The 115,343-nt window shown below is 37.2% G+C and carries 110 protein-coding genes (2 of these 110 running past the window's edge); 58 read left to right on the top strand and 52 right to left on the bottom strand.

Translation table 11 applies throughout. The features are described from left to right. The 4 genes from ACRXC1_RS07695 to ACRXC1_RS07680 all read right to left on the bottom strand — a co-directional run. A protein-coding gene (locus tag ACRXC1_RS07695) for a hypothetical protein (RefSeq protein ID WP_433657796.1) crosses the window boundary here: on the bottom strand, positions 1–414 show its 5' portion. The gene continues 153 nt to the left of window position 1, outside the view; the window shows 414 of its 567 coding nt (coding positions 1–414); the start codon lies at positions 412–414; the stop codon falls past the left edge of the window. Between the two features lie 80 nt (positions 415–494). Then, positions 495–1,475: an extracellular catalytic domain type 2 short-chain-length polyhydroxyalkanoate depolymerase gene (locus ACRXC1_RS07690; protein WP_433657794.1), complete on the bottom strand. Its 981-nt coding sequence runs from the start codon at positions 1,473–1,475 to the stop codon at positions 495–497. Positions 1,476–1,594: 119 nt separating this feature from the next. Continuing rightward, the gene (locus tag ACRXC1_RS07685; RefSeq protein WP_392908366.1) at positions 1,595–2,041 is read right to left on the bottom strand and encodes a hypothetical protein; all 447 of its coding nucleotides are present in this window, start codon (positions 2,039–2,041) and stop codon (positions 1,595–1,597) included. Positions 2,042–2,211: 170 nt separating this feature from the next. Further along, on the bottom strand, positions 2,212–3,567 hold the full coding sequence (locus tag ACRXC1_RS07680; RefSeq protein ID WP_433657792.1) for a cytochrome c biogenesis protein ResB: 1,356 nt from the start codon (positions 3,565–3,567) through the stop codon (positions 2,212–2,214). A 95-nt stretch (positions 3,568–3,662) separates the two neighbouring features. On the opposite strand from ACRXC1_RS07680, the gene ACRXC1_RS07675 reads away from it, so the two are divergent. After that, positions 3,663–4,136 carry a hypothetical protein gene (locus ACRXC1_RS07675; protein ID WP_433657790.1) on the top strand — a complete coding sequence of 158 codons (474 nt, stop codon included), beginning with the start codon at positions 3,663–3,665 and terminating at the stop codon, positions 4,134–4,136. Continuing rightward, positions 4,136–6,436 (top strand): hypothetical protein, encoded by a 2,301-nt coding sequence (locus ACRXC1_RS07670; RefSeq protein ID WP_433657788.1) that lies wholly within the window; start codon positions 4,136–4,138, stop codon positions 6,434–6,436. Before ACRXC1_RS07675 ends, ACRXC1_RS07670 begins: the two co-directional genes overlap by 1 nt. Here ACRXC1_RS07670 and ACRXC1_RS07665 read toward each other — a convergent pair. Beyond that, complete coding sequence (locus ACRXC1_RS07665; protein WP_433657786.1) at positions 6,429–8,093, bottom strand: S8 family serine peptidase; 1,665 nt, start codon at positions 8,091–8,093, stop codon at positions 6,429–6,431. The two genes, ACRXC1_RS07670 and ACRXC1_RS07665, sit on opposite strands and share 8 nt — an antisense overlap. Positions 8,094–8,266: 173 nt before the next feature. Between ACRXC1_RS07665 and ACRXC1_RS07660 the strand changes: the two genes are divergently transcribed. Continuing rightward, complete coding sequence (locus ACRXC1_RS07660) at positions 8,267–8,569, top strand: metal-sensitive transcriptional regulator (protein WP_392860735.1); 303 nt, start codon at positions 8,267–8,269, stop codon at positions 8,567–8,569. Here ACRXC1_RS07660 and ACRXC1_RS07655 read toward each other — a convergent pair. Next, positions 8,566–8,841, bottom strand: coding sequence for an acylphosphatase (locus ACRXC1_RS07655; RefSeq protein ID WP_392908355.1), 276 nt, complete (start codon positions 8,839–8,841; stop codon positions 8,566–8,568). The genes ACRXC1_RS07660 and ACRXC1_RS07655 overlap by 4 nt on opposite strands. Positions 8,842–8,911: 70 nt before the next feature. Here ACRXC1_RS07655 and ACRXC1_RS07650 point away from each other — a divergent pair, with 70 nt between their 5' ends. After that, a complete protein-coding gene (locus ACRXC1_RS07650) occupies positions 8,912–9,640 on the top strand; it encodes an SOS response-associated peptidase family protein (protein ID WP_392908353.1) in 729 nt (242 codons plus the stop codon). A gap of 11 nt (positions 9,641–9,651) precedes the next feature. Here the strand turns inward: ACRXC1_RS07650 and ACRXC1_RS07645 are convergent, their stop codons facing one another. Beyond that, positions 9,652–10,128 carry a GreA/GreB family elongation factor gene (locus ACRXC1_RS07645; protein ID WP_392988985.1) on the bottom strand — a complete coding sequence of 159 codons (477 nt, stop codon included), beginning with the start codon at positions 10,126–10,128 and terminating at the stop codon, positions 9,652–9,654. Between the two features lie 93 nt (positions 10,129–10,221). On the opposite strand from ACRXC1_RS07645, the gene ACRXC1_RS07640 reads away from it, so the two are divergent. From ACRXC1_RS07640 to ACRXC1_RS07630, 3 genes are all read left to right on the top strand, one after another. Then, positions 10,222–11,046, top strand: coding sequence for a hypothetical protein (locus ACRXC1_RS07640; RefSeq protein WP_433657782.1), 825 nt, complete (start codon positions 10,222–10,224; stop codon positions 11,044–11,046). Positions 11,047–11,122: 76 nt separating this feature from the next. Further along, complete coding sequence (gene trhA / locus ACRXC1_RS07635) at positions 11,123–11,755, top strand: PAQR family membrane homeostasis protein TrhA (RefSeq protein WP_433657780.1); 633 nt, start codon at positions 11,123–11,125, stop codon at positions 11,753–11,755. Positions 11,756–11,857: 102 nt separating this feature from the next. Further along, the gene (locus ACRXC1_RS07630) at positions 11,858–12,292 is read left to right on the top strand and encodes a Dps family protein (RefSeq protein WP_433657778.1); all 435 of its coding nucleotides are present in this window, start codon (positions 11,858–11,860) and stop codon (positions 12,290–12,292) included. A gap of 9 nt (positions 12,293–12,301) precedes the next feature. Here the strand turns inward: ACRXC1_RS07630 and ACRXC1_RS07625 are convergent, their stop codons facing one another. Next, positions 12,302–12,907: a tRNA-uridine aminocarboxypropyltransferase gene (locus ACRXC1_RS07625; protein ID WP_392908340.1), complete on the bottom strand. Its 606-nt coding sequence runs from the start codon at positions 12,905–12,907 to the stop codon at positions 12,302–12,304. 60 nt (positions 12,908–12,967) lie between these two features. On the opposite strand from ACRXC1_RS07625, the gene ACRXC1_RS07620 reads away from it, so the two are divergent. Next, positions 12,968–14,728, top strand: a complete 1,761-nt coding sequence (locus tag ACRXC1_RS07620) for an acyl-CoA dehydrogenase family protein (RefSeq protein ID WP_433657776.1) — start codon at positions 12,968–12,970, stop codon at positions 14,726–14,728. A gap of 26 nt (positions 14,729–14,754) precedes the next feature. On the opposite strand, the gene ACRXC1_RS07615 is transcribed toward ACRXC1_RS07620, so the two are convergent. Next, the gene (locus ACRXC1_RS07615) at positions 14,755–15,468 is read right to left on the bottom strand and encodes a hypothetical protein (protein WP_433657774.1); all 714 of its coding nucleotides are present in this window, start codon (positions 15,466–15,468) and stop codon (positions 14,755–14,757) included. A gap of 77 nt (positions 15,469–15,545) precedes the next feature. On the opposite strand from ACRXC1_RS07615, the gene mnmD reads away from it, so the two are divergent. Both mnmD and ACRXC1_RS07605 read left to right on the top strand, forming a co-directional pair. Further along, positions 15,546–16,298, top strand: coding sequence for a tRNA (5-methylaminomethyl-2-thiouridine)(34)-methyltransferase MnmD (gene mnmD, locus ACRXC1_RS07610; RefSeq protein ID WP_433657772.1), 753 nt, complete (start codon positions 15,546–15,548; stop codon positions 16,296–16,298). Beyond that, a complete protein-coding gene (locus ACRXC1_RS07605; RefSeq protein WP_433657770.1) occupies positions 16,288–17,232 on the top strand; it encodes an NAD(P)H-dependent flavin oxidoreductase in 945 nt (314 codons plus the stop codon). The genes mnmD and ACRXC1_RS07605 overlap by 11 nt, the downstream gene beginning before the upstream one ends. A 1-nt stretch (position 17,233) precedes the next feature. Here ACRXC1_RS07605 and ACRXC1_RS07600 read toward each other — a convergent pair whose 3' ends face one another. Further along, positions 17,234–18,004, bottom strand: coding sequence for a hypothetical protein (locus ACRXC1_RS07600; RefSeq protein ID WP_433657768.1), 771 nt, complete (start codon positions 18,002–18,004; stop codon positions 17,234–17,236). Between the two features lie 9 nt (positions 18,005–18,013). After that, positions 18,014–20,131: a hypothetical protein gene (locus ACRXC1_RS07595; protein WP_433657766.1), complete on the bottom strand. Its 2,118-nt coding sequence runs from the start codon at positions 20,129–20,131 to the stop codon at positions 18,014–18,016. Between the two features lie 358 nt (positions 20,132–20,489). Here ACRXC1_RS07595 and ACRXC1_RS07590 point away from each other — a divergent pair, with 358 nt between their 5' ends. Then, positions 20,490–21,053 carry an HNH endonuclease gene (locus tag ACRXC1_RS07590; protein WP_392908321.1) on the top strand — a complete coding sequence of 188 codons (564 nt, stop codon included), beginning with the start codon at positions 20,490–20,492 and terminating at the stop codon, positions 21,051–21,053. A 36-nt stretch (positions 21,054–21,089) separates the two neighbouring features. Here the strand turns inward: ACRXC1_RS07590 and ACRXC1_RS07585 are convergent, their stop codons facing one another. The 5 genes from ACRXC1_RS07585 to ACRXC1_RS07565 all read right to left on the bottom strand — a co-directional run bounded on the left by ACRXC1_RS07585 (position 21,090) and on the right by ACRXC1_RS07565 (position 26,228). Continuing rightward, positions 21,090–21,566, bottom strand: coding sequence for a hypothetical protein (locus tag ACRXC1_RS07585; RefSeq protein ID WP_433657764.1), 477 nt, complete (start codon positions 21,564–21,566; stop codon positions 21,090–21,092). A gap of 136 nt (positions 21,567–21,702) precedes the next feature. Continuing rightward, positions 21,703–22,683, bottom strand: coding sequence for a hypothetical protein (locus tag ACRXC1_RS07580; protein ID WP_433657762.1), 981 nt, complete (start codon positions 22,681–22,683; stop codon positions 21,703–21,705). A 6-nt stretch (positions 22,684–22,689) separates the two neighbouring features. Further along, positions 22,690–23,922: a PepSY-associated TM helix domain-containing protein gene (locus ACRXC1_RS07575; RefSeq protein WP_433657760.1), complete on the bottom strand. Its 1,233-nt coding sequence runs from the start codon at positions 23,920–23,922 to the stop codon at positions 22,690–22,692. A gap of 115 nt (positions 23,923–24,037) precedes the next feature. After that, on the bottom strand, positions 24,038–24,556 hold the full coding sequence (locus tag ACRXC1_RS07570) for a hypothetical protein (RefSeq protein WP_433657758.1): 519 nt from the start codon (positions 24,554–24,556) through the stop codon (positions 24,038–24,040). A gap of 127 nt (positions 24,557–24,683) precedes the next feature. Continuing rightward, positions 24,684–26,228: an FMN-binding glutamate synthase family protein gene (locus tag ACRXC1_RS07565; RefSeq protein ID WP_433657756.1), complete on the bottom strand. Its 1,545-nt coding sequence runs from the start codon at positions 26,226–26,228 to the stop codon at positions 24,684–24,686. 150 nt (positions 26,229–26,378) lie between these two features. On the opposite strand from ACRXC1_RS07565, the gene ACRXC1_RS07560 reads away from it, so the two are divergent. The 5 genes from ACRXC1_RS07560 to ACRXC1_RS07540 all read left to right on the top strand — a co-directional run bounded on the left by ACRXC1_RS07560 (position 26,379) and on the right by ACRXC1_RS07540 (position 32,824). Further along, a complete protein-coding gene (locus tag ACRXC1_RS07560) occupies positions 26,379–27,242 on the top strand; it encodes an acyl-CoA desaturase (protein ID WP_392908313.1) in 864 nt (287 codons plus the stop codon). Between the two features lie 90 nt (positions 27,243–27,332). Then, on the top strand, positions 27,333–28,289 hold the full coding sequence (locus tag ACRXC1_RS07555) for a tyrosine-type recombinase/integrase (RefSeq protein WP_433657753.1): 957 nt from the start codon (positions 27,333–27,335) through the stop codon (positions 28,287–28,289). A gap of 439 nt (positions 28,290–28,728) precedes the next feature. Beyond that, on the top strand, positions 28,729–29,700 hold the full coding sequence (locus ACRXC1_RS07550) for a ribonucleotide-diphosphate reductase subunit beta (protein WP_433657751.1): 972 nt from the start codon (positions 28,729–28,731) through the stop codon (positions 29,698–29,700). A gap of 3 nt (positions 29,701–29,703) precedes the next feature. After that, a complete protein-coding gene (locus ACRXC1_RS07545) occupies positions 29,704–32,073 on the top strand; it encodes a ribonucleoside-diphosphate reductase subunit alpha (protein ID WP_433657749.1) in 2,370 nt (789 codons plus the stop codon). A 100-nt stretch (positions 32,074–32,173) separates the two neighbouring features. Continuing rightward, entirely contained in the window at positions 32,174–32,824 is a 651-nt protein-coding gene (locus ACRXC1_RS07540) for a hypothetical protein (protein WP_433657747.1), read from the top strand. A gap of 26 nt (positions 32,825–32,850) precedes the next feature. Here ACRXC1_RS07540 and ACRXC1_RS07535 read toward each other — a convergent pair whose 3' ends face one another. From ACRXC1_RS07535 to ACRXC1_RS07525, 3 genes are all read right to left on the bottom strand, one after another. After that, the gene (locus ACRXC1_RS07535; RefSeq protein WP_392908304.1) at positions 32,851–33,171 is read right to left on the bottom strand and encodes a hypothetical protein; all 321 of its coding nucleotides are present in this window, start codon (positions 33,169–33,171) and stop codon (positions 32,851–32,853) included. After that, positions 33,168–34,601, bottom strand: a complete 1,434-nt coding sequence (locus ACRXC1_RS07530; protein ID WP_433657745.1) for a DUF4105 domain-containing protein — start codon at positions 34,599–34,601, stop codon at positions 33,168–33,170. The genes ACRXC1_RS07535 and ACRXC1_RS07530 overlap by 4 nt, the downstream gene beginning before the upstream one ends. A gap of 93 nt (positions 34,602–34,694) precedes the next feature. Beyond that, positions 34,695–35,549 (bottom strand): class I SAM-dependent methyltransferase, encoded by an 855-nt coding sequence (locus ACRXC1_RS07525; protein ID WP_392908300.1) that lies wholly within the window; start codon positions 35,547–35,549, stop codon positions 34,695–34,697. 93 nt (positions 35,550–35,642) lie between these two features. Here ACRXC1_RS07525 and ACRXC1_RS07520 point away from each other — a divergent pair, with 93 nt between their 5' ends. Together ACRXC1_RS07520 and ACRXC1_RS07515 are read left to right on the top strand one after the other, a co-directional pair. Next, a complete protein-coding gene (locus tag ACRXC1_RS07520; protein WP_433657742.1) occupies positions 35,643–36,218 on the top strand; it encodes a Maf family protein in 576 nt (191 codons plus the stop codon). A 95-nt stretch (positions 36,219–36,313) separates the two neighbouring features. After that, positions 36,314–37,933, top strand: a complete 1,620-nt coding sequence (locus tag ACRXC1_RS07515; protein WP_433657740.1) for a YiiX/YebB-like N1pC/P60 family cysteine hydrolase — start codon at positions 36,314–36,316, stop codon at positions 37,931–37,933. Position 37,934: 1 nt separating this feature from the next. On the opposite strand, the gene ACRXC1_RS07510 is transcribed toward ACRXC1_RS07515, so the two are convergent. Continuing rightward, positions 37,935–38,411 (bottom strand): dihydrofolate reductase, encoded by a 477-nt coding sequence (locus ACRXC1_RS07510; RefSeq protein ID WP_433657738.1) that lies wholly within the window; start codon positions 38,409–38,411, stop codon positions 37,935–37,937. 8 nt (positions 38,412–38,419) lie between these two features. Beyond that, the gene (locus ACRXC1_RS07505) at positions 38,420–39,217 is read right to left on the bottom strand and encodes a thymidylate synthase (protein WP_433657736.1); all 798 of its coding nucleotides are present in this window, start codon (positions 39,215–39,217) and stop codon (positions 38,420–38,422) included. 134 nt (positions 39,218–39,351) lie between these two features. Between ACRXC1_RS07505 and ACRXC1_RS07500 the strand changes: the two genes are divergently transcribed. Further along, positions 39,352–40,536: an exo-beta-N-acetylmuramidase NamZ family protein gene (locus tag ACRXC1_RS07500; protein ID WP_433657734.1), complete on the top strand. Its 1,185-nt coding sequence runs from the start codon at positions 39,352–39,354 to the stop codon at positions 40,534–40,536. A 43-nt stretch (positions 40,537–40,579) separates the two neighbouring features. On the opposite strand, the gene ACRXC1_RS07495 is transcribed toward ACRXC1_RS07500, so the two are convergent. Continuing rightward, entirely contained in the window at positions 40,580–42,103 is a 1,524-nt protein-coding gene (locus tag ACRXC1_RS07495) for an alanine/glycine:cation symporter family protein (RefSeq protein ID WP_433657732.1), read from the bottom strand. 166 nt (positions 42,104–42,269) lie between these two features. Between ACRXC1_RS07495 and ACRXC1_RS07490 the strand changes: the two genes are divergently transcribed. Then, entirely contained in the window at positions 42,270–42,479 is a 210-nt protein-coding gene (locus ACRXC1_RS07490) for a hypothetical protein (protein WP_392908285.1), read from the top strand. Between the two features lie 146 nt (positions 42,480–42,625). Further along, on the top strand, positions 42,626–42,958 hold the full coding sequence (locus tag ACRXC1_RS07485; protein WP_433657730.1) for a hypothetical protein: 333 nt from the start codon (positions 42,626–42,628) through the stop codon (positions 42,956–42,958). Positions 42,959–43,023: 65 nt separating this feature from the next. Here ACRXC1_RS07485 and ACRXC1_RS07480 read toward each other — a convergent pair whose 3' ends face one another. Together ACRXC1_RS07480 and ACRXC1_RS07475 are read right to left on the bottom strand one after the other, a co-directional pair. Further along, positions 43,024–43,734, bottom strand: coding sequence for a hypothetical protein (locus tag ACRXC1_RS07480; RefSeq protein WP_433657728.1), 711 nt, complete (start codon positions 43,732–43,734; stop codon positions 43,024–43,026). Positions 43,735–43,818: 84 nt separating this feature from the next. Beyond that, the gene (locus ACRXC1_RS07475) at positions 43,819–44,040 is read right to left on the bottom strand and encodes a hypothetical protein (protein WP_433657726.1); all 222 of its coding nucleotides are present in this window, start codon (positions 44,038–44,040) and stop codon (positions 43,819–43,821) included. Between the two features lie 115 nt (positions 44,041–44,155). Here ACRXC1_RS07475 and lysS point away from each other — a divergent pair, with 115 nt between their 5' ends. Next, the gene (lysS, locus tag ACRXC1_RS07470) at positions 44,156–45,733 is read left to right on the top strand and encodes a lysine--tRNA ligase (protein ID WP_433657724.1); all 1,578 of its coding nucleotides are present in this window, start codon (positions 44,156–44,158) and stop codon (positions 45,731–45,733) included. Positions 45,734–45,740: 7 nt separating this feature from the next. On the opposite strand, the gene ACRXC1_RS07465 is transcribed toward lysS, so the two are convergent. Continuing rightward, complete coding sequence (locus ACRXC1_RS07465) at positions 45,741–46,253, bottom strand: hypothetical protein (RefSeq protein ID WP_433657722.1); 513 nt, start codon at positions 46,251–46,253, stop codon at positions 45,741–45,743. 263 nt (positions 46,254–46,516) lie between these two features. On the opposite strand from ACRXC1_RS07465, the gene ACRXC1_RS07460 reads away from it, so the two are divergent. From ACRXC1_RS07460 to ACRXC1_RS07450, 3 genes are all read left to right on the top strand, one after another. Then, complete coding sequence (locus tag ACRXC1_RS07460) at positions 46,517–47,176, top strand: hypothetical protein (RefSeq protein ID WP_433657720.1); 660 nt, start codon at positions 46,517–46,519, stop codon at positions 47,174–47,176. Between the two features lie 131 nt (positions 47,177–47,307). Next, positions 47,308–48,642 carry an aminopeptidase P N-terminal domain-containing protein gene (locus tag ACRXC1_RS07455; protein WP_433657718.1) on the top strand — a complete coding sequence of 445 codons (1,335 nt, stop codon included), beginning with the start codon at positions 47,308–47,310 and terminating at the stop codon, positions 48,640–48,642. Beyond that, positions 48,642–49,793, top strand: a complete 1,152-nt coding sequence (locus ACRXC1_RS07450) for a hypothetical protein (protein WP_433657716.1) — start codon at positions 48,642–48,644, stop codon at positions 49,791–49,793. Before ACRXC1_RS07455 ends, ACRXC1_RS07450 begins: the two co-directional genes overlap by 1 nt. Before the next feature lie 75 nt (positions 49,794–49,868). On the opposite strand, the gene ACRXC1_RS07445 is transcribed toward ACRXC1_RS07450, so the two are convergent. Beyond that, positions 49,869–50,849, bottom strand: coding sequence for a polyprenyl synthetase family protein (locus tag ACRXC1_RS07445; protein WP_433657714.1), 981 nt, complete (start codon positions 50,847–50,849; stop codon positions 49,869–49,871). 108 nt (positions 50,850–50,957) lie between these two features. On the opposite strand from ACRXC1_RS07445, the gene ubiE reads away from it, so the two are divergent. From ubiE to ACRXC1_RS07395, 10 genes are all read left to right on the top strand, one after another. Then, entirely contained in the window at positions 50,958–51,671 is a 714-nt protein-coding gene (ubiE, locus tag ACRXC1_RS07440) for a bifunctional demethylmenaquinone methyltransferase/2-methoxy-6-polyprenyl-1,4-benzoquinol methylase UbiE (protein ID WP_433657712.1), read from the top strand. After that, positions 51,672–53,045 carry an isochorismate synthase gene (locus ACRXC1_RS07435; RefSeq protein ID WP_392908261.1) on the top strand — a complete coding sequence of 458 codons (1,374 nt, stop codon included), beginning with the start codon at positions 51,672–51,674 and terminating at the stop codon, positions 53,043–53,045. Next, positions 53,027–54,748: a 2-succinyl-5-enolpyruvyl-6-hydroxy-3-cyclohexene-1-carboxylic-acid synthase gene (menD, locus tag ACRXC1_RS07430; protein WP_433657709.1), complete on the top strand. Its 1,722-nt coding sequence runs from the start codon at positions 53,027–53,029 to the stop codon at positions 54,746–54,748. Before ACRXC1_RS07435 ends, menD begins: the two co-directional genes overlap by 19 nt. A 4-nt stretch (positions 54,749–54,752) precedes the next feature. Next, positions 54,753–55,664, top strand: a complete 912-nt coding sequence (gene menA, locus ACRXC1_RS07425; protein ID WP_433657707.1) for a 1,4-dihydroxy-2-naphthoate octaprenyltransferase — start codon at positions 54,753–54,755, stop codon at positions 55,662–55,664. Next, the gene (locus tag ACRXC1_RS07420; RefSeq protein ID WP_433657705.1) at positions 55,652–56,620 is read left to right on the top strand and encodes a hypothetical protein; all 969 of its coding nucleotides are present in this window, start codon (positions 55,652–55,654) and stop codon (positions 56,618–56,620) included. The genes menA and ACRXC1_RS07420 overlap by 13 nt, the downstream gene beginning before the upstream one ends. 41 nt (positions 56,621–56,661) lie before the next feature. Beyond that, positions 56,662–56,859: a hypothetical protein gene (locus ACRXC1_RS07415; protein ID WP_433657703.1), complete on the top strand. Its 198-nt coding sequence runs from the start codon at positions 56,662–56,664 to the stop codon at positions 56,857–56,859. A gap of 101 nt (positions 56,860–56,960) precedes the next feature. Beyond that, a complete protein-coding gene (locus ACRXC1_RS07410; protein ID WP_433657701.1) occupies positions 56,961–57,131 on the top strand; it encodes a hypothetical protein in 171 nt (56 codons plus the stop codon). A 137-nt stretch (positions 57,132–57,268) separates the two neighbouring features. Further along, positions 57,269–58,438, top strand: coding sequence for a hypothetical protein (locus ACRXC1_RS07405; protein WP_433657699.1), 1,170 nt, complete (start codon positions 57,269–57,271; stop codon positions 58,436–58,438). Positions 58,439–58,538: 100 nt separating this feature from the next. Further along, positions 58,539–58,790 (top strand): GlsB/YeaQ/YmgE family stress response membrane protein, encoded by a 252-nt coding sequence (locus ACRXC1_RS07400; RefSeq protein WP_021266560.1) that lies wholly within the window; start codon positions 58,539–58,541, stop codon positions 58,788–58,790. Positions 58,791–58,866: 76 nt separating this feature from the next. After that, on the top strand, positions 58,867–59,427 hold the full coding sequence (locus ACRXC1_RS07395) for a hypothetical protein (protein ID WP_433657697.1): 561 nt from the start codon (positions 58,867–58,869) through the stop codon (positions 59,425–59,427). Here ACRXC1_RS07395 and ACRXC1_RS07390 read toward each other — a convergent pair. The 7 genes from ACRXC1_RS07390 to ACRXC1_RS07360 all read right to left on the bottom strand — a co-directional run bounded on the left by ACRXC1_RS07390 (position 59,424) and on the right by ACRXC1_RS07360 (position 66,459). Next, complete coding sequence (locus ACRXC1_RS07390) at positions 59,424–60,002, bottom strand: 2Fe-2S iron-sulfur cluster-binding protein (RefSeq protein ID WP_392908245.1); 579 nt, start codon at positions 60,000–60,002, stop codon at positions 59,424–59,426. The two genes, ACRXC1_RS07395 and ACRXC1_RS07390, sit on opposite strands and share 4 nt — an antisense overlap. A gap of 40 nt (positions 60,003–60,042) precedes the next feature. Next, positions 60,043–60,327 carry a hypothetical protein gene (locus ACRXC1_RS07385; RefSeq protein ID WP_392908242.1) on the bottom strand — a complete coding sequence of 95 codons (285 nt, stop codon included), beginning with the start codon at positions 60,325–60,327 and terminating at the stop codon, positions 60,043–60,045. A gap of 24 nt (positions 60,328–60,351) precedes the next feature. Continuing rightward, entirely contained in the window at positions 60,352–60,819 is a 468-nt protein-coding gene (dut, locus tag ACRXC1_RS07380; protein WP_433657695.1) for a dUTP diphosphatase, read from the bottom strand. Between the two features lie 17 nt (positions 60,820–60,836). Beyond that, positions 60,837–63,095: a polyribonucleotide nucleotidyltransferase gene (gene pnp / locus ACRXC1_RS07375; RefSeq protein WP_433657693.1), complete on the bottom strand. Its 2,259-nt coding sequence runs from the start codon at positions 63,093–63,095 to the stop codon at positions 60,837–60,839. A gap of 242 nt (positions 63,096–63,337) precedes the next feature. Next, complete coding sequence (rpsO, locus tag ACRXC1_RS07370; RefSeq protein ID WP_433657691.1) at positions 63,338–63,616, bottom strand: 30S ribosomal protein S15; 279 nt, start codon at positions 63,614–63,616, stop codon at positions 63,338–63,340. 80 nt (positions 63,617–63,696) lie between these two features. Beyond that, complete coding sequence (locus ACRXC1_RS07365; protein WP_433657689.1) at positions 63,697–64,746, bottom strand: RNA polymerase factor sigma-32; 1,050 nt, start codon at positions 64,744–64,746, stop codon at positions 63,697–63,699. A gap of 12 nt (positions 64,747–64,758) precedes the next feature. Continuing rightward, positions 64,759–66,459, bottom strand: a complete 1,701-nt coding sequence (locus tag ACRXC1_RS07360) for a hypothetical protein (RefSeq protein WP_433657687.1) — start codon at positions 66,457–66,459, stop codon at positions 64,759–64,761. 79 nt (positions 66,460–66,538) lie between these two features. Between ACRXC1_RS07360 and ACRXC1_RS07355 the strand changes: the two genes are divergently transcribed. Further along, positions 66,539–67,969, top strand: a complete 1,431-nt coding sequence (locus tag ACRXC1_RS07355; RefSeq protein ID WP_433657685.1) for a hypothetical protein — start codon at positions 66,539–66,541, stop codon at positions 67,967–67,969. 19 nt (positions 67,970–67,988) lie between these two features. On the opposite strand, the gene ACRXC1_RS07350 is transcribed toward ACRXC1_RS07355, so the two are convergent. The 4 genes from ACRXC1_RS07350 to ACRXC1_RS07335 form a co-directional block, all read right to left on the bottom strand. Continuing rightward, positions 67,989–69,815, bottom strand: a complete 1,827-nt coding sequence (locus tag ACRXC1_RS07350; RefSeq protein ID WP_433657683.1) for a hypothetical protein — start codon at positions 69,813–69,815, stop codon at positions 67,989–67,991. 115 nt (positions 69,816–69,930) lie between these two features. Then, positions 69,931–71,412 (bottom strand): SpoVR family protein, encoded by a 1,482-nt coding sequence (locus ACRXC1_RS07345; RefSeq protein ID WP_392908220.1) that lies wholly within the window; start codon positions 71,410–71,412, stop codon positions 69,931–69,933. 24 nt (positions 71,413–71,436) lie between these two features. Beyond that, the gene (locus ACRXC1_RS07340) at positions 71,437–72,558 is read right to left on the bottom strand and encodes a DUF444 family protein (protein WP_433657680.1); all 1,122 of its coding nucleotides are present in this window, start codon (positions 72,556–72,558) and stop codon (positions 71,437–71,439) included. A gap of 29 nt (positions 72,559–72,587) precedes the next feature. Next, positions 72,588–74,642, bottom strand: a complete 2,055-nt coding sequence (locus tag ACRXC1_RS07335; protein WP_392908216.1) for a PrkA family serine protein kinase — start codon at positions 74,640–74,642, stop codon at positions 72,588–72,590. Between the two features lie 265 nt (positions 74,643–74,907). On the opposite strand from ACRXC1_RS07335, the gene ACRXC1_RS07330 reads away from it, so the two are divergent. The 5 genes from ACRXC1_RS07330 to ACRXC1_RS07310 all read left to right on the top strand — a co-directional run bounded on the left by ACRXC1_RS07330 (position 74,908) and on the right by ACRXC1_RS07310 (position 82,225). Next, positions 74,908–75,657 (top strand): Stp1/IreP family PP2C-type Ser/Thr phosphatase, encoded by a 750-nt coding sequence (locus ACRXC1_RS07330; protein WP_433657678.1) that lies wholly within the window; start codon positions 74,908–74,910, stop codon positions 75,655–75,657. A 124-nt stretch (positions 75,658–75,781) separates the two neighbouring features. Continuing rightward, the gene (locus ACRXC1_RS07325) at positions 75,782–76,906 is read left to right on the top strand and encodes a M23 family metallopeptidase (protein ID WP_433657676.1); all 1,125 of its coding nucleotides are present in this window, start codon (positions 75,782–75,784) and stop codon (positions 76,904–76,906) included. Positions 76,907–76,921: 15 nt separating this feature from the next. Further along, positions 76,922–79,486, top strand: a complete 2,565-nt coding sequence (secA, locus tag ACRXC1_RS07320; protein ID WP_392908209.1) for a preprotein translocase subunit SecA — start codon at positions 76,922–76,924, stop codon at positions 79,484–79,486. Positions 79,487–79,491: 5 nt separating this feature from the next. Beyond that, positions 79,492–80,898, top strand: a complete 1,407-nt coding sequence (locus tag ACRXC1_RS07315) for a hypothetical protein (protein WP_433657674.1) — start codon at positions 79,492–79,494, stop codon at positions 80,896–80,898. Between the two features lie 13 nt (positions 80,899–80,911). Continuing rightward, complete coding sequence (locus tag ACRXC1_RS07310; RefSeq protein WP_433657672.1) at positions 80,912–82,225, top strand: glycerol-3-phosphate dehydrogenase/oxidase; 1,314 nt, start codon at positions 80,912–80,914, stop codon at positions 82,223–82,225. A 28-nt stretch (positions 82,226–82,253) separates the two neighbouring features. Here ACRXC1_RS07310 and ACRXC1_RS07305 read toward each other — a convergent pair whose 3' ends face one another. Then, positions 82,254–83,387, bottom strand: coding sequence for a hypothetical protein (locus tag ACRXC1_RS07305; protein ID WP_433657670.1), 1,134 nt, complete (start codon positions 83,385–83,387; stop codon positions 82,254–82,256). Positions 83,388–83,396: 9 nt separating this feature from the next. Further along, on the bottom strand, positions 83,397–84,959 hold the full coding sequence (locus ACRXC1_RS07300; protein ID WP_433657668.1) for a hypothetical protein: 1,563 nt from the start codon (positions 84,957–84,959) through the stop codon (positions 83,397–83,399). A 102-nt stretch (positions 84,960–85,061) separates the two neighbouring features. On the opposite strand from ACRXC1_RS07300, the gene ACRXC1_RS07295 reads away from it, so the two are divergent. Next, a complete protein-coding gene (locus ACRXC1_RS07295) occupies positions 85,062–85,247 on the top strand; it encodes a hypothetical protein (RefSeq protein WP_392908198.1) in 186 nt (61 codons plus the stop codon). A 26-nt stretch (positions 85,248–85,273) separates the two neighbouring features. After that, positions 85,274–86,203 carry a thioredoxin-disulfide reductase gene (gene trxB, locus ACRXC1_RS07290; protein WP_392860840.1) on the top strand — a complete coding sequence of 310 codons (930 nt, stop codon included), beginning with the start codon at positions 85,274–85,276 and terminating at the stop codon, positions 86,201–86,203. 30 nt (positions 86,204–86,233) lie between these two features. Here the strand turns inward: trxB and ACRXC1_RS07285 are convergent, their stop codons facing one another. After that, complete coding sequence (locus ACRXC1_RS07285; RefSeq protein WP_433657665.1) at positions 86,234–88,156, bottom strand: hypothetical protein; 1,923 nt, start codon at positions 88,154–88,156, stop codon at positions 86,234–86,236. A gap of 113 nt (positions 88,157–88,269) precedes the next feature. Between ACRXC1_RS07285 and ACRXC1_RS07280 the strand changes: the two genes are divergently transcribed. The 4 genes from ACRXC1_RS07280 (at position 88,270) to ACRXC1_RS07265 (ending at position 91,923) form a co-directional block, all read left to right on the top strand. Then, positions 88,270–89,994 carry a hypothetical protein gene (locus ACRXC1_RS07280; RefSeq protein WP_433657663.1) on the top strand — a complete coding sequence of 575 codons (1,725 nt, stop codon included), beginning with the start codon at positions 88,270–88,272 and terminating at the stop codon, positions 89,992–89,994. A 126-nt stretch (positions 89,995–90,120) separates the two neighbouring features. Continuing rightward, entirely contained in the window at positions 90,121–90,936 is an 816-nt protein-coding gene (locus ACRXC1_RS07275; RefSeq protein ID WP_392908191.1) for an enoyl-CoA hydratase-related protein, read from the top strand. Positions 90,937–91,109: 173 nt separating this feature from the next. Then, positions 91,110–91,496, top strand: a complete 387-nt coding sequence (locus ACRXC1_RS07270; RefSeq protein ID WP_433657661.1) for a hypothetical protein — start codon at positions 91,110–91,112, stop codon at positions 91,494–91,496. 37 nt (positions 91,497–91,533) lie between these two features. Beyond that, positions 91,534–91,923 (top strand): hypothetical protein, encoded by a 390-nt coding sequence (locus ACRXC1_RS07265; protein WP_433657659.1) that lies wholly within the window; start codon positions 91,534–91,536, stop codon positions 91,921–91,923. A gap of 35 nt (positions 91,924–91,958) precedes the next feature. On the opposite strand, the gene ACRXC1_RS07260 is transcribed toward ACRXC1_RS07265, so the two are convergent. From ACRXC1_RS07260 to ACRXC1_RS07235, 6 genes are all read right to left on the bottom strand, one after another. Continuing rightward, positions 91,959–92,861, bottom strand: a complete 903-nt coding sequence (locus ACRXC1_RS07260; RefSeq protein WP_433657657.1) for a mevalonate kinase family protein — start codon at positions 92,859–92,861, stop codon at positions 91,959–91,961. Continuing rightward, positions 92,861–93,946 carry a diphosphomevalonate decarboxylase gene (gene mvaD, locus ACRXC1_RS07255; RefSeq protein ID WP_433657655.1) on the bottom strand — a complete coding sequence of 362 codons (1,086 nt, stop codon included), beginning with the start codon at positions 93,944–93,946 and terminating at the stop codon, positions 92,861–92,863. Before mvaD ends, ACRXC1_RS07260 begins: the two co-directional genes overlap by 1 nt. Further along, on the bottom strand, positions 93,936–94,967 hold the full coding sequence (locus ACRXC1_RS07250; RefSeq protein ID WP_392908185.1) for a GYDIA family GHMP kinase: 1,032 nt from the start codon (positions 94,965–94,967) through the stop codon (positions 93,936–93,938). The genes mvaD and ACRXC1_RS07250 overlap by 11 nt, the downstream gene beginning before the upstream one ends. Positions 94,968–94,970: 3 nt before the next feature. Beyond that, positions 94,971–96,251, bottom strand: coding sequence for a hydroxymethylglutaryl-CoA reductase, degradative (locus ACRXC1_RS07245; RefSeq protein ID WP_433657653.1), 1,281 nt, complete (start codon positions 96,249–96,251; stop codon positions 94,971–94,973). After that, the gene (locus ACRXC1_RS07240) at positions 96,248–97,285 is read right to left on the bottom strand and encodes an isopentenyl-diphosphate delta-isomerase (protein WP_433657651.1); all 1,038 of its coding nucleotides are present in this window, start codon (positions 97,283–97,285) and stop codon (positions 96,248–96,250) included. The genes ACRXC1_RS07245 and ACRXC1_RS07240 overlap by 4 nt, the downstream gene beginning before the upstream one ends. Positions 97,286–97,389: 104 nt before the next feature. After that, the gene (locus ACRXC1_RS07235; protein WP_433657649.1) at positions 97,390–98,094 is read right to left on the bottom strand and encodes an SAM-dependent methyltransferase; all 705 of its coding nucleotides are present in this window, start codon (positions 98,092–98,094) and stop codon (positions 97,390–97,392) included. Positions 98,095–98,148: 54 nt separating this feature from the next. Here ACRXC1_RS07235 and ACRXC1_RS07230 point away from each other — a divergent pair, with 54 nt between their 5' ends. Beyond that, positions 98,149–99,279, top strand: coding sequence for a THUMP domain-containing protein (locus ACRXC1_RS07230; protein WP_433657647.1), 1,131 nt, complete (start codon positions 98,149–98,151; stop codon positions 99,277–99,279). On the opposite strand, the gene ACRXC1_RS07225 is transcribed toward ACRXC1_RS07230, so the two are convergent. Together ACRXC1_RS07225 and ACRXC1_RS07220 are read right to left on the bottom strand one after the other, a co-directional pair. After that, positions 99,276–100,463 (bottom strand): U32 family peptidase, encoded by a 1,188-nt coding sequence (locus tag ACRXC1_RS07225; RefSeq protein WP_433657645.1) that lies wholly within the window; start codon positions 100,461–100,463, stop codon positions 99,276–99,278. The genes ACRXC1_RS07230 and ACRXC1_RS07225 overlap by 4 nt on opposite strands. Then, positions 100,463–101,671, bottom strand: a complete 1,209-nt coding sequence (locus tag ACRXC1_RS07220) for a peptidase U32 family protein (RefSeq protein ID WP_433657643.1) — start codon at positions 101,669–101,671, stop codon at positions 100,463–100,465. The genes ACRXC1_RS07225 and ACRXC1_RS07220 overlap by 1 nt, the downstream gene beginning before the upstream one ends. Positions 101,672–101,736: 65 nt before the next feature. Between ACRXC1_RS07220 and ACRXC1_RS07215 the strand changes: the two genes are divergently transcribed. The 3 genes from ACRXC1_RS07215 to ACRXC1_RS07205 are packed head-to-tail and all read left to right on the top strand — an operon-like array spanning position 101,737 to position 105,987. Further along, positions 101,737–102,882 carry a hypothetical protein gene (locus ACRXC1_RS07215; protein ID WP_392908170.1) on the top strand — a complete coding sequence of 382 codons (1,146 nt, stop codon included), beginning with the start codon at positions 101,737–101,739 and terminating at the stop codon, positions 102,880–102,882. 8 nt (positions 102,883–102,890) lie between these two features. Then, entirely contained in the window at positions 102,891–103,304 is a 414-nt protein-coding gene (locus ACRXC1_RS07210) for a cyclic nucleotide-binding domain-containing protein (protein ID WP_433657641.1), read from the top strand. 19 nt (positions 103,305–103,323) lie between these two features. Beyond that, positions 103,324–105,987 (top strand): cation-translocating P-type ATPase, encoded by a 2,664-nt coding sequence (locus ACRXC1_RS07205; protein ID WP_433657639.1) that lies wholly within the window; start codon positions 103,324–103,326, stop codon positions 105,985–105,987. Positions 105,988–106,034: 47 nt separating this feature from the next. On the opposite strand, the gene ACRXC1_RS07200 is transcribed toward ACRXC1_RS07205, so the two are convergent. After that, positions 106,035–107,018 carry a malate dehydrogenase gene (locus ACRXC1_RS07200; RefSeq protein ID WP_392908163.1) on the bottom strand — a complete coding sequence of 328 codons (984 nt, stop codon included), beginning with the start codon at positions 107,016–107,018 and terminating at the stop codon, positions 106,035–106,037. A gap of 152 nt (positions 107,019–107,170) precedes the next feature. Between ACRXC1_RS07200 and ACRXC1_RS07195 the strand changes: the two genes are divergently transcribed. Then, positions 107,171–107,869, top strand: a complete 699-nt coding sequence (locus ACRXC1_RS07195; RefSeq protein WP_433657637.1) for a hypothetical protein — start codon at positions 107,171–107,173, stop codon at positions 107,867–107,869. A gap of 102 nt (positions 107,870–107,971) precedes the next feature. Here the strand turns inward: ACRXC1_RS07195 and ACRXC1_RS07190 are convergent, their stop codons facing one another. Both ACRXC1_RS07190 and ACRXC1_RS07185 read right to left on the bottom strand, forming a co-directional pair. Then, the gene (locus ACRXC1_RS07190) at positions 107,972–108,298 is read right to left on the bottom strand and encodes a helix-turn-helix domain-containing protein (RefSeq protein ID WP_392908158.1); all 327 of its coding nucleotides are present in this window, start codon (positions 108,296–108,298) and stop codon (positions 107,972–107,974) included. A gap of 173 nt (positions 108,299–108,471) precedes the next feature. After that, positions 108,472–109,794 (bottom strand): amidohydrolase family protein, encoded by a 1,323-nt coding sequence (locus ACRXC1_RS07185; RefSeq protein WP_433657635.1) that lies wholly within the window; start codon positions 109,792–109,794, stop codon positions 108,472–108,474. A 31-nt stretch (positions 109,795–109,825) separates the two neighbouring features. Between ACRXC1_RS07185 and ACRXC1_RS07180 the strand changes: the two genes are divergently transcribed. From ACRXC1_RS07180 to ACRXC1_RS07165, 4 genes are all read left to right on the top strand, one after another. Then, positions 109,826–111,160 (top strand): NfeD family protein, encoded by a 1,335-nt coding sequence (locus tag ACRXC1_RS07180; RefSeq protein ID WP_433657634.1) that lies wholly within the window; start codon positions 109,826–109,828, stop codon positions 111,158–111,160. Positions 111,161–111,169: 9 nt separating this feature from the next. Continuing rightward, positions 111,170–111,298 carry a hypothetical protein gene (locus tag ACRXC1_RS07175; protein WP_433657633.1) on the top strand — a complete coding sequence of 43 codons (129 nt, stop codon included), beginning with the start codon at positions 111,170–111,172 and terminating at the stop codon, positions 111,296–111,298. A 173-nt stretch (positions 111,299–111,471) separates the two neighbouring features. Further along, on the top strand, positions 111,472–112,227 hold the full coding sequence (locus ACRXC1_RS07170) for a slipin family protein (protein WP_392908152.1): 756 nt from the start codon (positions 111,472–111,474) through the stop codon (positions 112,225–112,227). An 11-nt stretch (positions 112,228–112,238) separates the two neighbouring features. Continuing rightward, entirely contained in the window at positions 112,239–112,784 is a 546-nt protein-coding gene (locus ACRXC1_RS07165; protein ID WP_433657631.1) for a hypothetical protein, read from the top strand. Here ACRXC1_RS07165 and ACRXC1_RS07160 read toward each other — a convergent pair. Beyond that, positions 112,781–114,016: a hypothetical protein gene (locus ACRXC1_RS07160; protein WP_433657629.1), complete on the bottom strand. Its 1,236-nt coding sequence runs from the start codon at positions 114,014–114,016 to the stop codon at positions 112,781–112,783. The two genes, ACRXC1_RS07165 and ACRXC1_RS07160, sit on opposite strands and share 4 nt — an antisense overlap. Positions 114,017–114,113: 97 nt before the next feature. Here ACRXC1_RS07160 and ACRXC1_RS07155 point away from each other — a divergent pair, with 97 nt between their 5' ends. Beyond that, positions 114,114–114,776 carry a hypothetical protein gene (locus tag ACRXC1_RS07155; RefSeq protein WP_433657627.1) on the top strand — a complete coding sequence of 221 codons (663 nt, stop codon included), beginning with the start codon at positions 114,114–114,116 and terminating at the stop codon, positions 114,774–114,776. A gap of 121 nt (positions 114,777–114,897) precedes the next feature. Then, positions 114,898–115,343 carry the 5' portion of a hypothetical protein gene (locus ACRXC1_RS07150; RefSeq protein WP_433657625.1) on the top strand. The gene runs 442 nt beyond the window's last position, so the window shows 446 of its 888 coding nt (coding positions 1–446); its start codon is at positions 114,898–114,900; its stop codon lies beyond the right edge, outside the window.

The raw sequence follows: 115,343 nt of genomic DNA, 5'->3' as shown, positions 1-115,343 counted from the left end.
ATTATCTTTATCGAATTCAATATAGAAATCTGATTTAAACGAGTGACCTTTCTTCGTCTTACCTTTGACAAGAACAAGGAGGTAATCACTTGTCTTACATTCCTTAGCAAGTCTAAGTAATAATTCACTCTTTGCGTCGTTATAAGTCTTCCTAAGATCACCGAGACTGATTCGCTTTTTTCCAATTATTGGAAAGACAATATTTTCTTTTAAGAGATATGAAACAGTTGACGGCTTGTCAGGATAGTTAGAATGATATTCTTTGAAACATTTCTTATTAAAGAAGCTTCCTCTTGTCGTTGCTGCAAGTTGCCCTCTTACTTCAGAAATATGATCGACAATATGATCATTTGAATAAGTTGAATATTCGAAGAAATCAACAACAACCTCACCTGCAAATATAGAGGCGCTCAATATTAAACTGAATATTAACTTAGTATAATTTTTCAAAACACTCTTTATTTACCACAAAAATCCTGTGTTTCAATGATCGACTAAGATTTTTGTAAAATATCTAAGATCATCGCCTTAATGATGCGCATTTGTTGGCCATCTTTAAGGTGATAGTTGGCGCCCGAGTGTCCCCACCAATCCCAACACCCATGTGGATTACGGCCAGGAATCACAGACTTCTTTGCTTGCGGAAAAAGAACAACAAGATCAAGCTTATCAGCAGCTTCTTTAATTCCTGTATCCTCAACATAGCTCATATCGATATGATCAATTGTTTGTTTACATCCGTGAAAAGCAATGTGAAGGTCACACTTTCTATTGCCCTTACAACGTGAAGGAATATATAAGTAGGCTTTGTCTTGAAGAAGTGGCGTAAATGCTCCAACATCAAATGCAGAATAATAATTTGTTTGATCGACTTCTTCAGTTTTTCCCTTAAAAGTAAATCGTCTTTGTTTCTTATCTGGGTAAAGTGATGTTAACGACTTTAGAGCACCATTATAATTGCAATTTCCAATATAAGGTACTTTTGAAACTTCACATTCAACACCCTTATTTTCAGTAGGATATGTATGTCCAGCAGCTAATGTTCCTTCGTACTCGAGCTTCTTAACACCAAAGAAAGCATATAAATCTCTAAGTTCTTCACTCACACTTGAAACAACAGTTTGATCATTTTGTCCTGAAAAAATAAAAACTCTATCGTCTTTGAGATTTGCAGTCGGATCAATAAGTCCCATCATTGCTAGGCCACTAGCGAATACATAAGACTGGTAACCACTACCCCAGATTCCCTTTCCCTTCATACAGGTATTAGTTGCCAAGGCCACTGTGCCCTTTGCACAGTAATAAGGACCTGCTGCAAAAATCGCCGCTCCTTCCACAAGACTGCTATTTGCGATGTGGAACTGATGTGCAAAGAATCCCCCTGAAGAGATACCCGAGACAGTCACCTTATCACTTAAGTTAAGTGCAAAAGTATTTGAAATTAGGACAAAAAAGATAATGATTAGTTTTTTCATTTTTGTTTTATAGAACAAAATCTATCGAATTTAAATGATTGTGAAATATTTAAAGGGGGCCTCCTCACAAAGCCCCCAATATATGCTAGAACAATCAGCAAACCCCTAAGATTTATTGATTATTCGACAACAATAAAGTTGAATTCACAGACGTATTTTCCACCGCCAAACATACCTTTCTTATAGAAATCCACATCACCAAATACATAACCAATAGTTGTATTGATGATTCTATTTCTCATTTTCATACACTCTGTGTACGACTTATCGTAGTTATTAGTGATTTTTTGCTTAATTTGCTTCTTAGAAAGAACTTGCTCGTAGCTATCTAGAGTTGTTCTGATTTCACATAGGTAGCTGCTTCCTTTCTTTCTTGTTACGAATTCAAAGTCAATTCCCTCAACTTTGACATCCTTGATTTCATCATATTCAACTTCTGCATCAAGACATGCTTTCTTTGCTTGTTCCTCTGTATCATAGCGATCAATTTCGATACTAGCTGATTGAAGCTTTGCAAAAGATGATAGTGAAAATGCTGCACATAAAATAAGAACTAAATGTTTCATAGGTTTCCCCTCTGTTTTCAATTGTTAAAAAATAATGTTTTTTTCTTGATGAAACTTATAGCGAATCCAGGCAAACTGGTCAGTTTAAGAAAAGTAAAGTTAAGAGTGAAAATATAAAAAATCTCTTAACTTTACATTATCTTGAGAATTTCATTGGAGATTTCGGTAATTTAGCGAATTTTACGAAAAAGAAAGCTAAGGCCAATAAGAATTAGAGCAAAGCAAAAAATAGCAAAGCCGATAACCTTCACGGTACGCAAAGGGTCATAATAAAGAGTTAAATTGATAGAGTTCTGGTTACTTACACCTGAGAACGATTCAAGTTTAATTAACCATGAATCACGATAAAGCTTACCATTTAACTTTACTCGTTCTTTGTTACCGTTAATAAGAATAGTTGCGACACTACTATCATCAATATCTTCTAGCCGTATATCAAATGGGAGCCTCAATGCCTTTTTCTGAAATTTTAGATCATAGAAGCGGCCATCATAATCAATAATCTCTCTCTTTTCTCCAAGTCTCATTTGGTAAATTTTTTGGGTATTTCCCTTCTCATAATATTTTAAGATATCAGAATTATTGTTTTTATAATTACTGCTATAGCGATACTCCAATTTAAGCGCAGTATCCCTTTTAAAATCCAATAAACGATACTTAAAAGAATCACCAACTAGTTCGAGTTTAGCGCGACCTAATCGACAGTTATTACCAAGAGAATAAAAACCATCTTCCTTAACTAAATATTTGTTACTAACACAAAGTTCGGCCTTGATCTCGGGGATTGATTTACGACGAAGAAAAATAGAACAGTCTGGATTAACTGTTGATAGATTATCAAGACACTTCAACATCAGTTGATTAAAGAGGATAATTTCTAAACTACCATCAACTACTGTATTCTTGTGATCTTCTTGATTTGTCGAAAGATAAAGTACTTCTGTTTTTGCATTAGAAAGATAACGAGATTGTCTCAAAATCTTAACACTATTTTCACCACGACTATCGTAATTTGCATGATACTTACGACTAAATGGTAGGTATGAAATGAGATAAACAGGGCCAAAGTCCAAGTTTAATCCCTGGGGCCTAATAGAAAAATTTAAATCAACATAGAGAGTCTCTCCTGTTTGTCGATTTCTAATTTGGGCCTGGTACTTATTGAGTTCGACAGTATTTGTTTCAGCTCCATTTGTTAAATTAATACGGCCTCTCTTAGTGACAAAAGAAGAGACAATCGTTGCTACTAATAAAACAATTAAACCAAGATGAAAAAAATAGATCCCCAAGAACTTCTTTCGAAAGGGCCACCTTTTTAACAGCCCAAGAATTAAAGAAAGAGTTATTACCGCTAAAAGAAAAGCAAAGAATGGCCCATTGAATACAAGAGTATCCGCAATCTTTGGGCCATAGAAGTAATCAACAGTTACACCTATGACCAAATATATGACAAAAATAACAAGCAGTGTGATTGTTCCGTAGACACTACTAAGAGAATGGTCGATCTTAGATAATACTTTTCTCATACAATTAGCATAACTCGGGCCTAAATTTCTGTCTATGGATGAAAAGAGCATTAAAATAAGTAAAGCGCTAAATTAACCAACCGATAAAATACAGTATGAGAAGAGCGATTCTACTGACATTTTTTTTACTTTTTGGCCAACTTGCATATGCTAGTGATAATCAGAATTTAACGTGGGTTCACGACTTCAGTTTTGATAATATTCAGGTATGGAAAAAGTCACACAAGAGACTTAGCGTAGAAGATAAGAAAGCAAATAATAAAATCGAAAAATACACTAAAGAAAAAATAAGAAAATACTTAGACCAAAGAAATAAAGTACTCAAGTATAGTGACTTCTCTGATTTCAAAACTGATTCCTTAGATTTCACAAAAAAGAAAAATTATATTCAACTTTACAAGATTGGAAGCTATCAAAACTCTAGAGCTAAAAAAATCTATCTTGCTGAAATCCATCGTCTCTACAAAGATCGCACTGTCATCACGATGTTAAGTTCAGAAAAGAAACTTACTAAAGCAGATATTAAAGACTTAAATTCAAAGTTTCAATTTGTTACGGAGCAAAGATAATGAGAAGACTCTGTACAGTTTTTATCGTGGTATTAAGCATGTCGGTACATGCATTTGTTCCAATGAGTAATTATGAACTGGACTTAAATGTTGCTCATACTCAGTGTCTTGAAATTGGAAACCTAAATATTCTAGATGAATCGAACTCTCAAAAGCTTTGTGAGATTGTAGTTAACTCTCCAATCTGTGATGATATTGAAGCAGTCGATAAAAGGAGATGTGACCCAAGCCTAGTTGTAGAAAGTAATATTGCCGTTGACTTTATTTCTTGTCTAAAAGGGCTTTGGGGTTCGGCCGTTGAGTTCATGAAATTCATAGGTTCTGTCGTTGATTATATTATTGATGATGAGTACCGCGGGGAGAAGAATGATGAACTTCTAAATACCCTCCAAAGTGCAAAGCATATGCTTGCAATGGAATGGTCACGCTCACTTAGCGAAACAGATGGCCTAGGCCCTTTGCACTATATCAATGCCGCAAAACATTTTTCAAAAACGATGGGCACAATCATTTTTAATATGCTTCAAGATATATATTATTCGACACAGGCCAACTATGCATGCCTCTCTCCAGTGGCCAGAACAAAAGCAATCTGTCAATTTGCAGGCTCTTATGTGATTCCACCAACTGTTGTAATAGCAAAGGTAGCAAAATTTCTTTTAAAGTCAGGCAAAGGTGTTAAGCGCTATACTCGTGAAGACTTCGCTAAAAATGAGCTTGAAACAAATATACATGAGAAACAAGATATTGATGAAGACGTGGTCAATACGAAAGGTCCTTACTCAGAGGAATCAAGTTTTTTAGCAAGACTCGATCTCTCTTTATCAAAGAGAGCATTTGAAAAACCAGAACAAATTACAGAAATTGCAAATGCACAAGTCGATGCGCTATTGCAGGTAGTTAAAAAAGTTGATCTACCTCATCGTATCAATGTCATTGAAATTGGTGGAAAGAAGTCAAAACGAATTCTTTTAACAGAAAGCGATTTAGCTGCTTCAAATTCTGATGCGGCCAAGGAGCTACTTGCTTATATGAAACAAAGTGGAAGAAACCAAATTGTTATTTCTCCGCAAGAAATGTATCTAAGAAATACAACTCTAATCGCGACAGATAATGCCACATTTGTCTCAAGTACTGGTTTTGCTAATTTACTACGTTTTGATGAAAAGAGTAAGCTTTCTCAAAATAGAGCATCTGCAGCGATTGAAGCAACAAGGATTGACTCTTCTGACGACAACGTCATAAGGCTTGCAAAAGAATTAAATGACCAAGGTTTTTCTGTTCGTGTTATTGAAAGCAAGGCCGTTAAAAAAGACACAAATGAAGTTGTGAAGAAAAAAGCATTACAATTTAACAAGTTTGCTGCAGATCAAAATAACCCAGCGGTTCTTAGGTTAAATCGATTTAGAAATAACGATTTTAGACAAAAGATTATTTTCTATCCTGATGATCTAAAGCCTGCACAAGGCTCTTCTAATCGTGCAACAAGGGCCGTCTCATTCAACTTCTCTAACTTAAGAGAGCTTGTGGACGGCGGCTATGCTAATACTGTTCCACACGAGTTTAGACACGCTAAGTTTGAATATAACCGCTCAATTGGAAAGGAATCTGCTTATGACTTACGAGTTCAACACTTAAAACAGGATGGAAAGCTTCATGACGGTAGAACTTACACAAACTACTTTTCAATGGAAGAAGTTTATAATCATGCTCAGGATATTCACAGTGTTACACGTAAAATAAAAAAGGACCCTCAAATTGGTCTAACACTAGCGAAGGTTTCAGCAAAGGCCGACACGATAATTAATATTTCAAGAGGCTTTAAAGTTCAAAATGATTCTCTAAATCTAAATTTGATGTCAAAAATTCTTCCTTCTCAATTGAGCAGACCAATTAGAGAACAAGGCTCATATCGAATTAATGTAGGAAGCGATAGCTTTGTAAGAGTTATCAAAGACAATAACAATTACTATTCAATTTCACTAAGAGATGGTGATGTTGAACATACAGTACCAATGGCCTCTCAACGCTCAAAAGATGTGCTAAGAAACTTTATAAGAAATGCAGATCAAGCAGCGCAAGCAAATGATATGAATGCTATTGCCAGTGAGTTAAAGACAGTGTTGAGAGAAGTTGTGGCAAAGAATAATGAGAGAAGAAGCTTAATTAAATCAATCGAACCAAAGGCCAAGGCCTTGAAAGAGGCAATTAAGACGACTGATTATTCAAATCGAAGTTTAGAAGAAATTAGAGAGCTGTCACGCCAGCTCTCTCAAGCTTCAAAGGGCCGTGCTAATTAGACTTAGTTCTTTGTACGGCCTTGTAAAATGCCTCAGGGTCAACCATCCCACCACTCTCACAAGGAAGCCTTCCATTTTTTGGGATATAGGCCGTTGCAAGAAGAAGATCCTTTAGCTTTAAAGGTGACAATTCTGGATTAAGTTTATGACCCTTTAACAATACATTTGTCACAAATGGAGCGGCCATCGATGTTCCATTTAGAGGAATCGTTCCACCACCAGACTGTGCAGAGACTACGCCTTGGCCAGGAGCAAAGATTTGTACTTTCTTATTTCCAAACTTTGAAAAACTAGCTGGCCTATAAGTATCCATTTTATCTTTTTCAAGAGTTGCTGTATTTAACGCCCCAACCTTTATCATATTGGCATAATCATAGCTTGCCGGGTAATTGTCATTTCCTTTTAGATCGAGATCAAGATTCCCTCGAGCATTTCCCGCGGCCACAACAAAGATCGTTTCAGGGTTCTCAACAAAAGTTTTTTCAAGGTAATAAAAAGATTCACGAGGTGCAGACATTGGCGCACCTGGAAAGCCAATTGCAAAACTCATATTAACAAATTTAATTTTCTTCTCTTTGATATATTCTGCGGCTTTTTCAAGGTGATCAGAAATAGCAACATCTCCGGCAAAACCAACAAGGCCATACTTGTCCAAATCCTTAAGAGCTAGGGCCGCAACGTGAGTACCGTGTGAAACAGGATATGGTGTGTGAATAAGAGAATGAGTTTCACGAATATTATTATCATCTCTTAAAAGGCTTAAACCAGCATCGTCTTGTCTTTGCCATCCCCAAGAGTCATCGACTCTCCCATTGCCATCATTATCGACGCCATCTCCAACGAGATCAAATGGTGAGTTATATAATTTATGTGTTAATGAAGGGTGCATGATATCAAAGCCTGTATCAATAATAACGACCGGCTCACGTGTCTTATCTTCAAAAATACTAAGTCTTCTTTTATACTCATCTTCTGTAAGATTAAATTTTTTAAGCTGCTCACTAACACTAAATGGAGCTGATTCATTATACTGGCCAATTAATTCACCATCAGGAGAGAATGCCCTAAACTCTGAAACGAGGTTAGCTAAAGGCGCTTTCATATTGTAGACAACTTCATAGTATTTAGTGACTTGCCCCTGTTTCCCAAGAACATCAATGCGATATGGTTTTACAAAAAAGAAGTCATCATCATTTATATCATCATATCGATAGTGTTTAATACCAATTTGCTTATATGAACTTTGCGAGATGACCCATTCTTTTAAAATAGTAGGATCATCAAGATTACCTTTTACAAGTGTCTTCGCCTTTATTTTACCTGTAACAACGCCATTTTCGTTAATAACGTATACACTTTTTAAGCGCTCATCATTGTCAAAATACTCATACTCAGCATGATATGTATAGATTCCATCAGAGCTCCATGAATCATTTGTAAGCATGCGTCCTTGAAGATCGTATGTACTCGCACCCGTTTTTGTACCCGTCTTTAAGTTTATTTCTAACGAAGACGTAAGTTTATTATTTTCACATTGATACGTCGTCTGCCAATTTCCATCTGTTACGACTTTATTTGTAGGGCACGGAGCTGCCATTGTGGCCATAAAAGTGAGTTGAGATAAAATAAGAGTTCTTGCTGTTGTGATATATTTCATGCCACGGTTTTTACCACACATAGACGCACCGCAGTTAAAACTTGAATAGATTACATGAAAAGCTTTTAAGACTATGTAATTTCAAAGAGTTAAATATCTCAAGAATACCCCATCCCCTATATTCCTGATCACTTTATATAGACGAATTCTGGCCCTTTCGCTAGTATGGCGCCATGAATGAAATCGACCTAGAGAAATTTATCAATACGCCAGGAGCAGATCACCGCTCACATTTAAATCGTCTTAAAAGAATTCAAGGACAGCTTGAGTCCCTTATCAATTTAGTGGAAGATGGTAAGTATTGTATTAATATCGTTCACCGCTCAAAAACAATTCGCGGCGCCCTTCGCGGCTTTGAAAGCTCTGTCATGGAGAATCACTTAAGGGGTTGTGTTGCTAAAGCAATTCAGTCACAAGACACAAAACTAATTGATGAAAAAATAGATCAACTTTGTACAATTATCAGAAAGGACTAACCAATCTGAAACTCTGTAAAATTTGAGACTGGTAGTTCTTCAATAATTGTCACATTCGTGACCTTGGCCGTCTCTGGGCCGACCTTTAAAAATTCTTCTAGATTAGTAATATCATCGAGTTCACCGCTGGCCAAAACTTCAACACTGCCATCTTTAAGGTTTTTAACGTAACCAGTAATTGTCGGTGTATGCTTGAGAACATACTCATAAGTACTTCGACGAAACCAAACACCTTGAACAACGCCCTCGACGCGGTATCTTCTATTAATCATAAAATCATCCTAGCATGCTCTTACTAAGTGAAGATGCAATTTTTGTTTAATTATATGTTAAGATATTAGCATGTGTTTTTCGATACAAGCGCAAACAAATTTAAAAGAGCTTTCACAAAAGCTTAATACTCCTTTAAACACAAAGGCTTATGAATCATTTCGAATGCTACAAGAGTTTGAAGCATCCATCGATCCTCTGGAGCTTAAAAAGATACTTGGCCTAAAAAGAAAGCCAAGTAGCGATGTCTTTAAAACTGCAGATAGTGAAGGACGCATTTTTCCAAATTACTTCACCAATATAATTACTCAAGAAGGCAAAGAAAGAACCATCTCTCCTATGCGCTACCGTATTCGTCCACGAGGCTCGCAAGAAGAGATTCCTACAAAGTTCAACGTCTTTAACGCTAGACTTGATTCACTTGAGAAGCGACAAACATGGGCGCCACTATTTATGAAAAACCATGGTGTGGTTGCATTTGATGCTTTCTATGAGTGGGTTGAAAAGGATGGCAAGAAGACGCTAATCAAATTCCATCCAGAAGATGGCAAGCTCATCCTTGCACCTTGCCTATGGGATGAGTGGACATCAAATGATAAGCAGATAAGTTTTAAGTCCTTTGCCATTATAACAACTGATCCACCTAAAGAAATAGAAGTCATGGGCCATGATCGCTGCCCAATATTTCTAAAGGAAGAGAATTTAAGTGATTGGCTTAATCCAAAGACCTTAAGGCCACAAGATGCTTATGAGATTCTTACCCATCCGTATCAAGAGCGCTATGATTACGAATGGGCCTAAAATATGACGGATTAAGAAATTGAGACGACTTCGTATTCGCGAGTAATATCACCTGTTTCTACATCAAAGATATCACCAACTTCCATACCTAAGGCTTCATTTCCAATTGGCGAAAAGACAGAAATCACAAGAAGTGGATTACCGTCAAGATTTAGCATTGTTCCACCGGCCGTTGGCGTGATGAAGTAGTGCCTAACTTGGTCATTAAATTTCAATTCAACAAGAGAGCCGAGAGCAATTTTATCACTATTTGGAAGCTCTTCAGAGAGTTCTTTAATCATATTGATATCGATCTCTAATTCGTCAACACGCTTTTTTTGTGCACCAGCAAGATAACCTGCTTCAATTGCACGTGTGTCATACTTTCCTTCTTGGGCCATATCGGGCTCTTGGGACATTATGCGAGTTGTTTCAAAGGCGGCCTTGGCCTTTGTTAACTCTGTTTCTAAGTTTTCGATTAATGTACTGATTATAGTTTCTTTATTCATATTAAATAATTTCGGTAAATTACCTTTAAGAAATGGTTGTATTATTTTCAACAATATACCTCAAAATCCCCTTTTGTACTATAAATTGGCCATATGAAAATCTTGCTCACCTTGCTATTAACCTTAACAACTTCTTTTGCTAATGAGCGCAATCCTCATGAATATCAGATTCTGGCCCATGAAGACCTTGGTTCAGAGGTTAAAGAACAAGACTTCTACTTCGTTGTCGTGGAAGCACTTAGGCTCTATCAAGACGAAGCACTTAAGCAGAAACGTGGAATTTCAGTTAAGACACTGGATTGGCAAACTCCGTATTTTAGTGCTTGGGCATTATATGACGAAAATGCAGATCACTATAATATCAACTTCTGGGGTGGTTTTGCGCGTATGCCTAATATGACAAAAAGGGCCTATGCTTTTACGGCCTGTCACGAGATTGGTCACGTTCTAGGCAAAGCTCCTCGTATGGAAAATAAGCACTTTTCTCAAATGAGCACAGAAGGCCAATCAGACTTCTTTGCAGCGGCAAGTTGCTATAAGAAATTTGTTATCAATAATCCTAATTACTTTGACTCTCCGATTGAATTAGATCCATACGTGGCTGCACTATGTCGCGAAAGATTTATGGCCGATAGCTTTAACCAAGAGCTTTGTTTCGAAACGATGCAAGTTGCTCAAGACTTCCCAAAGGCCATTGCACACATGAGCTCTGGGCCAAGTAAACAAATAGAAATCAAGAATTCTGACCCAACTATTGTTAATAAAACTCTAGATAGTTATCCGACGCTACAGTGTCGGATGGATATCATCAAAAATGGGGCACTCCTAGAATATAACGGTGACGAGATCTCAATAAAAAACCTCGACAAGCGTTTACCATGCTGGTTCGCAAATTCAGCTACTTCACATGTACATTGACATTTTTGGCCTAAGATTAGTTAAGAGAAACTTTGCCGTATCTATATAATTTCTTAACTTCTGATATAATTTCAGTATGCACGATCGTAATGGCGAACTCTATTCCAAATTTGAAGAAATCATCAACTCAACGACTCACAGTCTGGGAATCATTCTTGGAGTTGTAGGAACAATAATGATGATAATGAAGGCCAAAACAGGGCTGCATACATTCGCCTACACCGTATTTGGACTTTCCATTACATTTCTCTACACAATGTCTACTCTCTATCATGGGACGGCCCACAAAAAACTTAAGAATATCTTTCGTAAAATGGACCATATCGGTATTTATCTTTTAATTGCTGGTTCATATACTCCATTTCTCATGCTTGCCATTAAGGGTGAAACAGGCATGTGGATGATGATCAATATTTGGGCCCTGGCCTTTATTGGAATCTTGATCAAGGTCTTTGCCTTTAATCGTTCAGAAGTTCTTACTGTTGTCCTATGCCTCATCATGGGTTGGATGGTTATTGCCATTAGAACCGAAATGATTGCAAGCCTTAGCTTTGACTGTCTTAAGTGGATTGTCATCGGAGGGGCATGCTATATGAGCGGAGTCCTATTTTATCTACGTGAAAGCCTCTACTTAGGTCACGCAATCTGGCACGTTTGCGTTCTTTTAGGAACGACATCCCACTTTTATGCAGTGTATGCATATGTCTAATTTGTCATAATCTTCAATAGATTTTTACTATGAGCTGACATACATTCTTTATTAGATTCGTATAAATATTATTGTTATACTCTAAGAAATAAAGGAGAACGTATGAACACAATTAATCAACTAAAACTAATTCAAGCTGATGCCCAAGTATACTTCATGAAACTTCACAATATTCACTGGAATGTAACAGGGATGATGTTTCAACCAATACACCTTTTAACAGAAAAACTATACAATGAGTTTGCCGTGGTTTTTGATGATCTAGCAGAAAGACAATTACAACTTCATCAAAAACCAGTTCTAACAATGGCAAGTGCACTTGAAATTAGTCGAATTAAAGAAACGAACGAGTCGTCTTTTTCAAGTACTCAAGCACTTGAGCTTATCTTAAAAGATAACCAGTACTTCTTAGAGGCATTCAAGGAACTTTCGTCAACTGCTAGTGATGAAAACGATGCTACAACAGTAGCTTATGCAGACGAAAAAGTTGCTTGGCTAGAAAAGGAAAATTGGCAATTAAGAGCAATGCTAGAATAAAAATATAAGCTAAAGCCGAAAGTCACCCTTTCGGCTTTTCTTTATGCGCTCAACAATGACCTTGAAAATATCAATCATATGATGTTTTACAGGATCTCCATCAAGCACGGCCAGTGCATGGGCAATGGCCTCGTAAGTACAAAGAAAATTTTCTCCAGGAGATTTTCTTAATTCATAAATACTATGACCTACATCGATTAAGTGAAACTTTGGCATTTTAGCTAGAACTTCTTCACGCTTGTGGAATTTCTTCGCCTTCGACCACGAACCATCGGGAACAACTAAGCAAGGAGTTTTGCCTGTCGACCTATATTCATTCAAAGGCAATGAGTCTTCAGTTGGAAAAAGGTAGATATAATCAAATGTTTCAAAATCGAAAGAGTCAACGTCAAAAGGCGCTTCCAGATTCCCGCGTTCCATAATTTCACAATTCTTAAGTACTTTTGTTGCGAAATAGGCCGTATTACTCGTTAGCCAACGCTCAGTATAGTGCATCGGTATAATCACTTTAGTTTGATTAGCAAACGGTTTTAAAACGTCGCAAAAGCACCAATGAGTATTGATGCGACAATTTGGACAACGGGAATCTCTTGTATCTCGACGTGACTTTGACATAGGTTTGATTTATCATAATTAGTGCATTTATTCGATTTTAAAATAAAGGAAAGGTAAAAAATGAATTATTTTAGTGATGAAAGTGAATGGAAGTGGATGCTTAGAAACGCAATTGATTGGAAAACGATCATTCCAATGTACTATCCAAACTTCCCTACTGAAGATGGCTTTAATAATGAAGAAGAAATCCTAGGCTTTATGGAAGAGCTTCTAACTCAAACAGGAAGCTGGGCGGCCGATGCTGTTTACAACAGAGCTGAGGCTATTGACCAAAATGGAGCTGGCGAAGTAAAAGATGGGAGAACGATCCCAGGGCCAGAGCTAAGAGCATTTTATCAAGAAGCTACTGAGCTTGGAGCATTTGGAGTAAGCCTCCCTACTGAATTTGGTGGTATGGGACTTCCAGCAGTGGCACTTATGGTTTTACTAGAGCAATTATCTCGTGCCTGTAACTCACAGTGTACCCAACTTGCATTTTTTAGTTCGATTGCAGATATGGTTCATCGTTTTTGTGATCATGAAACTGCACAGAGAATTGTTCCAAAAATTATCGCAGGAGAACTTTCAGGATCTATGAACTTAACTGAACCAGGATGTGGCTCAGATCTTGGAATGATTAAAACATCAGCAACACCAGTTGGAGATGGAACATATAAACTTAATGGATCAAAAATCTTTATCACAAATGGTGGTGGCGGTGTAGGCTTTGTTCTAGCACGTATCAAAGGTGCACCAGAAGGTCTTCCAGGTCTTTCACTTTTCCTTTGTGAGCAAGATGAAGAAGGTATTGAAGGACCAAACTTTATCGTTGCAAAGAACGAACATAAAATGGGAATGCACGGCTCATTTACTTGTGAAATCGTTTATGAAAACTCGATTGCACGCCTAATTGGAGAGGAAGGCCAGGGCTTCAAATATATGCTTCACCTAATGAATGAGGCGCGTATTGCTGTTGGTATGCAGGCCCTTGGAGGAATCGAGGGCTGTATTGGTTATGCAAGAAAATATGCCGATGAGCGTATGCAATTTGATAAACCAATTTCAGAGCTTCCACTGATGAAGAGAAATCTTGAAGATTTTGAAACTGAAAGAGATGCACTTAGAGCACTACTTGTTGATACAATTTCTTCATATGATATTTTCCAAAAATTAGATTTGAAAAAGAAAATGACTGGAGAACTTTCTAGCGAGGAGGAAGCACAATTTAAGAACGCTTCAATCTGGACAAGAAAGCGTACACCACTTGTAAAATACTATTCTTGTGAAGCTTATACATATCTATCAACGAAGGCGATTCAAGTCCTTGGTGGATATGGGTTTATGGAAGAATATCCGATGAGTCGCTATCACCGTGATTCATTTGGGCCACTACTATATGAAGGAACAAGTCAAATTCAGGCCCTTATGGCACTTAAGGATATGATTAAGTATATCGCTAAAAATCCTGATAAGTACTTCAAAAACCTCTTTATCAAGCACCCTGCATTTAGTTGGGTAAGTGCAGAGAGCAAGGAACAAAAAGAGTTAACTTCAACTCAGTACACTTTTAAGAAAAGTCTAGTGAAGTTAATTATTAAATGCCTTAAGCCTGATAGTCTTTCTGATCTTGCAAATCCAAAAGCATGGATGAATGAGGAAAATGTCGATAAGTTAATGGTTCATGCAGAAACAATCTGCCAAGGTCTCTCTTATCTTGAGACACTAAGAGTCCTTGCCAACCATGCTTCTATTGATAAAGAACGCTATGATCTTTTTTCACGCTACATGAGACTTGTTACACCAAGACTTACTGCAATTTATAATGACTGGGATATTAGATAATTAAAAGGCCTCGAAAGAGGCTTTTTTTATTTGAGAGAATATTCTTCAATATTTTGATAATCGTATTTCACATTGCCGTTGGAACATTGTGTTTCGTATTCGATCTTTTCAATCATCGCATTTCTAGTTGCAACAGAGTTTGCTTCAATTGAATAAGTTTTCTTTTGCGACAAAATCGATTCGTTTGCTGTATTCTTAGTCACGATACTTCTCACAATAGTATTCGAGTTAGGAAAAGAGTAAACAACTCCTAGAGCTAAGAAATTTGAGTAAACTTGATTGGGATCAGCGTTATTAAAGAATGCCTGACAAAACTGTTGCATAATTCCATCTTCATCCGTATTAACAGTTTCCTCGAGTAACTTGCCAGGAATATCATATTGAGACAGAGTCGTTACTGATAATGTAATTTTATTATTAAAAACAGCATCTACTGTAGCTCTGGTTGTCGCAACATCTGGATTTCCATTACAAGAGCCACTGCGTACTTCGAACTTGATCGTGTTGATATCGTCAGTACTTGCTAGATTCATTCTCATTGCTCTTAAACGAGAACAGGCCGAACGGGCATTCGAGAGAGAAAGTTCATCAAGAGAAGGCTGAACTTCAACAATACTTCCAATTTGAGCACTCGAAAGAGGTGCAGGACCACCACCGTACTCACCACATGATGACATCACAAGTGTGCCGGCGATGGCCATTAAAATATGAAAGAATTTTGATTTTAAAACCTTATTCATCAATATTCTTCTCGGATACACTTAAGTAAACTTAAATTTCCATGGCCGTGAAATAGCTCAAATGTTAAATTTTACCTATGAAATTCAAAACAAAATTAGGCGAATACCAAGCTGTGCAAACCGCTGATGGTCATCTCACACTTCACAGTGGCCTCTATGATGAGAACTGTCATTCAACTGCTGGAGCATATGAAGAAACCCTTCATAACTATGTTTACGGCTGTGACACAATTAACCGAGCCGATAACTCACCTATAGTAATTTTAGAAATAGGACTTGGGGTAGGCCTAGGAGTTTTAGCAACATTCAATGAAGCAAAAAACTGTCAACATAAGATCAAGTTTATCTCAACAGAAATTGATCCAGAATTAGCACAATGGGTATGCAGACAGAATAAATTTTCAGATGGCGAAATAATCGACGAGAAAATTTCGTTTAGTTTGAGTGAAAACTTTGAAGTAGAAATCCTTATTGGTGATGCCAGAGAAACAATAAAGAATCTTATCCTAGACGATATTAAGATCGATTGTATTTATCAAGATGCATTTTCGCCTACTAAAAATCCTTCTTTATGGACTAAAGAATGGTTCAGGAATCTGCGTAGCTTATGCCATAGTAATTCAGTAATGACAACATATAGTGCTTCAGTCAAAATAAGAAAGGCCATATTAGATGCAGGCTTTCATGTTACGAATATGAAAGGATTTGCTAATAAGCGAACAGCCACTCGCGCCTTCACTAACGGCCAGTACATAGATGAGAAATTAGAGGGAGAACTAGCACGCTCAAAGACTCCCCCTTTTTCAGATAAGGACTTAAATGAATTTTAATACTTTTAACACACAAGAAAATATAATTTGTAAGCTCTTTAATATCAAATACCCTATCGTTCAAGGTGGTATGGTTTGGGTCTCTGGCTCAAAATTAGCGGCCGCAGTCAGCAATGCTGGAGGCCTAGGCCTCATAGGCGCCGGTTCTATGAAGCCAGATCTTTTAAGAGAGCATTTAAGAAAAGCGAAATCACTTTTAGATGAAGGTAAGCATATAGGAGTTAACGTTCCTCTTCTGTATCGTCTTGCAGAAGAACAAATTCAAACGTGTCTTGATGAAGGTATTAAAATCTTTTTCACCTCAGCAGGCTCTCCAAAGAAGTACACAAAGTTTTTAAAAGACCAAGGATGCACAGTTGTCCATGTCACTTCAAGTCCTGCTCTTGCCAAAAAGTGTGAAGATGCTGGTGTTGATGCCATCGTTGCCGAAGGCTTTGAGGCCGGAGGCCATAATGGACGAGATGAAATAACAACAATGTGCCTTATCCCACAAGTGTGCGATACAGTTAAGATCCCAGTCATTGCAGCAGGTGGAATCTTTGACGAGAGAACAATTGCAGCAGGTCTTTGCCTTGGGGCAAGTGGTGTCCAACTTGGGACGCGCTTTCTTATGACTAAAGAAAGTAGTGCTCATCAAAACTATAAAGAAATGATCTTAAAGGCCGGCCCTGGAGATACACGCCTTCAAATGAAACCATATGTTCCAGTGCGTTTACTCAAAAACAAATTTGCGATGGAGTCTCTCAAGCTTGAACTCGAATGTGCACCAGTTGAAAAACTAGTTGAGCACCTAGGAAAAGGACGCGCTAAGCTTGGTATGCTTGATGGCGATATTGACGAAGGAGAATTGGAAGTAGGCCAAGCCTCTGGCGCAATTCATGATCTGCCAAGTGTTAGTGAAGTAATGAAGAGTCTTACCACAGTTTTCAGATAAGCTACCAACCTTTCATATCACTAAATTGTCCTTCTTTGTAGCGTGCATCGAGCTCTTTATAAAAGACCTTGATGCTTTCCAACTCTTGAGCAGATATTCTCATATCAATCAACTCAGAGTATGAATATAATGTAAGACGCTTTGCCTTAGAAATGTCATTTTTGAAGTGCTTTCGATAAAGCTTGAACTGAAATGGAAACAAATCAATATTTTGAAAGTAAGTGCAACGCTCATAAAAGGAAATAAAATCATAAGTGCTATAATCCTTCTGTGGGTATATATCATCATGCTTAACAACTATATTTCTATAGTAGCCTCTTCTTTTTTCTGTATTAAAATAAAGATAAAACATTTTTTTTCTGAAATCGTAATCATCAAAATCAATATGATCTCCAATACAAAAATCAAGATTTCTATAAATTTCAATCTGTCTTTTGAGCTGCGAAACAAAGTATTTATCAACATAAAAAATTCGCTCATAATATTGTAAATAAGTAATCATAAGATCTTTTTGAACTTTATTATTCTTTATATTTTTCATAGAAAAATTATAAACATCATCTCTTATCCCATCTAAGTTCATATCAACACCAGAAAGAGAGTCTGTCTTATCTGCATTTAAAAGAGTGTAAAAATCTGGGGTACGTCTTAACTCAGAGATTACGCCGTATGCACCTAGCCCACCGGTGATAGGATTAAACAGGAAAATAAAGATGCAAGCATACACTATGGCAGAAAGTAGTAGTATAATTTTTAAGATATTTTTCTTCATTAAAAAGCCTTAGAGTAACATTATATTGTCGTGACCTCGTTTATTTGAAATAAAAACAACGGTATTAAAAAAACTAGTAAAACGTGAGTTTTCACTCGTTAACCTAATAACGAAATCATTAACACCATCATTATTAATATCACCATAACTAATAATACTAACACGCTGATCACATCTGAGACGCCTACGATCTAGGCCGGAAGAATGACAATTTATTGTAACAGTATTAAACAACTCATTATCTATTTTAGTTGTAAGCACTCCTTTCCCCTCACCAAAATCTTTAAAACCAATATAATATTTCCCATTTTCATATATTGAAACAGATCTTCCTTTCTTAGGTTGAACATCATTTTCACTCTCAAAGAAACTCATTTTCGAAATTCTTTCAATATGATTTAAATCAGATGGCCTATAATAATAAGTACATATTTCAGCAGAAAGGTGGTTCACTAAAGACTTGTAATATACTTTTCCATTTTTACCTTCTTTATCCATCACTAAAGTTGCATCATACACATCAAGCGGTCTTAGACGATCATCCATACAAATCAAACTAAATGAGCTTTTAGAATCCTTTTGAACATTATTTAAGATGTATTCATATCTTTGAGTACGAGATGAAATAATGTCTAATGCTTCAACATTATAAGATAATTTTAATTTATTATTAATTTTGATCTTCTTTTTATTCTTTGAGATAAACTCAATCGTTTCACGAAAATGATTTCCTCTAATATCCTTGTATTTTGCTGCTATTTCTTGAACTTTAGACAAGTAGCTAAGCTCTAATTTATTATACTCAAATACCTTTTTAAAATTTTTACGATATTCATTTTCGAGCTCATCTAACTCATTTTTTATTAACATTGTCAGTGAGTAATATCTTGGATCATTTACGATATATCGACTTACTTTGATAAGACTTTTAATAAGAGGACGAATTTCCTCCTTAGATACTTCTCTTTGACTAATTGATTTTGAATAAGTAAATTCATCAAGCAGTTTAAAAAATGCGTAATACAAACGATTCTTCCACGCATAGTCTATAATATTGGTCCCATCACTAAAAATATAATTATTTTTAACCATTAAGTTTTTATAATTTTCAATACTTTCATTTTTTAAAATATCTTTATAGAAACTATCCCTAGTTTCTCTGTCGACACTTTTAAGATAAGACGATAATTCGAAAATATATTTCTCCAAATATCTTTGTCTTGAGTTTCGCAGTAAGAATGACAGTGGTGAAATTGAAGTGTTCTTTTTTAAGACAAATGTTTCAGATAGAGAATACCCATGATCATATAAGAATTTTAATCGTTCCTTGCTTAGTGATACTTTGAACTTATAACTATTCGTCATTACTTTCATCACTCTATTTGCAGGTAGGCCAACCTTAATTAACTTTTGTACCTTTTCAAACACAAATTGATCAACAAATAGCTTATTCTCTATACTTCCATAGTTTTGACTTCTCTTCTTATGAGAAGCAAAATCTTCAAGTTTCACTAAAAAACGCTCTAAAGCGTCTTCACTGTATTGGTAATTCTCAATGATTGAAAAGAAGTAATCATCATACAAACTTGCTTCAAGAAGTATATCCTCACCTATTGATTTAAGAATCTCTACTTCTTCAGATATAAAAAATGAAAAGCGAAGTGCAAGATATTTTAAATAATTAGATTTATAATGACTAATGAGTTCAAGCAATGCAGGAGTATTTTTCATTTTAACTGCGTAGAGAACATATGCGAAAGCTGATAATTCATGACCAATATTATAAACAGTATTTTTGCTTATAGAGTTCTTTTCTCTCGTGATATCAAAATAGATTGATCTATATCTATCCTGTAATAGCTCTTTACTTATTCGCTTCTTTTCTGAACTTCTCTTAACTTCTAATAATTTTCTTAAATCGATAATATTATCTTTGGCCGGGCCTTTCTGTATAAGCTTTAACACTTGTTTGTCTTTACATGCTAAAAACTGATCTGACTTCATTCCATAAAATACCCGACACTGATAGACCTCAGTACTTGCTTTTATTGGCAAAACAAAGAAAGTCCCAAGTATTAATTTACAAAGTAGAATACTAGCAATTTCTAGTATATTTTTATGCATCATTACATTCCATCCATTTAAAATTAGATATCTCCCTATCGGAAAAATGAACTTTCTCTACAATAAAAACCACTTAGTACAGTAAGCTCAAATTAATTAGAATACTTGTAACTTAAAACATTATTTATAGTATAGATTGTAACCTTTTGTGGCGCCGCTCTGATCCCGAGCGTTTTAGACAGTTACTTTGTGTCACCTGTTCATCTTTAAATTTATAAATTTTTAGATAATAACCATCTAATATTGTTATGTTTTTTGGCATCAGCCTTGCTTTATATAAAGCAAGGAGGTGGAAAAAGTCCTTTATAAGGCACACACAACACACGCACATTACACAGACATTTTGACGGAGGAAAACGCAATGAATGCAATCGCGATGAATGGATTATCGTTTGGTTTCTATCGTGAATTGGCCATGACACTAGTATGGTATATTGGCTCACTCTCGTTGATGTTATCGCTATTTGTTTTTGTTATCAGACCAAAATTTGGTCTAGCGCAGGCCGAGCAAGCTGAGTTTAGAACGCAGATGGAGATTGCCAAATTTATTCACACAAGAAAATCCCAAGTAGCATTTGGGAATGAAAAAAATTGGAAGTACTTACGTAAGCAAGTCTTTCGTATCCAAGGCACGAAGTGTCTTAAGTGTGGAATCGAACACGACAATATGCATATTGATCATATTAAACCTAAATCGATTCACCCACACTTAGAGTTTATGATCGACAACCTTCAGGTTCTTTGTCCAACTTGTAATCGTGAAAAGTCGAATAAAGAAGAAGTCGACTATCGCAAAGGACATCATCTAATGGCCCTTGTAAACACGATTAAAGAAAATAAGTTATTAAGAGAAAGATACACTTATGACTTTGATAAACTAACGAACCTTACTAAAGAAAAAATGCAATTTGAATTAGCAGCATAATCAAATGAAAGAAGGGAGCTCAGGCTCCCTTTTCAATTATAGGTATTCGATCTTAGTCACAGAAAATAAAAGAACATCACTATTTGTTTCGACAATTGTGTCATTTGAAACAACCTCAGGGCCATCATTGCGATAGACAACTTCAAGAGTTCCAGCATTTTCAATTTCGTAGTCAAAACCGAGATTTGAAAATAATTGAGCGGCAATACCTTTTGAGCTATCTAGAAAGTAATGAGTGAAAGCACTAGATTTTGTGTAATCATAGCCTAGGCCATTTGAAACATTCTTCATTAAGAATTTTTTCTCATTAGCGATACAGTTAAAAACGTTAATACCATTTCGCCATTCAAGAACTTGCGTTACTTCACATTCGGCCGTGATAACAACCTCGTTTGTCATAACATTAGTCATTTCTATTTCTAATCCAAACCTCGCTGTCGAGTTCGCATAGGTAGTTAAACTCATCCCCATAAAGACAAATGATAAAACTAGAGTAAGAATTATTTTTTTCATGATACCTCCCTAATATTTCTTTAGGAATAAGGTATAGAGATTAAAATGATTAGGATATATTCAAAGCAACAATAGCTTAAGAAACTCTCCCCGATTTTGAACAATAGGTAACAAATATCGACACAAGTGAATATTTCTATTCATTTATATCGTCATCACCAGGATTAAAGAGATTGAAATTAAGAACCAAAGTCACAGCATCTTCTTCTTTGTCTTCATCCTCACTAACGATTTTTTTAAAATCTTCAAAGAACCTCAAGTAAAGCGCAATGATCTCTTGTCTGGCACTTTGACTCGTATTAAAGACCATTGAACCATAGGCATCAAGACCAGACTTATTCTCAAGATTAGAGATTGCTTTATTTAGCCAAAAGCGACGCACATCTGTCATCTGTTTGGCACTTCCTCGATCACTTAATTTAATTGTTCCGGCCTGGTAGATTCCATTAACCTTCTCAATAAGATTATTCTTCTCACATATATCAATAATCTCATTTACTTCTTTTATACTAAGCCCACTGGCCTTAGCGATAAAGGAATCCTGATGAAAGCTTAGCTTTTTATAACCTGGTAAATCTAAGCAAACTAATACATGGCCAATATTAGGGTTTTCAAAATAGTGCTTTGTAATCGCAAGTCGCATTTGATTATACTGATCTAATATTTCAATTGAACGATTTGACGTGAGCTCAAAAACAAGGGCCATTGACTCCATCTCATCAAGTCCAAAAATAATTTGTAAAAAATCATTTAGGCAAAATCCCGTTTCACCATTTTTTAAACGCCTAAGTTTAGAAGTAGAGATCCCACATGAATTTGAAATATCACTTAATGATTTATTACTGAAGAGGAAATCTAGTAATTTATCTGGATTTTGTGCACCATCTTGAAAGCGCAGATAAGATAAGAAAATAAAGTCGATGTCGATTTTAAATATCTTACAAAGTTTTAAGAAATCTGCCCAAGATACCTTAGAATGGCCCTTTTCCCATCGGTGAACAATATTTGAACTAGCATCTAATTTTTGATTAACCCAGTCTTGGCTCTTTTCTCCACGAATCGATCGAATGAGCTGCTGAGATAATTCATCATAATTTATTTCTTGCGATAAACTCATGCCTCCTTATCGGTATAAATATTTAATCTTTAAATAATCTAATACCCCTACGACAAAAACAATTGGTAAGAACCAAGGTAGCCACCAACTGATAAGGACAAAAACAAGAATTACCAAGGACTTGTGAAATACATCTAATTCAATAAATAGATCAAGTAAATGATAATCAATTCTTTTATATTTTGCATATGATAATTGATAACCAGAAACGATTAAGTAGATCAAAGAGAAAATAATGACAATAAGTAGTAACTGGTTAGTTAGACCGAACAAAGTTCCCATATGAAGATCAATTCCCCACCTCGTTAATTTAGAAGCAAGATTAAAATCTTTAAAAAAGGCACTATCAATAATCTCTAAAGTAACAGGATGAACTGTTACACTATCAACATTTGTTGGAAGAGATCTTTCGATTTCTCTCACAAACCAAGCTGAATCATTTGCACCTTTCACAATTTCAATTTTTTTTGAATCAAGCCCATATTCATAAGATTTTTTTGCGACATTTTCAAACACTAAGCTATCATTATTGTTTAAAACGTATGGCGAAGACAACTTGCGCTTAGGTGACGGAGTTTTCCAATCCATTGTAGAGCGAAGCTTTGAGATATTTTCTCCAGCACCTTTAGACCATGTTAATCCTGTGGCAGATAGAAAAATAAAAAAAACGAAAGAAAAAGCACCAATGTAAATATGTTTTTTTAACTTGCCTCGATATTTAGTACGTGCTCCACGCAAAAGGAAAATAATAAATCCACCCAGAGCGGCAAACCATAGCCAAGTAGCAGCAACCTCACTGTACCAGCGGCCATAGTCATTTAAGAGAAGATCGCGGTGAAGAAAGTCGGTGAATGATTTAACGGGTAGAGCTCCACTTGTACCATACGTGCCAAACACTCCTGTTTGTTTAAGTGTTACCGGATTAATGAAAACCGTATGTGAGACATATTCTCTGTAAAGGTCTTTTGTTTTAAAAAGGACGCGAGTTGTCTCAAATTGGCCAAAAGCAGGTCTAACTGCACTAACTTCAAATTTATTTTCGACAATAACTTTTGCTTTTTCAATTTGCTCAGATAAAGGTCGATGAACTCCGCTACTAGAGTGAGTCAACGTATCTTTATAAATAAATGGCTCAGCAATCGTTGCAAAAATATAAAATAGTCCAGTAAGGGATGCGATTAAAAAGAATGGGCCAATAAAAAAACCAACAAGGCGATGGAGGTGGATTAAAAATTTCATAGGTAATTCTAAATCGACTTCTACATACGTGTAAATATAGAAATACCCCACCTCCTATAATTAAATACCAACAGGCCTTCCACTACTTATTCATTTAAGTATTGAATAAAGCAGCCTATAGCTTCATAAGATTTACACATCGAATGTGATTCTTACGATGCCACTTAAGAATATGAAAGCTTGCACTAGCAAGTATTTTAGAGCTTGCCTTAAAACTTAGAATATAGTCATATTGAGTAGAGCGTATCTTGTGCATACCTGCGAATACTTGATTGTAAAGAAGAGTCGTATCCTCACCATAAATATCAGCGCCATCAGTTGTTCCATCAATATTTACTGCACAAGTCTTTAATTGAGGATATTCACGACGGTGATAATTTGTAATACGTGAGCTTGATTTAACGTAATCCTTAAGGACATCTTCCCTATTTGATAAAAAACGCCAAGTTATATCAAAACAATGCTTACCTTTCACATTGTCTTCAATAGAATCAATTTGTACATAACAAGCCTCACCCGTATGATGACCATTATTTGTTTCTTGTCCAAGATACAAATCACCTTGTTGAATATTTATCGTTTGAGCAAATGATGACGATAGAAATAGCAAAGCTGTAATGGTTTTAAAATTCATTTTAATGTCTCCTCTTATTAAGAATGGTTCAAAGAAGACAATATATTTTCTCTTAAATATAAGTAAACAAAAGAAAATACCCACCTAGCTATAAATATAGTTGGGGGGGTATTTGTTTACTTTATGCTTAGTTAATTGTTTTATACGAAGGATAAATATCCTCATATGAGTGAACGCCGTGATTACTATCACGCTTAAAAATATCTTTGCGCTTTAGATCCTTTACATTTTCATAGCCCGCAGCTGCAACAATTTCGCGCACGGCCTCAACGGTTGCGTGATGAAAATTGGCCACTCGCTTACCTTTTTGATCCACATTAAGCCCTTTAACAAGATCTGGATTTTGAGTTGTAATCCCTACTGGACACTTATTAGAGTTACATGTGAGGGCCTGAATACAACCAATCGCAAGCATCATAGAACGTGCACCGTAACAGGCATCGGCCCCAAGAGCAACCGCCTTTACGATATCAAATGCAGTAAAGAGCTTTCCAGCAGCGATAACCTTAATTTCATCTTTGAGTCCATACTCTTCTAAAATATTAACAACAGTTGTAAGACCTTCAATTAATGGTGTTCCAATAGAGTCGGAAAACTCTAGAGGAGCAGCACCTGTCCCACCTTCGGCACCATCGACTGCGATATAGTCAGGGTAATTATCAAGGTCTTTAAAAGTCTCAACCATTTCAATAAATTCATCTTTTCGGCCAAAGCATAATTTGATGCCCACAGGCTTGCCTCCACTTAGCTCTCTTAAGTGCTGGATAAAGGCAACCATCTCGGTTGTGTCACGAAACTCTTTGTGAGATGGTGGAGAATCAACTTCAGTTCCTTTTTTTACACCACGGATACGTGCAATTTCAGCAGTATTTTTTCTGGCCGGAAGTATTCCTCCGTGTCCTGGTTTTGCCCCTTGTGAAAGTTTAAGTTCAATCATCTTTACTTGATCATGGCCGGCCTTTACTTTGAACGTTCTTTCGCAAAAGCGTCCCTCAGGTGTTCGCGCCCCAAAATAGCCTGTTCCAATCTGCCAGATGAGGTCTCCACCACCTTTCATATGATAATCACTAATCCCACCTTCTCCTGTGTTGTGAGCGAAGTTATTTAACTTTGCACCTAAGTTTAATGCTTCAACTGCACGTGAACTTAGAGCACCAAAACTCATTGCAGAAATATTAAAGATTGAGAGGTTATACTTTTTTTCACAATGCTTACTTCCAACTAAAACTCTTAAGTCCTTTTGCACCTCATGAAATTCTTTTGGATACATTGAGTGGTTAATCCACTCATAACCTGCTTCATAAACATCCTTTTGTGTTCCAAAAGGCTTTGTACTTAGGGCCAGCTTCGCTCTTTGATAAATCACATTTCGAGTTGTACGAGGAATTGGTGTTCCATCTTCATCAGATTCGATGAAGTATTGATAGATCTTAGGACGTAAGTCTTCCATCACATAACGAAAGCGTCCAACAACAGGGTAGTTACTTTTTAACGTATGCTCACTTTGCATAAGATCGTAGAAACCGAGTAAATAGATTGGCCCAAGTATCAAGTATTGGTAGTAGAAAAATTCATTAAAGAAAACGCCTGCAAATATTGTGGCAGCATTGGAAATAAAGAAAAACCACCAAAATAGTTTACGTGGGCTAATCCCGCGACCAAGATAGGCCATATTCACCTCATTCGTGTTAAACAAATTAAATTACAATTTGTCAGTTTTATACCTTTTATGACTTACTTATCGTCAAGATTTACATTTGTTTTACAATGAAATTGCTCGTGAATTGTTAAGATTAATTAAACACAAACACGAGAGACACCTATGTGCACAAAGACTTATTCATTAAAAAACTTAAATAAAACAAACACACTCTTTCTATTAATCACACCACTGATTGCCATCGCTGGTACAATTGCATGGCTTAAACTTGATGGTTTTGATTGGAGAATCATGGCCTTATCCCTAATCTTCTATATTGCAACAGGACTTGGGATTACGGCCGGATACCACCGCCTATTTGCTCACAGATCATATCAAGCGAGTTGGCCGGTAAGACTTTTACTTCTTATCTTTGGTGCTGCTGCAGTTCAAAACTCAGCATTAAAGTGGTGCAATGACCATAGAGTTCACCACGGAAAGGTTGATACTGAACTAGATCCATACAATATCAATGAAGGCTTCTTCTATGCTCACATGGGCTGGATCCTCCTTCTTGAAGATCAAGATGAGTATAAATACTCTAAAGACCTCTTGAAAGACCCAATGGTAATGTTCCAGCATAAATTCTATCTTGGCTTTGTTGCTCTATTTAGCTTTGCACTGCCTGCGCTAATTGGTTACCTATGGGCAGGTTCTTGGCTAGGAGGCCTATTCGTTGCTGGTGTTGCTAGAATTGTTTTTGTTCACCACTGCACATTCTTTATCAATTCACTATGTCATGTTGTGGGGACTCGACCTTATGACAAAGGACAGACTGCACGTGATAGCTGGGTGATGGCCCTATTTACATATGGCGAGGGATACCATAACTTTCACCATACATTTCAAACTGACTATAGAAATGGCATCAAGTGGTACCACTTTGATCCGACAAAATGGTTAATTCGTTCTTTAAACTTCGTAGGCTTAACGTGGAATCTTAAGAGGACACGTCCTGAGTTAATTCAAGCCAGAATTCAGGCCTAAACGAAGCTAATATACCTGTTAAAGGCACATTCATATGTGCCTTTTTTTCCCCTAACTTACCCCAGATAAAAATCTTGCTAAAATTATTCTATGTTCGATTTAAAGCAAGAAGATATTGGTCACGATTTTATTCTCGATGAAGAGTTTTTTGAAAACTTCACTTCATCTCATACAAGAAAATCTTATCTAAACGATATAAACCAATTTCTTTGCTGGATTAGTGACTATTACAAACTCACTTCTTTTGATTCTATCGAGCGCATTCATGTCATCAAGTATAGAAATTATCTCTCAGAATTTGGTGGCCACAATCAAAACCCTTCGACACCAAAAACGATCAACAGAAAACTTGCAAGCCTAAGCGCATTTTTTAAATACCTTGTTGAAAAGAACCTCTTAAAAGCTAATCCTGTTGCAAGTGTCAGAAGGCCACGAAGCGAAGTCAAGTCCCCTACAAATGCTTTAAATAAGCAACAAGTCTTAGAACTACTTTACCATATGGGACAAAATGAAAGGAGTAAGTATCTCCATTTGGCCCTCTTTACGACGTTTTTCACAACAGGACTTAGAAAGAGTGAAATCTTAAATCTAAGATTTAAAGACTATCAGGAGCAAGGAAATAATAAGATCCTTCAATACCGTGCCAAAGGCGGCAAGTTAGGAAAGAAAGTCTTAAATCCTATCGCAATCAAAGCACTCGACGAATATATTGAGTGGATGAATGAAAATGAAAGAGAGACTGGAGAAAATGATTGGCTCTTTCAGCCAACAAGGAATCCAAGTGATCCAACAAATTTAAATAAGCCAATAAACCCAAGAACGATCAACGAATTGCTAGACAAATACGCACAAAAAGCAGGTATTGGTTTTAAGATTACTCCTCACTCTGCAAGGGCCACATTTATTGGAGAGCTGCTAGAAATTGGTGTTGATATTTACACGATAGCTATTGAAGTTGGCCATGCTTCAGTAAAAACAACTGGTGAATACGACAAGAGAAGAAATAAAATTAAAGAGTCTCCTACACTAAAATTAAACTGGGAATAGGCCTAGCTTCAATCAATGCGCCTCATCGTTCGTATATTTTATCAAGATATAGTAGTGTCAAAAAAATTACGGCCACAACATATGGTATACACACGTCGCATCAAACTCTCCTGATAGCACTAAAAATTAGATGACAGAATTTTTAAGACAGCATTTTTTTCTAAAAATAATACTTGTAAAAGTGCCTAAACCCCTTGTCTAATGGGTCTAGAAAGACACACCAACCTGATCAAGTATAAAAATTAGCGGCCCTCCAAAAAAAAGAAAAATCTATGGAGTCTTGTGTATTGAAATAAAAAGTTACGGGTCATACACTGAATAAGAACAACACAACACAATCTTATTAAATAACATTTAAGAGATTTTATATTTTTTTTACTAAATATAAGTTGCATGTATTTAGCACACACACGCTATTGCAAAAGTTAAGGAGGAACTTGTGACTTCACCAATTCTAGCACAGAATGACGATAGATTCGTCCTTTTCCCAATCGAGTACAATTCAATTTGGGAAATGTACAAAAGACACATGGCAGTTTTCTGGACTGCTGAAGAAATCGACTTGGCCCAAGATATTACTGACTGGGAAAAGTTAAATGACAATGAGAGACACTTCATTACTCACGTTCTTGCATTTTTTGCTGCAAGTGATGGGATTGTTAATGAAAACCTAGCAGTACGTTTCTACAATGACGTGCAAAACCCTGAAGCTAGATGTTTCTACGGATTCCAAATTGCGATGGAAAATATCCACTCTGAAACTTACTCTCTTCTAATTGATACATATGTGAAAGACGCTAAAGAAAAAGATCGTCTTTTCCACGCAGTAGATCACTTCGAGCCAGTTAAGAAGAAAGCTGACTGGGCAATGAAGTGGCTTTACTCAAAAAATACATTCGCTGAAAGACTTGTTGCATTTGCGGCCATCGAAGGAATCTTCTTCTCTGGTTCATTTTGTGCAATTTTCTGGCTTAAGAAAAGAGGCCTAATGCCAGGTCTATGTACTTCTAACGAATTCATTTCTCGTGACGAAGGTCTACACTGTGAATTTGCAGTTCTTCTACACTCACTTCTTGATAAAGAAGAACAATGTAGCAAAGAAAAGATCAAAGAGATCCTTACTGAAGCAGTTGAAATTGAAAAAGAATTCATCACTGATGCAATTCCAGTTTCTTTAATTGGTATGAACGCTGATCTTATGAAGCAATATATTGAATTTGTTGCAGACTTTTGGATGCAACAATTTGGTCTTGAAGCACACTACGGTTCAGAAAATCCATTTGATTGGATGGAGCTAATTTCTCTAGAAGGTAAAACAAACTTCTTTGAGAAGAGAGTTTCTGAATACCAAAGACCAGGTATCCTTTCTGAGAAGTCAGAAAATACATTCACACTAGACGCGGAGTTTTAAGAAATGTACGTACAAACAAGAAGTGGCGAGAGAGAGCCAATTAAATTTGATAAAATTACAGATAGAATCAATACACTTGCTTTTGGACTAGAAGGTAATGTTGATCCAACACTTATCACTCAAAAAGTAATTGAAGGAATCTACGACGGTATTACAACGACTGAACTAGATGGCCTTGCAGCTGAAACAGCAGCATATCTTGCAACAAAGCACCCAGACTACAATGTTCTTGCTGGACGTATTGCGGTTTCGAATCTTCACAAAGAAACAAGAGGTTGTTTCTCTGAGAACGTAAAGGAAATGTACAACTACGTTAACGTAGCAACAGGTGAGCACGCACCTCTTGTTTCAAAAGAATTATATGAAACAGTAGTGGCCAACGCTGAACTACTAGATAAGACAATTGTTGATAAGCGTGACTTCAACTACGACTACTTTGGATTTAAAACTCTAGAAAAGTCTTACCTTCTTAGAATGGAAGGAAAAATTGTTGAAAGACCAGGTCAGATGCTACTAAGAGTATCTGTTGGTATGCACATGAATGACATGGAAGCAGCAATTGAAACTTACAACCTAATGAGTCAGAAGTACTTTACTCACGCTACTCCTACTCTATTTAACTCAGGAACAAATAAGCCACAAATGTCTTCTTGCTTCCTACTTACAATGAAAGATGATTCAATTGATGGTATCTACGATACGCTTAAGCAAACTGCACTTATTTCACAGTCTGCTGGTGGTATCGGTCTATCAATCCACAATATCCGCGCAAAAGGTTCATTCATTAAGGGAACTAATGGTACGTCAAACGGTATCGTTCCAATGCTTAAGGTTTTCAATGATACTGCTCGCTACGTTGATCAAGGTGGTGGAAAGCGTAAAGGTTCATTCGCAGTTTACCTAGAGCCATGGCACGCAGATATCTTCGAATTCTTAGAAATGAAGAAAAATACAGGTAAAGACGAACAAAGAGCGCGTGACCTTTTCTACGCACTTTGGACTCCAGACTTATTCATGAAGCGTGTTGAAGAAGATGGACAGTGGTCTCTATTTTGCCCACACGAGTGTCCAGGTTTAGCTGATTGTTATGGTGCAGAATTTGAAGCACTTTACACTCGCTACGAAGCTGAAGGTAAAGCTAAGAAGACAATTCGTGCCCAAGACCTATGGTTTGCAGTGCTTGAATCACAAACAGAAACTGGTTCTCCGTACATGCTTTACAAAGATGCAGCCAACGAAAAATCAAACCAAAAGAATCTAGGTACAATTAAGTCTTCAAACCTTTGTACAGAAATTCTTGAGTATACAGCACCTGATGAAGTTGCCGTTTGTAACCTTGCTTCAGTTGCTCTTAACAAATTCGTTAAGACTGACAAAGAAGGGAATGTAACATACGACCACAAGCACTTATATGAAGTTGTTTACCGCATGACTAAGAACCTTAACAGAGTTATTGATGTAAACTACTACCCTGTTATTGAAGCGAAGAACTCTAATATGAGACACCGTCCTATTGGTCTAGGTGTACAAGGTCTTCAAGATACATTCTTCATGATGAGACTTCCATTTGAGTCAGAAGAAGCACTTCAGCTTAATAACGATATCTTTGAAACAATCTACTTTGCAGCTGTTACAGCTTCAAAAGATACTGCTAAGGTTGATGGGCCATATTCAACTTACGAAGGTTCACCAATGTCACAAGGACAATTCCAATTTGACATGTGGGGACACTCAGCTCACTCAGGACGTTGGGACTGGGATGCACTAAAAGCAGAGGTAGCAAAGCATGGTGTAAGAAACTCACTACTAGTTGCTCCAATGCCAACAGCATCAACTTCTCAAATCCTTGGTAATAACGAATGTTTTGAGCCAATTACTTCAAATATCTACGTAAGACGTGTTCTTTCAGGTGAATTTGCAGTTGTTAACAAGTTCTTAGTACGTGACCTAATTGATCGTGGACTATGGGATGATACTTTAAGAAATGAAATCATTGCTAATAATGGTTCAATTCAAGCAATTGAAAGAATCCCTGAGGACTTAAAAGCTCTATACAAAACAGTATGGGAAGTTAAGCAAAAAGCAGTAATTGATATGTCTGCTGGACGTGGGCCTTATATTGATCAAGGTCAGTCACTTAATATCCACCTAGAAAATCCAAACTTCGGGAAACTTTCTTCAATGCACTTCTATGCATGGAAGAAAGGGCTTAAGACAGGTATGTACTACCTACGTTCACGTGCTGCAGTTAACGCTGTTCAGTTCACAGTAAAGAACGAAGGAAAGAAAACTCCTGAGCAACTTGAGCAAGAAGCTGCGGCAATGATTTGTTCAATCGACAATCCAGAAGATTGCCAAATGTGTGGAAGCTAGAAGTTACAATTAAATTAAATTTGATCCAACTCCGGTTGAATCGAAGTGCTAGAAAGAGGGGCCAAGGGATTTGGCCCCTCACTACATTTAGAGCGTCGATATGAAAATTGAAACAAATCAAAAACAAGATAACGCAAAGTTTTGGCAAGAAGGATGGGACAAAGGCTTCACAGGTTTTCATCAAAGTGAATATAACCAGGCCATGATCGACTACTTTAGTGATCGAGATCTAAATGGAAAAACGGTACTCATTCCCCTGTGTGGTAAATCACTTGATATGATCTATCTTGCAAATAAGGGGGCAAAAGTAATTGGCGTTGAAGTTGTAAAAGATCCAGTTGAACAGTTTTTTAAAGAGAATGAAATTGATTTTAATTTAGTTGATAGTGTCTATACTTCAAAAGATGGAAAGATCGAAGTTCATAATAAAGACTTTTTCGAAATTAACGACTTAGGAAAGATCGACTTTCTATACGACAGGGCCTCAAATGTTGCTCTTCCGGTTTGCATGAGAGAAGAGAAGTACTACCCTACAATTAAGAGATTAATCCAAGAAGAAACAAAGACTCTCCTGATTACAATGGATCATGATGGCCCTCGTGACTTTGGCCCGCCATATGCAATTAATAAAGAAGAAACAAAAGAGAACTATCCAACGATTAAGTTGATTAATGAAGCAAGTTCTAAAGCAATGGAGAGATTCCAAGAAGAAGGGATCAAGAAAGTAAGACGCTATATTTGGGCCAACTAAGAAGCTGGCCCAAGATATAAAGCTAATTAGTAATCGTAACTTGCAAGAAGTTTTAGGCAGTCAGCCTCCGGTGATTCAAATTCAGCTCCATCAGACTCAATACATTCCTCTAGTCTTCCTTTAAGCTCAATCGACATCTCTTGACGTTCTTCTTCAGTCACGACTCCATCTGCAATGATTTGACCTGCTTCTTCAAACTCATCCGTCGTGAAAGCATCAGTAATGGCCTCAGTTGTTGTCACAAATGGTGAGATTGTAAGAATCGTAGATAGTTCACCTTCAGACATACCTTCTGCATGTGCATTAAGACTTAGAATTGTTAAAACAATTAGTGCAATATTTTTCATAAACTCTCCTTTTCTAAACGATTTCGTTTATTGATATCTCTTATAAGTTCTTTCGTTGTTCTTATATTCATAGCGACTGCATTAATTTTCTCAATTTTTTCCATAAAGTGATCACGATAGAATTGGTCAATTCTATTTGTGATATCATTTGCCTTAGGCTTCTTTCCTTCTCTTAAAAGTAAATTGCTCTGTCGGTACCAATTCTTATACTCGCTAGCTAGAGCTTCAAATTCATTAGCAATATCTGCATGTTCATTTTTTGAAGCAAACTGAAGTAAATTCGTATTTTCTGTAGAAAAGGCCATTGTTTCAAGAAAAACAAATGCATGTAACACAGAAGTATCCTTTGTATCTTGTCGAGAATGTTGATGATGATACATCTGGGCGTTGGCGGCCCTTGTACTTGGCGCAAGCGAAAGGTAATCTTCAAAACTTTCAACCTTAACTAATGCAAGGCTATTTAAAACCTTCTTTGATTTTTCTTTAAAAGTACGAGTCCTTTTAGTGCTTATATATCCATTGTCTTGCAATTCTTCTAAAAGACCTTTTGGCGTTGAAATATTTGATCGTAGTCTCTTATGCCCAAAAGCTGCTCTAATGAGCTTATAAGATTCCGTTGCACAGTTTGCTGAAAAGAATTTATAACGTCCCATATCTTTGCTCTTATATAAGTTAAGAGCATGGGAAATAAATCTCCTCTTACTAATGTCTGTTACTTTTATATCGTATTGATAAAGATCTCTAAGTTCTTCATAATTATATTTTTGCTTAACCTGAGAAAGACTCATGAAATCTATCTTTGCAGCATAACCGCCAAAGATCCCTTTGAAAAAGCCAGGAGATAAGTCATCAACATCTGCGGCTACACCTAGAACAAACTCGACTTGTTGCCTTACAGGACATTTCTCTTTATCGACCTTACAAGCAGCTACATAGAACATACTGTGGCCAAAGCGGCTCATGGCACTTTCACCTTTAGATGCCATCAAATATGAAAGTTTTATGATACGATTTTTATAAAAGCCAATATCTACTAAACCAGTTTTTTGGAAGATAAAAGTTGAAAAATAATTATCACATTTATTTGCACTAGGTCTAAAGCCGGCCACTTCTGCCATGAATTCATAAATTGTAAATTCATCACATCTAAAATTAGCATCGTTATAAAAGCGAGTAACATAGTGATCGAATTCTTCACTTGGATTTTTAAAATTTGTTTCAAGCTTCAGAGACTTATAAACGATCTGACGTCTTCTCGAGTCATCATAGTGGAGATGACGAATATACTTCTTCCAATTGGTAAGAGAGAGAAATTGAGATCGTTGGTCTTTATTTAGAATTCTAAAATTCAATTCATTAGCTAGTGCACTACTGGCCATCAGGCATAGGATCAAAGCAGTGATTAATTTAACACTAGATAATAACTTCATAATAATATGAATACAGTAAATAAAGGGTATCTAGTTTAAAAATGAAAGAATGTTATGGCCGTCTACAGAATAGACGGGCCATAAAGCATTGAATTAATTAGCGTTGGCACTGGCCTGAACAAAACTATAGTAGAAAACAGCATTAGGGTCGTTTGAGACCTTCTTAAGCTCTACCTTCATTTCGTCTACAGTCTGCTGGTCCACACGGCCTTCTTTTACAAGTTGAGGAGCGGCAGATAAGAGGAGCTCACACCAATAATCAATAAACTCCTTTCTCTTATCGGGGCGACGATTATCAAGGTGCCATGTTTTCGACTCCACCTTAATATTTCTAAAACCTTGTTGCATCAGAAGATTTCCAAGCTTTGCACCAATAAAAGGATCACCGCCCATATCATATTGGTAGTCGTTAAAGGCCTGCCAATATTTCCAAGTATTAGGTGAGTATGGATCAAGTAAGAAACTTGAATTCATAACTTCCGTAATATAAATTCGTCCACCAGGTCTTAAAACTCGCCTAGCTTCTGATAAAACCTTAGCTGGCTCAGGTACGTGCTCAAGAATCCAACAGAGAAAGGCCCCATCAAACTTTCTTGAATCAAAAGTCAGATTTGTCGCATCCATTTGATGAAGTTCAAATCGATCTTTAAAGGCACCATTTAAAGTACTTCCAAGGAACTCTTGTGCCGAGGCAAGTTGATGCTCGCTTCGATCAACACAAGTGATATGCATATCAGGAAACCTTCTAAGAAGGATTTCTGTTTGGGCACCAACACCACTACCGATCTCAACTAATTCTTTTACTCTTGAAAGATTCACATCTTTATAAACAGTTTGTTCTGCAAAACGGGCCTGAGCTCGCAGACGATCCTGTTCGGCCTTATCAAAACCATGCAGATATGGAAATTCGCTTGGTTTAATCTTATTTTTTTCATTATTATCAGACATAGAATACCTCAATAAAGTTTGAGTAAGTATAACATGAATGGCCCAAGCGTGATAGATTTGCTAAGTTAGATTAAATCGTTAACGGAGTAAAATATGCAATTAATCTTAGGAAGTTCATCTCAATTTCGCCAAGCACAACTAAAACAGCTAGGCCTAGAATTTACATGTATTTCTCCTAATATTGATGAAGAGTCCATCAAAACTCAAGGCCTTACTCCCCTAGAAGTCTCTCGTGAACTTTCTCTTCAAAAGGCCCAAGAAGTACTTAAAACAAATCAAGATGCAATTATTATTGGTGGCGACCAAGTTCTAAACTTCAACGGTGAAATCTTTAATAAGCCAGAAACCCCAGAAAATGCCTTTAATCACCTAAAACGCCTTCAGGGTAAAACCCATGAGCTAATTACAAGTATTGCTGTTATCTCAAAGGATAAGCAAGTTATTGAAACCGTTGTTTCAAAAATGACAATGAAAGAACTTAGTGACGAACAAATCAAGCGCTATATTGAAATCGATGAGCCTCTATGGAGTTGTGGTGCCTATAAGTTAGAGACACTTGGAATCGCTCTTTTTGATACAGTCGAATGTCCAGATCACTCATCGATTATTGGACTACCACTTATCTCACTTTCTAAAATCTTAGAAGAATTTGGGATACAGGTACTATAAATTACTGAAAAAACTGAAAAAACAAATATCAGACTAAAAAACTCCCCTACATGTACCGATAAATAATCGATATCTATAAATGTGAGGGAGTTACCATGATGAGAAAAAGCGCCATAGTTGTCGTAATGGCAACCAGCTTATTTGTTTCAAGCTGTAGTAAAGACTATGCGAATATCAATAGTAGGAAGATCTCCTCTGTTAGCCTCTACGGCCCAGAAATTGAAACCTATTATGATCATGAAGAACTAGAAAATTATCAAAATAGAATTGAAGAAATTCTCGTATGGCGACACAAGGCCATCGACTTCATCATCGATATTCAAGAGCAAAAGGTTTTAAAAAGCAATCAGATCACAACAATGCATGAAGAAGGCACTGAGACCTATAAGCGTTTTAGAGATTCAGTATGGCCAAAAGTTGAAGAAACAAAATGGATAGTCGACAAATATAATGAAATATATATTGTAACGGATCGCCCTTCTGAAATTTTAAAGAAGAAGAAAAAAGTAAGAACAAATCACAATCAAAAAAGAGATGCTAACGAAAACTATCGTTGGCAAAAGTATAAAGAAATTACGATCAATCCTACTGATGAACTTGGAAAGGCCTTAATCTATGATATGAAAATGGCCATCGCCACATCTCTTGTGATGTATGATAACTACATGATTGTTCTGTCTCAAATTCAAGAGATGAAAAAAATTCGACACCTTGTCAACTACGATAATGCTGAATTAAAAAACCAACTCGCAAAAATTACATATAGCTATAACAAATACGATAATTATAATCGTATTGAACGAGGCTTAGCTATCTATCAAGAACTTCTAAAGTATGACTATGATAATGAAGTAAGACCAGATAGAGCAAATTACTACCTTGACTCGCTTATTCAGTCATCTCAGAGCTTTGATAAATTAAACAAAGAATTTAAAAAAGGCATACTTGGAAGAAAGCTTTCAATGATCTGGCGCTATATTGGTGACTACTTCAAAGAAAGTAAGAATAACGTTACTCACGTTGTCTCTAAAGGCTTTGGAAATACAGCAGGGCTTGTTCAAACAAGACGAGGAAAGCTTTATGATCCAACACCAGAGAGAATCCAAGAACTTGAGTCTCAACTTGAGCCTCTTGATATTTTATTAGAAAAGACACCATTTAGACTGACGGATAAATTTATTCCAGGCCACTGGGGACACGTCGCTATTTGGACAGGAAACAAGGCCCAATTACAAGAATTAGGTATTTGGGACCATCCAGAAGTTGTGCCATTTCATGATGAGATCGAAAATAAAGGAAAGAGAATTATTGAGGCCCTTAGACCAGGTGTTCAATACAACACCCTTCACCACTTTATGGATATTGATGATCTTGCAGCAGTTCGCTACCAAAGAGAACTTACTCGCGAACAAAAACAAGATTACCTAATCAACGCCTTTAAACAAGTTGGTAAGGTCTATGACTTTAATTTTGATGTTGAAACAGATGAGAGAATTGTTTGTTCAGAGCTTGCTTACGTAACATTTGATGATATGGAGTGGCCAATAGCTAAAGCGGCCGGACGCTACACTATTTCACCAGATAATGTCGGTGAAAAAGTTGGAGATGATAAATCGTTTACAACAGTCCTACTTATTCATGATGGTAAAGAAGTAGCAAAGAATCTCAATGGAAACTTTGCTCAACTTATGAAAGATAGTACATTAATCAAATAGATTATAATCGATTTAAAACGGAGAATTTCCAAGCTGGGGAATTCTCTGTTTTCTCAAAGAAGGCCTCATCACTTACTCTAAATTCACTTCGATCAAATTCTGGAAAGAAGACATCGGCCTCACCTTCAAATTCAACTTCAGTAAGATAAATACGATCGGCCTTAGGAAGGTAATACTCATAAATATAAGAGCCACCAATAACAACGGCCTCTTCGACGTTGGACTCCTTAAGTTCATTTAAAACCATTTCAGGGTCAGTGAAGACATCACAACCTTCAATTTTAAGAGAAGGATCACGAGAGATAACGATATTGCGTCTCTTAGGCAGGGGCCTGCCGATCGAATCATAGGTCTTGCGTCCCATGATAATCGGCTTGCCACTTGTTATCTTTTTGAAATTTTTAAGGTCTTCGCTAATATGCCAAAGCAGATCATTGCCCTTACCTATTTCGCGATTCTTTCCTATTCCAACAATCAAAGAGAGAATCAAACTGATACCTCACCTTTAATATGTGGATGGGCCTCATAATTTTCTAAAGTAAAATCTTCATATTTAAATTCAAATATCGACTTAACTTCAGGGTTGATCTTCATTGTCGGTAGTGCATGTGGCTCACGAGTCAGTTGAAGCTGTGCCTGTTCGATATGGTTTAAGTAAAGGTGAGCGTCCCCCATTGTGTGGACAAAGTCACCTAGCTTTAAATCACAAACCTGAGCAAGCATCATTGTCATAAGTGCGTATGAAGCAATATTAAATGGAACACCTAAGAAGATATCAGCAGATCTTTGATAGAGCTGACAAGATAATTTCATATCAGGTGAAACATAGAATTGAATGAATGAGTGACATGGAGGTAAGGCCATATTATCAACATCTGCCGGATTCCACGCCGTTAAAATATGGCGACGAGAAAATGGATTTTCTTTTAAACCTTTTACAAGGTTTGCAACTTGATCAACCTCTTCTCCACTTGGAGTTTTCCAGTGACGCCACTGATATCCATAAACAGGACCTAGATCACCATTTTCATCTGCCCACTCATCCCAGATACGCACTTTATTCTCTTTAAGGTATGCAATATTTGTATCACCTTTAAGAAACCAAAGTAATTCGTGAATGATTGAGCGAAGGTGACACTTCTTAGTTGTCACTAATGGAAAGCCTTCTTCTAAATTATAGCGAGCTTGGTAACCAAAAACTGAAATCGTTCCTGTTCCTGTACGGTCTTCTTTTTTCTGACCATTTTCAAGCACGTGTCTCATTAGATCTAAGTATTGTCTCATCCGTGTGTCTCCCTAGGTTTGTGTGTAATTTGGTGTGTTTTGTCTAAAGTTAATTATACAGAATTAAGTACAATTTTAATAGCTTGCAACTCGTCAAAAAGGCCCATAAAATATGACAAATAAGGAAATTAATTATGATAAAAATTGGACTAGAGCGTCTAAGAGATGACGCAACTTTACAAAATAAAATAACAGGAAATATCGCACTTTTGTGTCACAGTGCTAGCGTTGATTCACAATTTAAGGTCGCCCCAATTATTTTCAAGGAAATTTTTGGAGATCGATTCAAAAAACTCTTTGGGCCACAACATGGATTTGTCAGTGATGTACAAGATAATATGGTTGAGACAAACCACTACACTCACCCATTCTTTGGTGTCCCTGTTTACTCACTTTATAGTGAAACTAGAAAGCCTACTAAAGAGATGCTTGAAGGTATCGATACTTTTGTTGTTGATCTTCAAGATGTAGGAACTCGCGTTTATACATACATCACAACGGTTACTTATCTTTTAGAAGAATGTGCAAAAGAAGGGATTAAGGTCGTTATTCTCGATCGACCAAATCCAGTAGGTTTAGAAAAGATTGAAGGAAATATTCTAGAGACAGAGTTTAAGTCTTTTGTGGGTGCACTTGAAATTCCTCAGCGACATGGCCTTTCTATGGGTGAATACGCAAAGTTTGCAAAGAAGAAATTAGGATTTGATGTTGAGCTTGAAGTCATTGAAGTTCAAGGTTTAACTAGATCAATGCATTGGAAAGACACGCAGCTTTCTTGGGTTAACCCATCACCAAACCTTCCGACACCAGAGGGTTCACTAACGTTTTGTGGTACCGTCCTTTATGAAGGAACAAACTTAAGTGAAGGCCGAGGAACAACTCGCTCCCTTGAGGTCATAGGTCACCCAGCAATTGAAGCCTACTCATTTGTCGACTCATTAAAGGAAACACTGAAAGAAATCGATAATGGAAGCTTCATTTTACGTCCAGTTAACTTCATGCCAACCTTCAATAAGCATGCTGGAAGTGCCTGCGGTGGTGTTCATATTCACGTCACAAATGAAAAAGAGTTTAAATCTTGGCAAGTCTCTCAGTATCTGTGTCGCGAGTTCAAGCGTGCCTTAGGAGACAAATTTGAGTGGGATGCAAAGGATTATGAGTACGCTTTTGGCAAACTTGCCATCGATCTTATTAACGGAACGGAATTTGTCAAAGACTGGGTCAATCGACTTGGGAGCATGAGTGAGCTACGAGAATTTGAAACGAGAGGCCATGCTGAATACCTAAAAGAAATCGAATCAATTAAAATTTACAAATAAAACAAAGGCCCGATTCAAATTAAATAATCGGGCCTCTTCATATCTAGTTATAAGTTTTCATTTGTCCTGAATTAAAGCGTGATAAATAATCATTCACTTTTGCTTTAAGTAGATTAGAAAAACAAACCATCCCAATAATATTAGGGAAAGCAATTGAAAGTAGCATTAAGTCTGCGAAGTCTAGAACATGACCAATTTTAAGAACAGGCCCTAAGATAATAATAAAGACATAACAAAGACGATACATCTTCACACTATTAAATCCAATCGATTTTTCAAATAGAAATAAAGTCGCTCTTTCTCCATAATAAGACCATGAGATAACTGTTGAGTATGCAAAAACACAAATTGCCATCAGTAAACAATATGGTGCCCAGTCCCCAAGAGTTGAAAATGCATAAGCAGTCATCTCAACTCCCTTACCAGCAACAGCTGGATTCTCATAAGCTCCTGTTACAAGAAGAGTTAGTGCCGTAATTGTACAAACAATATGAGTATCAATAACTGGACCAACCATAGCAACAACACCCTCTCTTACTGGCTCACTAGTTTTAGCAGCAGAGTGAGCAATGGCAGCAGAACCAAGTCCGGCCTCATTCGAGAATGACGCTCTTTGGATCCCAACAAGCATTACAGCAAAGGCACCACCAAAGGCCGCATCAGGAGTCATGGCCTCTTTAAAGATCAAAGAGAACATATGTGGAATATTGTGATAATTAGATAGAATAATTGCCAGACATGTAAAAACATAGAAAGCACACATAATCGGTACTAGCTTTGAAGTTACATTACCGATTTTTTTAATACCACCTACTAGAACAACACCGGCCAAGAAAGCTAGAACAATTCCAACAACCCATGGTGAAGCATCAGGATGTTGATCCGCAATAATTTTAAAAGTTTGGTTTGCTTGGAAAAGGTTTCCTCCACCAAATGAAGCACCAATAGTCATAACAGCATAGAAGATACCAAGAAACTTTCCAATCCAAGCAAATTTCGTAAGCTTAAACATTTGAGTAAGGTAAACCATTGGGCCACCTAACATGTCACCACTAGAAGTTTTGTGCTTAAACATTTGACCAAATGTTGATGAGGCAAATTTCATCGACATTCCAAAGAAGGCAATGATCCATAACCAAAGAACAACTCCTGGGCCACCTTTACCAATAGCTAAGGCCACACCTGCAATATTACCAAGACCAACTGTTGCAGAGAGTGCAGAGGTTAGGGCCTGAAAGTGAGTGATATCACCCTCATCTTCTGGGTTATCATATTTTCCACGAATAACATCAATAGCGTGTTTAAATAGTCGCACATTGATAAATCCCATTCGAATCGTAAAAAAGAGGCCACCAAAAACCATGACAAATAATATTAATGGCATTTGGATAAAAGGAATTTCCCAGAATAAGACTGGAAAGTATTTTCCATTAATTATGCCAAAGAATTCGTTAATTCGCTCTTGTAGATCAACTTCCGTTTGACCATAATCCTGAGCATAAGTACTTAGGCCGATGATAGAGAAAATGAGCCCCATCATCGCTCGTGACATTGCGATTTTAATCATTAAACAATCCTTTGTTTTAGTTCTACTCTCTCAAAATTTGTATGTGTTTTTTATTGTCTTACAGTAAATTTTATAGAAACTTAATTGAACTTGTCACCTTTTTTATTTTCTGGCCTATCAAAATCGTGTATTCTTATCTCTATTAAAGATTTAAAAGGAGTAAAAAGTGAGTAAGTTACCAACGCTTGATGAAGCGATTGAAATTGTAAAACCACTTGTGAAGTATTCAACAATTGATAATCAAAAACATATCGACCTTTCTGTTGCAACAGCAGATAAGAGATTTCTTAGCCAACAGGCCCTAATGGTCATCAAGAATTCAATTGAAGCTGGCCAAGCAGACGAAAAAGAAGTGAATGCTCGCCTAGGGCTATAAGCTTATTATCAGTGCAGATTTCCTGTTAAGTTATGAAAAACACGAACAGGAATCTGCGAAACTGAAAACCTGTCAATCACTAATACACCCTTGTAAGCCTTACACCTATTAAAGAATGTCATTTTAGAAAGTGCTAAAATGGAATCATGAAAGCACTACTACTTGCACTATTCATTTCATCCCACGCCCTTGCTGCTATCCCGCTTAGCGGAGATGATGAGAGATCAATTAATAATATCCCTCAAATGCTACAGCAGGACCAAAAGTTAAAAGAGATGACTAAGAAGCTGAATTTAGCAATCTTTGAATATGCAAAGATGAGAGATATTGCTGGCCAAGATTATGCTAATGAATTGCATAACATGGCAGATGAACTTACTCATCTCAATGACTTCCCTAGTGAAATTTCACCGGAATACTTAAAAGCGTTAGAAGAAGATATTGAATATATCCATCAAGATTTAATCGAGATGAGATAACCCCTCCCCCCAATGAATATGAAATAAGAAGACAAAAAAGACCGAGCTAAACTCGTTCTTTTTATTTAATCAGCTCTAAGAAATTTTTGATAGATTAATTTATAGTCCTTACCAGAGTGATCGCTAATGAAAATCTCACTCTGCTCAATGGCCATTCCGTAGTAGCGAGAGGCCTTATTGATATCAAAGCGATACTGGTATGAACGATATAAATAGTATTTTGAATCATTATGCTTAGTATAAATCCCAACGTTCAAACGATCGTCAGACACAACATTATAAACATAGTAACGAGATCCAACTAATTCTTGAACCTTCGGTGCTGGGCCAACATTATTTAATGTATAGTCACACAAAGAGGCCATATAGAGATTATTTTCAGTTGGGATTTGAGTAATAAAATTCTTAACGACTCCCCTTGTCCCTTTAAAGACAGGAGTTGTCTGATAATCATTAGGAACGTCAATATAGACACCAATATTAGAGATATCTCTAACAGTAGGGTCACCGTAAACTTTTTGACGACGAGAAAAGATAAAGTCTTCTGAAAAACGACTTCTTAAAATATTATCGTGATACTCTTCAAGAGCTTCACACATTTTAGTTAGACGAGTTAAGCTGATATCAGTTAGTAAAGTATTTGAGATTTCTAAGGCCTGACCAGCGCGAATAACACCGCGATCACTATCTCCAGCTTCTCCATAGTCGTCACAAGAAGAGAATATAAGAGCAATCAAGATAGGCCACAGAAAGCCTGAACCGATTTTTTTAAGCATTAGAAACTCCAATAAAAAATATAATACTTAACTCTTATTTTAACAAAAAAAGCAAATTGGGTTCTGTTAATTTCTTACAATTAATTAATCAATAACACGATAATCAGCTTCGATCACATCTTTATCATTTGATGAGTTTGGCCCTTGCTGAGACTGATGATTCGAACGGTGCGCCGAATGATCATATTGTTGGTATTTTTGGGGCGAAGGCTTAGAACCTGAGAGTGCACCAGAGTTTCGAAGAAACTTTCTTATCTGGATAAAGATAAAATAGAAAATGGCGGCCTTAATTAATGCTGCAAACATGCTTAAAATCTAGCATAAAAGTGGCCAAAATATCATTAAAAATCTTAACTACGTGAAATTATTTTGTTATAGTGTGAGCAATTTCGATTTATATAGTTTAAGCAGTAGGTATCATATGACACAAAAATTAAATCTTGTTCACTGGGCCGATATGACGGCAGACCGCATCATCCGCCAACATGGCGACAAAGACGACTACGTTGTTGCCAGTGGGATCACTCCTTCAGGAGTTGTTCACTTTGGAAACTTTAGAGAAGTAATCACAACTGACCTTGTAGCACGTGGATTACGCGCTCGTGGTAAGAATGTTCGCTTCATCTTTTCATGGGATGATTACGACACATTCAGAAAAATTCCAGCAAACCTTCCTAAACAAGACGAATTAGCTCAGTACCTATTTCAACCAATCGTAGATACTCCAGATCCATTTGGAGAACATGATAGTTATGCTGCTCACCACGAGCACAACTTTGAAGAACAACTTAGAAAAGTTGGTGTTGACGTTGAGCCAATCTATCAAGCAAAGAAATATCGCGCTGGTGATTATAAGGACCAGATTAAACTTGCTCTTAATAAGAGATTTGAAATTCGCGATATTCTAAACCAGTACAGAAAAGAACCATATGGTGATGACTACTATCCTGTATCTGTTTACTGTGAAAAGTATAAGACTGATAAGACGACAATTCTTTCATGGGATGGAGAAAGCAAGTTACGCTACAAGCATAATGAGCATGACTATGAAGGTGAAATCGATATTAATACAACAAGCCTTGTAAAGCTTCCTTGGCGAGTTGACTGGCCAATGCGTTGGGCATTTGAAAAGGTTGACTTTGAACCAGGTGGAAAGGATCACTCTTCACAAGGTGGATCATTTACAACAGCAAAAGACATTGTAAAGATCTTTGACTGGGAAGCACCAATTTACCTTCAGTACGATTTCGTATCAATTAAAGGCCTTGGTGGGAAGATGAGTTCTTCGAAAGGTAACCTTGTTACTGTAAATGATATTCTAAAAGTATATGAGCCAGAAATGGTTCGTTGGATCTTTGCTTCATATAAAACAAACGTCGACTTTGCGATCTCATTTGACCTTGATGTTCTTAAGACTTATGAAGATTACGATCGTCAAGAACGTCTAGCTTATGGGCTTGAACAAGGTAACGAGAAGAAAGTTGCCATGGCAAAAAGAGTTCTGGAATTATCACAAATTGGTGAGCATCCAGCTGAATGTCCATTCCAACCATCTTTTAGACACCTTTGTAATGTTCTTCAAATTAATGATGGTGACATTGAGGCCGCTCGTGCTTTCTATGCTGACCAAATTAAGAATGATAGAGACGAAAGACGCTTTAGAGAAAGAAGTGCATGTGCTCTTCACTGGCTACAAGAAAATGCTCCAGAGGAATTTAAATTTGCTATCAATAAAGAAGCAGTTGATATGCCTCTTGAGGAAAGTGTGCGTACATACCTTGATAAGCTAGTTGCTCTTTGTGAATCAGAGTGGGACTCAATTGCAGATGACAAAGAGTTCAATGATAAGATGTATGAAATTATGCACGAGCTAGAACTTAAGCCTGCAGATATTTTTGCACCAATTTATCAAAAATTAATTTCACGTGAAAAAGGGCCAAAGCTTGCAGGGTTTATCCGCACAATTGGTAAGGAACGTGTCATTAAGCTTCTAAAGTAACCGAGATTTACTTAAAGATTTTTTTAAATACTAGGCCATCCTTTGCGATGGCCTTTATTTCAATCGGATAATCCCTAAATTGTTTCAAACGTCTCGCAACCTCGAGATCACTCTTAGATAATAAACAAAGCTTAAACTTATTCTTATCGATATGACATGAACTTAGATGAGTATGGCCAATTTCGGCCTTAATTATCTCTAGGCCACACTTTCGCGCTTGAGACTCAAGCTCCAGCATTGCGTTCATAATCGTCTTATAATCAGAAACGCTTTGCGAAGTCCCCTTAAAAATTTTTGACTCTAAAATAACATCACCGGCCAAGTGAAAGCGAATTTGCATCACTTCCCTTTTGATTACACCATAAAGGGCATAAGAGTGACGCAAAAGCTTACGATCCCAAGTCGTTGGACTACAGACTAGCTGATCATTGCAGTATACCTGCTGTCCTACAGTTCTTAGGTTAACGTACTCATTGCTTAAGGCGTGAATTTTAACTCGATCAAAGAAGCTCATTTCCATAGATAAATGATCGGCGGCGCCAAAAGTAAGTGTGAATAAATTTTAAATATTGATCATAATCGGCAAAATAGTGACATTAGGGGCCCAAAATCAGTGTATTTTTGTAAAATGTATAAGTTTAAAATGTCATTTTTTGTGAAAATTCTTAGAATTTCTTACATTCGGCCTAATTTCTGGCCCGCTAAATTATTGAAATTGTCACTCTTGTTCTTTGTTCATAAAACTAAATTAACAAAATAAAAGAAACGAGAGGGGTTTTATTTATGAAAAAATTTTTAGTTGCTGCTGCTTTATTAGTTACATCTGCAATGGCCATGGCCGAGACTTGTCATGTTGATATGGTTGCCAGAAATGGACGCTCAATTGATAAATTCTCATCGTATGATTACAACTTTGAAGCTGCTTGTCGCCAGGCCCTAAGGCAATGTACACGCGAACAAGACAGAAGGTCATATGACCGCGTTGTCGCTCGTGCAACATGTACAGTTACTTCAAGAAGGCCAGTACCACCACCACACCAAAGAAAAGAAGTTTGTTCATTTAATCTAGTTAATACACAAAATGGCAGAGTTGTTAATACATTTACAGCTCAAGCAAATAACGAGCACCAAGCTTGTCGTAAAGCAGATGATAAGTGTTTTGATGCAAGATACACAAAGCAAAACCCATGGAAATTCTCTTGTGAGAAAGTTCGTGGAGGTTCTAGGCCACCAAGACCAAACCCAACAGTGACAAGATTTTGTACTGTGGATAGAATTGCAAATGGAACAATCTCAGGGCGAGTTGTTCAAACTTACACTTCAAGTGCTACAGCGCCAACAGCATATGAAGCAGAAAGTCGTGCATGTCAAAAAGCTACAAGTGACTGTTCGATGGACGCAAGATATAGCCACCGTCGTGACACTTGTATGAGAAGATACTAATCAATAATATTTCAATAAATCTAATACTCCATTAGATTTTGGTTGTAAGAAGGGGGCGCCTTTTCCAGGGCGCCCTCTTTGCGTTTTGGGCATACTTTGATAGGATAACCCCATAAAAAGTGAGGTATTCAATGACAAATAATGTCTATATAAACCGCCGTAAAAAGCTACTAGAAATGATGGATGACGGAATTGCTGTAATTGCTTCCGCTACATATGCTCATAAGAGCAATGATACTGAATTTCCATTTCGCCAAAACTCAAATTTTCGATATTTAACAGGGCTTAATGAAGCCGATAGTGCTCTTATCCTTTCAAAGAAAGATGGTGTTGAAAAACAGATTATCTTTGTTCGTCCAAAAGATGAAATTGCAGAAATGTGGGCAGGAAAAAGACTTGGGCCACAAAAAGCAAGTGAGCTTCTTGGAACAGATGAAGGTTACTCAATTGAAGAGCTTGATAAGAAATTAGAAGAACTTCTTCCTGGACACAAGAGTCTCTATGTTCACCTAAGTGAGCGCACAGATATTGCAGATAAGGCAAGAAGAATCGCTGGTTCTTTATTTCACAAGAAAAGAGCTCAACAAGAACTTCCACCAGACACATTTAAAAACGTAGGTCACCTTATTGAGAAGATGCGTTTTATTAAAGATGAAACAGAAATCGCTACGATGAGAGAAGCGATGATCGTAACAGATCGTGCTCACCGTGCGGCAATGGCACTTGCTCGTCCAGGAGTAACAGAACAAGAAGTGAATGCACTTATGACTTACCTTTTTATGAAAGGGCCAACTCAAGGAAGTGCATATGACAATATTATCGCAGGTGGAAATAATGCAAACTGCTTACACTATATCAAAAACGATGAAGTTCTAAATGAAGGTGATCTTCTTCTTATTGATGCAGGAAGTGAGTTAAATGGTTATGCAACAGATATCACGAGAACTTTTCCAGTTAGTGGAAAGTACACGGGAATTCAAAAAGAAGTTTATAATATCGTTCTTGAGTCACAACTTGCGGCCATTGAATTATCTAAACCTGGTAACAACGCAACAATGCTTCATAACAAAGTAAGTGAAATCCTAACTCAAGGTCTAATTGATCTTAAAGTTCTTGAAGGGACTGTTAGTTCAAATATTGAACAAGCAAATCACAGAAAATACTTCCCTCATGGAACAGGTCACTGGCTAGGGCTTGATGTTCACGATCAAAACCCTTACTTAATTGAAGGGACAAAAGATCCAATGACTTTCACAAAAGGTTGTATCTTTACAATTGAGCCAGGACTTTACTTCAATAATGAATTCACAAATATTCCAGAAGAGTTAAAAGGGATTGGAATTCGTATCGAAGACAATATTCTTATCACTGATGATGGATACGAGAATCTATCTCACATGATTCCTAAAACAGTTGAAGAAGTTGAAGAAGCTTGTGCAAAAGACGCAAAGGAATTCCTACTGTAATGAAAACGACAAATCTTCTTTTAATAACACTTTTTATTTTAATCGGTGCTTCTTGTGCCTCTAATGATAGACGAGATGATGAAATTCATCTCGTCCATTGGAATATTAAGGAACTTGATACAACTAAACTAAGTAAGAAGAATGATCAGCTTACGAGTGTTAAAAATATTCTAGAGAAGCTTGATTTTGATGCCATTAGCGTAAATGAGATTCAATACGACCTTCCTAATGGAAAGAATCTCGAAAAGCTCTTAGGCCAATTAAAAGAAGATACAAGTGAGTTTGCCTTTAGTTTTACTCAGGCCAACACTGGAAATAAAGCGAAGAAAGTTAATGGTAAGTATACTAAAGATCGCAAGAATGCCGACCAAGTAAATTATGGGCTTTTCCCAGGTCAGTATTCAACAGGGTTTGCTTCAAAGCATCCAATTAAAGAAGAAATTATCGTAAAAGATCTTCAGTGGAAAGAGTTTAATCCGGCCGCTGACTTTTCAAAATTTCGCGATGGTAGTGGAAAAAAACTTCCAAAAGAGATGCAACTTTTTGATAAGAGCTTCACTCACCTCGTAATTGAAGTGGCCGATAAAGAAGTACATATGATTCTTCTTCACACAGTTCCAAGCTACCACTTTGGGAATCGCCAAACGCCAAATTATGAAAGAAACCGCGACCAACTTCGTTTTCTTGAGTGGTATGTAACAGGGGCAACTAACTTTAATGTCAAACTTCCAAAGAAGTATGCTCACTTAAAACCGATTCATAAAGAAGATCGAGTGATCATTATGGGTGACTTCAACACTTCAATTTATATGAATAATCCTGGTTCTGTTGTTCTTAGAAGATTATTTAATCACCTAAGTCCTTGGCTCAAAAATCCAGGGCCAACAAATGAGCGCCAGACTTTTGCCAGCAATCGCAATCCACTAACACTAGATTATATTGCTTACAGGGGCCTAAAGCTCATGGATGCTGGAATCTATAACCCAGAGACGCTTGTTAATAAAGGCAATGTCTTTTGTACGCCCCCAAGTGAGCTACCAAAGTATATGGTTAAAGGATTAGATAAGCGTGTGACTTGTATTGATGATGATGCCATCGAGCTTAAAAAGGCAAGTGATCACTTCCCTATCTGGGCAACGTTTAGACTTTAAAAAAGGCCGAGCTTAAGCTTGGCCTAAAATATTTTATTCGTAAAATAATGATCAAAATTTAAACTATTAAGAATCTTAAACTTGGCGATTTAGAATGAAGCCACCAATAAGCTCAAGAGGCTTGATCGTTTCAGATAAGCGCTCTTCATTGAATCCACGAGAGATTAACTCGGTACGAATCTCATGAAGAATATCACTTGCTTCGTCAATTAACGCTGTTGCCTCATTTTTAATATTGGCCACATTTGCAGAGATCTCATCGAGATTAACGATTTCCTTTAGTTCGCCACCTTTTTTATAAGCATCCATCTTAAGTGGATTTGCCGCGAGGTAGTCGTAGACAACTGAGTTAACTAAGTTTTGCTCAAGATCAAGATGAGCATCTTTTAAGCTCTCTCCATCACTGAAATCAAGAGTGTCATCGACCATCTGGAATGCGATACCAATGAGGTGTCCAAAGCGTGCGGCCTTTTTTGCTAACTCTTCGTCTTCGACACCAAGATAGGCCCCTGACCAACAACACCACCCCATCACTGAAGCAGTTTTATGGAAGGCGATATTTTCAATAACTTCTTTTGAGTACTGACGGGACTCAAGCGCATCTGACTGAACCCATTCACCGATAGCAAGCTCTTGAATAACCTGAGACATGCTCTGTAGAACTTTTATTGAACCAATTTTTGATAGACTTAAAATGACGTCAGCAAGCAGGTAGTCACCAGCAAGAACGGCCTTCTTATTTGATGCTTCAACATTAATTGAAGGATTTCCTCGCCTTTGCGTTGCGCCATCAATAACGTCATCGTGCGCAAGAGAAGCGGCGTGAACCATTTCAATTGCACGGGCACAAATCGTCACATCCTCTTTTTCATGCGCATTAAAAAAATCGGCCATTAAATATGTCAACATTGGGCGCAGGCGTTTTCCACCAGATAAAACAGTTTTAGCAAGAACTTCCTTAATAGATTTAAGGCAGTTTTCAGACTTAATATCGAGGTCAATATTGACCGCTTTCTCTAAAATTTGTGGAGGGATGCTTTCAAAAAATTCGTTCATAGTTTTTTCCGTTTTAATAGTAATACCACTTGTCGAAAGGGGCCGTAAATGATTAATATAACGCAAATACTATTGATAAACACTGCACCGCAGAAGGACTAATTAAATATGAGAGGTAAAGAGCTTGCTACAAGAAAAACGAAGTCATTTGAGATCTTTGATAAGATCGCTGGTACATACGATTTACTAAATCATATCCTTTCGTTTGGTATTGATATTTACTGGCGTAAGGTGGTTATTGCCAACCTTCCAAAGAAAGAAAAGCTTCAATGCCTAGATCTTGCATGTGGAACGGGGGATTTAACAATTGCCCTTGCCCGCGCAAAAAACGTCGAGAGTGTAACAGGAATTGACCTGTCGAAAGGTATGATTGAGATCGGTAAGAAAAAAATTGTCGCAAAGAAATTAGAACATAAAGCAAAGATGCACATTGGTGATGGAGTTGAGATTCCAGCGGCCGATGAGACATTTGATGTAACAAGTGTAAGTTTTGGTATCAGAAACTTTCCTGATTTTAAAAAATCTCTACAAAATATGTACAGAGTTATTCGCCCAGGTGGAAGAAGCTTTGTCCTTGAATTTTCAATTCCAAAGAACTTCGTATTTCGTGGCATCTATTTCTTCTACTTTAGATACTTACTACCGTTTGTAGGAAACCTAATTTCAAAGCACAAGGATGCCTACACTTATCTAAATCAAACAGTTGAAGACTTTCCATATGGACAAGAATTTGCAGATGAGATGACAAAGGCAGGGTTTAAGAATGTCAGATTTATTACTCTAACATTTGGAATTGCCACTCTTTACATTGGAGAGAAGTAATTGCGTTTATCTGCTAACAACCTTCAAATTGATATTATCAATGCCCTGATTAAGCTTGATTGCTCAAGCGAGGATTTAATCAAAGGTAGCGAATATAGCCTCTATAAGTTTGAAGCTGGTTTTAATAATATTTCATCAATTATTGATCACTTTCAAACTTTTAAGAAGTTTTACTTTTTAAATAAAGACAAGGACACAGAGTTATTAGCATTAGGCTCTTGGCGTGACTTTAGCTCTCTTTATCACTACGAAGATATTGAGCGCCTAATAGAATCTCATGACTTCTTAAAAATCTGTGGCGCACAACGTTTTAAAGCTGAAGCAGACTCACTTGAGTGGCACGGCCTTGAAGATTGCTCTTACTTTGTGCCAAAGGTCTTAATTGAATCAACTCCTCAAGGCGTTGACATTAATGTGATTCTACCAAATTCTTTCTTTGCAGATGAGCAAAATAAGAAGCAAGCTCTACACGAGCTTGCGATCACTTTAGATCCAAACCCAAAGCATACCCTTACAGATTATAACCATATTACGAAGAATGTGTCTGAAACGAGTAAGAACCAGTGGAATAAAATTGTTAAGGCCGCAGTTTCAAAAATAAATCGCTCACAGATATCAAAGATTGTTCTCTCAAGAAAACTTAAGGTTTCTTTTAAGAATCCAATTTCTTCTTATGGACAATTTAAGACCCTAAAAGAGAATAATAGCCACAATAGCTACAATATCTTATTTCAATTTTCGCCTCACCAATGTTTCTATAGTGTCACACCTGAGACTCTATTTAAGCTTGATGGCAGAAAGATCTTTATTGATAGTCTTGCAGGGACGACAAAAAGAGGTGCAAATAAACAAGAGGACGATGCTCTTGAACAAACACTTCTAACAAATACAAAAGAGCTAGAAGAACACAGGCATGTTTCTAGTTATATTGAAGATACACTTGCTAATCTTGCAAGTGATATTGAAATCACAAAGAAAGAGCAAATCTTAAAGCTAAAGTATATTCAGCATATTCATACTAAGTATGAGGCCGTCTTAAATGATAATGCAAAACGTAGTGACTTGATCACTCACCTGCATCCAACTCCAGCTGTAGCGGGACTTCCAAAGCCTCTAGCGATGGACCTCATTAGTGAACTCGAGACAAATTCGAGAGGACTCTATGCCGCACCAATTGGGTATTTTTCAAAAGACAGAACTGAATTTGCTGTAGGACTGAGGTGTGCTCTTGTGGATAAAACAGACCTTCATATCTATGCTGGTTGTGGAATCGTCAAAGACTCTTCAGCTGAAAAAGAATGGAATGAAACCACAAATAAAATGAAAAACTTCACTGAAGTTATCAAGGCCAAATCATGGACAAATTTCCAATAACAGAAAACCTTTCGAGACTTTGGGCATCCATTATTGTTGATGAGTTAGCAAAGAACTCAATTACACAGTTCTACACGGCACCTGGTATGCGTAATGCCCCTGTTCTTGCAGCTGCTCACTACCATGAGTTAGTTGACACATTCTCATACTTTGATGAAAGAGCACTAAGCTATAGGGCCCTAGGGCGCTCAAAGGTCTCGGATTCAATTCCCCTACTGACTTGTACTTCAGGAACGGCCATGGCCAATTTCGCACCGGCCATTATTGAAGCAAATAAATCGGGGCTTCCACTAATTATACTGACGGCCGATAGGCCAAGTGAATTAGTTAAGACTGATTCGAATCAAACCATTGACCAACTAAGTGTTATCGCTGATCACACTTGTTATAACCTAAGTTTAGAGGCACCAAATGAAGCATTAAGTGCCACAAGACTTAGAACTTTAATTTCAACGGCCATTGGAAGGGCAAAGATCAATAAGAGACCAGTACATATTAACCTTCCTCTCAGAGAGCCACTGGACTCCACTCCAATGCCTATTTCTAAAGAATATTTAGAAAAGGCATTAGTAAGCTTTAACGCAAATGGAGCAAAGGTTATTTCAAGTGCCTATCAAACTTATCAAATGGAGTTTGAACTAGGACAAAAACTTGTTGAAGCGAAAAATATTCTTCTTGTTATCGGAAAGCTAGATGGGAAAAAAGATCTTGAGCACTACCAAGATGCCCTAATGAAAATCAAAGTCCCAAAGTATCTTGATCTTACGAGTGGACTTAAGTATCAGTTCTGCTTAGAAGACTACCTAACACCTAATTTTGATCATCCAGAAGTCTTAGATGTTTATGAGCAAAATCCACCAGATATCATTATTCATATTGGTGGCCGCTTAGTTTCTAAGCACTACTATAATTACTTAGAAAGAAATAATTGTGAGCTAATCCACGTGACAAATGTGGACTTTGATCATGACCCTGGTTTTTCGAATACACATAAAATTATCTGTGACCCACTGTCATTTTTAAATGGGCTTGTTAAGCTTGAATTAAATCAGGCCCCACCTGTTATGTGGCATGACTTTGTCGAGAAGAAAAGGACCATCATTGAAGAGGAAGAGCTTACTCAACCTTTTATTTCTAAGAATATCATTGAAAATATCGATGACAATTACGACCTACTAGTTGGTAACTCAACGATTGTACGCAGTTTTGATAACTTTGTGTCTAGCAACTACAGATCAAATGTTAATGTATTTAGTAACCGCGGTGTAAGTGGTATCGAAGGCTTTGTTGCAACTCTTGTTGGGCTTAGTGATGAGAATGATAAACCAAAACTTCTTGTTCTTGGTGACATTTCATTTAAACACGACTTAAACTCTCTTTACATGCTTGAAGAAGCGGCCAATGCTGGAAAGAACCTAACAGTAATTATTATTAATAATTTCCAAGGTGATATTTTTAACCTTCTTCCAATATCAAAAGAAAAAGAATTTCTTCCACTTCTTACAACGCCACACCAAGACCGATTCGATCGTCTAATTAAGGCATTTGATGGACTGACTTATCAGTGCTGTGAAACGAAGAATGACTTTAATAAGCTTGTGGCACAGGCCTTAAGTAGTAAAGGCGTTAATATCATCGAGGCCATCACTAATAACGAGTCGAACTTGGCACTCTTTAAAAAATTAAAAACAGTAAAAAGGTAAAATAATGAGTCAACTTGTAAAAGGATTTATAACTGCAGCAAGGCCCAAGACATTACCGGCCGGAGCCTCTCCGGTTATCATGGCCACGGCAGCGGCCTATTTTGATCAAGGTGATATAAGTTGGATTATTTTTATTATAACTTTGATATGCACTCTCCTTTTACAAATATCTTCTAATCTCATTAATGACTATTATGACACCCAAACAGGTGTTGACACACAAGAGCGCTTAGGACCACAGCGTGTGACAAGCACAGGCCTTGTAAGTCCACAGACAGTAAAGAAGTTCTTCATCGCTACACTTGCCATGGCCTTCTTGCTTGGAATCTTTCTTATGAATGTTGGGGGACTTCCAATTGTCATTGTTGGCCTTACTTCAATTCTTGGAGCTTATGCCTACACAGGTGGCCCTTTTCCGCTATCTCACTATGGACTTGGAGAGCTCCTTGCTCTTGTCTTCTTTGGCAATATTGCAGTTTGTGGTGCGTACTATCTTCAGGTAGGTACAATTAATGATTCAATTATACTACTTAGTCTCTATCCAGGACTGCTAAGTGCGGCCATTATGGCAATTAATAATGCTCGTGATATTAAAAGTGATAAGGCCGCAGGCAAGCTAACTCTTGGTATTTTACTTAATAAAGTGGTTATGAAGAATGCCTCAAGCTGGCTACCTTTAATATTTGTTGCCATTGCTTTTGCTATCTTATGCGGACATTCTCATCTTATTTTAAGAAGTGGCCAGGCCATGGCCCTGAATCTTATCCTTCTCATTTTAACTTTAGTATTTTTAAAAACATGGACCTACCCGATTAAAAATAGTCCATCACCGGCCTATAATGAAAGCCTTGCCAGAACAGGTAAATACCTTTTCATTTCAACTCTTATTTATAGTGGGGTCATGTGGCTAAGTTAGTTCTTAGACCTATATACAAAGAAGTTCATAATATGCGCCTAGCTCTTAAGGCGCGTGCTAAAGAATATAAGAAAATTGATTATTTTGAAGTGGAAGTCTCTATTGGGGAGGAAGTCTTCACTTCCTATATCACCCAATTTGCCTTCTTCTATGAAAATCAAGAACTCGAACACGAGTATGAGATCGACTACCCTCTTGAAGAATTTATCAAAGGTGACTTATTTGAAGCTCCTATAATTAATGAGAAGGAAATTCCAAATAATGTTATCTTGGCCTTTGAATATGCTCTCATTAAGTACTACCGAAAGGTAAATGGTAATCATGATTATTTTAATCAGGCCAACAGCGTGAGAATAAATTTACTTTTCCAAAAGGGCCTAGACTTAAAATTTAATTCTCATGATATTTTAAAATATAAAATTTCAACGAGCTCCAATACTCATGATGTAATTGCAGACCTAAACTCATTGGCAGCAAAAGGCGTTAAACTACGTCTTGACGGAAACCGTAGTCTTGATAGTTCAGTTTTGGAAAGCATCCTTTATAATCTAGAGCCTCAAACAATTGATGCTATTGAGTATATTGAAGAGCCATTTAGTGACCTTGGACTTTGGGGCCAAAGCCTGTGGAGCGATCGTATTGCCCTAGCGCTCGACGAAAGTTTTGAGTTTCAATTCAGAAATAATATTCCAGAGGAAGTTCAGCATATAATTCTTAAATTTGGTGTCAATATCAATGTATTTGAGTTCTTCCAGCTAAGACGCGACAAGAGAAATTGGCAGATAATAGTCACTAGCGGACTTGAGTGCCCTCAATTATTTAACTTTGTTATTCATTTAGCAGCTTTAGAAAATAATTCCGCAGGCCTTTCGACCTTCAATTTCTATCAAAATGGGTTAAAATTATTTAAAGAATTTCAACCTGAAAAGAGTTTGCTAATAGCAAGGCCTCTTTAATTTTTGTGTTGAAGAGTTTTAACAAATTTTAAGGAGAAGTTATGTTTAAAGTACTTGGTCTAACGGCCCTGTTAGTTATGGGATCATGCTCATCGTTTAATTCACACCATTCTGGTAAGTCTTGTGATCGTGCGCAAAAGAGCTGTTGCGCTAAAAAGAAGAAAGACTGCAAAGACTCTAAGAAATGCGATGGAAAGTCATGTGATCGCAAGGACAAAAAAGCTAAGAAGAAGTCTTAATAATCGATTCTATCGATCATGTAATAGAGGGCCTGCACATTTTGCAGGCCTTTTTTTTATCCCTATTCGAGTTATAATATTGGCAGGAAAAGGAGCTTTTCATGAAAAAAATTATCTCTCTACTTACCCTGTCTACATTAGTTTTATTTAGCGTCTCGTGCTCTTCAAGCACAACTCGTGATGTCGCTTCTGAGCGAAAAGATTGTAAGGAAACATCTGTTCCTGACTACGAACAATATTACGAGAATTACGAAGACTGTAATCAGCTCTAATTTACTACAAAGACAAATTTATATTGTAAGTAATTCATACTTAACACAATTCTGTTTTTACACTTTGTCACTTAATTGATACATCTCTCTTATTAATTCGCCAATTTATAAGCCTATTTGATAAGAGAGAGTAGACAATGTTTAAAAGATCCCTACTAATTTCACTATTACTACTTAGTAGTATTACGGCCCAAGCCTACGACTTCAACGTTCGTGCCTTTATGGTTTTAGACCTAATGACACTTGAGAAGATCGGTGGCAACAGTACACGTGCTGAAATGGGTTACGGAACTGCTGATATTAAAGTTTATTTCAACCACGAGCAGTGGAGTGCAAAGTTTAAGCTTGATATTGATGCAACAGAAGAAGCAGGGACAACAGTTGACCTGATGGAAGAGGCCCTATTAACTTACCGCTTTAACAATAAGTGGAAGCTAACAGGTGGTAAGGGTAAAGTTCCTTTCTATACAATGCACTTTGGTATCACTGAAAGAAACCTAATGGATGGTGGATACCTAACTCAAACTTATTCAGGAATGAGAGCTGGATACTTCAAAAGAAAGTATCTTCTAACTCTTCGTTACGGTGGTTGGAGACAAGGTCAAACTCACGATGTGACTTTCTTTGGTTCAAACCAACAAGTAAGACGTGACAGAGATAACCAGTCTATTCCATACCTTGGTGGAGACCCGACATCTGAACTACAATATGATACTGAAAGAACTTTCAATACAAACTTCCAAAGAGGTTTTGCTTATAAGGGACGTTACAACCCTACTCAAAATCACGAGATCATCGTAGGTGCTTTCACTTACTGGCGTGATATTGATCCAGAAGCAGATCACGGATACTCACTTGCCTACCAATATGAGAATAATAGCTGGGCATTTTGGACTGAAGGACTATTTGGTTACTTCTCAAAGCATCCAAATGATCGCTACGCAACTCTTAAACAAGAGACATATAATGCTCAAGTTGGTTTCCTTTATAAGATCGATGACAAGTGGGCAGCTGGTGTTAACGCTGAGTACTCATTCGTTTACGACCAAGCTCACGATGCTGACGACTATCCTGATACAGGTGACGGAGCTTTCGGTCAGTCAAGATACAACGACGGTAACGTAAGTCGAACAACAATCTATAAGCTAGATATCGGTGCACAATACAAACTATCAAGAAAAGTACAACTTAATGGTGGTTTCCTTGTTGAGCGCCAACTAAGAGAAGAGACAAATACATCAACAGATGGAAATGCGGACGAAACGAACGGGTACGCAATTAACTTCTCACTAAGTACTTGGCTATAGGCCCAGTACTTAGAGCTTAAAAGTTTTACTTATTTAAGTTATCTTAACTAACAATCAATACGATACATCTCCTAAAATGAATTCATTTAGGAGGTGTTTCGTGGCCATTGAACAATTTATCATTATTTTATTTATTGGTGCCATCTCTGGCTGGCTAGCAGGAAGTCTCTACCGTGGAGAAACCTTTGGCCTTGTGGGTAATATCATAGTGGGCATCATGGGCTCCTTCGTAGGAAGCTTCACATTTCACCTGGTAGGCTTTGCAAGTTATGGCCTTATAGGAAGTATCGTTATCTCCACCATCGGCGCAATCGTCTTTTTAGCGACTCTCCAGCTCTTGCAAAAGTTGTGAAGATATTGAGTAATATCTTCTAATTATCTGGTGGACTAATCGTAGACCTGTGACTAAAATACGCCACATGGGCCTAATGTTTATATTTCCAGTATCAAAAGAAGAAAAAGATCGTATCACTATCAACGAAGAGGGATTAACTCTTAAGACCTACGGACTACCGATGGTTTTTTGGGGCTACCTTCTAGCAGCTGCAACAGTCGTTATTGCCATGTTTATTGGCGTTAAGGGACCGATGATTAAGCTATATAACACTGGTGATAGTATCAACCAGGCACTCGTTATTGCTGTAGCGGCCACACTATTTCTAATTCCATTTATTACACTTTGTTTCTATATGTATGAAAAATTCATTGTAAAGCAAGGTGATAAGCTTATTCTAAAGCACAGACTTTTCTTCATCCCAATATACAAGAAGGTCTATAAGCTAGAAGCAAAGGATGCTTTTTCAATTGACCACTTTATGGACTCTCCAAATGTGGCAAAGATGAAGCAAGATCCAACAATGCGTGGATTTGAAAATAAAGGCTACTTTCAACTTTTTGCGAAGCTTGAAAATGGGAAGTATATTTTTGTGGATCGTTCAAATAGAAAAGCAGACCTGAAAAAGATTCAGGCCCTGCTATCGGAATTTTAATTAGATTCTTTGTCGTCTTCTTTATAATTTTGACGAATTGTTTTTGGGCGACGTCCGCCTCCTAGGCGCTTTTCTTTTGAGCTGTCACGTCCTTCACGCTCCCAGTGGTTCTTCCAATCCTCTTTTTTAGAGTTCTTTTCTTCCCACTTGGCCTGGCGCTCAGTCATAACCTTTTCAACTTCGTCTTTCTTTCTTACTTTGAAGTTTCCAGATTGCTTAAGCTTTGAAAGTTTCTCATTTACAACTTTCTTATTCTTAGCTTCACGCTTGGCCTCAACACCTGCTTTCGTGTGCCCTGACATATCCACTGTAACTTCACCGTTAACGATTGTCTGACATGACATACGCTCTTTAGTGATGTGGAATACATTCCCTAAAAGTTTTTGCTCAACTTCCGTCGGCTCATTTAGGTTATCTGCTCCAGCAGTGATTCTCACAATACAATCAGTACATGTACCATGTCCTCCACAGCTAGAGTTAACATAAACTCCATTCTTTTTCAGATGCTCTAATAGAGACACCTCATCATCAACGTAAATTGTCTCATTTGATGGAGTAAGATTAACTTTGAACATTTTAAGCCTTCATTAAATTTATTGAGAACGAATAACTCGATTAAACCGTCTTCTTGATCTTATTCTCAATGGTTTCTAAAATTTTTCCTTTAAGAGGCTTTAGCATAAAAGATAGGTCAAGATCAACTAGACAGTAAGAATCTTCAAACTTTAACTTCAATTCAAAGCCTTTTCCTTTAGCTTGCATGGAAAAATTACCATCATTTGTTGTGACATCAGCTTTTACATTGAATTTTGCCACGTATTCAGGTGTTACGGCCTGCTTCCCTAGATTATAAGCTTCCTCTTGATTTGAGGCCTGACTATAGTTTACCTTTAAACTCATCGTAATAATCCTTATTGTACTTTTCTACTTTGTGCCTGTTGAGCCAAAACCTCCGGCCCCTCTTTCAGTATCAGTTAACTCATCCACGGCCGAGATTCTGGCCTGCCAAACTGGTGCCATAACCATCTGAGCGATACGCTCACCATGCTTAATAATGAAGTCTTCTTTACCAAAATTTCCAAGAATGATCTTAACTTCCCCACGGTAATCGCAATCGATTGTCCCTGGTGAGTTAACAACAAGAAGGTCTGTCTTAAATGAAAGTCCCGAACGAGGTCTGATTTGAACTTCATACCCATGTGGGATCTCAAAGCTTAAACCAGTTGGAACAAGAACACGAGCACCTGGAGCGATAACTAGGCTATCTTTGTTCTCAAGGTGAGCACGAAGATCTGCTCCAGCAGCTCCAGTTGTTTCATATTGTGGAAGATCGAAGCTAGAGTCGTAATGCTCTAGCTTCTTAACTTTTAAATCAACTACTCTATCGATCATAAGTCTCAATCTGCCTATTAGTCTTTTTTGTCACCACGTGGCTTTCTGTCACCGCGAGGTTTTCTATCACTTCTTGGCCTACGATCACCTCTGTCACCGTCTCTTGACTCACGTGGTTCGCGCTTAGGAGCATCTTTTTGTGCTTCAGCTTCAGTCTTACCGTCTTTTCTCTTAAGAGCTTCAACTGCTTTGATAGAAAGCTTCGCGCGTCCCATTTTATCGATTTCAAGAACCTTGATCTTAATGTCTTGACCTTCATCTAAGTAATCAGCTGCATCAGTGATTCTTTCTTCAGCGATTTCAGAGATGTGAACAAGTCCACCAACACCTGCAGCGATATCAACGAATGCACCATAGTCTTTAAGAGAAGCAACTTTCGCTTCATATACTTTTCCAACTTCAGGGCCATTCATTTGTAGAGCAACTAGTGCCATACACTCATCGATCATCTCTTGGTTAGTTGAGATAAACTTAGTTGTTCCATCTTCTTCAATTTCAATAGTAAGGTCGAAATCTTCTTGAAGCTTCTTGATATTTTTTCCACCAGGACCAATAAGGCCACCGATTTGATCTTGTTTGATCTGCATCGTCTTCATTACAGGAACACCGTCTTTAAGAGTCTTTCTCTCTACAGAGATTGTCTTTGCCATCTCTTCTAGGATGTGAAGACGACCTTCTCTTGCTTGTGCCATCGCACTTTCAACGATCTCTTTTGTAAGACCTGTGATCTTAATATCCATTTGAATTGCAGTGATACCTTCAGTCGTACCAGCAACTTTAAAGTCCATATCACCTAGGTGATCTTCATCACCAAGAATATCTGTTAGGATTTTAAATCTTTCACCATCTGTTACTAGACCCATAGCGATCCCTGCAACAGGAGCAGTTAAAGGAACACCAGCATCCATAAGGGCCATTGAACCTGAACACACAGAACCCATTGAAGAAGAACCATTAGACTCTAGAACCTCACATACAAGACGAGTTGTATAAGGGAAGTCAGTTGGCATAACTGCTTTAAGAGCACGCTCAGCTAGGTTACCGTGACCTTGCTCACGACGTCCTACACCACGTACACCACGGGCCTCACCTACAGAGAATGGAGGGAAGTTATAGTGTAGGTAGAATTGGTCTTCTTTTGTACCGATAATACGGTCACTCATTTGAGCACCTTTACTACCACCTAACGTTACAGCGGCCATAACTTGTGTTTCACCACGAGTAAATAGAGATGATCCGTGTGGAACCTTTAGAATATCTGTTTCAGTTTCAATTGTACGAACTTCAGCAAGACCACGACCAGCGATACGCTTGTCTTCATTAAGAATATCACCACGTAGCATTTCATACATTAGTTCATCAACACCTTTGTATGCTTCTTTTCCAAAAGCATCGTCTTCAGTAAGACCAAAAGCTGCTGGATCAGCTGCCATAGCATCTTTAACCTGAGTCTCGATAGCTTTAACAGCTTTTTGTCTAAGAAGCTTGTCAGTAATCTTAAGTGCTTCACGTGCTGTTGCAGTGAAGTCAGCTCTGATTTTTTCAAGCATAGTTTTATTAGCTGCTGCAGATACGAACTCACGCTTTTCTCTACCAACTTCTTTTTGAACGTCTTTAAGGAATGAAACAAATCCTTCGATCTCTTTTTGACCGTAGAAGATAGCATCAAGTACATCTTGTTCAGGAGCAACTTTAGCTTCCCCTTCAACCATAAGGATAGCATTGTCACTTGCAGCGACAACGATTTCCATATCAGACTCTTCCCACTTATCGTGATCTGGGTTGATAACAAATTCACCGTCAATACGACCAACTTTACAAGTACCAATAGGTCCTGCAAATGGAATATCTGAAATTGTAAGAGCTGCTGAAGCACCGATTGCTGCAAGAACCTCTGGGTCACCTTCTGGTGAGTAAGAGATAACTGTACAAGAAATTACAGTGTCAAACATATATCCTTCTGGAAATAGTGGTCTTAGAGGTCTATCAATTAGACGAGCATTTAGAGTCTCACCTACTGAAGGACGACCTTCTCTTTTAAGGAATCCACCAAGGAATTTCCCTGCTGAGTAAAATTTCTCAGTGTACTCTACTAGAAGTGGGAAAAAGTCTTGCCCATCTTTTACTTGAGTTGCAGAAGTTGCAGTAACAAGAACTTGTGTACCACCACTAGTTACGATAACAGATGCATCTGCTTGTTTGGCCATACGGCCAGTTTCGATAGTAATATCTTTACCACCGAAGTTGTAAGTAAACTCACGTTTGTTGTTTAACATAAAAACTCCATTTTATATTTTTGAATGTATTTAGAATTTTTTCTTTAAGAATTGAGGATGATCTTGAGAAATCCAAAGAATATGAAAACTTAAAAACCTTATTCGACTTGTGAGTTCTTAAATTTTAATATCCCTTAAATCCCTAGACTGTCCTTGTCTACTTATCAAAAAAATTCGTTACTTAATTTTAACTTTATAAATAAAAAAAAGGAAGCATAAAGCTTCCTTTCTTTTTATTTGGCTTACTTTCTTAGACCAAGTTTCTTAATAAGTGTTTTGTAGCTTTCTTCGTTGTTAGTAGCTACATACTTAAGAAGACGACGACGACGTCCAATCATCTTAAGAAGACCACGGTTAGATGAATAATCGTGGATGTGTGAACCAAAGTGAGCTTTTAGGTTGTTGATTCTTGTTGTAAGAATAGCAACTTGAACCGCTGCACTTCCGCTGTCTTTTTCACCTGCACCAAATTCTTTTCCGAATTCAGCAACGATTGCTGCAGTTTCTGCTTTTGTAATCATAATTTTCTCCGTACTTACCCAAAACCGAGCAAGGAAGTTATTTTCCAGGCCAAGTGAGGGGCGCTATAATTTTGAGCATATTATCTTATAATTTCACTCATGTAAACCTTTAAATTCTCGAGAAGTCGGGCCTCAATTTGGCGAATTCGTTCTCTAGATACCCCATAATCGTCAGCTATGGACTGGAGCGAGCGCGGAGCATCATTTAGGAGCCTCTCGCGAAAGATTTCTTGATCTCTCGGCTTTAGGCCTTGAATGAATTGGTCCAGGTTATCTTGTAATAATTTCAAGGACTGCTGAAATTCGATGTCCTCAGCAAAGTCACCAGAATCTGGGAGCAGATCACCCATTGTCGACGATGACTCTCCAACAGGAGTGTCGATACTGACTTCAGATCCCCCTTCACCTAGGCGCATATCCATCAGCGCCACGGCCTTCTCACTCACATCGAGGTTTTGGGCAATGGTCTTATGGTCTGGCTTAATCCCTTGGGCCTCGAGGCGCTCTTTTTCACGCATGAGGTTATAAAAAAGCTTCTTCTGTTCATTAGTCGAACCTAGCTTAACTAACTTAAAATTATCGAGGATAAACTTCAAGATATATGACTTAATCCACCAGGAAGCGTAATAAGAGAGTTTGGCGCCTTTATCTGGCTCAAAGAGCGAGACGGCCTTCATTAGACCGATATTTCCCTCTTGAATAAGGTCCATCACATTAGCATGAGCACTGCGATACTCCATGGCAATCTTAACAACAAGGCGAAGATTTGAGACAACAAGCTTCTTTGCCAGATCAATATCCCCTGATTCACGAAATTGCTTAACGAGTAACTTTTCTTGTTCAGGTGATAGGAGTTCGTAGCGAGAGATCTCTTTTAGGTATTGATTAAGCTTATTATCTAGCTTTGAAGGAACAGGCAGATTTGAAGCAAGGGCCGGTAAGGTCTCTTGTATTAGCTGAACTTCTTCATCAATTGTCAGCTTTTTAGGGCCAATATCAACATAGTCACCTTCCTCATCAGATATTGTATGAGGAGATTCGATAAGACCTGATTCTTCAACCGATGGGAGAACCTCGACATCGTACTTCGGTTTATCTTTGCTATTATTGTTGTCATTAACTTTTGCCATTAAGGCTATTTATCATTTTTTAGCTTCGACGGCCATAGAATCGATATTATTTAGGGTTTCTAAAGACTTAATTTCATTTAAGTCCCTTGTTGATAGATCGGTGACAATCCTTTTATTTCGTATTGCAACAAGGGCAAATGGAGCAATGCGAATATTAACACCAATCTTTAATTGTTTTGCACCGTCACCTTTAGGCAGCTCGATATAGTCAATAATATCGAATTGTCTAATTAGTTCGTTCGTCATCACTTGTGTTAGATCAGCATTCACAGAAAACTGCATTAAGGTGTCTTTAATACCTTTATAGTCATTTTCAATATAGAGACTTAGACGCTTTTTTAGCTGTTCAACTTTCTTGTCGTCATTTCCAACATGAGCGATTTTATATTGCTCATAAATCCACTTAATATCAGTGCGTGGAATATTAATATCGAAGTGCAAATTAATCATATTTGTCACATCACTGGCCTTATCAAACTCACCATGAAGAACATTGAAGTTTATTTCGGGAAAGCTTTTACGGTAGACAAAGTAATCATTCACTTCTTTATCAACTTGCATGACGAGCGCTTCTTCATAAGAAAGTTTCTTAGCGTTTGATTTAAGATAATCAAGGGCCCAGAAATCCCATAGGCCGTCATTTGATAAAGAAATATAATCTTTGATCGTTTTAGAATCATGTGTCCAAACGTTAAAGTCTGGCACTCGTGTTACAAGGGCCAGGAATTGGCCAATAAGGCGAGGCTTTTCATCCTTAAATTCATCAAGCGCTTTAACGAAATCACTATCAACTTCTGTCGAGTACTTAGGTGACGAAAAGCGGAACTTTTCACAATAGGCCAACTTGAAATCAAAATTTAGATTAGCAGAACCAACGGGACGAATAATATCTTGTTGAATTTTAGAGACACTCTTTGGGCGACAGATTTGATTACGGCAAAGGCCCCCTTTTTTATCTGAAAGCTTATCCTTAAATGCATAAGTATCAAGCCCACTTAGCTCACGAATGATGTAGCTCATGACAGCAGAAGACGATAAGAAATCAGCAAGCTTTCTTGGGTAATTGACTTGACCACCCCAAGAACAGGCATATGAGAAAACACCTGTTGTGTAATATAACTCATTAACTAGAATTTCATTTTCACTTTGTAGTTTATTTAACTTATCTGTGTAGAGTTTCTTTCTTTGATCAATTGGTAAAAAGATTTCACCTTCATCTTTAAAGTAGTTTTGAAAAAGATATTTAATAAGGCGATGGCCCATCAATGTAATATTTTGTGAACATTTCGAAACCAGAGAATTAACGAGGTTGTCATATTGCTCACTATCAAACTGAAGCTTCTTAGCATAGGTTGCAATGGCCTGCATCGAGTAATTCATCATTTTATATTGAAGAGTGGCCATAATTGTACGATAGAACTCATCTCTTTCTAGTCCATTGTTGAAATATAGTTTCGCACTATTTTCACGACAAAAATAATCAAGCTTTTCGTCCTCGAGATAGAACTTTCGATAATTATTTAAAAGGTCAAAATTCTCTTTAGAGTTTTTAACTCGTGATTGCTCTATAGATTTACCAAGATTATTAAATATCTTATCACCTTGCTTGTTAAGAACAAGGGAGTCCGCTGGTAGAGCTTGTAGCGATATGATTACCAGCAATGGGCAGGCCAACAAACGCACATACTTTAAGAATTTTGCAAAAACATCCATGTAAAATCCATTTAAACTTTCCCTTAAGTTATCGGAATTATTCCCGAAAGGTTTAATAGGAAATTTAAAAGAAATAAATATGAAAATAATTTCACTTAAGGCCATTCTCTTACTCATAAGCTTATCGTTATTAAGTGAAGTCATTCGTGCACAATCTAATGCACATATTATTTCAAGACAGGCCAAACGAGAACTAGACCCACCTTATAATATCTATCACGAAATTGAGGCCGCCTATTTCAATGAAGGGCTACAACTAGATGATCGCAAGGATTTTCTTGACCAATTAAGAGTTGCTAAATCACTTTTAATCGATGGCCACTCGAATGATGCAATTCTTGTTCTTGAAAAACTATCGGCCAAAACAAATAGTTATAAGAAACAACTTCTCATTAACCGCTTCCTTGTACTTGCATACTTCTCTGATGCACGGGCCAAGGAGACTCGTGACACGCTGGCATCTCTACAGGACAACGCTTCTTGGTTTTATCAAAATTGTACAATGAGAATGGTAAGCGCCCTTTCTATGCCAAAAGAAATGAATGATAAAATTGAGGAAATTTTCAACAATTGTATTATCAGAATCCACAACAAAAACCCTTATCAAGATAACACCTGGCTCAACCTTGTCTTAGAAAAGCGTTTAAAAGGCTTTGTTAGATCAACAAAAATCAGAGACCTGATGGCCAGCAATAATATAGACATCATAAAGACAGTCCTTCGATACGGTATTTTTTTTAAAGAACACGAAAGAGTTTTAAGGCACTATGGAACAATACCAGTTGATTTCTATGCAGACCCAATGCTTAGAACATTGGTTGCAGTCAATCTCTATAATGCAGGGAAATATGATCAAGCACTAAAGCTTGCTCAATCGATTGATAATACGAATACAAATAAAATAAAAGGCCATATGGAGATCCACAAAGATGATATCAAGACGGCCTACTCTCACTATATTTCGAATTTAATTCAAAAGCCTGAATCAATAGTAAATAATAAGCTCATACTTACAACAGCATGGCTTAGTGGAAATTTTAAGAATGCGCGAATCGCACTTTCAAAAATACCATTATCAGAGTCGCTTTCCCGTGAAAAAGAACTATTGAGAATCAATATACTTATCAAAGAAGGAAAATTTAAAGAGGCCGTTTATCTGATGAACAATCTTGATATTCGCTATAATAAGCGTCTTCCTTATGAGGCAGCAATTCTTAGTACTTACTTAAAATTATTAAATAATGATCAAAACTGGATTCAGCTAAGTGATAAGTCATGCCTTAATAAGAATATTATCAGTTGCTGGCTGCATATGCAATCTAAGCTATGGAATAATTTTACAACAGAAGTGATTAGAAAAGATCAAAAAATGGAATCAAAGACTATTCAAGATCGACTTGAGTCCATGATTACAGCTCCGACACAAAAAAAGTTTGAAGAGCCTGTACTTATTTATCAAAAAGATATTTACGAGCTAGACTTAGCACAGTACCCAGACCTAGGGCACTGATTTTCAAAGCCTAATAAAGCTAGAAAGAATAGCGGTAGCCAAAGTTAATCATAGCTCCACTCATATCCACATCACTGTCATTTCCACCACCAGAGATAGAGAAAGAGTGTGTTAAATAATCTAATTCTGCGAAGATAAAACTATAACGATTAAGCCAATAATCGAGCTTACCACCAAAGTAAAATCCCATACCACTTTCAATATCAAAGCCATCATCAGCATTGGCCAAACTATACTGAGCACCAGCTCGAGCAAAGAGATCAAGCTTTTTCAAGTTGAAAACTTTTACACCAAATTCCCCTATAAAATTGGTTAAAGTTGCACTCACAATACTTGAAGTAGCATTCAAAACAATAGGTTCTTCATCAATTGAAAGTTGTCCGCTAACATAGAATAATTCACCAAATTGATAATCGATTCCTAGATTCATCTGATAAAATCGTTCAATATTATTTGAAAGGCCTGTGTTAGCAAAATTTTCATTTAGTAACCTAAATTTGGCAAATGGACGAAAACTTCCGTTGCCCATAAGGGCCAAGCTAAGCTCAATTCCCCTCTTACCTAATTCATAATCACCACTATCATATCCAAATGTATGGCCCTGATTCACAAGAGAAAGTCCCACAATATTTGAAGAAAACCTTTCGGCCATCGTCATCTTCTTACCACTAACTTTTTTATAACTTGCAAGGAGTAAGTTTGATTTTAAAAGGTCATTTAATTCACTTTGTTTTTGAATTGACTCGTGAGTGTTATTAACCACAAGAAACCCACGATTTGGATCGAGAGTAAGATTTTTGGGAGCGATAAAGTTTCCATTAGAACTGTTGATGCGTCCAATTTCGCGTGCTTCATAGACACGATAATTCTCATTGAATGTCGCATTCTTTTCAGGTGGAATATAAATACCAGAAACTAGATCAACTAATCCTCCGGCCTTTGGCGCATACCTCTTTTGTGAGCTTGAGTACTGGCCACGATACGAGCTTCGCTGTTCAGCAGGTTTAAAAAGATTACCAGAAAGTGGATATGGAGATAAGTTTATTTCCTCACTATCAGTATCTTCAGAGTAAACAGTCATATCTAAACGATTATTCGAATAAAGCCTTGATAGTTGTAACGGGTTTAACTTAACAGGCATAGAAACTGGCCTTGATTCGTGAAATGTAGCACTATACTGGCCACGAGCAACTGTTGCCACATCCTTTAATTTTTCACCAAAAAGAACTTCATTAATCTCTTTGCTAAAGTTTTTAATTTCATTATTTGTACGAAACTTAAATTTAATTTTTTGTTCATTAAGGCTTCTTCTAAATACGAGTCTTTCACCAGCACTGAATTTATGAGAGCGGTTAATTCGCTTCATATTTGCTTTTCCAGTAAACGTCAGTGTTCCTGTTACGTTATTGTAGATATTATAGAGAACTAGAGAATCAGTATTTTCTAGGCCAACAATAGCGCTATTTGTTCTCACAAAAAGACGATCAAAACGAGAACCCCTAACCTTCCTTTGTTTTTTTACATTCAGTCTTATAATCCCAGCGTGAAGTGAGATAAAGTCTCCTTCAGGCGCATTAATAAGCTCAATTGTTACCTTTGAATTTGGGCCAATGATAAGAGAATCACCGCGATCATTTGAGAGACGTGCATAAGAGTTATCTTCAGTAATAATAAGAGTATCTTGAAGTAGGTTTATATCACTAGATATTTTAGTTGCATCAATTTGACGTGATTGATTTTTACTTATCAATGAAATGTCACCACGTCCTGAATTGAGTTTAATTGCAGCTAATGCTTGAATTGAAAGACATAGTGATAAAACAAAGAAAGTACTTTTTAAAAGCATGAATATTCCTAAATTGACTTAAATTTTTAAATTTTCAATATTGAAAGTTACTTCAATTTTACTTGAAACTATTTTTAGGTCAACAAGCAATATAGACAACTAATTAATAAAGCGATTACTTATCTTCTTTAAATTCAACACCATCAAATTGATAAACAATGGCCTTATCTTCCACAACTGTTGTGATTGATACAGGTCTTTTCCAAATCTTGTAGATATTTGCCATCGTATCTTGGGCCTGAGTTAGGTCAAGATCAACACCCTGGTGAACATGGCGAAGTAGTAACTCTCCACGATTCTTATGATTTGCAGATTCTACTTCAATAATTGGAGAACCAAAGTTCGTTAATTGATTTAGAAGCTTTGCCTTAATTTCTTTGAAATCGCGAGTTTCAATCTCATTTCGACCAGTACGTGAGTTATACTTATAAGTAAAAAGTTGCATACGATTACAGAATTCTTCAGTGAAGAACTCATCGATAAAAGTAATATCGTTATGAGTACGTCTTACTTCAAAGATCTTTTCACGTCCCATATTAGTTTCGATATGCCAATTCTCTTTCTTGTGAAGATCGGTACAATCTTGATACTCTTTACCAAATTTACCAGTATCCCAACGATACTCAATATCACGCATCAGCTCAATACCAATCTTATATGGATTAATATTTTGCTTACTCATGGCCATAACTCCAGAGTGGATATCGGCAAAATCAATGATCTCTGAACTATTTAGCGCCTTCTTTGTGAGAATTTTAGAGTGCCAATAAGAGGCCCATCCCTCATTCATAATCTTAGTCATTCTTTGAGGTAGAAAGTAATACGCCTCCTCTCTTAAGATACCAATGATATCGGCCTGCCAATCTTCAATTGGGGCATGATCAATAAGAAATTTCATGATATCACGTGTACCGCGTATCTCTTCATCTAGAAGCTCTAGAGTTGTTTTTTTAACTTCTTCCTTTCCTTCTTCAAGTCCCACTCTGGCCATTTTAGAATTCATGAAAGAGCGTAGCACTTGTGAGCGATCATCTTTGAATTCAAAATCTTCATCGGCCGATGTTTTCTGCTTTTCTTCACTTTGGAAAAGAACATTTACATCAAGTAAGTTTTCAAAAGAAAGAACCGTATCAATAAATTCTTCCACACGGTCTTGTCCATACTTGTCCATATAACGTCGAACTTTTGTCCCATGATTGGCCATAACATCCATCATGCGACGATCAGTTCCTCTAAACCAAGCATTATTCTTGAAAAAATCCGCATGGCCATAAACGTGGGCCATAACTAGCTTCTGATCAACATAGCGATTAGAACTTAGAAGATAGGCGTAACAAGGATCTGTGTTAATCACAAGTTCGTATATTTTTTGAAATCCGTATTTGTTACCTTTAGCAAGTCGGTCGTATTCTAGGCCGAATCTCCAATGTGGATAGCGAGAAGGAAAACCTCCATTTGCAGCTAGTATACAAACTGTATCATAGTCACAAACTTCAAAAACAACAGGATAGAAATCAAGTCCGTACTCGAGCGCATAACCATGTACTTCATCTCTTAATCTTGCAAGTTCACCACTAAGTGGTTTTGTTCTTTCCATACTACTTATTACTGGAGTCACGCCTTACTTACCTTTTCCTAGAAAATCTTTTATTGAATCTAAGATTGCTTCTTTATTTTTAATTTTACTTAAAATCACATCCTCATGTTTTTCACCGAACTCTTTGGCAAGGTCTTTAAAAAATTGACCTGAACCATAACGAGATTCAACTTGTCCATAGAAGAATGCATTTGAATTTGGAATGATTGAATTCTTTAAAATATCAAGACAAACCTTAGTGTCCTCGGCAGACCAGTTATCACCATCAGAAAAATGGAAAGGATAGATATTCCATTCGTCTGAATTATAATCACTAGCGATCATATCCTTACAAAGCTTAAGGGCCGACGAAATAAGAGTCCCACCACTTTCACGAGTTCTAAAGAATGTCTCTTCATCAACTTCTTTTGCCGTAGCATCGTGGATGATATAGCGAATCTCAATGTCTTTATACTGAGACTTAAGCCATAGGTTGATCCAAAAAGATTCTGTACGAACAATTTCTTTTTGTTCATCACCCATTGAACCCGATACGTCCATCATATAAATAACAACCGCAGAGTTTTCAAATTCAATCTTTGAATCGCTCGAACGGTAGCGCATATCACTTTTAATTGGAACAACGACAGGGTTTTTCGGATCATAAGTCCCCATAGCGATCTGACGCTTTAAGGCTTCTTTAAAAGATCTCTTATAGTGCTTTAATGAATCTGGCCCAACTGTACCGATGCTAGTGTAGCGATCTACAGTTGACTGCATATTCTTCTTTCCCTTTGGTTCAATCTTAGGAAGCGCAAGTTCATTGCCAAGTATTGAAGCAAGCTCATCTAAGCTCATTTCAACATCAAGGGCCTTTTCTCCTTCCCCCTCACCAGCTTCACCTGGCTCACCTTGACCTTCTTGAGGCTCTCCCTGTCCATCGACAGGATCCCCTGGTTGGCCATCACCTTGTCCTGTCCCACCCTGGCTTTTGTCACCAAAACGAAATTGTGGAGTGTTGATAGAAGGCATTGGAACCTTAAATTGGCCATTACCTTTTGGAATTGGCATCTCACCGCCGGCAATATACTTTCTTAGATTATCACGCACCTTTCCTTTAATAATTTTACGAAAACGTGCGTGGTCTCTTTTAATCGGGTGATCCATTAACTCTCCAGTTGTGGAGGTGCTAAGTCCTAAGACTTAGCACTGTCTCCTTTAGCAAAAATACTAGCGACATAATTAAGAGCATCGGTTGCTGAGATTTCACAGTAACCATAATTCTTAATTAGACGAGACTTGATAACATCAATCTTCTCTTGTGTTTCTTTATCAACAACATTTGAGATGATTGTTGTAAGCTTAATCGCATCTTTTTGATCTTCAAAAAGCTTAAGTTCAAGTGCACGGTGTAGTCTTTCATTCATTTTGTAATCAAATTGCTTACCTTCGATTGCAAGAGCACCGATGTAGTTCATGATTTCACGTCTAAAGTCATCCTTACGTGATTCAGCAATGTCGATCTTCTCTTCAATGCTTCTCATGAAACGCTCATCAGCTTCTTCAAGCTTACCTGTGTACTTGTTACGAACTTTCTCTTTTTGAGTGTAGGCCTTAACGTTATCAATATAATTTGCGCATAGAGTTTCAATTGCAGTCTCATCAAGAGAGATAGCTTTTTGAACATCGTTTTTAACGATATCAGTATACTCTTGACGAACAATTGCTAGCATCTCGCGATACTTCTCTACTGCTTCTGGATTATTTGCCATTGAATTCTTAAGTCCAGACTCTAGTTCGTTGAAAACCATAAATGGGTTTAGAGAACCAGTATGTCCATACTTAACAAGCGCATTTGAAATCTTATCTTGAATATAACGAGGAGAGATCCCTTCAAGACCTTCCCTAACAGCTTCTTTACGAAGTTCTTTTACGTTATCTTCATTATAACCTGTTAGCGTCTTACCATTATAAAGCTTAAGCTTTTGAACAAGTGTAAGATCTGCTTTCTTTGGTTCTTCCATTCTTGTTAAGACGGCCCACATAGCTGCCATATCAAGAGTGTGTGGAGCGATGTGAACATGAGGAATCTTTTCAGCGTTAAAGTCACGTTGATAGATTCTTACTTCATTATCAAGACGAGTAATATAAGGAATATCAATTTTTACAGTACGGTCACGTAGAGCTTCCATAAACTCATTATTTTGAAGCTTTCTAAATTCTGGTTCATTTGTGTGGCCTAGAATAACAAGATCAATATCTGTTTGAGCAAATTTCTTTGGCTTAATTGATTGCTCTTGAGAAGCACCAAGTAGGTCATATAAGAAAGCAACATCAAGCTTTAACATTTCGATAAATTCGATAATCCCACGGTTAGCGATATTGAATTCACCATCAAAGTTAAATGCACGAGGGTCTGAATCTGACCCATATTGAGCAATCTTTCTATAGTTGATATCACCTGTTAATTCTGTTGAATCTTGGTTCTTTTCATCTTTAGGTTGGAAAGTACCAATACCTAGACGATCTTTTTCAGAAAGAATAAGTCTCTTTACACGGATATGGTTTTCCATAACTTTCATGAAGTCACCGTCATACTTAATCATATATTCATTGAGGATATAACGGTCAGCAGGACAAACTTCACCACGAATTTTAATCTTGTGGTCTTTGTTCCCCTTATTCATATTTTCTAAGAATTCTTTTCTAACTTCATGTGGAATTAGCTTTAATGGATCTTCATGCATTGGAGATGGAAATACTTTTTGACCACCTAAAATGTCAGACTCTTCTTCATCGTACCATTCGAAAGTATATAAAGCTCCTTCATCTGTACGTGAGTAATGTTCTAGTCCTTTTTTTAAGTTTCTTGCAATTGATGATTTAGCAGAACCAACAGGCCCGTGAAGTAGTAGAACCCTTTTTTCAGTTCCGTAACCAAGAGCTGCGGCCTTAAAGAAGTTAACTAACTTCATTAGGTGTACATCAATTCCGAAAACGGCATCTTTACCATTTCCAATTGGATCATCAAAAAAGTGATAGCGAGTGATTTCTTTTTTATATTCTAGATAAGTACTCGTTCCAAAAGTCATAATCATATCGAAAATTCTTTGGAATGAATTGCGTCCGATTCTTGGGTCTTCAGCTACAAGATCTACGTAATCCTGAAAACTCCCAGTCCAGTGTAAGTGAGCAAAGTCTTCAACTTTATAGTTCTCACTCATAAAGTCTTTCATATTCATTTTAGTCATATCTTCTCCATCCATGAGTTGCATTTGATGCAAGCTAAATTCCTAAATATATTATAACGTGAAAAACTAAGTAGAAGCAAAGGTAACTATAAAAAAAATATGTAGTGACTTTTTGACACCGTAAAACAATCAGGTAATCAGTAAAATAACTAGGCAAATATTTGGCAAAATGAATGCCCAACAAAAGCATTTGACTAAAATCTGTATCCATTTGAAAATATAGGAATTACAGATTTAGCATTGTTGAGGGATTGCAAGGGTGAATATGGAAATTATTTGTGCCGGCGTATCAGATATTGGACGCAAGAGAGAGACCAACCAGGATTCAATATACGTAGGAAATTCAAGTAAACTCTATGTCGTAGCAGATGGCATGGGTGGACACTCTGGCGGTGAACTGGCCTCAACAATGGCCATCAAATATGTTGCGGAAAAAGTGAAAGAGCTCAAGGCATCAAGCACTGATAACTCTTCTGTCCTCAAAGACTCTGTTCACTATGCTAACGAAAAAATTAAAAGTTATGCTGATGCAGAACCATCTCTAAAAGGAATGGGGACAACTGTTGTTGGAATTCTCTTTGGCGAAGATAAAGCAAGCATTGCAAATGTTGGTGACTCACGTGCCTATGTCATCACTCAAGGTCAAATCTTTCAATTAACGAAAGATCATTCAGTTATCCAAGAAAAAATCAATTTTGGAATCTACACTCGCCAGCAAGCTGCGAATGATCCAAATAAGAATTACCTGTCTCGAACAGTCGGTTTTGAATCAGGGATCGAAGTCGATCTCTATGATTACAAACCGAATAAGGGAGATATTTTTCTTCTTTGCTCTGACGGGCTTCATGGAAAATTAAGCGACGAAGATATCCTATTTATCATTAGTGATATGATAAAAAAGAACGACGAACTAAGTCATCAACTCATTCACGACTGCGCTCAAACACTTGTAAGGCAGGCCAATGAACACGGTGGACAGGACAATATATCTGTTATTTTAGCGGTAGTTAATTAATCTTAACCCTCTCCTATTGAGGCCGATTATACGTCTCAACGTGTCATGGATTAATGTCTTGCAAACTGTTATCAAGAAACCTACAATAAACATCAGAAATTATTGAAAATTCAAGGAAGTAATTTTGAGTCGTTTTTACACAATTATGGTAATTCCTGAAAAGGAGAAGGGAGTTAAGTCATTTCGCATTCCACGCGTGATCTTTAACTCAGTCCTATTTTTCATCGTTATCATCGTAGCAGTTATAGGTATTCTTACTTTTGACTATATTAAAATTCTTAAACAAGTTTACGAAAACCGTCACCTAAGCATTGAGAACCGTCAACTTAAAGAGCAAATTCAGCTTTTTAATATGAAACTCAATACATTAACAGATGATATTGAACGTATTCAAAAAATTGAAAGTAAATTAAGGGTTATCTCTGGCTTTAAAGATTTTGATCTTACAAAGCCTGTGATGCAAAACTCTGATGAGCATGAGGCCCAAGAAGGCGATCACGGCCATAATCACTCGGCCCCATCGAACCCTTCTCGTAATCCGCAGTCTGTTCTCATCCCCCAACGAGACCAGGAGTTAATGGATAAAGTTAAGTCGGAGCTAATAGACCTCAAGAGTGTCGAGGAATTTAGCGACATCAATGATCTTTACGAGAGAAAGATTGCAACTAACTTTGGATTAACTTCTGGTTATAGCTTTACAAAAGAATGGAGTAGCTTAATTAAACAAAGTTTTAAGTTAGCTGAAAACTTTGCGTTTTTTGATTATCGATATTCAATCCTACGCAAGATTTCAGGTGATTTAGAGATTCGTGTAAATGAGCTCGATCAATTCTTACTTGATCGCGAGTCTTTTTTAAGATCAACACCGACGCTTCTTCCTGCACGTGGTTGGATTACTTCCTACTATGGGCCTCGTATGAGTCACTACTCAAAACGAGTAAAAATGCATGAGGGCCTAGATGTTGGTGCACCTATTGGTACCGTCATTCTTGCACCTGCGGATGGTATCGTTAAAACATCAAAGAAAAATTACGGTTTTGGAAACCACGTTGAAATAGATCATGGATACGGTATAACTACAGTTTACGGACATAATTCAGAAAACATCGTTGTAAAAGGCCAAAGGGTCAAACGGGGGCAGCCAATTGCAAAAGTTGGTAACTCCGGTTTATCCACAGGCCCCCATTTGCATTACGAAATTCGCATTAATGGAACACCGGTGGATCCACTTTATTATGTACTGGATTAATTAGGAGAAATTTAAATGTTTAATCCGCTTAAGTCTTTTTTTGGCACGAAACACGATCGCGATATCAAAAAGCTCATGCCAATCGTTAATGAAATTAATTCACTTGAAGCACAAATGGAAAAACTTAGTGATGACGAGCTTAAGGCGCAGACAACTAAGTTTAAGCAACGCCTAAGTGAAGGAGCGACTCTAGACCAACTTCTACCAGAAGCATTTGCAACGGTTAGAGAAGCTGCTAAGCGTGTCCTTGGAATGCGACCATATGATGTTCAAATCATCGGTGGGATTGTTCTTTTCAAAGGAATTATTGCGGAGATGAAGACAGGGGAAGGTAAGACTCTTACTGCAACTCTGCCTCTTTACCTAAAAGCTCTCGAAGGAAAAGGTGCTCACCTTGTAACCGTAAACGACTACCTAGCTAGTCGTGATGCTCAGGAAATGGGTGTTCTTTATAATTGGCTAGGTCTAACGACTGGTTGTATTATCGCAGATATGGAAGATGAAGATCGCCAGAAGGCATATGCTTCAGATATCACATACGGAACAAATAACGAATTTGCTTTCGACTACCTAAGAGATAATATGAAATTCTCTTTAGAGGAATATGTTCAAAGAGACTTTCACTATTGTATCGTGGATGAGGTTGACTCGATTCTAATTGATGAGGCCAGAACTCCCCTGCTAATCTCAGGACCAAGTGAAGGTGATTCAACTCTTTATGGAGTTGCAAATAAAGTTATCCCACAACTTACAGTTGAAAAACACTTCACGATTGATGAAAAATCAATGTCAGCTGTTTTTACAGAAGAAGGGATTTTAAAAGTTCAAGAGCTTATGAAAGTTGATAATCTTTATGATATCGAAAACTCTGCTCTACTTCACCACCTAAACCAAGCACTTCGTGCTCACCACTTATTCAAAAGAGACGCTAACTACATCATTAAAGACGGTGAAGTAATTATCGTTGATGAATTCACTGGACGTCTAAAAACAGGCTCTCGTTGGTCAGATGGCCTACACCAGGCAATCGAAGCAAAAGAAGGTGTTGAGATCAAGCAAGAAAACCAAACTCTTGCTTCAATTACATTCCAGAACTACTTTAAAATGTATGCAAACCTTGCAGGTATGACGGGAACGGCAGATACAGAAGCTGAAGAATTTAAAAAGATCTATGATCTTGACGTAATTGTTATCCCAACAAATCTTCCAATTGCACGTGTTGATGAAGCGGATGTTATCTATAAGAACAAGCAAGCAAAATATAGAGCAATTATTAAGCTTCTAAGAGAACTAAACGAAAAAGGCCAACCGGTTCTAGTTGGGACGATTACAGTTGACTCTTCTAACCTACTTTCACAAGAGCTAGAAAAGGCAGGAATTGAACACAATGTTTTAAATGCCAAGCAACACGGGAAAGAAGCCGGTATTATTGAAAATGCAGGTCGAAAGGGATCAGTAACAATTGCAACAAATATGGCCGGTCGTGGTACCGACATAAAAATTAATGATGAAGTAAAGGCCCTTGGTGGTTTATATATCCTTTGTACAGAAAGACACGAGTCTCGTCGTATTGACAACCAGCTTCGTGGACGTTCAGGACGTCAGGGAGACCCAGGTCGTTCAAAATTCTTCCTATCTCTAGAAGATGATCTTATGAGAATCTTTGGTAGTGATCGTATTGCGAAAGTGATGAACACTCTTGGGATGGAAGAAGATGAGCCAATTGAGCACAAAATGATCACAAATGCCATCGCTAAAGCTCAAAAGAAAGTAGAAACGCACAACTTTGAAATAAGAAAGCACCTTCTTGACTTCGATAATGTCATGAATGAACAACGTCGAGTTATCTACCGTATCCGTCGTGATATTCTTTCAGATGAAGACAACCTAGGGTTCGTTAAAGAGATGACTGAAGATGTTGCTGACAACCTTTACGAAACATATCGTCCACAAAAGAAAGTTCCTCTTGAGGACCTTCCTTGGGAAGACATGAAATCAGGATTCTGTGCAACTTTTAACACAGAATACGAAGTAAGTGCGGTTGAATGTTCAGAGAAATTCGAAGGTAATGTAAGTAAGTACTTTGAAGAAAGAGCAAAAGAAATTCTAGAAACAAAGCTTGCTGGTTATGATGAAAGACAAGTAACACTTGCTCTAAGAGAAATTCTACTTTCTACTTTTGACCAGCACTGGAAAGATCACTTAAGAAATATGGATCACCTAAAAGAAGGGATCAACCTTAAGGCCTACGCACAAAAAGATCCTCTGACTGAATATAAGAGAGAAGCTTTCAACCTATTCGAGCAAATGCGTGTTGATGTAAAAGCAAGTGTTGTTCGCAATATGTTTACTGTTCGTCTTTATACTCAAGAAGAGATTGAGGAACTAAGACGTCAACAGGAAGAGGAGCTACAAAAGCAACTTGAGATCTTAAAAGCAAAGAGAATAGCTGAAGAAGAAGGACGAGATGAGCCTGCGCAAGCACAAGCTCCTCGCTCACGTGGACAAGTGAAGGTTGGACGTAACGACGCTTGCCCGTGTGGTTCAGGAAAGAAATTTAAACACTGTCACGGATCATAACGACTATGTCAGATGGCGATAACAAGAACGATTTAACACGCATTGAGGACTTGTCTGAGTTTCTTCATCAGGGAGATGATGAGCTCGACAAGCTTCTTGCTGACCTCGATGAGTCTAATGAGGACTCAAACAATGAGAACGAAGCGGACGAAGCTGAAATCGAGTTAGCGCCATTTGAATATTCAAATAATTCAGAAGAAAATTTTGATGATGACACTTATGAGTCAGAAGAAGAATTTGATAATGACAATAATGAAGATGACTCATATGACGATGCAGAATACGCCTTTGATGAATCTGACCTTAACGACCAAGAGGATGCTTTAGAAGAAGATCTAGAAGACAATCAGGTCGATTTTCAGAACGACTTTCAGGAAGACGATCAAACAGACTTCAACGAAGACTTTGCAAGCTTTGAAGACCAAAACACTGAAGGCCAAGAAGAGACAAGTTTTGATGATTTCGAAAACTTTGAAAACGACGAAGACGAAATACTAGAAGATGAACAGCTAGAAGACCAAGAGGACGAAGAAGCTGAAATCGAGCTTTCACCTTTTGAAGAAGAAGAAACTCAAGAAGACAACAACTCCTATCAAGAAGCCCCTCAGCAAGAAGAGCTAACTGAACCAGAAATACAAGCATATGAGCAGGTGGAAACTCCACTTACAGCAACTCCTGAAACTGTAGCACCTGAAATTAAAGTGGCCCAAGACTTTGGTGAAGTCAGAGACTTTGCGGCCAACTCAACATACGGCAAGGTTGCAATTGGTGGTAATCCTCCTTTTTCCATCCTTATGCAAGGGATAACTCCTGGTCAATACGATGAGAGTATTCTTGCCATTTTGAATGAACATGGGCTCTTGGGAGATAATGAAGACCTTTATCGTACAGGCCTTGAAAGTGGACAGCTCCTTATTGCACAAATTGGTGAGTTCAGTGCTATTTACTTAGCAGGAAAATTACGTCGCTATTGTCGCGTGATCAAAGTTGGACTGGCCCATGAAATACATGCTAGCCCAAATTATGACCACAGTGACCAAAGAGGTTTAACAGGGCCACGCTCAATCAATCAGAATAAATCAAAGCATTTTGTAAGAAACAATAAAGAATTTAACCAAGAAGATGTTCTACTTAGCTCTTCGCACTTCGTTCCAGGATATCTTATCACTCACAGCTTGGGCCCAATGCAGATAAATGAAGTCATCGATGGTAACGAGTTTAATGATATTAAGTCAATTAACCTAATCGAATACTTCTCTGACCAATTTAAAGAAAGCGCTTTTAAAAAAGGTGCCAATGCAATTATTTCGATCCACTTTACAGTAAATCACCACAATAAAGACTCAGCGTCGAATGATATTATTATCATGGCCCATGGGGACTATGTCGTTTTAGAAGAAAACAAGGCATAGAAATTAGACAATTATGATTAGCAATTTAAGCGATACAAAAGATTTTTATAGCACCATTATTATTGGAGGAGGCATTGTAGGGGCCGGAGTTTTCCGAGACCTAAGCCTACATGATGTCGATACTCTTCTTGTGGATAAGAAGGACTTTGCTTCCCAAACGAGCTCTAAAAGCTCAAAAATGCTTCACGGTGGAATCCGCTATCTTGAAAATTTTGACTTTCCCCTAGTATGGGAAGCCTTACATGAGAAGAACCTTTGGCTAAAGCTTGCGCCTCACCTATGCTTTGAAGAAAAATTCTATCTACCAATCTATTCTGATTCAATTCGTCCAAAATGGATGATTAGAATTGGACTATTCTTATATGATCTTCTTTCAAGCTTTCAAAACTCTCCGTATGAGATGAAGAGTAAAATCGAAACACTTGAAACTAATGCGGATTTAAAAGAGGACGACTTAAAAGGAAGCGGTGTTTATCATGATGCTGTTGTACACGATGGCCGATTAACAATTGAAGTCCTTAGAGATGGCGCCTTTAATCCTAACTGTCATGCTCTTAATCATGTGGGCCTAGAAGATTATGAGTTTCTAGAAGATGGTACAGTCAGAGTTGTTCTAAATGATGAAATTGAAGGAATAACAAAGGAAGTCTACTGCAATGATTTGGTTTTTGCGACAGGACCTTTTACAGATAAAATCCTCGAAAAATCAAAACAAATCCACTGGCAACCACAACTTTTACCATCACGTGGTAGTCATATTTGGATCTCAAAGGAACGTTTAAAAATAAAGAGTGCAATTCTTTTAACACCAAATGATGGCCGAGTTATTTTTGTCATTCCACAGGCCGATAAAATTCTTGTCGGTACAACAGAAGCAAAAGTAGAAGAAGATTATTTTGATTTAAAAGCAACACAAGAAGAGATCAATTACTTACTCGCTAATTTAAATCAATACTTCCCAAAGGCCAAGATTGCAGAAAGTGACATAATCTCTAGCTTTGCAGGGATTCGTCCTCTCGTAAAAGATGACTCCACTGCCGCACTAGGAAAGACTGCGCGAGTTCACAAATACTTTCAACCATTGAAAAACTGTCACGTTCTCATTGGAGGAAAATATACAACCTTTAGAACGATGGCCCAGGATGTAGCAAGAGCAATAGTTCACAAGCATAAGAAACCATATATTCAAGACAAAACCCTTGCAGAATTTCGCTTTAAGATGCGCTATAATCCCTTTGAGCAGAAAGGCTTCACTGCTGAGCAGGAAGTAGAAGTTAGGAAGTATGAGTTTGTACGTTGTGAAGAAGATTTTAACAGACGCCACTAGAGAATAATGTAGCGTCTGTTAAGAGAAACTAGAAGCGTAAGTAGGCTCCAGCAATTGCTCTAAACCCACTTAAAGAGATCGTGTTTTCAACTGTCGATCCACCAGTTTCAATACTGAAAGTTGACGAGCTACTAAAGTAGTCCCCCTTAGCATAAAAACCAAATCCTGAATCAAGTGTGTACTTGATACCACCACCAAAATTCATATATGTCCCTGAACCTGATAGGCTTTCTGTTGTTGAAGATCCAGCAGACTGTGGGATTTCATTAAGTGAAGTCATCGATAAACCAAATCCAAATTCAACATAAGGAATAAAGCGATTCGTTGCAAGAGGATTGAAAATATGAAAATTAACGGCACCGCCAAAATCAATTGAAGATGAAGTTGAGTCAGAGATCCCATTGCTTCCAGAGTAGTAACCAACACTTGCTTTAAGTGAAAACTTTTGTAAAAAACTTTGAGACTTTGGAAAAAATAGCTCAAACTCTCCGGCAAAACCAAGTGAGCTTAATTCTGCATCAGTACTTACACCAACATTATCATATGTTCCGCTAAGCATATTAAAGCCTGCAGAAACATTTAAGGCCATATTCTTATCTAGAATCTTACTTGGTGTAGGCTTAGACATTGTCTGATTGCTTGAAAATGATGTTGTTTTAATGGCCTCAAGCTCACTCTGTTCTTCGTAGTTATCTTTGTAGCTACTTGAAGCTTGAGATTGAGTATAGGCACCTCTTTGTTGTGAAGCAGAACGATTGATATCAACAGGCTCCCCTATCTGCTTTCCACCTGGATACGTTGCCTGTAGAGACTTCGAACGATCATTAGTTAGTTTCACAGGAGAGGAAATCTTTAAGTTTGCAACTTTATCACGTTGTATTTCATTAGGTTTTACAATTCGATAAATACTCCACACAGAACGTGAAGGTGTGGCCTTGATACATACTGCTCTTGCAAAAACACCTGTCGTAATAAAGAACTTTGCATGATCCCCAATAACAAGGCCATCTTCTAGGCCTCGATTCATAAGAATCGTTTTCTTCGAAGTTGAAGTCTGAAGAATTCTGAAAGTTAACTTCTCATCAATATCCAGTGCCAAAGTACTAGAGCTAAATAGAGCAATTAGTGAGAAGGTTAGAATTTTTAGTAAACGTCCTGTCATATCATATCCTTAAAAAAATATACTTAAACTAGCGATAAATTTTAAATTATTAACTGTTTGGTTTAGTGCAAAATTATTAGCATCCGTTACATTAACTTCGCTTATAGGAGACAAACTTAGTAGTTCGTAGTTTAACTTGGCCCCTATACCGTAGCCAAACAGATTTCCTTTTTCATAATCTCTAAATGTAGAAATTCTCGTTTTAATTCCAAGAGTAATTGAAGGTAGCGCGACTGACTCATAGTCATAACTGTAATTTGTTAAAGAGGCAGAAGTCGTCTCACCCGTACCACGTTTCATTCCAAGACCTACAAAAGCAAGAAGTTTATTTCGAACATATGGAGCATTGTAGAAGTAGTAATTAACATGTGCACCAAAATTCATATAAGTCATGCGGCCATTGATACCACCAAGATCAACATTTAAGTTTGAAACGTCGAGACCAAAGTCCACGCTCCACTTCCTAAGGGAGTCATGTGCTCTAATAAGATGAAATTCATAAGAAGCGGCCAGGCCATAACCAAGGTTCTGGTGATTACTATCACTTTCTGTGTAATTAGGCATAAGGTTTGAAATAAAGCTTAATTGAACTTCATTACCACTTTCAATTGAAAGAACATTTTCTCTTCTAAACTTTTCGCGAGCAATACCTGATGACTTTAAGTAGCGGCTAAGCTGTTCACTATCCATATCAGCAGACCACAGTGGTCCTTCTTTATCGAGAACTGCTTTTGCCGATTTTGTCACTCGATTCTTAGCTCTTTCTCTTGCAAGACTCTCTTCCATTACATTGGGTATTGAGAGGTTTGAGTTTGCGCCAGTTAAATCAGGACTTCCACTATAGAGCATTTCCTTGTAGCCATCTTGGGCAGCAGAGATCTTATTCAATTGTTCTTGATTTTGGCGCGCCATTTGTACATCAAATTCTTTGGCCGTAAGCTTTGTTGTATCAACAGGCCCTAGCTGAGAATCGACATACTTATAACGAAGCCTACCATCTTTAACGATAATCTCGTCACCATCTCTTAACTGAGTGTTCTTTGTCACCTTATAAATTGTTGACTCTTCAATTCTTGAATCATAATTCTTATCACTAGGAGTCTCTTTATCTTGAACTAGGTCTGTTGGAACTTCACCATCAATGGCGTGTTGATTATTAAATTTTGTTTTCTTTGATTCATAGGCCTTAATTTCGTAAACAGGTTTTTTCTTATAACGGCCACTAGCGGTTTGAGATCGAATTTGTAGCGCAATAGTTTTATCTGTAGCAAAATTAGCGCGGTTTAGCTTATCTCCAGAAATTTCTTTGAAATACCAGTAAGATTCACGGTCTGATACTTTAAGAAGTTCAATACTTCCAAGATAGAGATATTTAGGTTTTTGATAGTCGCCAATACGTATTGAAACGTCTGCCACATCACCAGTTTTAAGCCCTGTAAGCTTACCGACAGAAAGCTTAATTGTGCGTCCTGACTGAGAAAGGGCCACAATTTTTGCCTGCATCATTGCATAAGTATTTGCCATCAATAAATTTAGCAAAAGTATCATTACGAATTGTTTATATTTATCCATATATTTAATTATAACGAATGGAAGTATTTGAAACAATATGGTAAGGTATGTATATTTTTACAAAATTATGCCACGGTGCACCATGAGTGAACGGAGGAAGATATGGCCAAAAGAAAGAAGAATATTCAAATTTTTCGATACGAATGCCAAATGACTGGCGAAGTTTACAAAACTACTAAGAAAGCAACTAATCCTGATGATCTTGTTAGTGTAAACGCATACTACGAAATGAATCCTGAGGAAGATGATCGTCCTGAGGAAATTAAGAAAGAATTAGGAATTGAATAAAATTTAGAAAAAAACGGAGTTTTTGAATGGCACACCACAAAGTCATTATTATTGGATCAGGTCCTGCTGGTTATACAGCGGCCCTATATGCATCACGTGCAAACCTTGAACCTCTTGTTATTGAAGGACATGAGCCAGGTGGGCAATTAACGACGACAACTGATGTTGATAACTTTCCAGGATTCCCAGAAGGGATCATGGGGCCAGAGCTTATGGCCAATATGAAAAAACAAACTCAGAGATTTGGAACACAATACCTGAGTGGTTTTGTCACTGGACTTGATACGTCAAAAAGACCTTTTACTCTTACAGTTGATGAAGATAAAACTTACACTGCAGATGCAGTTATCCTTGCAACAGGTGCTTCGGCCAAATACCTTGGTCTGCCAAATGAAAAAGAATTGATTGGTAAAGGTGTTAGTGCTTGTGCAACTTGTGATGGATTCTTCTACCGCGACCGTGTTGTTCACGTAGTTGGAGGGGGCGATACGGCAATGGAGGAAGCAACTTTCCTAACAAAATTTGCTTCTAAAGTATACGTTGTCCATAGAAGAGATGAGCTTCGTGCTTCTAAGCCAATGCAAGAGCGTGCTTTCAATAACGAAAAGATCGAATTCGTATGGGATAGCGCTGTAACAGAAATCATCGCTGATGCAACTGGTGTAACTTCAATTAAAGTAGAAAACCTAAAAACGGGTGAAGTTACAGAGAGAAAAACTGATGGCCTATTTATGGGTATCGGACATAAGCCAAATACAGACTTCCTAAAAGGTAAAGTAGATCTTGATGATCATGGCTTTATCATTACTGAGGGAAGACACCCAGATACAAGCGTTGCAGGTATTTTTGCATGTGGCGATGTACAAGACTCTTACTACCGTCAGGCGATTTCTGCGGCAGGTTCAGGTTGTCAGGCAGCAATCAGAGCAGAAAGATTCTTAGAAGAAAACGAATAATTAAAATTCATATCGTGGCCTAGGGATAAACTAGGCCACATTATCTGAAATATACAACTCAACTCTTTCAACAGTTTCATTAAACAAACGCTTTACAACCTTACTACCATTTTTAAGGCGGCCAACCATATCCTCGTAATCAATTAAAGAGCCCTTTGCCACAGACTTAAGCCCAACTGCTCCTTCTTTTAATTGCTTGGCCACAAAGAAGTAAAGATAAAGGTCAGCACACTCCTGTTCATTTAAGTCGTGTTCATCGAAGGCATTGATTTTTAAATCATTTGCCTCAATCGAAATTTGTGGTTGTATATCCCTTTCAAATAAAGGAGTGATCTCACTTGTTCTAATCGTTAGATTTCCACTACCTTTGTTAAAGATCATTAGCCTTGCAATACAGGCCTTGAGTTCTGAGATATTACCAGGCCAGTCATAATCAAGAAGCATTTTCTGAACACGATGAGAAAGACGTTTTTTAGTGGTATGATTTTTAAGGCTATATTGTGAGATAAAATAATTTGCAAAGAAGAGTATATCTTCTTTTCTCTCAACAAGTGAGATGGTTTTAAAGCTTGGAATCGTTAAATCATTCAAATAAACAGTACCAGTAAATAGAATTCTAAACGATTCTCTACTATCAACAGTCTCGATAATATAATTGGCAACCCTAGGTGAAAGTTTATCGAGGCCCTTAAAGATCACATGGCCATTAATGACACGATCTCTAATCTTATCAACAACCTCATCAATATCCTTCTTTGTCATCTTTGCATAGCAATTAACAACTTCGATATGAGTATTGGCCGTATTAGACTGGCGAGCAATTTTCTCACAAAGATAATACTTACCACTTCCCTCGCCGCCATAAATATAAACAGGGCCTTTTTCATTAGGTGCGCTATATTGATCTAAGAACGCTTGTGCACCTTTAGCAAAAACACTAATTCCCATCGATGTATTAAAAGCAACATCAGTATCGAAATCGTCTCCATAGTCACCATTATTATATTCTTCATACTCATCGATCTCATCACTCTTATAAAAATAGAGAAGGCCAATAACTCGTGCTAAAAACATGGCCTGTTTTAAATCGTTGTCAGTAAAAAGTTCATTTTTCTCTTTATTTGAAAAATTTAAAATTCCAAAGATATTTTCATTATGATCGAAAATCGGACACATCATATATGTTGAAATGGTCGTATTATTTACTACCTCGTACATATTAAAGAACTCATCACTTGATAGAGATTGAGAGAACTTAGATTTAATACCACGTGGATTGTTATACAGCTCCTCAAGTATTCCAACGATAGGATACTCAATCTCTTTGAGCTGATTAGTGTGAAAGTCAAACTCACTAAAAGTGTGTTCATCATGTCCTACAATAAATGCTCTAGCATCTCGTGCCTTAACAATTCTTTGGACTTCAATAATGAATAATTTTATCAATTCAACTTTATTGCGATAATTCTTAAAAATGTGAAATAAATCGAGAATCATTGAAACTGAAACATTATCATCGATATCTTTATCAAAAGTATTATCAGAGTCATAATTTCCGGCAACTGCTTCATTCAAAACCATATCATACATAAGGTTTCGAAGACGTCTCTTGCCCATTGAAGAGACGAGTTCTGTCATGAGGTTCATAATGCTTTCAACCTCGTAGTCAATAAACTCAAGGCCAAGATAATTATCTCCGGCATTGTTAAAATTAGGACGATATCGTCTTAACTTAACAGTTTGGAATAATCGTATTTTTTTAAACTTAATTTCTATCTTAAAAATCTGACTATCAACATACTCGCCAATGAGAACACCAATACCTGTTGTTGATATATTGTCGACGGCCACATTGAATGAGTTTGAAGTTGAGTCTCCAATCATCTCATAGAGAATACACTCTATATTATCTGACTCTTTTAGTTTAATACGATAATTTCTAAGTTTCTTCATATGAATATTTATCGTCTAGTAAAATTACTAACTTTAACTCTAAGAGATATAAAAATTCTAAAGAAATCGACGATAAGGAGATATCTGAAAACAGATCCATCATTGAGGAATAATTGAAATTTAATATTCAAAATTACAAATTTTTCAAATCATATCGCTTTCCAATTCACGAGGAAGATAAAGTTAGTGCTGAAGTTATCACAATGGAGCGTGAAAATATCAAACATAATAATGTTCGCATTGACTCAATAAATCTCTCTGGCCTAAACTTCATTTGCTCGCAAAAATATTCAATTGGCGAGAAGATTAAAATTAAAATAGCAACCAAAAGACTTTTTAATAACTGGGACTTTGAACTAACGGGGATAATCATCCGATCATTCATCTATTGTGAGGATGTGACAAAGACTATTTACGGAATTTCAATTGAGCCAAATTCTCAAACAACAGTTTTAAAATATTTTTTAAAAGATTTTTTATCACATTACCGTACGGCCAAGCTTAAAGATAAACTCTTTCAAATCTGCCAAAATAAGATAAAGATCAACCGAGACGATGGTGTTGAATTATTTTCACTCTTTCAAAGCTTAATTCAAAAAACCTATAGCGGTAAAATTATCGATATTCTAAACGAGCTTCCTAGTATTTTCCGTTGTGAAAATTACCATATCTTTCTCTTTGATGCCAAAACAGGTGAATTTGAAATCGAGAGAACTAATAGCGACGTTACACCAAGGGACCATAGCTTTAACAGTATTCTGAAAGAAGCCTATTTCAATAAAGTTATCATTAACAAAAGTTTTCATGAGAAAAAAGCAACAGGTGTCGATCTCGACATAAAAAATATTCTAATGTCCCCTATTGTTAACCATAATGGAGAAAGTATTGGCATTATTTGTATGTCCAATAGCGTATCAGGTGGGAAATTTAACTTTACGATGATTGAAAATATAAAGATTATCGCTAGCCTTATCTCATATTTTTATGCAGATAAAAAGCATACAATTAGCAGTGAAAAGGTAGAAAACAAACTACCTGATCACTTCATTTTCAGCGATAAATCACAAACTGGACAATCGATAATCAACACTCTCAACACTATTAAAAACACTAGAGAAAACCTCTACATCCACGGAGAAACAGGCCTTGGAAAGAGAGCGTATGCACGCTATATTTGTGGTGACAATGAAGAAAATGTCATTGATTTTAATGATGATGAAGTTGCCAATCATAAAAAGCTCGAACAAATAAGTGAGCTAACAAATAAGGGAATAAAAGATTTAATCGTTAAAAACCTTGAGATGCTAAGCTACGATGAACAAGCAACTTTCTACAATATTATTAGGTCTCTAAAAATTAGAATCGTAACAATTGCTACCAATGACCTAAAAGCGCTAGAGAAGAACGACATCATTTTAACAGACCTCTACAATCTCATCACAACAGTGAAACTCAATATTCCACCTCTACGACTACGTCGAGCAGAGATTGTTGAAATCGCAAAACACTATATTAAATACGAGTGCACTAAGCGTGGCATGAGTGTGAAAAAACTCTCACAAGAATCAATAAATGATTTAGAGGCCGCCAACTGGGACTTCAATAATAGCACCCTCCATTCAATAATCGTTAAGGCCCTTTTAAAATCTGAGTCAAACGAACAAGTACTTCATCTCAAGCTCAGAACAAGGGATTCAAGAAAAATCGTAAATAGCAACCAAAACACTCAACTACAGGAATACATCCTTAACACCTTAAATTCATGTGATAAGTCTATTTCTTATAAGAATACTGAAAGTATTTTTGTGGAAAATTTAATGAGAAAAAAAGCGTCTTAGATTTGACAGACCCAAAGCAAAATTGAAATAATTTTATTAACAGATCACGGATCGATCTGAGAGTTTACATTTAGTAACTAGAAACTGCATCGGATAGCAGTTTTAAAAAGACCAGGGAAGGTATCAATGAGTAATTTCTTTAAGTACAATACACTCAATATTTCACTATCTAGACAAACTCGTACATGCAACGTTGTCATCGCCAACGATGAACAGTTTTTCAATACTTCGACGTACTTAAATGAACTTGAACACTTCTTTGACTGGTTAACTAATAAAATTGAAATTCATTCAGTAGTTTTTAAATTTGCTAGTGATGATATCGAATTATTTAAAAAAGAAGAACTTAGGTTTTTCGATGAAGTAAACCTTGGTAATACGCTTCAACAACTAGCAAGACTTAGCTGGGGACAATTGCTGTTACCACAGACGATCCTTTGGTCATTTCAAAAAACCGCCTGCCCGTTTAGTCTTGAATTAGCAATGGGTGGAGATATTCGCTACTGTGCTCCCTCTTTTAGTGTGACATTTAATCAACTAGATAAGGGAATCACGCCAATGGCAGGAATGAATACCCTTACTAACGAAAAAGCAAATAGTGCAAAGCTTATGCAATACTTATTATCTTCTCAAAGTGTAAGCGCCGATGCTCTTATAAGTGCAGGCCTCGTTGGTAAAATCCTTTACAGTGAGAATGAGCTTGAAGATATTGTGACTCGTATCTCTAAGCAGTCTCCTACTGCAAGAATTCAAACAAAGAGATCATTTAACAACGCTCTTATAAAAGCAATGGAAGATGATCTTCTAGAGGAAATCACTTTTGCCAACTCAACATTAGCAACTGGTGACTTTAAAAACTACGCAAATGGGAAGGATTTCATTAATCCACGTGACTTCGCTCGTGTTTTAAAACAAACTCCCACTGTTGCAGAGGCCATCTAGCTTTGGAATGGCCCATCTCTTCTCCAAGAAGTGGGCCAAAGTACTGATTTCACATAAATTTCTCTCTCCAATATAGCTCACCATAAAATATTTACAAAAAACAGTGTAATACACTTTTTTAGTGTTATAACCTCCTCGAACAAGAAAATATAAATATTGAACGAGGAGAGAATATGAAAAAGTTAATGATTACACTATCACTACTTACAGCAACGAGCTCTTTTGCTAACTGTAAGCAAATTTCTAAGCACGTTAAAATTTATGAGTGTAGAGATATAATTGCTCAACACGTACTTAAGAAAGGAAGATGTTGGTATAACGATAATATGTATATCGAATCTTACAATGCATTTGCAGGGGTAGCATTTGTTGAAGAAGTTTACCTAAAAGATGCCAACCATAACCTTCTCACAGAAAGAAGGACTGTACTTAGTACAACGAGTGGAACTAGTACAGGAGTGCAAGCAATGGATTCTTATTGGGACTGTCGTAAGGCCATGGGAGAGCTTGAAACATACAGCTTAGAAGAAGTTAAAGATCTCTACGGAATTCAACAGTAAAAACTCAAACAAAAACAAAATGAAAATGGAGAAACAAATGAAAAATATTATTTTATTACTATCTATCTTAACGACAACAAATATCCTTGCAAGCACATGGTGTGAAAAAGGTAAGCATGACGAAAATTACAAATGCCGAGTGAGCGTTAATGAGTATGCACTATCTATTGGACAATGTAGTGCCTTTCCATGGCCAAATGGAGATGTCGAATATAGTGCTAAAGCAATGGCGGTTGAAGTCTTTCAAGAATTTGAAGTCAACGACAATAATGAAGTTGTCTCAGATATAAGATATAACTACATTACAAAACAATCAGTCTTTTCTGGCGTCTATGCCATGAGAACGATGAAGATATGTAAAGATAAAAGAAAAGTAACACCTACACACAAGCTTGCTGATATTAGAAAAATGTACGGTATTAGATAAAGACTTAAAGGCCCACTTATAAATGTGGGCCCTATTTATACTGGTCTAATTTCGAAATTAGCTAATTGTGAAGGTAGCTTAGAAATATCGCGGGCCAACCCAAGAAGAAAACCTCCCCCACCGGCACCACATAACTTCAAATAGAAGTCATTCGATTCAAGTCCCTCTGTCCAAAGATCTCGATAAAGAGCAGGAATCATCGGATTAAAATGTTCAAATTGAAACGAAGATAACTCTTTAAACTTCTTCCAAAGTTTTTCACGGTCATCATTAATATAATACTTTATACACTCATCAGATATTGGCGTTAAAACACGATCACAAAGATAAGCAAAGTCCTTAGAAGAACACTTTTCCATAAATAGGTTTACAAGTGGTTCTGTTCTTCTAGCACGCCCTGTATTTAGAAGGAAAAGACCTGGACCTTTAGAATCATTTTTTAAGACAACCTCTGTCAGTTGCTTCTTGCTATCAATTAGAAGCGGAACATTCAAGTAACTTATCAGAGGATCAACACCAGAAGAAGATCCGTGAAAGTGTGATTCCATTTCTTTAAAACAATCTTTTAAGAATGCAATATCATTTTTTTGTTCATCACTAATACGAGCATAACGATCAAAAACGGCAGCACATAGTGCCCCCGAACTTCCAACACCATACCCTTGCGGGATAGTTGATTTGAATCTAATGCCACTAGAGATATCAAAAGAAAATGATTGGTGATCAAAGTTAAAGCTTAGGTTTCCCTTCTCATTTTGTTTCTTTAGGTATTGTGAAAATGCAGACAACTCAGAATCAACTCCTGTGTTTTGCTTTTCAGGAAAGTTTAATTTTCCGTCGAAAAGTGAGTAAGGCATAGCTAATGCTTTTGATGAGCGAATAATAGAATACTCACCAAAAAGAAGAATTTTTGCGCTAAAACTTCCGACACTTTCCATTATGAATCTCGATTTAAAAATTCCACTACAACACCATTACCCATGTGATCATGGATAACAACGTTATTATGACAAAGATTAGCAACTTCCTCATCAATGAATTGGCGAACTTTAGCTTCATCTTCTTTTAGATAAAGAATATGTACATTTGGCCCGGCATCAAGAGTAAAACAAATCTTTGCACCTGTTTGTATTCTAAAATTTCTGATCTTAGCGATAATTGCTAATGTATTTGGCTCCATCAGAATAAATGATGGTTTTGAATTCATCATTAGGCCATGAAGCTCCAATGCCTCGGCCTCAACAATATCAGCAAAGCCATCAAAATCACCACTACTTAGAGCAAAACAAAGTGAGTTAAAATTATTACAGGCATTTAAAAAGCGTGTTTTTGCAAATGGATGAGTATTCATCAAAGCATGGCCAGCAGTAGAGCTTACGGCCTTCTCACTTGCACTTACAATCGCAATAGAATCACAAATTCCTTCAAAAGACTTATCATAGCTATCAAGCCCGACAGCATACTCTTGAGAGCTTCCTTGAACGGACTTACCCCAAATCGACATTTTAGGAAAAAGAGATCGAGAAGCACTACCAGAACCTAGACGGGCCATAAAAGAAGCTTTCTTTAGGTAGTATTCTTCGTCGTGGTCTTCATCAGTCACTATTTTTTCAATCTCACAAAGTGCACTAGCAAAATTTGACATCGATGCAGCAGAAGAAGCAATTCCAGACGAATGAGGAAATGAGTTCATTGAATCCATTTCAATTCGACATTCATTGATAAATGGAAAGTACTCGACTGCTCGGTTAAAAAACTTTTCGACACGGGCCTGAAACTTCTCATTAGTCTTCGATTCAAATTTAAAATCTAACTCAAATGTATCAGATTTTGAAACTTTATAAGTTGTCAAAGTATGAGCATTATCAAGTGTAATACTTAGGGAAGGATTTGAAGGCAGCTGCTCTCCATACTTTCCCCAGTACTTAATCAATGCAATATTAGAAGGGCTCTTTACATTGAAAGAGCGGCCTTCACTTAATTTTTCTATTTTATAACTTGTTAACTTAAAATTAGTGGACATTATTAGCTTCAACTTTTGGTTCATTATCGACAATTAAATCACGGTAAGGAATGATGACCTTTAGGCCTTTTTCCTCAAAGTAATTGGCAACGTACTTTTTATTATTCATTGTTGAAGCAAGAATGAAGTCTCCACCCCATGCGCCAAGAGACTTAATTTCTCCATCAAAGTCACTAAAGGCCTCTTGCTTAATTGGCTTAAGATTAAGTTGTTTTCCAATAATTTCTTCATGGGCACGGATTAAGAAATTAAATTCCTCCTGCGTTTTTGCAGAAGCAATCTGATTTGATAATTCACTGATAGTATTGATTACTTCCGGTGAATGTGGACGCAATTGATTATAATACTCAATAGCGTCGCGTGAATTTTTCTTATGACCTAAGTAAATGAAGTATAGATTATTTTTAAATGACGGGTTAAATTCAACCGGTGACCACTTTGGTCCATCACCACTTTTTTGATAGATAAGTGGATCATCACTTTGGGCACAAGCGATATCATAACCAGAGCCGCCAAGTGTGTTAAATGCTAACTCAAATGGTGAAACCATCGCCCAATCAGCTATATTATGAATTAATGTTGACGATGAACCTAGGCCCCACTCTAGAGGAAATCCAAGTTGAGTAACAACGTGTACATCAACTCCATCTCTCAAAAAGTGCTTATTCTGCTTTCTAGCTTGTCTAAGCATTTGTTGTAGAACCATCATCTCTTTCGTTGGATTTTCATTTAAGATATTGAAGTGCCAGAATTCAAAAATCACTTCAAACCATAATTTTCCAGCAGGATCATATGATTTCCAATATAGCTTTGGATCAAAAGATGCTGAATATTGAACGCGAAGAGATTGCCCAACAGTTGTTGGTAGGCCAAGTGCCTGAGCACCGTCTAGAACAAAATACTCTCCAGATAGAAGTAATTTTCCATGACCAAAGTAAAGTTGGCCATTCTTTGGAAGTTCAAGAAATTGCTCTCCTTCCAAATATTTTAAAATCGTGTTGCTTGTGTGTGTTGTGTTCATAATTTAGTTTCTTAAACTCTCTAGTTGTTCTCTTACTGCGCTAAACGAAACAACTTTGTCCGCAAAGTATTCAGCAATTTTTTCTTTCTCTTCATTATTAGCTTCAAGCTGTCCCAAGATATTCATTAAGTGCATTTTCATATGACCTTTTTGAATACCACTTGTCACTAAACTCTTTAAGGCCGCAAAGTTTTGTGCAAGTCCCACACTTGCAGTAATCATCATTAGCTCGTTTGCACTTGGACGCTCTAAAATATCAAGAGACATCTTCGCTAATGGATGCAGCTTTGTTAAACCACCAACAGTTCCCAGTGCTAGTGGAATTTCAATTTCAAATAAGAACTTATCACCATCAACTTTACAATTAGTAAGAGAGCGATACTGTCCATCTCTTGCAGCGTAAGTATGGCCACAAGCTTCAACTGCTCTAAAGTCATTACCTGTTGCAATAACAACACCATCAATACCATTGAAGATACCTTTATTGTGAGTTGTTGCACGATGAGGATCAATATGAGCAATGCGAACTGCACGAGCAAATTTTTGTACAAATGTTTTTGCATCCATTCCAAGACTATTTTCATTTAAGTCTTCAATTGAACACTCAACCCATGCACGGGCCTTACAATTCGGCGTATAATTAGAAAGGATACACATAATAACTTGTACGTGCTCTCCTAACTTTTCTTCTAAGTACTTCCCAACAGCTTCTAAAACAGAGTTAATGAAGTTGGCCCCCATCGCATCACAAGTTTCAAATGCCATCTTGATTTGATAGTAGTTTTCTTCTTTATCTGTTAGATCAACTAACTCAATCGAACGAATTCCACCACCTCTCTTATCCATATTGATAGTTAAAGGAGTTAGAGAGTTTAAAATATCAATTTTTCCATTTTCAAAAAATTCTTTAAGTTGGGCCTTGTCACCTTCATAAATAAAGTGCACTTGGCCGATTTTTTCACTGCCAATGATTTCGGCCTTAAAACCACCACGAGAACTCCAAAACTTTGCTGCCTTAGATAGGGCCGCAACAACAGAGCTTTCTTCAATAACCATTGGAACGTTATATACTTTTTGATTTAAAACAAAATTAGGAACCACACCATAAGGTAGAAAGAAATTTGAGATGGTATTCTCAGAGAATTCATCAAATGTATTTTGTAATTTTTGATCCTGATGCCAGAAAGAGAGGATCTGTTCTTTTGAACCGGCCTCAAGATTTTTTGAGATAAAGTCTACTTTCTGTTCTTTTGTTAGTTTTGAAAAACCTTGAATCAATTTCAATTTTCACTCCTTACACTAAGGTATGAATTAGCAAATGCTAGACCTGCTTTTATTTGTGTAACCTGTCGACTCACACTTTCATAATCAATCATTGCCGTCTTTAGGAACTCACTGGCCATACCAAAGATGGCATTTCCTTTTGAAAGGCTACAAAGGTAGAAACCATCAAGATATGATTTAATACCACCTGAGATGATAAAGTTCTTACACCTTACCTGCTCTCCTAATTGATCGATAATTTGATTGCTCATATTTACCATTTCTAGGGCAGTATGGCCAACATGACACAGAGGTTCATGAATAGATAAGTCATTGGAATTTCTAATATATTCAAGTTTAGAAAAATTAGTTCCGCCAAAGGCAGCAAATTCTATTGCGGCCAGATCCAACTGCATAAGAGCGGCCAAAGATTTTGGCCCCATTCCCTGTCCAACTTCTTTGACGATGATTGGAAAATCAAACTCTTCCAAACAGATTTTTATAATCTCTAGGGGTGAGCGTTTGATAATATCACCTTCTGGTTGAAACCATTCCTGCGCCGGATTTATGTGAATGATTAGGCCATTAGCACCAAGTAGATCAACAACCTCTTTGGCGCGATCAAGCTCACCATCTTCAATTAGCTCCTCTAATTGGGCCACACCAAGATTGGCATAAAAAGGCGCACTACCTGTATATTTTGAGATATCAAAGTCGCTGAAGTATTGACTGCGACCTTCATTAGAAAGAAGTTTACGACAAGAGCCTAGGCCCATCCCAATGCCAAAATCTGCACATGCTCGTGCCAGATTTTCATTTATCTTTGCGGCCACACCAGTTCCACCTGTCATTGATGAAACCCAAATTGGTAACTCTAATTGATGTCCAGCAAAGTTAAGACTGAGATCGGGCACTTCTCTATTCCCACTAAAAAGTGGTTCATAGTAAAAGCGCTTATCAGCTAAGATTTGTGCTGTCTGTGCAGCATCCGTTAATTTGATATGCTCAAGCTTACGATCGCTCGTTGCTTGGGCCTCTAAATTGTCTCTTTTCATGTACATACCTAATGATTTAGGCAATTTAGCAGATTTTATTCGAAGCAACAACATTCCATTTATGCTTTGGAAAAATCTATCTGATTTGCAAGGCCTTTAAACAATTACTTAATAATAAGAATGAACTCTTTCTTTAAACCTGAAATATCTTTAAGTAATTTCGACAACTTACCGTATTTGAGTTCCTCGTCTTCTCCATTAAGCTCCATCCCGACAAAGGCTAGACGATCACCAAAAACCTCAACAGACTCCTCAAGAAGTCTTGTTAAGCGGTATGGTGTATCCATCAGAACCTTAGGCATATTTACCTTGGTCAAATTCTTTAGAAACTCCTTGCGCTCTTCGGGCCTGCGCGGAGGAAAGCCAGCAAATGTGAAGTTTGCACAATCAATACCAGACAGAGCAACTGCAAGTGAAATTGAGTTGCTATGAGGAGTACAAGTTACTCGAATCCCCAACTCATGACATCTTTTGACGAGTTTTTGGCCTGGATCACAAAACGCCGGAAGCCCGCCATCACTCATCAGATAAGCATTCTTTCCACTTTGAATCTTTGTAATGATTTCATTTTCAATCTCAACTTGAGTGTGCTCATTAAAGAGAATAAAGTCCTCAATAATCTCACGATCAAGTCCAAAACGAATCCAACGTCTACGACAAGGCTTTAAGTCTTCAATAAGAAAGAGACTCTGCTCTCGCTTTTCAATGGCAGACTTTAATAAATTTAAAGCTGTCGTATCAAGAGGGTTTTGCTCATCAATTGGAGTTGCAATTAAATAGAGAGTTCCGTATTTACTTTGTTTGGCCATATCATTTATATATGATCAATTGGTTATAAACTCAAGATCGTGTATACAAATAATATGCAAAAAACTTCAAAAATTTATGAATTATTTCTCTCTGTAACTCCAGGCCTCGAGGAGTTCGCCAAAGATGAGCTAAAAGAGCTAATTCGTTACGAATTCTTCACATCAATAGAAATAGAGTCTGATAATGAAAAGGGACTACTTCTTAAGTCTAAAGACCTTTTCTCACTTTTGACACTGATAAAGTTTTTAAAGATCCCAACAAGGGCACTTCTAAGAGTTGAAGAATTTAAGGCTAGAGACCTTCCAAAGCTATACAAAAAGCTATCAAAGATAAATTGGAATGATTATATCCCAACGGCCGACTTTGAATTTAAAGTAAGCTCTCATAATTCACGCTTATTTGATGATCGAAAAATCATCAAGGCCGCAAAGGATGCTATTTTCGATTATCAAAAGGCACAACCCTTTAAGGCAAAGTATAATGAATTAACATGGAGTCACGCACCAATTATCTTTATTCGCTTTGAAGAAGATATGTGTCAGGTCTCTATCGATTGTTCGGGAGAGAGGCTTGATAAAAGAGGACATAAGATTTTTACGGCAAAGGCCCCTATGCGCGAGTCACTTGGAGCAGCTCTTATTCGATTCATTAATAGCAATGAAGAGAAAGACTACACTCTGCTTGACCCAATGGCCGGCTCGGGAACGATTGTCAGTGAGTACCTATTACAAGATCAAATAAACTCTAAGCGAAATTATAATTTTGAAAACTTCCCTCTTTTTAGAAAGCTTCCTGCGCAGAAGCTAAATATTACAAAAGATGAAATAAAACGCAAGGCCTTGGCAAATGATATTAATCAAGACAATATTAGGGCCATCAAAGAAAACCTTATAGGATATGATCTAGAAGTTGCCCAAGGTGACTTTTTTAAAATGGTACAAACTTCCGTAAATAACTTAGTTATTGCCTGTAATCTTCCATATGGAAAAAGAATTAAAACGCAGAAAAATATTCATGAATTTGTAAATGACTTCTTTGCAAAGTCGCAAGAGCTCGGGGCCACAAGTGCATATGCTGTGATGCCAGAAACCTTTATCATCGATAAGAAGTATAAGATCAAGAGATCACAGCGAATCAACAACGGTGGAATCTGGGTACAATTTGTAAAAGTCAGCTACAACTAATTCTTGTAGGCCATAGTCTTAACACTAACACCACTAACATGTGGAATCAGCACTAATTCACCTGTCTTTGCAGAGTCTGTCTCGCTACCGTTAGTATGTGTAATTTTATGAACTTTCGTTGTTTTCACTTTACCATCTGGTGTATTTAATCGAAGTTCATCTCCTACTTTAAGAGCAAATTCTTCTGCGCGCATTCCCTTAATAAGAATGGCCATATGAGATTTTTTCACAACATCGACAACTTCACCTAAGAAGCCTTCATCTTGGCGTTGGGTACGCTTGTTCTTAAGCTTCTTAAATAGAACATCAGATTTATTTACGTGAAAGAACCCACGTGTTGTTGAATTACCGAATTGATCTTTTACTTCTTTGGCCTTTGTTTTGTCGAAGGCATTTATCAGTGCGACAACATCACTTAGCAGGTTGTTATTTTCGAGATGACGAGTATCAACTCTTAAATCATTAACACCACACTCTTTTAATTCGTCGATATACTCTAAAAGAAATTGGTCTTTTGTATTAAACATAAATGTTCCGTGCTGATTTTCAACAATCGGAAAGCCTTTATGAGGAGACTCTTCACTTGAGCCGCTAACTTCAAGATAATTATCTTCTAAACTTTCATCTGAGTACAATGGAGAGACAAGGTTTCTTGGTGTATAGAAAAGTAAGATACGCCCAAAGACAAGTAGTTCAGTTTCAACACCCCATGAGTGTATCTCTTGGCAAAAATCTTTAATCACACTACTTGAGAGTTCAATTGAAAGAACAATCTTTCTTAGACGATCACCTACAAGTTTCTTCCAAACCTTGATCGAATTAAGATTATGGTGTCCACCAGTATCTAAAAGAAGATCAATCTTTAGATTTGGGAATTCATTTAGGCAAAAATTAACTGCACCAGGATCTCTTAAGCGGATACTTTTAAAACCTAAGTCAGCATATTTTAAGAATTGCTGCTTATACATCCCAAAGCGAGTCTCTGTCATAAGAATATCCCACTCTAAAGAGAATGCGATCCCTTCCGATTTTAAAGACGAAATTGCCTGGGCCATATCATCAACTGACAATTTTCCAATTTGAGAAAATAAGCGTGTCGCTAAGATAACTTCACTCACTGAAGATTTATTAGCAATTATACCAGGAAGATCATTAAGACTATTTAAGTAAGTTGTCGTTTTCATTAACTTACAACCTTTGCACGCACAAGATTATTCACCTCGACACCTGCAACATAAGGAATCTTAAAAAGTGCACCAGGGCGGGTGCGTTCGAAGTTCTCTCCTGCAAGATTAGAGATATGATCAATCTTTACATTCACATGAGTATTAGTAAAAGGCATAATCTCAAGAGACTCTCCTAATTCAAATGCACTTCTTACATCGACAACGATGAACTCATTGTCCACAACTTGCGCGACCTTTCCAATCGCACGATAAGTCTTATCTTCATGCTCACGATCATTATATATCGAAGTCTCATCGGCTTCCTCAACAAGAGATGCCTGAGTGTAAGCACGGTGAGTAACTTTTGTAAGCTCTTCTTCCCACTTAAGGAGATCATCGCTTAGAAAGTTTCCATGTTCTTTATAATAGGCCAAGGCCTGAGAGTAGACCATCGAAATTGTTCCAGCATACATCGGAGACTTCATACGCCCCTCAACTTTTAAAGAATCAATTCCAGCGTCAATAAAGTCTTGAAGAAGCCTAATGCCTTCAAGATCCTTAGAGCTCATAAAGTAGCTATTTAGCTCCTTCTTGCCGTCATCAATTTTATATTCAAAACGACAACTGTGAGCACACCCACCGCGATTAGAGTCACGTCCTTGCGTATAGTTGGAAATTACACAATTTCCAGAGTAGGCCATACACATTGAACCATGAACAAACATCTCGATTTCGACACCTGCTTCCTCTTTGATTTTCTTAGCATCAGCAATGGCAACTTCTCTTCCAAGAACAATACGAGTTACACCTAACTTCTTCCAAAGCTTTGCACTTTCAACATTAAGACAACTTGCCTGAGTTGAGAGATGTATTTCTAAACCTGTATTCTCGGCAATATAATTGATCACACCTGGATCTGAAACAATAACAGCATCAATGCCAACATCATCAAGCTCTTTAATAAAGTCTAAGAGGCCATCAAAATCCTTATCGTGAAAGAATGAATTTAAGACGACATAGACGAGAGCACCTCGCTCATGAGCAAACTCAACTCCTTCACGTATTTCATCAATAGTGAAATTGTCTGCCGCTTGGCGAAGTCCATATTTTTGACCACCAAGATATACGGCATTGGCACCGTAACTAATGGCCACTTTCAATTTTTCTAGGCTACCTGCCGGAGCTAAAAGCTCAGGTACCCATCTGGTGTTTTTTGCATCTTTCATAAGGTCTTCTATGTACCAGAAATTACGTATATAATAAAGTCATAGGGAAATCTTGATTAGTTTTTATGAAAAAAATATTTAACACTATATTTTATTTGGCCTGTGCGTTCATTATCACAATTTTGGGACTTCTAAGTTACCATTATCACGAGGCTCCTTTACGAGAGACACCAGCACCATATGTCATGGCACCAGAAACCTTTGGGCCAGATGAGGTTGCCTCAAATGCCGACGTTCTAATTGTCGGTGATGAAATGGGTGTTTCAATCGGCCCATTTATCAATGACATCACAACTCAACTCTCGAAGAAATTGGCCAGACCACTTTCTATTTACAATATTTCTTCTAAGGGCGAGTCCCTTTATCGCACTATTCAAAGAGTAGCGGCATTAAAGAAAGTACCTAAGATTCTTATTCTGGCCACTGGCTACTCAGAGCTACAAGAAGATATTTACCCAAAGAAGAAAGAGGCCATTAAACTTAATAATCAGAATTTTAAATTCTTTAAAAATCTTTATATCCAAAGTTTGATTAAACTTCATCCAAACCTGTCACGTTTAATTTTCTTAAATGAAGACCTTAAGCAGTTAACTTCAGAAATTGAACCAATTCAATTCGATAAATTAACACCTGAGCGCTTTAGAAGTATCTTAGAAAAGGAACTTCTTCTTTATGAGATTCGTCTCGAAAAATTCTTTCGTACCCTAAAGGCCCAAGGAGTTAATATCCTTACAGTTATTCCACCAATCAATATGGAGATAAATGATCTTAGAGTTTGTGAAGATACCAACGGCCCAGAGTTTGAAGAGGCCCTGAAAAAACTCGACACACTTCTTTCAGAATCTAAAACTAAAGAGGCCCATGTACTTGTTCAGTCTCTTGAAAAGAATATTTTGGCCAACACGAAATTTCATCAATTAAAACAAGAATTTTTTGAAAAACAGGGTGAGATAACAAAGGCCTATGATCAGGCCTTACAAAAAGTGGCCTTTGCATGTGAGGTTAAGTCTTCGCACCCACTCTTCGTTAAGCAGCTTGAAAAAATCTCTACTCATCAAAATGTTGATATAGTAAATTTTAACGAAGTTCTTAAGCAAAATTATACAAGAAACCCTTTATTTATTTCTAATAAAGTTCCACAATCTATCTATTATCCTAAACTTGTCAGTGAGCTAGTTATTAAGCTCAAGCAAATTACCCAACTAAAATAAGAGGCCATATGAGAATTGTTCATAACGAAAATGCAATCATCATTAAACAGGGAGATCAGTCTGATACAATCTACCTTGTTGAAGAGGGAGAACTTCTCGTATTTGTTGTAGACGGTAATAAAGTCAGCCCTGTTGCTACAGTTGGGCCAGGTGAGATGATTGGTGAAATGGCTTTCTTCGCCGGCACTCATCGCGCAGCCTATGTCATGGCCAAAACTAAAGTAACACTAATGGAAATTGATAGTGAAACAATAAAAGAAGAGTTACCTGATTGGCTCTTTAAAATGACAAAGAATGTAGTTGATCGCATTCACCACCTCGATAAGGTTATCGCAAAAAGTGGTATCAAAAGAAAGAAGGCCGACACTGTTAAGCCTTTAAGTATTGACGAACAAAGAGAGATTCTTGAACTTATAAAGTAAACTCAAGAAGGGCGAGTATATGGAAAAGTACAACGGCCTATTCTATTCAAAATGTAGTGTAAAAGATGTCTCTGATAAGCTTGATACAGATCTTAACAGCGGGCTGACTCAAGAAGAAGTCATAAAAAGACAAAATATCTATGGCCTTAATGAACTTTCAGTAAGGCCAAGAACATCTAAAATTACGATTCTTATAAGGCAACTAAAGAGTATCATTGTTGTCTTGCTGCTTATAGCGGCCGGCATTTCATTTTCCATAGGCCATATTGTTGAAGGCTTTACAGTTATTGCAGTCCTAGTTGTTAATACTGCCCTAGGTTATTTCACAGAACTTAAGGCCGTAAGATCCATGGAGGCGCTCAAAAAAATAGGTGTCACAAAATGTGGAGTTATTCGCCAAGGACAAATATTTCATCTAAATACAAAAGAGCTGGTTCCTGGTGATATTGTCATCTTTGAAGCCGGAGATATCTTAGGGGCCGACCTTAGAATTGCTCAGGCCAATAATATAAACGTTAATGAATCAATTTTGACTGGTGAATCAGCTCCAGTCGATAAAATCAGTGAAGCATTAGAAGAAGACACCATCTTAGCAGAACGAAGTAATATTCTTTTTAAAGGAACATCAATGACAAGAGGTTCAGGAAAAGGAATCGTCATTGCAACTGGCATGGACACTGAAGTTGGTGAAATTGCCAAAGAGGTGCAAATAGGAGCAGCTAGTAAGGATGAAACAACTCCTCTGGAAGAACGACTAAACAAGCTTGCTGGACAAATTGTTTGGTTCTCCTTAGCAATTGCCGCTCTCATAGCAGTCTCAGGAATTATGGCCGGCAAAGCACCTATGCTAATGTTAGAGACGGCCATTGCATTAGCTATTGCAACTATTCCGGAAGGTCTCCCTATTGTGGCCACCCTTGCTCTGGCCAAGGGAATGTGGCGCATGGCCGATAACAATGCGCTCATCAATAAACTAGCAGCTGTTGAAACTCTTGGAGCAACTTCAATAATCTTCACAGATAAGACAGGAACCCTCACTGAAAACAAAATGAAGGTTCAGCTTTATAAAAGCCTGAACTCTATTTTTCACATGAATAATATAGAGGCAAAAGAAGAGACAGAACTAAGAAGACTTCTTGAGATAGGAATTCTTTGTAACAACTCAGAACTGACTCAAGAAAAGAAGAGTCATAATATTGGTGATCCGATGGAAATTGCTTTACTAAGTATTGGTGAAGAGTTCGGACTTGTCAGAGCGAAGCTTCTTGAACAGAAACCTGAAGTAAAAGAAGTTCCTTTTGATAGCTCAACCCTAATGATGGCAACCTACCATATGCTTAAAGAAAAGAACGAGGAGACAATACTCGTAGCTGTAAAAGGAGCACCAGAGGCCATTATAGGCCATAGCACATATATTCGAAATCGAACTGAAGATAACGTCTTTAATGAAGAGTTAAAAAGAGAATGGATAAAAGAAAATCATGCACTAGCAAGTGATGGCCTGCGCATCCTCGCCTTGGCCGAGAAAAAGGTAAAACGCGTCGATGATGAACCTTTCAACAACCTTACTTTTTTAGGACTCGTTGCCCTTCTTGATCCTCCTCGATCGGATGTGAAAGAAGCAATCATAAAATCAAATGAAGCCGGCATTAAAACAATTATGGTCACTGGAGACCAAGAAGGCACGGCCCTAAAGATCGCCAAAGACATCGGTCTTATTGAATCTGATAATTGCTACGCTATAAATGGAAAAAACTTAGGACCAAAGCAAGACTGGAGTGAAGAGCTCATTGAAAAAATCGACAAGACCCAGGTCTTTAGTCGTGTAAGTCCCGTTCAAAAACTTGAATTAATTAAACACTTTCAATCAAAGAACGCTGTCGTTGCCATGACAGGAGACGGGGTCAACGATGCTCCAGCATTGAAGAATGCAGATATAGGTGTGGCCATGGGCCTAAGAGGAACTCAAATTGCAAAAGAAGCAGCAGATATGGTGCTACAAGATGATCGCTTCAACACTATTATCTTGGCCATCAAACAGGGACGAATTATCTACAGCAATATTCAGCGCTTCGTGGTCTATCTTCTTTCTTGTAATATTAGTGAAATTCTTATTGTTTCAATTGCCTCACTGATGAATATGCCACTGCCCCTTTTACCATTACAAATATTATTTTTAAATCTCGTCACAGACGTATTCCCGGCATTAGCACTAGGAATGGGAGAAGGAGGCCCTAGCTATTTAAAGTCATCTCCCCGTCCCCGTGACGAACAAATTATCACAAAGAGAAAATGGGCGCTGATATCTCTATACGGTATTATTCTTACAAGTTGCGTACTTTCTGGCTTCCTCTATACACTCAAGACAACAAGTGATGATCAAGAAGCATTAACTGTTTCTTTCTTAAGCCTTGCCTTTGGCCAAGTTTTCCATGTTTTTAATATGCGACTTGAGAATTCAAATATATTTGTAAATGAGATCACTAAGAATATTCATATATGGGGAGCAATATGCCTGTGTACTTTACTCTTGGTTGCGACGATTTATATTCCAGGCCTTAGAAGTATTCTCAGCTTAAAGCTTATTGAACTAGAAAGTTGGAAAATTGTGGCCTACGCGTCCCTATCACCGCTTATCATCATTCAAATTTTAACGAAATTTAAATTGGGAATTAGAATATAGGGTGTGCTCCTTTGATTTGCGCGTGCGAAACCAAAGGAGCATGGCACCTATACTAGACCTAGTTCTTTTACAGTATTTCTTTCAGTGCGAAGTTCTTCAAGAGTTGTATTAAACTTCTCTTGTCCAAAAGCATTGTGCTCTTGACCTTCAACAACCTTTAGCTCACCGTTTTCAACACGACATGGGAATGAGAAGATAAGACCTTCGTCCACTCCATACTCACCTTTTGAAGCAAGACACATAGAGAATGTCTCACCGGCCGGTGTGTCATGAGTTAGAGCGTATACACCTGCAACACATGCGTTTGCAGCTGAAGCAGCAGAAGAAGCACCACGTGCCTTAATAATTGCTGCACCTCTTTTTTGAACAGTTGAGATAAACTCACCTTGTAAGTATTCTTCATCAGAGATAACTTCTGCAGCAGACTTTCCACCGATCTTTGCATTGTAGAAGTCAGGGTATTGAGTTGCTGAGTGGTTACCCCAGATTGTCATATTAGTAACTTCAGTTACATCAACTCCTGCTTTCTGAGCAAGTTGAGTCTTAGCTCTCTTCTCATCAAGAGTTGTCATTGCGAAGAAACGTGACTTATCAAGCCCTGAAGCTTCCATTGCGATATAACAATTTGTATTACATGGGTTACCAACTACGAATAGTTTTGAATCTGGTGCAGAGTGAGCGGCCATTGCTTTACCAAGTGGACCAAAAATTCCACCGTTAACCTTAAGAAGGTCAGCTCTTTCCATTCCATCTTTTCTTGGAACAGCACCAATTGCAAGAATCCAGTTTGCATCTTTAAATGCTACTTCCATCTTGTCTGTGCAAACAATATTTTTTAACAATGGAAAAGCACAGTCATCTAATTCCATTTTTACACCCTCAAGTGCACCAAGTGCCTGAGGTAGTTCAAGAAGTTGTAGTTCAACTTCTGTATCTGGTCCAAACATTTGACCTGAAGCAATTCTAAAAAGAATCGCGTAACCAATTTGTCCTGCTGCACCTGTAACTGCAACCTTAACTCTTTTAGTCATGTAATTTCCCCTTTTGAAAAAATTAGAGAGTTGTTCTATTGAAATTGGCCAATTTTAACATAGGTGTTAGACAAGTTGTAGCTTTACTTAGCAATATTAGGGGCTATAATTAAATTTAAACGTAATTATGAATTATCAATAAGGGATTACAAATGGAGCAAGGCAACAAGAACGCCTCTAATTCATCATCATCGTCGTCTTCAGACAAACCACAAGGCCGTGGCAATAAAAGTCGTTCAAATAACCGCAGACGTCGTAAACGCCCAGCAAATGCAAGTGGTAACCCAAAGGGACAAGGGCAACAGGCAACTCAAGCTAGCAATAAACCTAGTGGAAAAGGCCCGCAGTCAAATCAATCTAAACCAAATAAAAAGGTTCAAGGTAAGTCTTCTAATCGCAATCGTAGACGCCGTGGACCAAATAAGAATCGTCGTCCAAACCCACAACATTTAAGTGGAGAGGACTTTATCATTGTAAAATACTTCAATTTACTTGAGCAGCATATCATGGCCAGACGCAAGTACTTTGATAACTTTGATCGTGTTGGTGAAAAACAAAGAGATAAGCTAGAGCGAAACTATATTGAAACTCAGAAAACATTTCTAGCTTTTAAGAGTCGATTAAAAGAAGAAGACTTAAAAGTTTTTGAAGAAAAGTTTGAATCATTAAAGATGGATTTAACTTATTCAACTAATCATGAACTACCAGTTGGTGAAGTTGAACCAGAAGTAAGTGAAGAAGAAATCGAAGATCCTCATTACCTCCAAACACAGATTGAGGCCGACTATACGGAAGATACTGAAGAGTCAGTTGGTTCTCTGGAAGATTACAAGGCCTATAAAGGGGTTTAATTAAATAAAGAGATTAAAGTTTATCAATAACAAAAGGGAGCTTTCGCTCCCTTTCTTTTTATCAATATTTTCTAACTAACAACCTTCGAAAAGGTAATCAGATTAGTAAACAAAATTCGAAGTTGTTGCCGCAGCTTCTGCACCAGTTGTTGCACCAACAACACCTGATCCATCCTTTAGATAATTATCTAAAGTCTCTTCGTGATCCTTAATGATAGCGTCTTTTAATTCCGCTTCATTGATGTCTAAGATTTCACAAACTCTACGTAGCATCTTTAGTGGGATGTTACAAAGAGCACGTTCAACGTTAGAGATAAACTGACCATTCTTATAACCAAGAAGGTGTGATAATTCTGATTGAGAGTATCCTTTTGGATGTGCTGTTCTCTTTTCTTTAATTAGCTTCGCGATGTGACTAAAACTTCTCATGTATTTCTCCTAAGTATTATATTCAAGCACTTACGATTCGTATCTTAATATATTCTAAAGCAATAAAATATTTTTGTAAACATATTAACAGATTTGTAAGAAAACTTTTTACTATATTTGCGTAAATTTATTGTCGATAGCAGATATTGTTCAATATGTTCGATTTAGCTTAACTATCTACCTGAAATTACATTACCGTTATAATACGTCGCTTCAATTAAATCTGTGTATAAGGCCCTGTCTTTGTTAGGCCTCTTAATTAATTTCTTAAGTTTTTCTTCCGTCGTAAGACTTGCACTCATCTTTTTGCTACCAAGGCCGACAAAATGTAGCTTTTTTCCTACCTCAAAATTACCACTCTCCTGTTCTAATTTCATCGAAGTCGCACCAGCAAGCGAAGCTCGATATAAACCTTGGGTATAAGAAGTATCGCGATGACCTCTTTTGTGGTTTTGCATAACAAATGAATTAATTACATCAAGCATAGAAAGGAATGGACCTCCTCCAATATCACTAGCGAGTGCCCAGTGAACCTTGAAACGATTGGCCCTTTTATAATCAAAAAGCCCCGAACCGAGACCCAGCTCTTTGATTGGAGCATTACTTGTCGGACAGTGAGCAATCATTGTTTGTTTTTCACTTAAGAGTTTTAATTCTTTTGGTGAAAGATAAATCCCATGGCCCATAATTGTTTTAGGAGTTAAAAGTCCAACTTTGTCATAGATCTCTGTGTATGTTTTAACTTTTTCAAACCCTTTAATATCCTTATAGATACTAAGTACGAAATCAATTTCATTCTCAGTTTCACTTAAATGGGTTTGAATAAATGAGCGATGTTTCTTTGCAGTCTTTGCACCAGCGGCCATTGTCACAGGATCTGTTGTAATGGCAAAGCGAGGAGTAACTGCATACTTATCCTTATACTGTTTTGCTAACGCTTCAGTTTGCGCAATTGTTTCTTCCACGCCCATTGTAAGATACTCTGGCGAATTCATCGTCATCTGCACGTTACCAAGTACATAATCACCTTTAAAATTCTTAAGTGCTTCAGAAACAGAATGAGAGTGAATTGAGCCATAGCAAGCTCCCCCAATTGTTCCGTTATTTGCAATTTTATTCGTGAATTCTTTTGCTTTTTTGCGTGCAAAAGCAAGTTTTTTGAAATTAGCTTCATATGGCCAAGTGTAATTTTCTAGCCAATGAAGTAGATTTGCCTTTGGCATTTCGCAAACGGCGTCTTGTACCCAGTGAAAGTGTGTATCATAAAGGCCAGGAATTACGTATTGGCCACTCTTATCAATAATCTCAACATTCTTCTTACGTGATAAGTAAGCTGAGAGCTGTGCTTTAGGCATACGATCGATGATTTTATAATCACCTTTTGTTGTGCGCTTTGCAACAATTGCATAATCTTCTAAAAATTCACATTTTTTATCATTTATAGGATTGAAAAAATGAGCGATAATTACTTTATAAGTAATATTATTTGATGACATGAAATCTCCTTTAATAAGCAGGTCAACATATATGAAGAAGCGTATCATTACAAGTTTTGTAGCACTCTTTACCCTATTTTTAGCGTCATTCAGCGCAGTTGCAGAAGATAGCTCAAAAGAATCTAAAGAGATAAATATCAACTCAATCGTTGCAGTTAATATTGAAGAGGCCATTACACCGGCCACTTTAAATTACCTTCAAAAGGCATTTAAAAGCATTGAAGGCCAAGACCAAACAGCTATCTTAATTAAGATAAACACGCCTGGTGGCCTAGTTAGCGTCACAAAAGAGATTATGCACTTAATTGCTAATAGTGAGAATCTCGTCATTGGTTGGGTTGGGCCAAGCTCAGCATCGGCCACCAGTGCCGGGGCCATCATCGCAAGTAGTATCCCAGTACTCTACATGGCAGATGGAACACGCATCGGTGCGGCCACGCCAATCTCAGGGACTTCAGATATAAAAGAAGGCGATATGAAAAATAAGATTGTTAACGATCTTGTTGCCCTCGTAAAATCTCAAGCTTCAGCGACAGGTAAGAATGAAAAAGTTTTCACAAAAATGATTACTGAGGCAAAGAGCTATACTGAGACAGAGGCCTTAAAAGAAAATGTCCATAATGGAATTGTTGATACAATTCAAGGTAAAGGCGGCTTAGTCAGCACTATTAATAATAAGGTATTCTATTCTCACCACAGGCCATTTAAAGTAAAGATTGCCAATAACTATGTCCTTACAACATTTGAAAAAACGCTGGGACAAAAGCTTTTAAGTTTTTTTGCGTCTCCAGATATGGCCTATATTCTTTTTCTCATAGGTGCGGCCCTTATCTATGTTGAGTTTCAGGCACCAGGTGGATTTATCGCTGGAAGTATTGGAGCAGTGGCCATCTTAATAGCGGGGATATCTTTTAATGTTCTCTCACTAAATACTGGCGCATTTCTCCTTATCATTGCGGCCTTTATTCTCTTTATTTTAGAAATATATATTACAAGTTTTGGCCTTTTAACCCTCGCAGGCATAGCCAGCTTAATCTTTGGCTCCATGTTTCTATTTCAAACAGAAGAGTCATACCTACAAATTTCTTCAACTGTTCTCTTCTCTAGTATCGGTGCAATTCTCGCCTTTATTGGCCTAATTGCTTATGTTTTTTATAAGTCCAGAAAGAGAATATTTTCTGAACCAGATGATCCTTACACAGGTATTCAGATCACAATTACAGATATTGATGGTGACAAAGTCTTCTCCCGCTACAATGGAGAATTATGGCAACTTACGGCCACTGGCGATATGTCAAAGCTTAAAGTTGGTGATAAGGTAGAGGTCATCAAAAAAGACAACTTAAAACTACAAGTAAAACTATAGAGGTATAAAATGAGTCAAAGAAAATCTTTTCGCCAATTAATGAGTTTAATCTTTTCTATGTGTCAGAATGATCTGCCAACGAAGAGCGATATCGACTGGGTAAGAAGAGAGATTAAGAAATTTTTATGGCTTAAATAATTGAAATAAAGAAAGAAAAAACTAAGGGGACGTTGAGGGACGATTGATTTTTGACAAGGAAGAGAGAGAGTTTATTAAAAATCTCCCCTTAGTTTTCTTAAATTAATATTAAACTCTCAGCTTTTTTTAGAGTCAGTTAAATGTAAAGTTTTTGTCAATTCAACGGAGGATATATGATAAATTTCGCGCCTTACTTACCATTTATAATTCTACTATTAATTTTATTGTTCAACACTGTTAAGGTTCTTAAAGAATACGAACGTGGTGTTATCTTCTTTCTAGGTCGCTTCACTTCAGTAAGAGGGCCAGGTCTAATTCTTCTTATTCCAGGATTAGAAAAAATGCAAAAAGCAGATCTTAGAACAGTAACGATGGATATTCCTTCACAAGATATTATCTCAAAAGACAACGTAACTCTTAAAGTAAATGGTGTTGTCTACTTTAGAGTCGAAGACCCAGAAAAGTCTGTTATTGCAGTAGAGAACTATCTACTAGCAACTGGTCAAATTGCTCAAACAACTCTACGTTCTGTAATTGGTCAATTCGAACTTGATGAAATTCTATCAATGCGTGAACAGATCAACGCAAGACTACAGGCAATTCTTGATGAGCACACTGAGCCATGGGGAATTAAGGTTTCAACGGTTGAAGTTAAGGCCATTGACCTACCTATCGAGATGCAAAGAGCGATGGCAAAACAAGCGGAAGCAGAAAGAGATAAGCGTGCAAAGGTTATTTCGGCACAAGGTGAATTCGACGCGGCCCTGAAGCTTGCAGAAGCTGCAAAGGTACTTAATGAGTCACCTAATGCAATTACACTTCGTTATCTTGATACAATGAAGGAGATTTCAAGTGGAGATGGAAAGTCGACGACATTCTTCCCACTACCAGTTGATTTCTTAACAAATATCATGAGTAAAGGTAACTAAGAAAATTACATATGATTTCAAAATACTTCAACTTAATACCATTTGCTGAAAATGACCTTGACCTCGAAGCCAGTGCTGAGATCAAGGTCATTGACGGCCATGTCAATTTTCACTTTTGTCTAAAAGGGGATCTCTCTCCTATTTATATACAACGCGACAATGGCAAATTAAATCGAGTTATTGGACTTTGGACCCAGACATGTTTTGAATTCTTTATTCTTAATAAAACTGATGGTGAGTATTTTGAATTTAACTTTGGAAGTGATTCAAGCTGGAATTGTTTCATCTTTAATTCTTATCGATCAGAACTAACAGAATACACAGATATTAAAATTGAAAATATCACCATTAAATCTGAAGACGAACTCTTCACTCTTAATTGTCGTTTTGAGCTAAAGAAACTTGGCCATAATTTTGAAGACCTTTCAAATCTGCGTGTATCTCCTACATGTGTCTTAACGGCCGAAGGAGATAAAACATACTACTATTCAAATAAGCACCCAGATACTTCTCCAAACTTTCACCACCCAGATAGTTTTGAAGACTTAATCTCCTAGTATTCGCTTAAATCGTCTTTTTCTTCTTTTACTTCGATATTTTTCAGAATGTAATCTAGCTTGGCGTCGTCGTCTTTAAAGTCAACTTCTCCAGATATTTGATAGTCAGCAAGATCTCTTTCTTGCTTCTTTCTCTCTTTCTTCGTCTCTATTTCAATCTTTGCCTTAAGATCATCTTTTAAAACTTCATCACGGCCTGAAAATGTTTTACCAAATTTTCTCTTAGCAAAATCATAAAGACTAAATAGCTGTGCTGTTTTATAATTTCCTTTTTCAAGGTAATAGATCATTTCACGATAGAAAGCTTCATTTTCAAGCTCATGAGACCATGCGCTATAAAGTAAGGCCATCCCCTTATACTCAAACCTCTTTTCGTACTTAAGCTTTCTAAATTCATTATACATAGCAAGCGAACTCTCCTCATCACGAGAGAGATTTAACTTAAAATTTTTCACGAGCTTATTAAGAACAACGTTATGGTCAGGATTATTCTTATTATAACGTATCGTCGCACGATAAATACGTCCCTTCTCATAAAAGTAATTCTTTAGAACTCCAATATTTTTGGCCTCATCAAAAAATTGCATAATATGAAAGGGCCCATTTTGTACAATTCGGCTTGCATCCTTATCAAACAACTGCTCACGCATCTTATAGATATAGAGAAAGTAGCCTAATTTTGAAAGTGAGTAATTTGAAAGAAGATACTTAATATCTTTGTAGCTATAAAGACTTAGCTTTTTAACCTTTATATTAAGATTTAGAACATCTAACCAAACTTCTTGATTTGATGAGGCCTTGATAAATTGAGTCACAACAGGAAGGTTGAAAATTGGGTCCATCGGTATTGCGACATTAAATTTTTCAATCTCAAAATCATTCACACTTAGAACGCGCCTATTCTTATAATCGACAATATCAAAATAAGGTTGCGCCTGTATCTTTGAAATATTTGGCCTTGGAAAGACCTTAAAGCTTACATCATCAAATGGAATATCAAATTGAAAATTTTGAAAATGAATACTCTTCCAAAATGGAGTCACACCACGAGATTTTTCATATGGTGAAAGCCCCTTGTAAAGCACCTCATATCGATTAGTGGCAATAAAGTAGTCCGATTGAATCCCTTCATCTTGGAAGGTATAATAAAATCGATATGGCATCGTAATAACAAGATAAGCACTTGATATTACGAGAACAAGAATGGTTGTTAGGAAGATTAACTTCTTCATTATGATATTTATCGGTTAACTGACCATTAAACTACATGAAAAAATTAATATTTTTTCAAAATTACCGATAAGTTAGGTGGTAAATTCGGAGAATTGAATGAAAAGACTAATTTTTATCACAGCAATTATGGCCCTTACCTCATGTGTCGCTCCAAGAGAGACCCGTTCTATTTATGATACGAATAGTGCAGGCCCTAACTCTAACCTAGGCACAGGTGGTGGCTCAGTTATCGACATTGATGACTCGGGAAGTTCAACTTCTAATGGCTCAAATGCAAATATTCCTAGTGCGATTGCTCACTGTAGCTGGTCATTAGACGGCCATACAGGTTTTGCAAATACTTCAAATTCGCACTTAGGGCCAAATACTGTTTGTCAGTCTCGTACAAACGAAACTCAAATTTATGTACAACTTAAAAACCCGGATCCAAATTCTCGAATTTGTGTCATCCCTACTTCTGAAGCATCTGGAAATTCAATTTATCTAGGATCTGCTCAATGTAAGTATATTGATAGCTCAGGGACGATCTCTCTGTTTAACTTAACTAAAAACCGTGATTATGGACGCTATCAAAACTTTAGAATCAATGGTGTGATGGTCATGAAGGAGAAGACTTATGAATTCCCTTCTCCATTTAACCGTGAGCTAATCTCTTATGATGCTTACTTTATGTGTTCTATTAATGTTGATCTTTATAATGACCGCTCTTACTGTGATGCCTTTAAGTCACTAGGTCAGTATTTCTACAAGTCATTTTAAAACTGGTCCAGAGAAATGGTGTTATCTTTTTAGTAAATAATTAGATACGCCATTTCAAACTCCCTTAATTTCCAATAACTTAAATAGATTAATCTGAGAATCAACTTGCATAACTTTCCCTATGAAAGTTATCTGCCCAAATAAAACATGTAAGAGTTTTGAGAATATCATTAAAGATGGAAGCTACTTTAGAGTTGACGACTCTAAACGCATTCAAAGGTTTCGTTGCAAAGGGTGTGGTAAACGATTTTCCAAAGCGACATCAAATGATCATTATCGACTAAGAAGAAGACGTGATAGTTCAATGATTGAACATCTACTTTGCGCAAAAGTATCAATGAGACGAATTGCAAAAGTATTAAAAATGGATCGAAAAACTGTTGCAAGAAGAATGATCGTTTTAGAGAAACGAGCTTTAGGACAACATCGTAAGCTCTTAGCTTATCTAGAAAAGAAAAAAGTCACTCATATGCAATTTGATGACATGATAACAATTGAGCATACGAAAATGAAACCACTTTCGATTTCTATTGCAGTTGATAAGGACACTCGACTGATCCTTGGAGC

The organism is Halobacteriovorax sp. GFR8 (genome assembly GCF_050955245.1).
Taxonomy (GTDB): Bacteria; Bdellovibrionota; Bacteriovoracia; order Bacteriovoracales; family Bacteriovoracaceae; genus Halobacteriovorax_A.
Note: the sequence above shows the minus strand (reverse complement) of the source record. Positions and strands in the feature narration are given on the sequence as shown.

What these genes read in the sequence shown, in the direction of transcription:
- ACRXC1_RS07690 (WP_433657794.1), bottom strand. Translation starts at nt 1,475, where the DNA reads ATGAAAAAACTAATCATTATCTTTTTTGTCCTAATTTCAAATACTTTT.
- ACRXC1_RS07685 (WP_392908366.1), bottom strand. Translation starts at nt 2,041, where the DNA reads ATGAAACATTTAGTTCTTATTTTATGTGCAGCATTTTCACTATCATCT.
- ACRXC1_RS07680 (WP_433657792.1), bottom strand. Translation starts at nt 3,567, where the DNA reads ATGAGAAAAGTATTATCTAAGATCGACCATTCTCTTAGTAGTGTCTAC.
- ACRXC1_RS07675 (WP_433657790.1), top strand. Translation starts at nt 3,663, where the DNA reads ATGAGAAGAGCGATTCTACTGACATTTTTTTTACTTTTTGGCCAACTT.
- ACRXC1_RS07670 (WP_433657788.1), top strand. Translation starts at nt 4,136, where the DNA reads ATGAGAAGACTCTGTACAGTTTTTATCGTGGTATTAAGCATGTCGGTA.
- ACRXC1_RS07665 (WP_433657786.1), bottom strand. Translation starts at nt 8,093, where the DNA reads ATGAAATATATCACAACAGCAAGAACTCTTATTTTATCTCAACTCACT.
- ACRXC1_RS07660 (WP_392860735.1), top strand. Translation starts at nt 8,267, where the DNA reads ATGAATGAAATCGACCTAGAGAAATTTATCAATACGCCAGGAGCAGAT.
- ACRXC1_RS07655 (WP_392908355.1), bottom strand. Translation starts at nt 8,841, where the DNA reads ATGATTAATAGAAGATACCGCGTCGAGGGCGTTGTTCAAGGTGTTTGG.
- ACRXC1_RS07650 (WP_392908353.1), top strand. Translation starts at nt 8,912, where the DNA reads ATGTGTTTTTCGATACAAGCGCAAACAAATTTAAAAGAGCTTTCACAA.
- ACRXC1_RS07645 (WP_392988985.1), bottom strand. Translation starts at nt 10,128, where the DNA reads ATGAATAAAGAAACTATAATCAGTACATTAATCGAAAACTTAGAAACA.
- ACRXC1_RS07640 (WP_433657782.1), top strand. Translation starts at nt 10,222, where the DNA reads ATGAAAATCTTGCTCACCTTGCTATTAACCTTAACAACTTCTTTTGCT.
- trhA (WP_433657780.1), top strand. Translation starts at nt 11,123, where the DNA reads ATGCACGATCGTAATGGCGAACTCTATTCCAAATTTGAAGAAATCATC.
- ACRXC1_RS07630 (WP_433657778.1), top strand. Translation starts at nt 11,858, where the DNA reads ATGAACACAATTAATCAACTAAAACTAATTCAAGCTGATGCCCAAGTA.
- ACRXC1_RS07625 (WP_392908340.1), bottom strand. Translation starts at nt 12,907, where the DNA reads ATGTCAAAGTCACGTCGAGATACAAGAGATTCCCGTTGTCCAAATTGT.
- ACRXC1_RS07620 (WP_433657776.1), top strand. Translation starts at nt 12,968, where the DNA reads ATGAATTATTTTAGTGATGAAAGTGAATGGAAGTGGATGCTTAGAAAC.
- ACRXC1_RS07615 (WP_433657774.1), bottom strand. Translation starts at nt 15,468, where the DNA reads ATGAATAAGGTTTTAAAATCAAAATTCTTTCATATTTTAATGGCCATC.
- mnmD (WP_433657772.1), top strand. Translation starts at nt 15,546, where the DNA reads ATGAAATTCAAAACAAAATTAGGCGAATACCAAGCTGTGCAAACCGCT.
- ACRXC1_RS07605 (WP_433657770.1), top strand. Translation starts at nt 16,288, where the DNA reads ATGAATTTTAATACTTTTAACACACAAGAAAATATAATTTGTAAGCTC.
- ACRXC1_RS07600 (WP_433657768.1), bottom strand. Translation starts at nt 18,004, where the DNA reads ATGAAGAAAAATATCTTAAAAATTATACTACTACTTTCTGCCATAGTG.
- ACRXC1_RS07595 (WP_433657766.1), bottom strand. Translation starts at nt 20,131, where the DNA reads ATGATGCATAAAAATATACTAGAAATTGCTAGTATTCTACTTTGTAAA.
- ACRXC1_RS07590 (WP_392908321.1), top strand. Translation starts at nt 20,490, where the DNA reads ATGAATGCAATCGCGATGAATGGATTATCGTTTGGTTTCTATCGTGAA.
- ACRXC1_RS07585 (WP_433657764.1), bottom strand. Translation starts at nt 21,566, where the DNA reads ATGAAAAAAATAATTCTTACTCTAGTTTTATCATTTGTCTTTATGGGG.
- ACRXC1_RS07580 (WP_433657762.1), bottom strand. Translation starts at nt 22,683, where the DNA reads ATGAGTTTATCGCAAGAAATAAATTATGATGAATTATCTCAGCAGCTC.
- ACRXC1_RS07575 (WP_433657760.1), bottom strand. Translation starts at nt 23,922, where the DNA reads ATGAAATTTTTAATCCACCTCCATCGCCTTGTTGGTTTTTTTATTGGC.
- ACRXC1_RS07570 (WP_433657758.1), bottom strand. Translation starts at nt 24,556, where the DNA reads ATGAATTTTAAAACCATTACAGCTTTGCTATTTCTATCGTCATCATTT.
- ACRXC1_RS07565 (WP_433657756.1), bottom strand. Translation starts at nt 26,228, where the DNA reads ATGGCCTATCTTGGTCGCGGGATTAGCCCACGTAAACTATTTTGGTGG.
- ACRXC1_RS07560 (WP_392908313.1), top strand. Translation starts at nt 26,379, where the DNA reads ATGTGCACAAAGACTTATTCATTAAAAAACTTAAATAAAACAAACACA.
- ACRXC1_RS07555 (WP_433657753.1), top strand. Translation starts at nt 27,333, where the DNA reads ATGTTCGATTTAAAGCAAGAAGATATTGGTCACGATTTTATTCTCGAT.
- ACRXC1_RS07545 (WP_433657749.1), top strand. Translation starts at nt 29,704, where the DNA reads ATGTACGTACAAACAAGAAGTGGCGAGAGAGAGCCAATTAAATTTGAT.
- ACRXC1_RS07540 (WP_433657747.1), top strand. Translation starts at nt 32,174, where the DNA reads ATGAAAATTGAAACAAATCAAAAACAAGATAACGCAAAGTTTTGGCAA.
- ACRXC1_RS07535 (WP_392908304.1), bottom strand. Translation starts at nt 33,171, where the DNA reads ATGAAAAATATTGCACTAATTGTTTTAACAATTCTAAGTCTTAATGCA.
- ACRXC1_RS07530 (WP_433657745.1), bottom strand. Translation starts at nt 34,601, where the DNA reads ATGAAGTTATTATCTAGTGTTAAATTAATCACTGCTTTGATCCTATGC.
- ACRXC1_RS07525 (WP_392908300.1), bottom strand. Translation starts at nt 35,549, where the DNA reads ATGTCTGATAATAATGAAAAAAATAAGATTAAACCAAGCGAATTTCCA.
- ACRXC1_RS07520 (WP_433657742.1), top strand. Translation starts at nt 35,643, where the DNA reads ATGCAATTAATCTTAGGAAGTTCATCTCAATTTCGCCAAGCACAACTA.
- ACRXC1_RS07515 (WP_433657740.1), top strand. Translation starts at nt 36,314, where the DNA reads ATGATGAGAAAAAGCGCCATAGTTGTCGTAATGGCAACCAGCTTATTT.
- ACRXC1_RS07505 (WP_433657736.1), bottom strand. Translation starts at nt 39,217, where the DNA reads ATGAGACAATACTTAGATCTAATGAGACACGTGCTTGAAAATGGTCAG.
- ACRXC1_RS07500 (WP_433657734.1), top strand. Translation starts at nt 39,352, where the DNA reads ATGATAAAAATTGGACTAGAGCGTCTAAGAGATGACGCAACTTTACAA.
- ACRXC1_RS07495 (WP_433657732.1), bottom strand. Translation starts at nt 42,103, where the DNA reads ATGATTAAAATCGCAATGTCACGAGCGATGATGGGGCTCATTTTCTCT.
- ACRXC1_RS07485 (WP_433657730.1), top strand. Translation starts at nt 42,626, where the DNA reads ATGAAAGCACTACTACTTGCACTATTCATTTCATCCCACGCCCTTGCT.
- ACRXC1_RS07480 (WP_433657728.1), bottom strand. Translation starts at nt 43,734, where the DNA reads ATGCTTAAAAAAATCGGTTCAGGCTTTCTGTGGCCTATCTTGATTGCT.
- ACRXC1_RS07475 (WP_433657726.1), bottom strand. Translation starts at nt 44,040, where the DNA reads ATGTTTGCAGCATTAATTAAGGCCGCCATTTTCTATTTTATCTTTATC.
- lysS (WP_433657724.1), top strand. Translation starts at nt 44,156, where the DNA reads ATGACACAAAAATTAAATCTTGTTCACTGGGCCGATATGACGGCAGAC.
- ACRXC1_RS07465 (WP_433657722.1), bottom strand. Translation starts at nt 46,253, where the DNA reads ATGGAAATGAGCTTCTTTGATCGAGTTAAAATTCACGCCTTAAGCAAT.
- ACRXC1_RS07460 (WP_433657720.1), top strand. Translation starts at nt 46,517, where the DNA reads ATGAAAAAATTTTTAGTTGCTGCTGCTTTATTAGTTACATCTGCAATG.
- ACRXC1_RS07455 (WP_433657718.1), top strand. Translation starts at nt 47,308, where the DNA reads ATGACAAATAATGTCTATATAAACCGCCGTAAAAAGCTACTAGAAATG.
- ACRXC1_RS07450 (WP_433657716.1), top strand. Translation starts at nt 48,642, where the DNA reads ATGAAAACGACAAATCTTCTTTTAATAACACTTTTTATTTTAATCGGT.
- ACRXC1_RS07445 (WP_433657714.1), bottom strand. Translation starts at nt 50,849, where the DNA reads ATGAACGAATTTTTTGAAAGCATCCCTCCACAAATTTTAGAGAAAGCG.
- ubiE (WP_433657712.1), top strand. Translation starts at nt 50,958, where the DNA reads ATGAGAGGTAAAGAGCTTGCTACAAGAAAAACGAAGTCATTTGAGATC.
- menD (WP_433657709.1), top strand. Translation starts at nt 53,027, where the DNA reads ATGGACAAATTTCCAATAACAGAAAACCTTTCGAGACTTTGGGCATCC.
- menA (WP_433657707.1), top strand. Translation starts at nt 54,753, where the DNA reads ATGAGTCAACTTGTAAAAGGATTTATAACTGCAGCAAGGCCCAAGACA.
- ACRXC1_RS07415 (WP_433657703.1), top strand. Translation starts at nt 56,662, where the DNA reads ATGTTTAAAGTACTTGGTCTAACGGCCCTGTTAGTTATGGGATCATGC.
- ACRXC1_RS07410 (WP_433657701.1), top strand. Translation starts at nt 56,961, where the DNA reads ATGAAAAAAATTATCTCTCTACTTACCCTGTCTACATTAGTTTTATTT.
- ACRXC1_RS07405 (WP_433657699.1), top strand. Translation starts at nt 57,269, where the DNA reads ATGTTTAAAAGATCCCTACTAATTTCACTATTACTACTTAGTAGTATT.
- ACRXC1_RS07395 (WP_433657697.1), top strand. Translation starts at nt 58,867, where the DNA reads ATGTTTATATTTCCAGTATCAAAAGAAGAAAAAGATCGTATCACTATC.
- ACRXC1_RS07390 (WP_392908245.1), bottom strand. Translation starts at nt 60,002, where the DNA reads ATGTTCAAAGTTAATCTTACTCCATCAAATGAGACAATTTACGTTGAT.
- ACRXC1_RS07385 (WP_392908242.1), bottom strand. Translation starts at nt 60,327, where the DNA reads ATGAGTTTAAAGGTAAACTATAGTCAGGCCTCAAATCAAGAGGAAGCT.
- dut (WP_433657695.1), bottom strand. Translation starts at nt 60,819, where the DNA reads ATGATCGATAGAGTAGTTGATTTAAAAGTTAAGAAGCTAGAGCATTAC.
- pnp (WP_433657693.1), bottom strand. Translation starts at nt 63,095, where the DNA reads ATGTTAAACAACAAACGTGAGTTTACTTACAACTTCGGTGGTAAAGAT.
- rpsO (WP_433657691.1), bottom strand. Translation starts at nt 63,616, where the DNA reads ATGATTACAAAAGCAGAAACTGCAGCAATCGTTGCTGAATTCGGAAAA.
- ACRXC1_RS07365 (WP_433657689.1), bottom strand. Translation starts at nt 64,746, where the DNA reads ATGGCAAAAGTTAATGACAACAATAATAGCAAAGATAAACCGAAGTAC.
- ACRXC1_RS07360 (WP_433657687.1), bottom strand. Translation starts at nt 66,459, where the DNA reads ATGGATGTTTTTGCAAAATTCTTAAAGTATGTGCGTTTGTTGGCCTGC.
- ACRXC1_RS07355 (WP_433657685.1), top strand. Translation starts at nt 66,539, where the DNA reads ATGAAAATAATTTCACTTAAGGCCATTCTCTTACTCATAAGCTTATCG.
- ACRXC1_RS07350 (WP_433657683.1), bottom strand. Translation starts at nt 69,815, where the DNA reads ATGCTTTTAAAAAGTACTTTCTTTGTTTTATCACTATGTCTTTCAATT.
- ACRXC1_RS07345 (WP_392908220.1), bottom strand. Translation starts at nt 71,412, where the DNA reads ATGGAAAGAACAAAACCACTTAGTGGTGAACTTGCAAGATTAAGAGAT.
- ACRXC1_RS07340 (WP_433657680.1), bottom strand. Translation starts at nt 72,558, where the DNA reads ATGGATCACCCGATTAAAAGAGACCACGCACGTTTTCGTAAAATTATT.
- ACRXC1_RS07335 (WP_392908216.1), bottom strand. Translation starts at nt 74,642, where the DNA reads ATGACTAAAATGAATATGAAAGACTTTATGAGTGAGAACTATAAAGTT.
- ACRXC1_RS07330 (WP_433657678.1), top strand. Translation starts at nt 74,908, where the DNA reads ATGGAAATTATTTGTGCCGGCGTATCAGATATTGGACGCAAGAGAGAG.
- secA (WP_392908209.1), top strand. Translation starts at nt 76,922, where the DNA reads ATGTTTAATCCGCTTAAGTCTTTTTTTGGCACGAAACACGATCGCGAT.
- ACRXC1_RS07315 (WP_433657674.1), top strand. Translation starts at nt 79,492, where the DNA reads ATGTCAGATGGCGATAACAAGAACGATTTAACACGCATTGAGGACTTG.
- ACRXC1_RS07310 (WP_433657672.1), top strand. Translation starts at nt 80,912, where the DNA reads ATGATTAGCAATTTAAGCGATACAAAAGATTTTTATAGCACCATTATT.
- ACRXC1_RS07305 (WP_433657670.1), bottom strand. Translation starts at nt 83,387, where the DNA reads ATGACAGGACGTTTACTAAAAATTCTAACCTTCTCACTAATTGCTCTA.
- ACRXC1_RS07300 (WP_433657668.1), bottom strand. Translation starts at nt 84,959, where the DNA reads ATGGATAAATATAAACAATTCGTAATGATACTTTTGCTAAATTTATTG.
- ACRXC1_RS07295 (WP_392908198.1), top strand. Translation starts at nt 85,062, where the DNA reads ATGGCCAAAAGAAAGAAGAATATTCAAATTTTTCGATACGAATGCCAA.
- trxB (WP_392860840.1), top strand. Translation starts at nt 85,274, where the DNA reads ATGGCACACCACAAAGTCATTATTATTGGATCAGGTCCTGCTGGTTAT.
- ACRXC1_RS07285 (WP_433657665.1), bottom strand. Translation starts at nt 88,156, where the DNA reads ATGAAGAAACTTAGAAATTATCGTATTAAACTAAAAGAGTCAGATAAT.
- ACRXC1_RS07275 (WP_392908191.1), top strand. Translation starts at nt 90,121, where the DNA reads ATGAGTAATTTCTTTAAGTACAATACACTCAATATTTCACTATCTAGA.
- ACRXC1_RS07270 (WP_433657661.1), top strand. Translation starts at nt 91,110, where the DNA reads ATGAAAAAGTTAATGATTACACTATCACTACTTACAGCAACGAGCTCT.
- ACRXC1_RS07265 (WP_433657659.1), top strand. Translation starts at nt 91,534, where the DNA reads ATGAAAAATATTATTTTATTACTATCTATCTTAACGACAACAAATATC.
- ACRXC1_RS07260 (WP_433657657.1), bottom strand. Translation starts at nt 92,861, where the DNA reads ATGGAAAGTGTCGGAAGTTTTAGCGCAAAAATTCTTCTTTTTGGTGAG.
- mvaD (WP_433657655.1), bottom strand. Translation starts at nt 93,946, where the DNA reads ATGTCCACTAATTTTAAGTTAACAAGTTATAAAATAGAAAAATTAAGT.
- ACRXC1_RS07250 (WP_392908185.1), bottom strand. Translation starts at nt 94,967, where the DNA reads ATGAACACAACACACACAAGCAACACGATTTTAAAATATTTGGAAGGA.
- ACRXC1_RS07240 (WP_433657651.1), bottom strand. Translation starts at nt 97,285, where the DNA reads ATGAAAAGAGACAATTTAGAGGCCCAAGCAACGAGCGATCGTAAGCTT.
- ACRXC1_RS07235 (WP_433657649.1), bottom strand. Translation starts at nt 98,094, where the DNA reads ATGGCCAAACAAAGTAAATACGGAACTCTCTATTTAATTGCAACTCCA.
- ACRXC1_RS07230 (WP_433657647.1), top strand. Translation starts at nt 98,149, where the DNA reads ATGCAAAAAACTTCAAAAATTTATGAATTATTTCTCTCTGTAACTCCA.
- ACRXC1_RS07225 (WP_433657645.1), bottom strand. Translation starts at nt 100,463, where the DNA reads ATGAAAACGACAACTTACTTAAATAGTCTTAATGATCTTCCTGGTATA.
- ACRXC1_RS07220 (WP_433657643.1), bottom strand. Translation starts at nt 101,671, where the DNA reads ATGAAAGATGCAAAAAACACCAGATGGGTACCTGAGCTTTTAGCTCCG.
- ACRXC1_RS07215 (WP_392908170.1), top strand. Translation starts at nt 101,737, where the DNA reads ATGAAAAAAATATTTAACACTATATTTTATTTGGCCTGTGCGTTCATT.
- ACRXC1_RS07210 (WP_433657641.1), top strand. Translation starts at nt 102,891, where the DNA reads ATGAGAATTGTTCATAACGAAAATGCAATCATCATTAAACAGGGAGAT.
- ACRXC1_RS07205 (WP_433657639.1), top strand. Translation starts at nt 103,324, where the DNA reads ATGGAAAAGTACAACGGCCTATTCTATTCAAAATGTAGTGTAAAAGAT.
- ACRXC1_RS07200 (WP_392908163.1), bottom strand. Translation starts at nt 107,018, where the DNA reads ATGACTAAAAGAGTTAAGGTTGCAGTTACAGGTGCAGCAGGACAAATT.
- ACRXC1_RS07195 (WP_433657637.1), top strand. Translation starts at nt 107,171, where the DNA reads ATGGAGCAAGGCAACAAGAACGCCTCTAATTCATCATCATCGTCGTCT.
- ACRXC1_RS07190 (WP_392908158.1), bottom strand. Translation starts at nt 108,298, where the DNA reads ATGAGAAGTTTTAGTCACATCGCGAAGCTAATTAAAGAAAAGAGAACA.
- ACRXC1_RS07185 (WP_433657635.1), bottom strand. Translation starts at nt 109,794, where the DNA reads ATGTCATCAAATAATATTACTTATAAAGTAATTATCGCTCATTTTTTC.
- ACRXC1_RS07180 (WP_433657634.1), top strand. Translation starts at nt 109,826, where the DNA reads ATGAAGAAGCGTATCATTACAAGTTTTGTAGCACTCTTTACCCTATTT.
- ACRXC1_RS07175 (WP_433657633.1), top strand. Translation starts at nt 111,170, where the DNA reads ATGAGTCAAAGAAAATCTTTTCGCCAATTAATGAGTTTAATCTTTTCT.
- ACRXC1_RS07170 (WP_392908152.1), top strand. Translation starts at nt 111,472, where the DNA reads ATGATAAATTTCGCGCCTTACTTACCATTTATAATTCTACTATTAATT.
- ACRXC1_RS07165 (WP_433657631.1), top strand. Translation starts at nt 112,239, where the DNA reads ATGATTTCAAAATACTTCAACTTAATACCATTTGCTGAAAATGACCTT.
- ACRXC1_RS07160 (WP_433657629.1), bottom strand. Translation starts at nt 114,016, where the DNA reads ATGAAGAAGTTAATCTTCCTAACAACCATTCTTGTTCTCGTAATATCA.
- ACRXC1_RS07155 (WP_433657627.1), top strand. Translation starts at nt 114,114, where the DNA reads ATGAAAAGACTAATTTTTATCACAGCAATTATGGCCCTTACCTCATGT.